An 83,766-nucleotide genomic window follows, 5' to 3' on the forward strand; every position below is an offset into this window, starting at 1 on the left:
TCGTTACATTGCCAAACGACACAAAAACGGCACTATGTACCCACCAAAGCGTGATGAATTTTCTCGGTTTGCCCAAACCAGCTGGCTGACCACTTCATTTTTGCATATTTACGATGAGTCAAATCAATTACTCGCCATTGCGGTAACGGATGTAATGACTCAATGTTCGAGTGCATTTTATACTTTTTTTGACCCTGACTACCCGTTATCTCTTGGCACTTTGGCAGTGCTCTATCAAATAAAATACTGCCAAGAAAACAAACAACAGTGGCTTTATTTGGGTTATCAGATTGATGAGTGTCCAGCAATGAACTATAAAACACGCTTTCAACGCCACCAAAGGCTAGTAAATCAGCGTTGGCGAGGGTAGAATACGCCTCAACTTTACATAATTACTATTTAGCGGCAGAATATAGCCCGCTAATATTGCCTAATTTCTAAAGAGGATTAAATGGCTAAAGAAGACGTAATCGAGATGCAAGGCACGGTCCTTGACACTCTACCAAACACTATGTTCCGTGTTGAACTTGAAAACGGTCACGTTGTGACTGCTCACATCTCTGGCAAGATGCGTAAGAACTACATCCGTATCCTAACGGGTGACAAAGTAACTGTAGAGATGACTCCATACGACCTGTCAAAAGGCCGCATCGTCTTCCGCGCTCGTTAATCTCTGATTTTCGGATGCAATAAAAAACGGAGCAGTTTGCTCCGTTTTTTATTGCATGATTTTTATTTCCGAGTAGGTTCAGACAAACAAAAAGCGCACGATAAAATCGTGCGCTTTTACTTCCCTACGGAGCAATTAATGCATCGCAGCCTCTTTCTCACTCAAATATTCAAATTTAAGTGTGTCGTTTACTAGCGTTACTTTCACAGTGCCGCCGTCGACTAGAGAGCCAAACAACAATTCATTAGCCAAAGGTTTCTTAAGTTGCTCTTGGATAACACGTCCCATTGGGCGAGCACCCATCGCCTTATCATAACCTTTATTCGCTAACCAATGGCGTGCATCTTGCGATACCTCCATTGATACGCCACGAGCATCAAGTTGCACCTGCAGTTCAACAATAAACTTATCAACAACTTGATGGATAACGCTTTCATCAAGGCTGTTAAACCAGATGATGTTATCAAGACGGTTACGGAACTCAGGAGTGAATACCTTCTTAATTTCCGCCATCGCATCGTGACTGTTGTCTTGCTGAATCAAACCAATTGATTTCTTCTCAGTTTCAGCCACACCCGCGTTGGTTGTCATAACGAGGATGACATTACGGAAGTCTGCTTTACGACCGTTGTTGTCCGTTAGCGTACCATTATCCATCACTTGCAATAGCAAATTAAAGATATCTGGATGCGCTTTCTCAATCTCATCAAGCAATACGACTGAATGTGGGTGCTTGATAACAGCGTCTGTCAGCAAGCCACCTTGGTCGTAACCGACATAACCAGGAGGTGCACCAATTAAGCGACTCACGGAGTGACGCTCACCATATTCCGACATATCAAAACGAAGTAGCTCGATCCCTAGAAGCTTAGATAGCTGCACCGTCACCTCTGTTTTACCCACCCCAGTAGGGCCAGCAAACAAGAATGAACCAACTGGTTTGTTATCCACGCCCAAACCTGCACGTGTCAGCTTGATCGCTTCGGATAATGCATCAATCGCATTATCTTGACCAAATACCAACATCTTCATCTTGCTATCTAGGTTCTTCAAGATGTCTTTATCTGAAGAAGAAACCGACTTCTCTGGGATTCGTGCCATCTTGGCAACCATCGCTTCGATATCGGCAACACCAACCGTTTTCTTACGGCGGCTTGCAGGAGCAAGACGACTGCGAGCGCCAGCTTCATCAATGACATCAATGGCTTTATCTGGTAAATGACGTTCATTGATGTATTTCGCCGAAAGTTCTACCGCGGCACGCAGTGCTTTATTGGTGTAACGTACTTCATGGTGTGCTTCGTACTTCGGCTTCAAGCCCATCAAGATTTTAGTTGTGTCATCCAGAGAAGGCTCTACAACGTCTATCTTTTGGAAACGACGGGACAACGCACGCTCTTTCTCGAAAATGTTGCTGTATTCTTGGTATGTAGTCGAGCCGATACAACGCAACTTACCGCTACTTAGTAGAGGTTTGATAAGGTTTGCGGCATCAACTTGACCACCAGAAGCCGCACCCGCACCGATGATTGTGTGTATCTCATCGATGAACAAAATTGCATCTTCTTCTTTTTCAAGCTGTTTCAAAATCGCCTTGAAGCGTTTTTCAAAATCACCACGGTACTTAGTACCAGCCAATAGAGAACCAATATCCAATGAGTAAATCACGCTGTTTTGAATAACTTCCGGGACCTGCCCTTCTACAATTCGCCAAGCAAGACCTTCTGCGATGGCTGTTTTACCTACCCCGGCTTCACCCACTAATAATGGGTTATTCTTGCGGCGGCGGCAAAGTACTTGAATAGTGCGCTCTAGCTCTTTATCGCGACCAATCAGTGGATCGATATTGCCATCTTTAGCGACCTGATTAAGGTTAGTCGCAAAGCTTTCCAAACGTTCTTCAGAATTCGGCTCTTCGACACTCTCTGAACTGAACGAATCTGATGATGGGTCTTCGCTTGCACCTGACGCTTTAGTAATACCATGGGAGATAAAGTTAACAATATCTAATCGGGAGATGTCGTTTTTCTTCAGTAGGTAGGCGGCATGCGACTCTTGCTCACTGAAGATCGCCACAAGCACGTTTGCACCTGTTACTTCGTTGCGGCCAGACGACTGTACATGAAAGACGGCGCGTTGTAGCACACGTTGAAAACTCAAAGTCGGCTGGGTTTCACGCGTCTCATCACTGTCTGGGATAAGAGGCGTAGTTTGATCGATGAATATATCGAGTTCGTTACGTAAAGCGTCAAGATCCGCTTTACAAGCTAAAAGGGCTTCCTTAGCTGCATCATTTTCCAATAATGCAAGTAGGAGGTGTTCGACAGTCATAAACTCGTGGCGTTTATCTCGCGCCCGAGTAAATGCACCGTTAAGGCTTGACTCTAGTTCTTTATTTAGCATAAGTACCTCCCGAAAAAACAACTTGGGTTGTTCGAGCAAGTCTTCTTTGTTTACGCTTGCTCCATAGTGCAAAGTAGCGGATGTTCATTTTCCCTTGCGTACATCGTAACTTGCGCTACTTTTGTTTCGGCAATTTCTGCACTGTATGTGCCACAGATTGCCTTTCCTTCATAGTGAATCTTGAGCATGATCTGAGTCGCTTTATCAATGTCATGTGAAAAGAATCGCTCAAGTACCTCTATGACGAAATCCATAGGTGTATAGTCATCATTATTTAGTACAACATTGTACAGCTTAGGTGGCTGAACTTTCGTACTTTCTCGCTCCAGAAGATCAGAGTCCGGAGTGACCCATTCAAAATTTTTACTCATGGCAATTCAAAGATATCGTATCAAAGGGTTGATGTTTTCGACCTATAAAAACAATCTACCACAAGCGTGCAGCGCGGTGTAGTGAGATATGGCACCGAATTCGATCTTTGATCGATAAAAGTTGCTACCTAATATAGAGACTAATGCAGGTCTTGAGGGGGCGCAAATAAAAGATGCTTGTCGATAAGTTACACATTTTTACTTATAAAATAACTTTCTTTTTACCCCCTCCGAGCTATTGCGAAACATCTCTCAGTCTTCTACCGAGATCACACTTCCTAACTGAGAATGGGGTAATTATCACGAAAACTTCATTTTTTATTCAGTTAGAGGATTCATCTATCATAAGCAACACGAACAGTATGGTTTTTCCAGTGAATACTACTTTGCAGGCTAATTGACCAAACTTCCGCGTATATACGAAAAACTGTTTGCAAATTTGTTAATCTCAAAAGTGATTTGTTCTCAATTATGTTTCTGTTTGTTGCTTAATGCTATTGACTGTCGGGATTCATTGACTACAGTGGAAAGTGTTGATGCATAAATCGTCATTTTGAATCCATTTGTTTTTAAGCAGCTTGGTGAATGTGATTTCTCATTGACTAGATGTTTGTTAGCGTTCGCTGACAATAGTAGTACCAGGTTAAAGGTATAACTTGGTTGTTGTAACAACTCAGTAAAAAATGCATGAGGGATGTAAAAGCATGGCTACAGGTACAGTAAAGTGGTTTAACAATGCCAAAGGATTTGGGTTTATTTGTTCAGATGAAGAAGAGGGAGATATCTTTGCCCACTACTCAACTATCCAGATGGACGGTTATCGTACACTGAAAGCAGGCCAACAAGTCTCATACGAGATTGAAAAAGGTCCCAAAGGCTGTCACGCGAGTAGCGTCGTGCCTCTTGAAGGTCAAGCCAAATAATTAGAGCGCTGTCGAAAAATAAAAATATTGCTCTCGAAACGTCATTTTGATGTTCTGAAGAGAAAAATAAACCCGCCAAGATAGCGGGTTTCTTACTATTTGTAGCTTATGAAATACAGATAGACCACATACAAAGTATTGATAAAAGAAGAAACACGCCGAAAGCGACGTGCTCTTTTCATCTATTTTACTTGTTAATGATCGCGTTAAAGGTTTCGCTTGGGCGCATCAACTTAGAAACCAATGCATCATCTAGCAGATAGTAACCACCCAGTTCTCCTTTCACACCCTGTGCGTTGTTTAGCTCAGCGACGATTTTTTCTTCATGCTCTGACAACGCTTTCGCAATCGGTGCAAACTCAGCAGCGAGATCAGCATCGTCTGTTTGCTCGGCAAGTGCTTTCGCCCAGTAAAGTGCGAGGTAGAAATGACTACCTCGGTTATCTAATTCGCCCACTTTACGTGACGGAGACTTGTTGGTATCTAAAAACTCACCAGTCGCTTTGTCTAGCGTATCCGCCAAAACTTGCGCTTTCGGGTTGTTTGCCACCACACTTAGATGTTCTAGGGATGCAGCTAGTGCTAAGAACTCACCTAAAGAATCCCAACGAAGGTGATTCTCTTTTTCTACTTGTTGAACATGCTTAGGAGCAGAACCACCAGCACCTGTTTCAAATAGACCACCGCCATTCATCAATGGAACGATAGATAGCATCTTAGCTGACGTGCCTAACTCTAGAATTGGGAACAGGTCTGTTAGGTAGTCACGAAGAACGTTACCTGTTACAGAGATAGTATCCAGACCCGCTTTCATACGCTCTAGCGAGTACTTACAAGCATCAACAGGAGATAGGATCTTAATCTCTAGACCGTCAGTATCGTGCTCTGGTAAGTAGGTATTTACTTTCTTAATGAGTTCAGCATCGTGCGCACGGTTTTCGTCTAGCCAGAATACGGCTGGAACACCTGTTGCACGTGCGCGAGTCACTGCTAGCTTAACCCAATCTTGGATTGGTGCGTCCTTCACCTGACACATACGGAAGATATCGCCTTCTTCAACCGCTTGCTCTAACAATACGTTACCCGCAGTATCAACAACGCGAACAGTACCCGCTGCGTCTAGAATAAATGTCTTGTCGTGAGAACCATACTCTTCTGCCTTTTGAGCCATTAAGCCAACGTTAGGCACGCTACCCATAGTGGTCGGGTCAAATGCGCCGTGCTCTTTACAGAAATCAATCACCGCTTGGTAAATACCTGCGTAGCTACGATCTGGTATCATCGCTTTGGTGTCTTTTTGTTTACCATCTGGTCCCCACATTTGACCAGAAGAGCGAAGCATTGCTGGCATAGAAGCATCTACAATGATGTCGCTTGGTACATGTAAGTTTGTGATACCACGATCAGAGTCAACCATCGCAAGCTCTGGTTGAGTTTGGTAAACCGCTTGAATTGCCGCTTCAATTTCTGCTTTTTGTGCTTCAGGTAGAGACTCAATTTTCGAGTAAACATCACCAATGCCATTGTTTACATCAACGCCCAGTTCTTCAAACAGCTTACCGTATTTATCGAAAACGTCTTTGTAGTAAACTTTTACTGCATGGCCGAAAATGACTGGGTCAGAAACCTTCATCATCGTCGCTTTCATATGAAGAGACAACAGCACGTCTTGTGCTTTCGCTTCAGCAATCTCTTTCTCGAAAAATTCAACTAGCGCCTTCTTCTTCATGACTGAAGTGTCAATGACTTCTTTATCTAGTAATGGGAAAGCCGGCTTAAGCTCTTTAACTGTACCGTCATTACCGACGAACTCGATTTTGACCTCTGTTGCGCCAGAGATAGTCGTAGACTTTTCGCTACCAAAGAAGTCATTGTCTGACATGCTCGCAACATGAGACTTAGATTCTGATGACCACGCACCCATCGAATGTGGATTTTTCTTCGCGTAGTTCTTAACCGAAGTTGGAGCACGACGGTCTGAGTTACCTTCACGAAGTACTGGGTTAACCGCACTACCTTTGATTTTGTCGTAAGCCGCTTTAATCGCTTTCTCTTCGTACGTGCTCGGTTCTTCTGGGTAGTTTGGTAAATCGTAACCTTTCACCTGAAGCTCTTTAATCGCCGCTTTAAGCTGAGGAACTGAAGCTGAAATGTTAGGCAGCTTGATGATATTTGCTTCTGGAGTTTGAGCCAGTTCACCAAGCTCAGTCAACGCATCGCCAATGCGCTGTTCTTCTTTTAGATGCTCTGGGAAGTTAGCGATAATTCGACCTGCTAGTGAAATATCACGAGTATCTACATTGATGCCAGACGATGCTGTGAATGATTGAATGATTGGTAGTAATGAATAAGTTGCTAGCGCCGGCGCTTCATCAGTGATGGTGTAGATAATTGTAGGTTTTTCTGTAGGCATGAAATTTCCCTATTTTTTAATCAACTTGTTGGCTGATCAACTCAGCGTCTGAGTTGGTTTAATTGACGCATTGCTGCACGTTAGCAGTACATGTCTCCTCACTAACGCCACATGCGGTTCGCACTCTTTGTTGTAGTTTGAAGCTCTAAGCTCTGAATCCATGAGTGCACTGATATAATTAAACAAATAACACGAATTAGTCTATCATTCTGTGCGCGTTTGTTAGTTTTAGGCGCGCAAATCATATCCGATCATGAGAAAACTTAAAACTTTCAAACACAGTTCATTTACATTTTTGCAGGGTAGTTAACATGTCATCTCGTACAGGTCAGGAAAAAGGTCGCAGTCGTAACCAGTCTAAAACGGGCCATTTTAAACACTCAGGAGATCGCAATGGCTCGAAGACTCGTACTCGGCAAGACCGTCGCCCTAATCGCCCAACAAAAAGCCAAAAGCCAAAAGTGGCCCCCAAAGATCGTAAAGTCATTATTTTCAATAAGCCTTACGATACGCTCAGTCAATTTACCGATGGCGATGGTCGCAAAACGTTAGCGGACTATATCCCAATCAAAGATGTCTATGCGGCTGGCCGATTGGACCGAGACAGCGAAGGTTTGATGGTACTCACTAACGATGGCATCTTGCAGGCGAAGCTAACGCAGCCAAAGTCAAAATCGCCGAAGACTTATTGGGTTCAAGTTGATGGCGCTCCTCAAGAGCAAGATCTTGAAAAATTGAGAAAGGGAGTAGAGCTAAAAGATGGTATGACCCTACCAGCCGAAGTTGAAGTGATTCCAGAACCACAAGTCTGGGATAGAACCCCTCCTGTTCGTTTTCGGGCAAATATCCCAACAACTTGGCTAGCCATTACCATTATTGAAGGGAGAAATCGCCAGGTGCGTCGCATGACTGCACACATTGGCTTCCCTACTTTGCGCCTCATCCGTCATTCGATGGGTGATATCGTCCTTAACGACCTAATGCCTGGTGAATGGAGAGAAATCTCTCTCTAATACGGCAGAAAAGATAAAAGCAGGCTTAAAGCCTGCTTTTTAGATTCTTGGAAGCGTTTCAACCTCTTCCGTCAAACCCTATCTAACAAATTGAGGGATTACTGCTCAGCTAGCCAGTTTTTAAATGCCTCTTTTTCCGCTGGAGACGCTTTATTGTACATCGTCTTTAATACATCAACCATTGGACTGTCTTCAGGCACTGTTATTGTTCGGGTATCGCTAGTCTCAACTCGAGGTTCAATATCGCTTACTGATTGCTGATGCTGGTTCACAGTTACATAACTAACAGCAACACTCGCGATACCTCCTGCAATATTGTAGTTACGAGATTCTTGAGGGTAATTACGACCAATCTGAACACCATCTGACTCTAATACATCTTCGACCAAAGCAATAGGTTGACCTTTGGTGTCCAGAAGTTGCCAATCTAAAGGTGAGATGTTGTTTTGCGCTTGACGAAGAGTTTTAAACTCTGGTAGTTCAAACTTTAGTTTTTCATTTTCAACATCAAACTTAGCGATGATCACGTCACTGTAAACTGTCTTAAGGTTTTCGTTTGTTTCAAAAGCAGGTTGATATTTGAAGACAATTTGGTTAGTTCCGTCGGGGATCTCAATTGTCTTCTCACTAGAGAAAAGTCCCCCCTCAAGTTTTGGCTTCTCCATATTGACGGCGAGTAACTTCACGTCTTCTGGAACCACTAAAGTCGTTGCAGCATAAAGGTTTGTACTGGCAAGAATAGACAACGCCATTGCCACTTTTAATGATAACTGCATAGAGTTTTTCATCCTTATCTTCATAGTAAAAGACCCAGCATATAGCTGGGTCTTACAATATCAAACTGGGTATTGATTACCAGTAGAAACGTGCACCAACACCGAAGTCAGTTTTAGAATCAGTTTCTGCAGTTGTTTTACCAGCTTCTAGCTTATCACCATCAAAATTGTAACCCGCTTCTGCGAATACGCGAGCCCATTTAGAGAACTTGTATTCAACGCCAGCGTAAAACTTAGATTGGTCGCCATCTTTCTTGCCAGATTTGTCAGAAGATGACATTACTAGCTCGTAGCCAGAGTAAAGTGTTGTTTTAGGAGCTACAGCGAACATGCCTGCTAGAGAGATACCGTGAGAATCGATAGTCTCGTTAGCTGCTTTGTCTTCATTTTCGTTGTAGTAGTACGTAGCACCTAGAGTGTGCTCATCTAGAGCGTATTCAGCAGTTACTTCGAAAGATAGGTTTTCAGTGTTGTTACCTTTAGAAGCAATCTTGTTCTCAGAAGAAAGAACGCCAGCGTGTACAGATAGGTCATTGAAAGACTTACCTACGAATACTTCGCGGATTTCTTCGTTTTGATCTTTCTCACCTAGCGCGTAACCAGCTTTTAGCCAGAATGCGTCATTTTCGTAAGCGTATTTAATTTGAGAAGAGTTGTTCCACGCGTGTCCGTAAAGAAGTGCAGAACCACCGAAGAAGTATGAGTAATCAGCTCCGTAGATGTCATCAGCCCAAGTACCTTCTTTACCAAAACGAAGTGTACCCATATCGCCCATGTCGAAGCCAAAGATGTGACGGCGTACGTATACTGAGTCATCAGTACGCTCGCTTGAATCAGCACCTGCACCGTAGTTGTCACCTAGAGCAACACCGATTTCAACTTCACCTAGAACTTTTAGGTTGTCGTTTACAACGTAAACACCATTTACACCCATACGAGAAGAGCTAGTGTTTAGCTCTGCAGTGTGGTCTGTGCTGTCTAGGAATAGAAGAGTTGGACGTAGCTGACCGTAGAAATCTACAGAACCTTCTTCAGATTTGAATACTTCAGCTGCGTTCACTGAAGTTGCAGACGCAACTACAGCTAGTGCTAATAGAGTTTTTTTCATAATTAATCCACTGCCTTTTCTTAGTTCGGGATATCCTTGTCCGGTTCCCTTTTTTTATATGTTTGAGATAGAGCGTTAACAAAACGTTATACAGCGCCTTCTCAAAATCTGGAGCTAAGAGTGCAAAAGATTATTCTGGCTGTCAAATTTTCTAAATACCAATGTAAAAAAACAAAAATAACATTTAAAAACAACAACTTGAAAAGTTTATCTTTATTTATTCGACGAACATCTAATCAATCCTCTTGATTTTTCATAATTTATAAAACCATTAACAATGAGATTTTAAACCCAAAAAAATACTAAAAAACAAAATATATAGAATAAAAAACCATACAAATATCATATTTGGAGTTTTATATTTTTCATATAATGAAATTAATTTCATTTAGATAAGGTTCAATATTTTTTTGTGAAGAAGATCTACATTCCTCATAAAAGCATTCCGTTTTGTGAACTACTGTACAACTAGTGATGTGTGCTACTATTCGCCTCCAACGCATTTGAGGCCCGTATGCTGACCAGTAAAATTCAAAAATCGATTCGTAATAGCTATCAAAACCTGCAAGATCAACTTGATAACTTTGTACCTAGAAGAGCACAAAACTACCTTGTTGCAGAGATTGCAAAAACGCTGTGCGGTCAGTACCACAAATCTAACCGAATACTGGTTGCAGAAGCAGGGACTGGAATTGGTAAGTCGCTCTCCTATCTAATGGCTGCCATCCCCGTGGCTGTACATAACAATAGAAAAGTGGTTATCTCAACGGCGACCGTAGCTCTGCAAGAACAGCTCATAAATAAAGACCTCCCTCTTTTTCGTCGGATTACTGACCGAGAGTTTTCTTTTATTTTGGCAAAAGGCCGTCAACGATATTGTTGTGCAGAAAAACTTGCTTCAGCTTGTGGCGCTGATGGTGGTCAGTTAGCCATGTTCGAAACCAAGCCTAAGCAAAGAGATATAGAGCTGTTGGAAACAATGCATCGCTCTCTTGCGCAAGGTAAGTGGGACGGTGACCGTGATTCTTGGCCTAAAACCATTGATGATAAGCTATGGCAACTGATTGTTAGTGATAAACACAGTTGTAATAACAGCTTACCCGGCCATCGCGGCTGCCCATTCCAAAAAGCGCGCTCAGAGTTGGATAAGAATGATGTCATCATTGCGAACCACTCTCTCGTCATGGCAGACGCAGACTTGGGGGGCGGAGTAATCTTACCTGAGCCAGAAAACACGATATACGTCTTTGACGAGGCACATCACTTGCCTCATGTTGCCCGCGATCATGCTTCAGCATCTGCGAGCTTAAAAGGTGCGGCAGCATGGCTTGAGAAGTTAAATCTGTCGATTAGCAAGTTTTCATCGCTCGCAGACGAGAAGCGCGTAGCTCGATTTCGCAACGACCTTCAAGACGCGGTTCAGAACTTGATACCAGCACTGACTCAACTGCCTAAACAGTTCGATCCAGCTCAGTTTGAAGAGAGTATCTACCGCTTTGAGCACGGTGAACTACCAGAATGGCTAGAGAACCAATCCAAAGAGTTAAAGCAGTTCAGTAAAAAAGCAAATCAAAGTGTGGCAAAAATTGCCGACCTTATTGCGGAAAGAGTAAAAGATGGGGAGCTTGCGACAAGATTGGCTGAACCAGCGCTTGCAGAGCTCGGCTTCTACATTCAAAGGTTAGAAAACCTAGCGCAAGTCTGGCACTTGATGGCTGAGCCAACTCGTGAAAAAGGTGCGCCTTTAGCTCGCTGGTTAGAAACCCACCCCGATCGCGAGGGTGATTTCATTGTGAGTGTTTCTCCGCTTGAAATTGGATGGCAACTCGACCAACAAATTTGGAGCAGGTGCATTGGCGCCATTTTAGTTTCCGCAACGATGCGTGCATTAAACTCCTTCCATTACTTTTGCCATCAGGTTGGTATTGATGGAAAACCAGAGTCAGGCACACAGTTTTTAGCGCTTGCGTCACCATTCGATTACCAAAACCAGGCAGAATTGCTCATCCCTGCGATGAAATATGAACCACCAGCGCCTCAATTTACTGAATATCTTATTGAGATATTGCCTAAGTACTTGGAAGACAAGAAAGCCAACTTAGTATTATTCTCATCCTATTGGCAGATGAACCAAGTTGCGAAGGCGCTGTCTTCGGAGTTCATAAAAAAAGGCTGGGCGTTGCAAGTTCAAGGTGAAAGCTCACGTCAAGAAATTCTAAAAAAACATAAAAAGCTAATAGAATCAAATAAAACCAGCATCTTATTTGGTACTGGCAGTTTCTCTGAGGGGCTAGATTTACCTGGCGAATTACTTGAAAACTTGGTGATTACAAAAATTCCATTTGGTGTTCCAACCTCTCCTGTCGAACAGGCTCACTCCGAATATATCGAGAAAAAAGGTGGGAACCCGTTTATGCAAATAACTGTACCTGACGCAAGCAAAAAGCTGATCCAGAGCGTAGGTCGCTTACTGCGTAAAGAGAGAGATTCTGGTAGAGTAACGATTCTTGATCGACGCCTAGTCACTAAGCGATACGGACAAGCCTTAATCGACTCACTACCTCCATTTAAACGTAAAATAGAATATTAGAAGAATCACCATTTATGGAAATGATTGAGCCAACTATGCTGTTGGTGTTGGCGCTTGTCGCTTTTGTCGCTGGATTTATTGATGCAGTTGCCGGTGGTGGTGGCATGCTAACCGTACCTGCTCTACTATCGTTGGGCTTGCCGCCCCATATTGCACTAGGCACCAATAAACTTGCGGCTACCTTTGCCTCTTCTACTGCGGCATTTACGTACTACAAGAAACGTTTATTCAAGCCTCAATGTTGGGGAAGAGCATTTGTTGCGACGCTTGTCGGAGCAACATTAGGTACCCTACTTGTGGACGCGATTAGCACGGATTGGCTAGAAAAAGGGTTACCCCTTGTTATTTTAGCGGCGGCGTTATACACCGTCTTCCATAAAACACCACACTCTCCTCATCAAAGTCCAATTCCCGAGCCTTGCCCAAAACTTCATAGAAAACAGTACATGCAAGGATTATCCATAGGGTTCTATGACGGGCTCGCAGGGCCTGGAACTGGGGCTTTTTGGACGGTCAGTTCAATGGCTCTGTATCGGCTGAATATCTTGCTCGCCTCTGGCTTAGCAAAAGCAATGAACTTTACCAGCAACTTTACCTCTTTGATTACGTTTGCAGTCCTCGGTCATATCAACTGGGTGCTAGGCTTAACAATGGGGGTATGTTTAATGGCTGGCGCTTTTGTTGGCGCGCATTCCGCCATTCGGTTTGGTTCTAAATTCATTCGCCCTGTATTTGTTACTGTCGTCAGTATACTGGCCATAAAATTGGCTTATGACGCATGGTTTGTAGGTTTGTCATGAACATTTCTCAACTCCAGGAAAACCTAGAACAAATGGCGAAGCAAGCCGCTGTTCTTGACCGTCAAAGAGGCGAACACCATGTTCCGCTTTTTGATGAGCGCTTATTTGGTTGTCGCTCTCGCTTACTTACTCCTTGCGTAAAAGAAGCAAAAGCCACGCTGGATGCGATTGTGCGTGAGCAAAATGAAGGTAAGCTCACCGCTTTGCGTGCTGAGTACCTCACTGAACGGTTAGTAGCGCAAATCGGTGCGATTCAACGCGAGATTTCTACCACCAAAATTCGCAAGAATGAGATCAAACATAGCAGCCATTTCCGCAAGCCTATTAACGTGCTTTACCAGGAACTCGCTCAACACCAAGAGTGGGCAAGACGCTTGCGCGAAATGGTGTTAGAAAAAGAACGTGCTGTCGAAACCGCTCCTAGTTTTATGCGTGCCGAGGCTCAGAAAGTGTTACTAGCGACCGAGCAACGTTTGGCTCGTTGTGAGGCAGCGCTTCTGAAACTAGAGAACCAAATTACACATAGGGAAAAACACCAATAATGGCCGATCAACCAACCTCGCCTTTAGATGACGCACCTGAAGAGATCAAATTGGCTGTCGATTTGATCTATTTACTTGAGAGCAATGAGATAGATCCAGAAGTTGCGCTTAACGCTTTGAAGATCGTGCAAAACGACTTAGAAAACAAATTAAAAGCAAAGTAGCCCAACGTTTCGCTCCTTTCACCGAGACTCGTTTTCAGCGCTCTTGCACAATGATACTATTCATAAAAAAGTACGCCCTCAAAAAGGATAAACAATGAAAGTAATCAGCTTTAACATCAATGGACTACGTGCGCGACTGCACCAACTCCAAGCGCTAATCGACAAACACCAACCAGATGTGATTGGCCTTCAGGAAATTAAAGTTCACGATGAAGCATTCCCGATTGAAGCTGTCGAAGCCATGGGCTACAAAGTGTATTTCCATGGTCAAAAAGCGCATTACGGCGTCGCAATGCTTTGTAAGCACGAACCTCTACACGTACAAAAAGGGTTCCCGACGGATAACGAAGAGCACCAAAAGCGCATGATCATGGCAACGTTTTTAAATGAAAACGGCGAAAAGGTCACGGTGCTAAACGGCTACTTCCCTCAAGGGGATAACATCAGCCACGAAACAAAATTCCCATACAAACGTCAGTTTTATAAAGATCTGATGACCTACCTAAACGATCATCACAATAGTGACGAGCAATTGATTGTTATGGGTGACATCAACATTAGCCCTATTGATGCAGATATCGGTATCGGCGAACCAAACCGTAAGCGTTGGCTAAAAACAGGTAAATGTTCATTCCAACCGGAAGAACGCGAATGGCTGAAAACCTTGCTAGATTGGGGCTTTGAGGACACCTTCCGCAAGCTATATCCAGAAGTGAACGATCAATTCTCGTGGTTTGATTATCGCTCTCGCGGGTTTGATGATAACCGAGGTCTACGAATTGATGTCATTTTGGCGACCCCTTCTCTCGCGCAAAAATGTATTGAGTCGGGTATCGATTATGAATTGCGCGGTATTGAAAAACCTTCAGACCACGCTCCAATTTGGTCGACGTTCAAGTAATACATAACTGAGCAATAAGCGGGACTCAACGCTAAGCTTAACCCATGAAAAAGGGAGACTCTGTCTCCCTTTTTCATGCAAGTTACTTTCTACTCAGCTAGTTCAGCGGCCAAACCGTTTGACCATCAACACTGACTGGCGTTTGAGCAAATTCGTTCAGACAGTAGCCGGTATTGCTGCTTGCAAAGTAAGTGAGAGGCATCGGTGGTAGATTCAGCGCCACAACCTGCTGTTTCGCTTTTTCTGTGAACGAGAAGCCCCACATATCTAAATAGCTCGTCATGTCTCGCTGAGAGATGTAGCTCAGAGCAATAAGCAACCAGTCATTGTTTGAGATGCTATTTGCCTCTTCACGAGAGTAGTTGGCGAAACCAATACTCAATCGTCTCTCATTCCAAAGCGCATCATCCGATTTCAAGCGGTTAAACTCACGTTCAATCAGGTGCAATCGCGCCAATAAATGCCAACCATTTTGCAGTACACCTTCATGCTGCGTCGCCATCATCATTTGAATGTAAACGCGAGCTCCCCAACTCCAACCAGTTTGATTTTGCGCTGCCATGTAAACGTTTGGATCCGCTTGAGTTCGGCTTGCTTGCAATAATTCAAACTGGCCTTTGAAATCCAAACTTTGGCAAGTTGAAACTTTCCCCGTATTCTGGAAGAAACGAGACTTACTGTAATACGAGTAGTAATTAGTCGTTGAATGCCCTTCCCAACCAGCAAATCGGAATCGACCTTTTTCCAAGCCATGACCAAGCTCATGTAAATCACCGTGACCGAGTGGGCTGAATGACCAGTAAGCATCGTATGGGTTACCAGAACAGCCGTAACCACACGTCGCTTGGTCAGCGTTCATATGCTTCACCATATCAATATTGGCGATTTCCCAACCTTGATTTTTGGCATACTGGATAATTTCCGGAACCTCATCGATACCCGGCCCTTGGAAACCAGCCAAGACATGTGGGTAGTTATGAACATACTCTTCTGTCGCCAGCGCCATTTCAGCTGGTGTCGACCACATTTCATCGTTGACCGACTCTAACATCTTGTCACGCTTTGAGTGCACTTCAAACCCAGGGGTGATCAGTTCAGCCCAATCGAACAAATTCGCTTCAAGCTCCTGAATAAACGCATCGTTATCCTTTTCACTTCTCCATACAGGGTGCTGCGCTACATGGCTAAATGTTAGAGCTACTGGTACATCATTATTGTTAAAGTGAACCTGGATAGGCCCGCCATAAGGTGAAGTCAGCGTGATGGTTTCACCCGGCTTCACCTCATAGGCGAAAGAAGTCAGCATCTTTGGTCGCGTGTATCCATCTTTGCTGAACTCATGAGTTGCGCCACTTCTTAAACTGTTGATGACAATTTTAGTCGTCACTTCATTACTGTCATTGCGCGTGACCGTAAAGGTCTCCCCAGGAAGCGCATACACACCAGCAGAGCGGAAGTTACGCTTTGATTCCATATTAATCGTTGCGCTGATTCTCTTTACTTCAGTGCTAAACTCACTACGGCTGAAGTTCCCCATATTTGGTTGTTTTGGGTTCACACTTCGGCTGTTGTATTGTACGTAATCGGCAAAATACGACTTTAGGAATTCGGTCGTTTGGGTTGATTGTTTGTCCATTGGGAACACAACCGTTTGACGATAGTGATCAGCCAGCAATACCATGAGTTTTTCGTATTGGTAGCCATCTTGATTAAACAAATCTACTTTTTGTTCATCAAGCTTTTGCAACCGATGGCGAATACTGTTTGCCCCTGCATAAAATTGACTTTCCATATTCGCAGTGTCAGGACAAGATTTGTCATCACACTGTGACAAGTCAACATTGAAGTTTTGAGATTCAAAACGAGACAACAGCGCTTGTTGCGTAGCAACAGAGTCTGGCACGAAGTTCATGAGTGATGAAGGCGCCCAATCAACCAAGCCTAACTTACGCCAATAGTTATCTCCCACATAATCAACATGGAATTTTTCCAAAATGTCTCGGCCAAGTTCAGTTAGTCCTCCATCCCAATGCAGGTATAGAACAGGAATTTGGGCTTGCTCAGCGTATGCCAGAGCATCGAGTACTTGTTGGTTGGTGTCGCCAGATTGCAGATGCTGTGACAAGATCAATAAGTTTGGAGTATTGGTTTGCAAGCAGCTAAGTAGCTTCGAACCATCGCATAGGTTGGCCTCGTTAAACGCCAACTCTTGTGAAACATTGTCTTTCAGCCAATTCCGAGTCGCTTGCTCATCAGGGAAGTAATAAGACTGATCCATTTGCGCGATGACAACGTTTGAAGTAGTTCCGCCTGACAACCAAGTGACCAGGTTGCTTAGCCATTGAGTCATCGCTGCATTCGAAGACTCGGGAAAGCGTTGTGCCGTTCTAAATGGGTTACTACCTAATAGCGCATAACGTTGACCATTAGCTTTTTCTCCAGCAACGCCAATTGACAACGCTTGATCTTTATAACCGCTAGCCATGGCCTTGTTGGTCATCAAGATCGTGTCGTTGAACCCATACTGAGGTGCCAAGATCGCTGCATCATGGGTTGGATCCCAATAAAGGCCAGAAAGGTTTTTCGCAATTGCAGATTTGATCGTATTCGACTGTTTCTTGTGCCCTTCCACAACTTGCCGACTTTCTCGAATGAAATCGTTCGGGTCAGAAACGAGCAGTGCATTACCAGTTTCCAGAGCTTGTTGAACTGGAGCTGGCGTTGGTTTTACTTGAGCATTAGATTGCGACTCTCCCTCTCCTCCACCACATCCAGTGGTAACGGCGGCAAGGCCCAACGATAGAATTGTTTTTTTCATTTTTACTTACTAAACAATGAGTTTATCAAATGTTAATGTAAGCACATGAATAAAAAGAAATAGTCTTTTGTATCGGTAGGGAAAATAGGAATGAAGATAACAAAATCATCAAAAAGCAATGGTACCCATTCCGATACCATTGCTGACATTAATTATTAACTTAAAGGACGTAGGTATGCCAAGAAGCGTTTCTCTGCCACTTTAAAGCACCACAAGATCATAAACGTCAGTGCCATGTAGAACAGCCCCGCCGTTAGGAAAGATTCAAATGGCGCATAGTAACGTGAGTTAACTAAGCGCGCAGCGCCAGTTAGATCCATAATGGTAACGATACCCGCGACCGCACTACCGTGCAGCATGAAAATCACTTCGTTTGAATAAGCTGGTAATGCTCGACGCAGTGCACTAGGCAAGATAATACGTCTGTATGTCATAAACTTACTCATCCCATACGCTTTGGCAGCTTCTACTTCACCTTTGGGCAAGCCATTAATCGCACCACGAATAATTTCTGCTGTATAAGCCGACGTATTAAGAATAAAAGCGACTAAAGCACAAAACCAGGCGTTTTCCCACAAGGTATCTTTCACAGGAAAGAACTGATCCATACCGTAATAAATCAAATACAACTGGACCAACAACGGTGTTCCACGGAAAAAGTAAATGAATCCCCAAGAAGGTAAGCTAAAGGCATAATTCGTACTATTACGTGCCACGGCTAATGGAATCGAGACACACAAACCGATAACCAACGCTAATCCTACCAGCCAAACTGTCGTCCAAAGTCCCTGAAGATAAGTTGGGAAGCTTTCAATAATCAAAGAAAAATCCATAACTTACCTCGCATGAATACTGAACTTACGCTCAACAAGCTTGAGTAGCCCGGTCGAAACGCTGGTAAAAAATAGAAAGATGAGCGCGACAGCCATGTAAAAGGTAAACGGCATTTTCGTCGTACCTGCCGCCAACGAGCTCATTCTCACCATGTCATCCAGGCCGATGATGGAAACTAACGCTGTGGTCTTGAGTAACACTAACCAGTTATTACCAAATCCAGGTAATGCATGACGAATCATCTGAGGCAGTAAGATTCTTCTAAACGATAAGGCTGAGCTCATACCATAAGCTTTCGCCGCTTCTAGTTCACCTTTGTCCACCGCCATGATCGCTCCGCGAAAAGTCTCCGCCATGTAGGCACCAAAGATAAAACCAATCGTGAGTACACCTGCAATAAATGGGCTGACATCAATATAGTCGGGTAAGTAAGACGTCCATTCATGGTTTGGATCACTCGAAGCAAACCACTCATTGAGCGTTTCGTTAATGGAGTACAGGCTATTGTTTAAAAGTATTTGTCCACCAAAGAAAATCAGCATCATCAGAACCAAATCAGGAATGCCGCGAATGACGGTGGTGTAAAGAGTGGCAATCGCCCTTGCCCATTTGTAAGGCGCTAACTTAGCTAATGCGCCAAGCATACCTAAGATCACGGCAAGAAGGAGTGAAAGCACTGCAACTTCTATCGTTACTAAAGCCCCTTTTAAAATCGAAGCTTCGTATCCTTGTAAATCTAGCATAGGTGAGTTCCTAATCCCTAAACTCAAAAAATCGACCGTTGACTACTTCTAGGAACAAGCCAACGGTCGCTTAATTACGGTTTATTCACCGTACACATCGTAGTTAAAGTATTTACCAGCAATTTCTTGATAAACACCTTTCTCACGTAGTGAAATTATCGCCGCGTCCAATTTCTTCGTTAGATCTTTATCTTGTTTACGCACGGCAATACCAAAACCTTCACCGAACCACTTAGGATCGGTCAATGACGGACCAACAAACTCGTACGCGTCGCCGCCCGCTTTATTAAGCACACCTTCTTCTAGAGCAGAGGCGTCTCCCAATACAGCGGCAACACGACCATTGGCTAAATCTAGGTAAGCCTCATCAAAAGAACCGTAACGAACAATCTCTACTTTATCGCCATAGTTATCTGTCAGATATTTGTCGTGTGTTGTTGCACGTTGAACGGCGATTTTCTTGCCATCTAGGTTGTCAAAATCCAGATTCGCACCCTTCTTGGCAATAAATTTGTTTGGAATCAGTGCGTATTTGCCAGTGAAATCGACTTTCTTCTTACGTTCTTCAGTAATAGACATCGCAGCGATGATTGCGTCGTACTTACGCGCTAATAGAGAAGGAATGATGCCATCCCAATCTTGCGCGACAATCTTACATTTCACTTGCATTTCTTCACAAAGCGCGTTGGCCATGTCTACGTCGAAGCCTTTCAGCGAACCATCCGTTTCTGTCCAGCTAAACGGAGGGTAAGCACCTTCAATGCCGAAGCGAACTGTTTTCCATTCTTTCGCTTGAGCGACACCAGATACTGCCGTTGCAGCGATCGTTGCTGCTAATAACCACTTTTTCATTTCCATACTCCTGTGATTGCTATTTTATTTCGTTTTGTTTGTTGTGCTGGCTTAGGAGGCAATAGTCTGCCGCCTAAAAATATTAGTAAATGGATGAGATAAACTGCTGTAATCGTTCTGAATCCGGGTTTGTAAATAGCTTAGCTGGATTTCCCTGTTCTTCCACTAAGCCTTGATGCAAGAACATCACATGGTTTGATACGTCTCGCGCAAACGCCATTTCGTGCGTGACCACCAGCATGGTTCGTCCTTCATCTGCCAAATCTCTCATTACCCCTAATACTTCCCCAACGAGTTCTGGGTCAAGCGCCGAGGTTGGCTCGTCAAACAACATCACTTCAGGGTCAACTGCTAGCGCACGGGCAATAGCGGCACGTTGCTGCTGACCGCCAGATAAGTGTCCAGGATAATAGTCTTTACGCTCATATAGGCCTACTTTCTTAAGCAAGACTTCTGCGTTTTCAATCGCTTGGGCTTTTGGTACGCCTAGAACATGAACAGGGGCTTCAATCACGTTTTCTAGTACTGTCAGGTGTGACCATAAGTTGAAACCTTGGAACACCATCGCTAGACGTGAGCGAATACGTTGCACTTGCTTTTCATTAGCAGGAACGGATTCCCCTGCTCGGTTGTTCTTCATTTGGATTAATTCACCATTCACCCAAATTTCGCCTGCGGTAGGCGTTTCTAGCAAGTTGATACATCTAAGAAAGGTACTCTTACCAGAACCGGAAGAGCCAATGATGGAGATGACATCTCCTTTGTGCGCGGCAAGAGAAATTCCCTTGAGAACTTCATTTTGTCCAAATGTTTTGTGCAGGTCTTTTATATCTAGCGCTGGTACATCATTCATGCGCTCTACTCCCTGTGTTTTTGTCACTGCAATTAAGGGACTCCGCCCTCTCTAATTCGGAACAAATTAGCACCACACCCTGAAACTTGCAACAAATTATTAACCTAAATAATTCGAATAGAAAGATACGATAGCCAAATTAATATGCAATATATAGCAACTTATTCTTCAAAAGCTGAATATTAAATATAAAAAAGCCCCTTTAGAAGGGGCTTAATAAATTTACAAAAGTGTTAAGACGCTACTTAACCAATACCATAAAATCAGATTTCTGAGCATTCGTATTGACCTTCTCAGAATCAACTTCACTGATCACAAGACCATCGTGATCCACTTTAAGATCGGTCACATCACCATGAGAGAAAAGAGAAACAAAGTCATAGCTATTTAGGTTTGCTTCAGCAGACTCCACGACAATAGATTGTGAGTAATCACTTGTAGAAGAAACTTTCAAATCTTGTTTCACACTGTCATCGAATGTGTAGTAGAACAACTCCGGAACAACGACATCACTCTCTAAAGTTGTAAATACCTTGTGTGTTACTCGGTGTAGTGTTCCAGAGTTAGACTCTGCACGATATGCAAGGCGGCTAAAGCCTTTATCTTGGTCAGTGAAAGCAAAACCAGTATCAATAGTTGAACCTCTCACCACATGCGACGCAGGCAGAGCATTTAGGTTGTAGTAAGCGCTTGGATCAATTGAGATATCCCAATTTGCGTCCTGATACATCTTTTGGTTCAGCGCTACCGTCCAACCATTGATAGGTTTTTCAGCTGCAACACTGTAAGTCCAAGTTTCCGTTTTTGGCTCAAGCGGGTGGTAGAACTTCGTCGTTGACATAGGTAGCTCTGCAACTTCGTAGTTGTAATCACCAACAAGTACACTGATGTCTAAAGTGTCATATTTGAAAGATGTTGGGTTCAAGATTGGAGAAGAACCATTCATGCCAACCAATGGCAATGGTGATTCACTCGACCAATCGCGAATACCATACTGGTGCAGTTCTGTTTTCGCTGCGTCTGCATATTGCAGCACGACTGTCGACTCCATCTTCGAACCAATTGCTCTTACATCTAAAGAATCAATAGAATAGGTAGGCTTAGACTCTTTCGCAATTTGAGATATGAAGTTGTACTCTAAGCCACCAGCCTCCGTTGCTTCATATTTAAGGTCAGTTCGGGTAGCCTTACGGAAGTTGCCATTTTTATTACAAGCAGACACCGCCTCTCGATTCATTGAGAACGTTGAGTTTCTAAGGTTATTGTCCTTTAAAAAGTCTCGACTGAAGCTGTTTGCCGTAAATACGGTTCCAGAAGCATCAAGCAACTGATAAGTAAAATAGCCGTCCTCAGGAATGTCTTCTAGAACAAATTTCAAAGTAGTGCCTGATGGGTAGATAAAGTCGCCTTGACGGACACCATTCTTGTCTGAATAGAAACCGACAACCTTACCTCCTGTTAGCTGTGCACTTACGGCTGGTTGATAGGTCAATACCTGCTCGATGCCATTGCCATCTACTCTACGGTCGTAAATAGTACAGCTGTCTTTTTGTGCATTTGTTTCACTAATGACATTTGGAGCTGCAAAAGTAAAAGTGAATGTAGTTCTTGGTGTGGAACTACCACCGCCACCGCCACCGCCACCACAACCGACCATTAACCCTGAGATGATTGCCACTAGTGGCAGTACTTTAAGCTGTTTCATGTCTTTTTCCTAAACTGAGCGGCAATGATTAGCCAAAAAATCGTCTTTGCCCTGTAGAAAGCAAGAATAAAGCCAGCTTTATATAATCATCATGAATATTGATATTTACCCTGCATCCCAGAACGATAAGAGCAACAAATTCTAATTTTATGCAACTTGTGTAATGAAATTACACAAGATTTCACCATCTCATTCGCATGCCAGAAACTTTCTGTAGTTTTATTTCACAACCATTCTTAAAGTGATCTAAATCAATCACCCTAAATGGCTATCTTGCTAGACTCCTGCCAAAAGATGAGGATTTTTTTGTGCCTCAACACAATAAGTTATTAGCTATGCTTAGGCACAATGTCGACGTGTAACAAATCTAATAATAGCTAGCATAAGCGTGCCGCAGGATGCGGATTAACACAATTGAATGAAGAATTCATAACTTTTAAATATATGAGGAATCTATGTCAGACGCAGTTAACAAAACGCACTCTGATTCAGATATCGAGACCAAGAGCTACCGTGAGCTTCATCGTCCAGCATCTGAGTTCGCAAGCCGTTCAGACTACCTAGACCACGAACTACAAATTATGAAGCCGCGTCGTTTCGGCTTAAACTTGCCAGGTCGTGACTTCCGTTTTGAACTTGAAGATCTTGTTCCAGCACTTGCCGGTACGATTGGTATTATCGCGATGTACTCTGCGGTAATGATGTCTTGGGCTGAAGGCCTAACTGCCGCATGGGACCATGTTAACCTGGGCAAAGATTTCGCCATCGAAGTTGCCCGTGTAGAGATGCTCATCCCTGCACTTCTTTTCTGTGTACTTGCTTCTGGCTTTATTAACCCTAAAGCCAACCTAGCAGGTAACCACGGCCCAATGATCCCTCTTATTGGTACCATCGCGCTTGCTGGTGCTCACCCTCTTGCATTGGCAATTCTCATTGGTGTGTTTGGTTTAATTCTGAGCCTGTTAAAAGGTGGTTCAAAACTGGTTAACCTCACATCTGAAGGTACGGCTGGTGGCCTTCTCATCTTCTTGGGTTTAACCGGAACGATGAGCCAAATTAATTCCATTCAAGCTTGGGCTGTTGGTTTGCAATCCGACACAGTTGCCGCAGGTAGCATGGGTTACATCGGTCTAATCGTTCTTGCGGTTACTATTGGCCTATACGCGTTCCTTGCTAAAGTGAACAAACGCTGGCTAGCAATCCCTGTTTGTGCCTTCACTGGCCTTGCAATCGCACTTGTTCTTGGCGCAGGCTTCGATATTAAATTCGTAACCGAGACGGGTCTTCCAAACCTAAACCCAATCTACTGGTGGGGTTCAACAGAAGAAGGTTGGATGCTTGGTCTTCCTAATATGGAACACTTCATTGCTTCTCTACCATTCGCAATTCTTGCTGTAGCAATGTGGTCTCCTGACTTCTTGGGTCACCGCATCTTCCAAGAAATGAACTACCCACGTAAGAGTGAAAAAGTACTGATGGACGTTGATGACACAATGACAATGTGTTCTGTGCGCCAAATGGTCGGTACCGCTGTCGGTGGTGGTAACATCACATCATCTTGGGGGACTTACATGATCCCAGCAGCAATCGCGAAGCGCCCTATTCCTGGCGGTGCAATCTTACTAGGTTCTCTATGTATTATTGTTGCAATCCTTGGTTTCCCTATGGATGTTGCTGTATGGCCACCAGTTATGCGCGTTGCTCTTCTCGTTGGTGTCTCTCTACCACTACTTGAAGCAGGCATGCAGATGGTGAAAGACTCAAAAGATTCACAAGCAGCAGGCATCTGTATCTTTGGTTCAGCAGTCGTTAACCCTGTTCTAGCTTGGGCACTAACTATGCTTTTAGATAACAACGGCTTAATTGGTGATAAAGAGCGCGCGTCTCGCTTGTCGTTTGTAGACAAGATTGTGATCCCAGTAAGCGTACTTATTATCTGTTTAGTTGCTATGCTTGCAGTTGGTATGCTTGAAGGCCAATATGGCATCCAAGCTTGGCTGTAAAGCTGACAGTTCAGAAAATGTGTGGGTAGCGCTAGTCGCTACCCCATTTTTATCGAGATTTTTGAGGATTTATTGATTTAGTTTAAGGTTTGCAAAAAAATTTTAGTTTAACCTCTAACTGTTGCTTAAAAAGAGAAACGTTAAAACTAGTGACAATATTTATAGTTTTGTAACTCGAACATTTAAATTTAAGACTATAAATATTGTTATTCATAAGAGTGTACTGTTCCCCTCTTTAACTTGGGGATAGCTGGCTCAACGGCGAAGCAGTACGTATTTTTTTCTACTAAAAAGGTAGGTATGTCATGGCAGAGCAATTTGCTAAAGCTTGGGAAGGTTTTGCTGCAGGCGACTGGCAAAACGAAGTAAACGTTCGTGATTTCATTCAGAAGAACTACACTCCGTACGAAGGCGACGAATCTTTCCTAGTTTCTGAAGGTACTGAAGCGACTAACAAGCTTTGGGCTAAGGTAATGGAAGGCATCAAACAAGAGAACGCGACTCACGCTCCTGTTGATTTTGATACTTCAGTTATCTCTACCATCACTGCTCACGATGCAGGCTACATCGAAAAAGACCTAGAAACTATCGTAGGTCTTCAAACTGACGCTCCTCTAAAACGTGCGATCATCCCTAACGGTGGTATCCGTATGGTTGAAGGTTCATGCAAAGCCTACAACCGCGAGCTTGACCCACAAGTTAAGAAAATCTACACAGAATACCGTAAAACTCACAACCAAGGCGTTTTCGACATCTACACTCCACAAATCATGGCGTGTCGTAAGTCTGGCGTATTGACTGGTCTTCCTGATGCATACGGTCGTGGTCGTATCATCGGTGACTACCGTCGTGTTGCTCTATACGGTATTGATTTCCTAATGAAGGATAAATTCGCACAGTTCTCTTCTCTACAAGAGCGTTTCGAGAACGGCGAAGACCTACAAATGACAATGCAGCTTCGTGAAGAGATCGCAGAGCAACACCGTGCTCTAGGTCAAATCAAAGAAATGGCTGCAAAATACGGTTGTGACATTTCTCGTCCTGCTGAAACTGCACAAGAAGCTATCCAGTGGACTTACTTCGGTTACCTAGCTGCTGTTAAATCTCAAAACGGCGCGGCAATGTCTCTAGGCCGTACTTCTACGTTCCTAGACATCTTCATCGAGCGCGATATCGCTGCTGGCCGCATCACAGAAGAACAAGCTCAGGAAATGATCGACCACTTCGTAATGAAACTACGTATGGTTCGTTTCCTACGTACTCCTGAGTACGATGATCTATTCTCTGGCGACCCTATCTGGGCAACTGAGTCTATGGGTGGTATGGGTCTTGACGGTCGTACGCTAGTTACTCGTACAAACTTCCGTTTCCTAAACTCACTATACACAATGGGTCCTTCTCCAGAGCCAAACATCACTGTTCTTTGGTCTGAGCAACTACCTGAAGGCTTCAAGAAGTTCTGTGCGAAAGTGTCTATCGATACTTCTTCAATCCAGTACGAAAACGACGACCTAATGCGTCCAGACATGAACTCTGACGACTACGCAATCGCTTGTTGTGTATCTCCAATGGTTGTTGGTAAGCAAATGCAGTTCTTTGGTGCTCGTGCTAACCTTGCGAAAACTATGCTTTACACCATCAACGGTGGTGTGGATGAGAAGCTAAAAATCCAAGTTGGTCCACAAATGCCGAAGATCGAAGGCGATGTACTGAACTACGATGAGTTGTGGGAGAAAATGGACCACTTCATGGATTGGCTAGCGAAGCAGTACGTGACTGCACTAAACGCTATCCACTTCATGCACGACAAGTACAGCTACGAAGCGGCACTAATGGCTCTACATGACCGTGACGTTAAACGTACTATGGCTTGTGGTATTGCTGGTCTATCTGTTGCGGCTGACTCTCTGTCTGCAATCAAATACGCAAAAGTTAAGCCAATCCGTGACGAAGACGGTCTAGCAATCGACTTCGAAATCGAAGGTGATTACCCTAAATTTGGTAACAACGACCCACGCGTTGATGATATCGCATGTGAACTTGTTTCTGTATTTATGGGCAAAATCCGTAAGCTTAAGACTTACCGTGATGCAATCCCTACTCAGTCAATTCTTACTATCACTTCAAACGTGGTTTACGGTAAGAAAACTGGTAACACACCTGACGGTCGTCGTGCTGGTGCTCCATTTGCTCCAGGTGCTAACCCAATGCACGGTCGCGATGAGAAAGGTGCCGTAGCATCACTAACTTCAGTTGCAAAACTGCCGTTTGCTGACGCACAAGATGGTATCTCTTACACATTCTCTATCGTACCTAATGCACTAGGTAAAGATGAGGGTTCACAACGCGCTAACCTTGCTGGTCTGATGGATGGTTACTTCCACCACGAAGCGGGTATCGAAGGTGGTCAACACCTAAACGTGAACGTTCTTAACCGCGAAACTCTAGAAGACGCCGTTAAGCACCCAGAGAAATACCCTCAGCTAACAATCCGTGTATCTGGTTACGCTGTTCGCTTTAACTCTCTAACTGCAGAGCAACAAGCTGACGTAATCGCACGTACATTCACAGAGTCTCTATAAGACTTTAATGAAATAACGTTTTAGTGATACAACAAAGGCTGATGCTTCTAAGCATCAGCCTTTTTTTATTTCTTGAATGAAAGTTGTGATATTACGAAAGATTTTGCCCACATTCTTACGTATGATGCGAAAAAAGTTAGTAAATAAAGTATATGAAACTCAGTAAATTAATTGTTCTTACTCTTCTTTCTCCAGTTGCGATGGCATCCACTAAGTCTACGGTCTCTTTTACACTCGACAATGATGGTATTTTCGGCGTCGACCAAGACTACACAAATGGTATTTTTCTTTCCTACGCAACAGGCCAACTGAAACAAGAAAGCCAATGGAAATGGCTGAGTCTGGCTGACTCAGAACACGCCAATATCGATAAAATAGAGTTGGTTCTTGGCCACAAAATGTGGACTCCGAGCGACATTGAAGCGGATTATCCACTGGTCAATGATCGCCCATATGCGGGTTATCTACATACTGAGATCAACTATCTTTCTTTGACTGATGATAAGGCCGTCCGCTACAACTTCACCATCGGTGCAACAGGTGAAAGTTCGCTTTCAGAAAAAGCGCAAGAAATCGTTCACGGCATAACAGGCTCGACTGACCCACAAGGTTGGGATTACCAGATCGACGAGAAAGTGGCGTTTAGCCTTGGCTACCGCGTATTTAATAAATTGATGCGCAGCGAAGAACAAAAAACGCAATGGGAAATCACCAACATTAACGACATCAATGCAGGTAACTTCCGTAGTGATGTCTCTCAAGGCGTCATGTTTCGTTGGGGTACAAACCTAGCAAGCAGCATCGGAGCCGCCAATATTAGTGTTGAGAGCCCGTTCTCAGCGAGTATGCTCGCACAGGATACTTCAAGCTGGTTCTTATTTACGGGGTTTGAAGGTCGTTACCGTTTCAATGACATGACCATCGAAGGCGATCGCCCTGGTATTCCTGAGCCATCCGCGCCATACGACGTCACACTGCAAAATTGGCAAGCAAGCGCCGTAGCGGGTGCAACTTGGTATAACCAAAATTACGGTGCAAGCCTAACCTTTACGATAAAAACGCCAGATTATGAAGAATCCCAAACTGATGTTTATGGGACAGGCTCCTTCTCTGTGTTCGCCTTTTTCTAAAAGCTGACTTATCCCTGTATCCGTACCAATCTAAATACAAGGCAAGTTCTCTCGTTTGGTATTAACCAACCCTGTGATCAAGCATTTATTTAGATTGGTCTATCTATTTTCTTTCTTCACATAACCTTGCCTTTAGTACCGACAAAGCTGTTTTAACCCTGCTTTTTGTAATAAAATAACAGCTAGAATTTACTAGTAATGAGAGCAAAAGATGTCAACAACTGGTCGTATTCACTCATTTGAGTCATGTGGTACCGTAGACGGACCTGGTATTCGTTTTATCGTCTTCTTGCAAGGTTGTTTGATGCGCTGTAAGTATTGCCACAATCGCGATACATGGGATACGCATGATGGCAAAGAAGTTACGGTTGAAGAGATCATTTCCGAAGCGAAAAGTTACCGCCACTTCATGAATGCATCAGGTGGTGGCGTTACTTGTTCTGGCGGCGAAGCGATGCTTCAGCCTGAATTTGTACGAGACTTTTTCCGCGCAGCTAAGGCAGAAGGTATTCATACGTGTCTAGATACGAACGGTTATGTTCGTAAACACACTGATGTTATCGATGAAGTACTGGATGCAACAGACTTAGTAATGCTTGATATCAAGCACATGAAAGATGAAGTGCACCAAGATCTCATCGGCGTATCGAACCGACGTACATTGGACTTTGCTCGTTACTTGCAAAAAATCGGAAAGAAAACTTGGATTCGCTATGTAGTCGTGCCAGGTTACACGGATGATCCTGAAGCAGCACACATGCTTGGTGAGTTTATTAAAGATATGGATAACATCGAAAAGATCGAGTTACTTCCTTATCACAAATTGGGTGCCCATAAATGGGAAGCATTGGGCTTAGAATACCCACTCGAAGGGGTAAACCCTCCACCGAAAGAAACCATGGACGAGATTCAATCCATTCTTGCGCAGTACAACGATAACGTAAAATACTAAGTGAACAGCAAAACTAACCTCTTTAAAATACCAGCATATTGCTGGTATTTTTTTAACTATACCTAAGTACCTTCAATGAATCTCTATGAGTTGATTTAGGTATAAAAAGAACAATAGAAATGATTGCGTCATGATCGCATAGGAAGGAAGTAACATGGATTGGTTTAACTTGGGCTCTCTGGTTGTCATACTTTGGATAGTGCTCGCCTACTGTCTACCAGATTGGAAAAAAGTCGTTTGGCCCAAGCTTGAAAAGGAAAAAGCATTTCAGCACCTCGTTTTCGCAACACTCTTTTTTTTCAGCATCTTATGGGCAACCCAAGCAGGCGTAAAAGAAGGACTACAGATTCATTTTCTCGCGCTAACAACGCTGACGATGATGTATGGTTGGCGTATGGCCTTTCTAATCAGTATCCCCGCAATGCTGGTCAACCACCTGCTACATGATGTGTCGTTGTTGCAGTTACCCACGTCTTTAGTATTGTCTGCCCTGCTTCCTATCTTCATTAGTTACCTCGTCTTTCTTTTGAGTTATCACTACTTGCCAAGAAACATTTTTGTGTTCATCTTCGTTGCAGGTTTTTTCAACGGCGCGATAACAGGAAGCCTGCATCTGCTGATTAACTCCTTTTACCATTTATCGGTTGGTCATTACGATTGGGAAACCATTCAACATAACTACTTTATTTTTGTACCGTTGCTTGCCTTCCCTGAGGGTCTATTAAATGGTATGTCACTGGCGGTTTTAACCGTATTCAAACCAGAGTGGCTAAGAGTATTTTCAGACCGAGACTACATATACAATCATTACCATAAATAAGTGTTTTTAAACTGGTCAAAAGTGACAGTTCTTGCCATTTTTTAGTATTAAATATGTGTTGAGATCATGTTTCACTCATGTCTTAAGCGTTAACCTAAGCACATTAAAAATGTATTAGATATCTAGTGAGGTCATCATGGAAATGTCAAACGCTCAACGTTTGATTCTATCAAACCAATACAACCTTATGTCTCAACTTGATCCAAGTAATGCGGCCAAATACAAACGCTTACAAACGATCGTTGAACGTGGCTATGAGCTACAAATGCGTGAGTTGAATAAAGATTTCGGCTGTCTCTCAGAAGCGGAGTGTCGTGAGATCATCGACGTTATGGAGATGTATCACGCGATGCAAGAATCTTACAACATGCTCGATACCGAAGATCGTAACAAAGTGGATCAGCGCCGCTTGCAGTTCCTTGGGTTTGATATTGCTTCAGAGGCCCAACAAGTCCATTACGTACGCTTCCTTATTGATTCTGAAGGTCTGTACCCTCAATTTGATAAAGCAGACCATCACTTTAACAGCCAAATGCCAATGCTGGATAAATACCGTCGTATGCTACAAACTTGGCGCAACTGCCCTCGTCAGTACCATTTATGCGAAAACGAGCTTGCACAAATCTTCAGCGCATAAACTATTCGTCTACGAAAAGGAAAGCACTCGCTTTCCTTTTTTATTTGCCCTGTCACAACCTTACCGCTGCTTTTTCACCTTCTTACGCTTCCCTTGTGCGATGTAGAGCAATGAATCACTGAGACTCTTCTGTCTTTGCCAAATATCTGATTTCTATTGCACCTATTCACGACATAAATTCATCTTCAGTGAAAGAGTGATTCAAATGTCACTTTTGCAATAAATTCATAATTGTTAAGCAAAATTGCAAATCCCCGACTAGGCTTAAGTAGAGAAAGGCTGTGATTGAAAGATTCATACCCACCGCTCACCGTTGTAATGAAAAAACTGTCCATAAAGCAAAGTCTTTGGTGTCGCCAATCTTACATTCTGTACGAACCAAATGTGATAACAGGACGTATATTCAAACAACAAGGAGCATAACAATAGGTGGGAAAGCCTGAATCAACGTTCGTCGGTAGACTGACTATTAAAGGGGAAAGCGACATGAGTATTTTCGACCACTATCAATCAAGATATGAAGCTGCAAAAGATGAAGAGATGTCGTTACAGGAGTTTCTAGCCCTGTGTAAGGATGACAAAAGCGCTTATGCTAATGCAGCAGAACGCCTACTGATGGCGATCGGTGAACCAGAGATAATTGATACGGCAAAAGACCCGAGATTAAGCCGCATCTTCTCGAATCGTGTTATCTCTCGTTATGAAACCTTTAAAGATTTTTATGGTATGGAAGATGCCATAGAGCAAATTGTGTCTTACCTAAAACACGCGGCGCAAGGTTTAGAGGAACGTAAGCAGATCCTTTACCTACTCGGTCCTGTCGGCGGTGGTAAGTCCTCACTTGCTGAAAAACTTAAGGCTTTGATGGAACAGATGCCTATCTATGTTCTTACTGCTAATGGCGAACGTAGCCCAGTGAATGACCATCCATTCTGTCTATTCAAAGCCACGGAAGACGGCGATATTTTGAAAAAAGAATATGGCATCGAGCAACGTTATCTTCGCTCGATTATGTCGCCATGGGCCGCTAAGCGCCTTCATGAATTTGGCGGCGATATCACTAAATTTAAGGTAGTGAAAGTTCGCCCTTCAATTCTCGATCAGATCGGTATTGCTAAAACAGAACCTGGGGATGAAAACAACCAAGATATTTCATCACTGGTTGGTAAAGTCGATATCCGTAAACTCGAACATTATTCGCAAGACGACCCAGATGCCTACAGCTACTCCGGTGCGCTGTGCAAAGCAAACCAAGGTTTAATGGAATTCGTTGAGATGTTCAAAGCGCCGATCAAAGTACTTCACCCACTATTGACGGCAACGCAAGAAGGCAACTTCAACGGTACTGAAGGTCTATCTGCGATTCCATTCGACGGCATGATTTTGGCTCACTCGAACGAATCTGAGTGGCAGACTTTCCGTAACAACAAAAATAACGAAGCCTTCCTCGACCGTGTGTACATTGTAAAAGTACCTTACTGTCTCCGCGTATCCGAAGAAGTGAAAATCTACCAAAAACTGCTTGAAAACAGTGAGCTGTCTCAGGCTCCTTGCTCTCCAAGCACGCTCGAAACTCTAGCGCAATTCAGTATTCTTTCACGCCTGAAAGAGCCTGAAAACTCATCCATTTTCTCAAAAATGCGCGTCTACGATGGTGAAACACTCAAAGACACCGATCCGAAGGCAAAAAGCTATCAAGAGTATCGTGATTATGCGGGTGTTGATGAAGGCATGAATGGTCTCTCTACACGTTTCGCCTTTAAGATTTTGTCACGCGTATTTAACTTCGACCAAACCGAGGTGGCAGCCAACCCTGTACACCTGTTCTATGTGATTGAACAACAGGTTGAACGTGAACAGTTCCCTGCTGAAACGGCAGAGAAATATCTTGAGTTCTTGAAAGGCTACCTAGTGCCTCGCTACGTTGAATTTATTGGTAAAGAGATTCAGACCGCTTATCTCGAGTCTTACTCTGAATACGGTCAGAACATCTTCGACCGCTATGTCACCTACGCAGACTTCTGGATTCAAGACCAAGAGTACCGAGATCCAGAAACTGGTCAGCTATTTGATCGATCTTCACTCAACGCTGAGCTAGAGAAGATCGAGAAAACCGCTGGTATTTCTAACCCGAAAGATTTCCGAAACGAAATCGTTAACTTTGTGCTTCGTGCGAAAGCGAATAACAATGGTCAAAACCCGGTTTGGACCAGCTACGAAAAACTGCGCACAGTAATCGAGAAGAAAATGTTCTCCAATACCGAAGAGCTACTTCCGGTTATCTCATTTAATGCGAAAACCTCTTCTGAAGATCAGAAGAAGCATGACGACTTTGTCGCTCGCATGATGGAAAAAGGCTATACCGAGAAACAGGTTCGCCTACTTTCTGAGTGGTACCTACGAGTACGTAAGTCATCCTAACCCAGTATTGAGTTAGGTCGCTTGTGAAACATGAAGAGGGCTATTTCATGGCGCAATTTATAGACCGAAGGCTCAATGGCAAGAACAAGAGCGCTGTTAATCGACAGCGCTTCTTGAAGCGCCACAAAGAGCAAATAAAAGAGTCGGTAGCAGACGCAGTGAATCGACGCTCGATTACGAATACGGAAACGGGCGAAGACGTCTCTATCCCTCACAAAGACATCAATGAACCGATCTTTCATCAAGGCAAAGGTGGTGTTCGCGAACGAGTTCATCCCGGCAATGACCAATTCATTACTGGTGATAAAATTGAGCGTCCCAAAGGTGGCGGTCAAGGTGGTGGCTCGGGAGAAGGCAATGCCAGTCCAGATGGAGAAGGCCAAGACGAATTTGTATTCCAAATATCAAAAGATGAGTACCTCGATATTTTGTTCGAAGATCTCGAGCTGCCTAATCTAGAAAAAAACCAAATTGCCAAAATTACTGAATGGAAAACGCACCGCGCAGGCTTTCAAACTGCTGGTATCCCTTCAAACATTGCGGTTGTACGTTCGCTACAACAATCTCTTGCACGACGTACGGCAATGACCGCAGGTAAGAAACGTCTTCTCAAAGAGCTAGAAGATGAACTTGCTCGTATCAAAAACATTGAACCCGCTCAGCAGTTTGAAGAGAACCGCTTGAAGGCTGAAATTGAAGAGCTGCGTAAGAAAATTGAGGGGGTTCCATTTATTGACACCTTCGACTTACGCTTTAAAAACTATGAAAAACGCCCTGTACCATCTAGTCAAGCTGTGATGTTTTGTTTGATGGACGTATCGGGCTCGATGGATCAAGCAACGAAAGACATCGCAAAACGTTTTTACGTTCTGTTATACCTGTTCTTAACTCGTACTTACGAGAATGTAGACGTTGTCTTTATTCGCCACCACACCCAAGCGAAAGAAGTGGACGAGCACGAGTTCTTCTACTCGCAAGAGACCGGGGGCACCATTGTATCCAGCGCATTGAAACTGATGGACGAAATCGTAAAAGAGCGCTATCCAATTGGACAATGGAACATTTATGCTGCGCAAGCATCTGATGGCGATAACTGGGCAGATGACTCGCCAAGATGCCGCGATCTATTAGTGAACAAACTACTGCCAAACTGTCAGTACTACTCCTACATAGAAATTACGCGACGCTCGCACCAAACTCTATGGCATGAGTACGAAAAGCTCACCGATGAATTTCCGAACTTCGCAATGAAAAACATTCGCTCTGTGGAGGATATTTTCCCAGTCTTCCGTGAACTATTCCAAAAAGAAACGGCGTAAGGAGGCTAGCGATGAGTACCGCAACGAAAAACCTCTCAGGAGAGGCGCCTAAGAAGCGTAATAGTAAAATGCTGCCAGATGGACCGGATTGGACATTTGAGCTGTTGGAACGCTACCACAAAGAGATTAAGCGTGTCGCACAACACTATCGCCTAGACACTTACCCTAACCAGATAGAAGTGATTACTTCCGAACAAATGATGGATGCCTACTCAAGTATTGGTATGCCCATCAATTACAACCACTGGTCGTTTGGTAAGAAGTTCATCCAAACGGAGCAGAACTATAAGCATGGTCAAATGGGGTTAGCCTACGAGATTGTCATTAACTCCAATCCGTGTATCGCCTATTTGATGGAAGAAAACACCGTGACAATGCAAGCGCTGGTGATTGCTCACGCTTGTTACGGACACAACTCTTTCTTCAAAGGTAATTATCTGTTCCAAACCTGGACGGACGCTAGCTCCATCATCGATTATTTACTGTTTGCCAAAAAGTATTTAGCTGAATGTGAGGAGCGATATGGAGTACAGGAAGTGGAAAAACTGCTCGACTCCTGCCACGCCTTAATGAACTTTGGTGTGGATCGTTACAAGCGACCAGAAAAAATCTCCATTACCGAAGAGAAAGCGCGACAAGAAGAACGCGAGGCATACTTACAGTCTCAAGTGAATGAATTGTGGCGCACAGTACCGAGAGCCAAAACCAAAGAGGAAGATCTTAAAGAGCGGTTCCCAAGCGAGCCTCAGGAAAACTTGCTCTACTTTTTCGAAAAGCATGCCCCGCTACTAGAGCCGTGGCAACGTGAAGTCGTGCGGATTGTACGCAAAATCAGTCAGTATTTTTATCCGCAAAAACAAACGCAAGTCATGAACGAAGGCTGGGCAACATTCTGGCATTACACCATTCTCAATCATCTTTACGATGAGGGCTTGGTATCCGAAAAGTTCATACTAGAGTTCTTACATAGCCATACCAGTGTGGTAGCTCAACCGCCTTATAATAGCCCTTACTTTAATGGTATTAATCCATACGCCTTGGGCTTTGCTATGTTCCGAGATATTAAACGTATCTGTGAAGAACCAACCGATGAGGACAAGGAGTGGTTTCCGGACTTGGCAGGAACGGATTGGTTAGATGCGGTACATTTCGCGATGCATAATTTCAAAGATGAAAGCTTCATTAGCCAATACCTTTCTCCGAAATTAATGCGTGATTTCAAGCTGTTTGCGATCAACGATGATGACCACAAAAACTTTATTGAAGTCGCCGCGATACACGATGAGATGGGTTATAAACGCATTAGAGAAACCTTAGCCGCTCAGTACAACTTATCTAACCTTGAGCCAAACATTCAGGTATTTAATGTCGATGTTCGTGGGGACCGCTCACTCACGTTGCAATACGTACCTCATAACCGAATCCCGCTTGATGACAGTTACGAAGAAGTTCTGAAACACGTATACCGATTGTGGGGATTTGATGTCATTCTGCAAGAAGTAAAAGACACAGGTCACCGAGAAGTCTTAGCGACCTGCCCTAAACGAAACCAATATGACACAAACATCTAACTAATACTTGGATATAAGCAACAAAAAGGCTCCTAATTCAGGAGCCTTTCTCGTTCTTAATTCAATGTGACCTTTGGTTATGCTTGCTTCGCCACAATAGCGCGCACCGCCTCTAGATCTTCTGGCGTATCAACGCCGGCTGCTGGCGCTTCTTTCGCTACCGCTACATGAATTTTTTCACCGTACCAAAGCACTCGTAGTTGCTCAAGGCACTCGATCTGCTCCAATGCGCTCGGAGCCCAATTTACATACGTATTAATGAAACCAGCTCGATAAGCATAAATACCAATATGACGCATTAATGGGTTGGCAATGATTTTGTCTTGTTTGGCAAAGTTATCGCGATCCCAAGGGATAGTTGCTCGGCTAAAGTACATCGCATAGCCTTGCTCATTAGCCACAACTTTAACTGCATTCGGATTGAACACTTCTTCTTCTGAGTCTATTTCTACGGCTAATGTCGCCATCGGAGCGTCACACCCCGATAAGTTATCAGCAACCTGACGAATGATAGACGGTGGAATCAAAGGCTCGTCCCCTTGCACATTAACAATAATGTGGTCTGCCGGAATAGCCATCTTTTCAACAACTTCAGCAAGGCGTTCAGTACCTGATTCGTGGTTAGGAGAGGTCATACAGACTTTACCACCAAACGACGAGACAGCATCAGCAACACGCTCGTCATCAGTTGCCACGATAACATCTTCCGCACCCGCTTGTAGCGCTTGCTCGTAAACCCACTGAACCATAGGCTTACCGCCAATATCCGCTAACGGTTTACCAGGCAAGCGGCTCGATGCGTAACGCGAAGGAATGACAACCGTAAAAGACATTAGCGTCCCTCATCCATACTCATAGTACGAGCCTCAGGCTCGAGCAGAACGGGAATACCCTCTTTGATCGGGTAAGCGAGGCGATCCAATTTGCAGATCAACTCTTGATTCTCTTTATCGTACGTCAGCTTACCTTTGCAAACAGGGCAAGCTACAATCTCAAGCAGACGGTGATCCATAAGCCGCTTTAACCTCTTTTATTCTATTTAAAATTTGCTCTGCATCGTTTGGTTCAAACTGGGCAGATACAGGCAGATACCACCAATTATCTTGCGCATAATGGCTGCACTTGACGGCATCTTTCTCGGTCATAATCACATTGGCTCCTTGTTGAGCCAATGCTTCTAATTCTTGTTGGTTAAAGTCTTGATGGTCAGCAAAACCTTTTGTGACTTTAACATCTGCGTTCATCGAGTTTAGTGTATGAAAAAATCGTGGTGGATGCCCAATCCCTGCAAATGCCACTAGCTCTTTTAATTCAGAAACGTCCACAAGTTGCTTAGTCTTGAGGTTAATGGCTTTAGATGGCGCTAAAGTCATTGCGATTTCGCCCGTATGTGCTTGACCACCATTGGTGATGATAAAGTCGACTTCAGCAAGACGCTCGACCCCTTCACGAAGTGGGCCAAGCGGAATGAGGCTTTCATTCCCAAATCGGCGATTCCCATCCACAATCACTAACTCAATATCACGGCCTAACGCATAATGCTGTAACCCATCGTCCGTAATAATGATATCTACACCCGACTCTAGCAGTGCTTTCACTGCATTTGAACGCACCGGGTCTACCGCAACAGGTGCTCCTGTGCGGCGATGAATCAACTTAGGTTCATCACCACAATGTTTCGCAGGCGTATCTTCTTTTAGCACTAACGGATAGGCAGGCGCTTTTGCTCCATAGCCACGAGAAACGACTCCTGGCTTAAGCCCAAGCTGTTGCAGTTGCTCAACAAGCCAAACCACAACTGGTGTTTTGCCATTACCACCAGCCGTGATATTGCCGACAACAATAACAGGGATAGGCGCGTTGTAGGCTTGCTTACGGCCTGTTTGATATTGCTTTCGCTTAGACTTACTTATTGCTCCAAATAATACACTCAGTGGCCACAAAAGCGGCCACAAGAGGTATTTTATTGGATGGTTTTCAAACCAGATTTTTTCAACCACCGCGTCTATTCACCAAACTGAATACGGTGCAATTGTGCATACGCACCATTTTTTGCAATAAGATCGGCATGGTTGCCACGCTCAATGATGGCGCCATCATCAACCACAAGAATCTCATCGGCTTTCTCGATAGTTGACAAGCGGTGCGCAATCACGAGTACCGTTTTGTCTTTCTGCAGCTCATCTAATGCAGCTTGGATAGCGCGTTCGGATTCCGTATCCAAAGCAGAGGTCGCCTCATCAAGAATCAATACCGGTGCATCACGCAATAGAGCACGTGCAATAGCGACACGTTGACGTTGACCGCCAGATAGACTCGCGCCATTTTCACCAATCATGGTATCAAGTCCATCATCCATTTTGCTGATGAATTCCATAGCATGCGCGAGTTTTGCCGCTTTCTCGATATCACTACGCTCGTATTTTCCATCCGTTGCGTAAGCAATATTGTTTGCAATCGTGTCATTAAATAAATGAACATTTTGTGATACTAGCGCAAACTGCTGACGCAAGTTCTTTAACTCGTATTCACGAATATCATGTCCGTCTAATGTGATGGAGCCACTATCAACATCATAGAAACGATTGAACAAGTTCGCGATGGTACTTTTACCGGAACCGGAACGGCCAACCAGCGCAACGGTCTTCCCTCTTGGAATATCGAAGCTGACATTTTCCAATGCTGGCTTTTCTGCGCCAGTATAAGTAAAGCTTACGTTTTTAACTGAAACATCGCCATTTGCGCGTTCAACTGTCAACTTACCTTCGTTTTTCTCAGGCTCAAGGTCAATCAACGCAAAGAGCGTTTGGCTCGCGGCCATACCACGTTGGAACTGAGAGGTAACGTTAGTAAGCGCTTTAAGCGGACGCATCAAACCAAACATCGCAGAGAAGACAACGGTAAATGTACCTGGAGTCAGTTGCTCTTTAATCGAGTCAATACTTGCTAAGTAAAGAACGGCAACAATAGCAAGTGACGCAATCATTTGGATGATAGGGTTAGCCGCTGCTTGAGCTGTCACCAACTTCATGCTTTGTTGACGCATTTGGTTGCTGACCTTCTCAAATCGTTGACGCTCGATATCCTGGCCGCCGTAGCTCAGCACGACTTTATGGCCTTTAAGCATCTGCTCTGCTGACGCAGTCACGTTGCCCATCATTGTCTGCATATTTTTGGATATTTTTCTAAAACGTTTAGAAACGACACCAATACCCCACGCGACAACGGGAGCAACAGCAAACAGCACTAACGACAACTGCCAGCTGTTGTAAAACATCAGGACTAACAGGCCAATGATACTCGCACCTTCACGAACGATGCTCACTAACGCTTGGCTGGTTGCCGCAGATACTTGCTCTGAATCGTAGGTAATACGTGACAATAAATTGCCCGTCTTTTCCTTATCGAAGTAAGACACAGGCATATGCATAAAGTGATTGAATACCATACGGCGGACTTGCATAACCACATTGCCGGATACCCAGCTCAAACAGTATGTGGAGACAAATCCACTTATGCCACGGACAAACATCATGGCAAAAATAATCAATGGAAGCGTGCGTAGAAAATCAGATTCAGCGTTCCCAAAACCTTCATCTAGTAATGGTTTTAATAGGGAAATCATATAGGTATCTGATATAGCATTAATAACTAATGCAATGACTGCAACGACAAGACCTGACTTGTAAAGGCGAATAAATTGCCATAGACGCTTAAACGTCTGCCAAGTCGTTTCATCAGTATTTATCGACATAGAAGTGCTTTATTTTCTTACATTAAGACTCTCATTCTACTCCCTTACGCAGCATCTGCCTATACCAAGGCTCAAATGTATCGCTACGTTTGGTTTCTGAGCGCCAATTATCACGGTGAATAGAGAAGCTTACCTGACCATATTCCCCAGTATCAAGCCAAGTAATGTCAAGCTTGCGATATGCTGCAACAACATGTTCTGCCGGCATTCCCCATTGATTATTTTTTGCCAAAGAAGCAACGGCCACACTCGGGTTTACCGCTTCAATAAAGCGAGGATTCGACGAACTTTTACTACCATGATGAGGGACCAACATCACATCACTTTTTAACTTTTCAGGCTCCCTGAGCAAGATCCACTCGCTAATGGTCTCAATATCACCAGTAAAAAGCATACTAAACGTAGAAATAGGGTCGGTAAGACGTAGTACACAGGAGTGCGGATTATATGCACGTTGAACAAGAGCAGGAGGCCAAAGTACTTCTATATTTAACCCTTGCCATTTCCAATGATCGCCGCGAGTACAAGACTCATATCCGATAAAGTTTTGGCTACTGAGTTTGCGCTGTGGCGAAAAGACATCTTCAATGAACAAGCGCCCTCCTGCATGGTCATTGTCGGAATGGCTGAGGATCATTGTATCGATGCTTTCATAACCTCGTTGATGCAAGACCGGAGTGACGACCTGCTCCGCAATACTGCCATTTTGCCATGCTTTACCTGTATCATAGAGCAACACTTTATCGTCTTTTTCTACAATCACCGCAAGGCCATGGCCCACATCTAATACATCAATGCGCCAATGTTGCTGACCATATTCCGATGTGAGCTTAATACTAATTACAATGCCAAGTAACAAACACCACGCGTACTGAAACATGAATCGTTGAAACACCAAGCAAGCAATTCCCGCCAGAATCAACCCTGTCATTTCTATACTAATGGGTTGCCAGGAGCCTATCGCGTACTGTATTGACGTGCTCAATGGCTGCAATGACCAGTCCACCAACTGCCACAGAGACTTTGCTATCATTTCAAGAAATAAAGATGAGAACAGGGCCAGAAACATCAAAGGCACAACGATAAATCCGAACCAAGGAATAAACGCCAAGTTGTATGCAATTGATGACAAACTGAAACCAGAAAAGTAATAGCCACTAATAGGCACGATTAACGCACTCAACATCAATTGAGTAAGCAATAACACTTTTAACTTCGCCTTCCAGCCCCCGTTTTGATGCCGAATCAAATTGATTGCAAACAGCACTGCGCAAACTGACAAATACGATAACCAAAAACTCATGCTATACGATGCAAAAGGTTGAACAAGCAGTTGTAGCGCTACCGCGAGCAAAAGTACCCGCCAGGAAGCCCAGTGCACTAAGGTATATTTGAGAACGACGTAAATAACACATACAGACACCGCGCGGGTAGTAGGTAATGAGAAGTCCGCTAACCAAGCATAGGCAACGGCAAACATCAGCCCACATAAGCTAGGCAATAGCTGGTATTGAGGTAACGTATAACGAATGGCACCGCCCACCACTAGCCCAAAAGTGAACGCCATACCAATATGTAAGCCCGAAATCGAGACCAAGTGCAGTAAACCACTGTCTCTGAGTCCTTGCCAATCCTCCTTAGATAACCAAGAGCGATCGGCAAAAACTAACGCATTTATTAACGAGAAATGATGAAGGGAGGACACATCCTCCGAAACATCAGCGATAATGGCTTGGCGCAAAGATGTAGTAGAACGAATAATCCAGGTAACATCCTTGTTAACAACACCGCGTGCGATAATACTTTTACCCATTGCGTGCTTTTCGGCGTCAAAACCAGCTTCGTTGCGTAGGCCTGTAATCGGCTTTAGCGAGACAGATGTCGTAAACTCACTGTTAACATCGAGTGGAAAAGGCGTAATAAGACGGATTTTAGGTTTAAGAAAAGGTAACAGAGTTTGAGAATTTACCTTTTTTAGAGCCACAATGCCTTCATATCCGTGACTTATTTGCGTAAAAGGGCTGTCAACTTTACCAATTATGGTAATATTCTCCCCTGCTTGAAAAAGGGCTTGTCTCTGAGACTCCAATACATTGCCGTGGACGATGACAACCATAAAGCCCGCAATTGCGCCTATGCTAATTAAGCCACGACGTAATTTGATTATTGAGCCAGTGGTTATTATTCCCAGCAGCAACCAACGCCAATCTGGTATTGTCGGCCACCAAGCTGACGAAATTACGCTCGCTACAAATAACGCCAAGGTCCAACTTTTTTCTGAGAGAGTCATGCTGTCCTATGCCTAGAAAGCTGATAAAACGCTTCATGCCAGATCATGAATTGATCAAACGCCAAAAAGCATTGAAGGTCTTCGGCAATGTGTTATACAACCCGAACTTGTGGTGTTTAAATCGTCGCTCGGCGTCTGGGGCTTTTGCTGTCGGGTTATTTATGGCATTTGTTCCGCTACCAAGCCAAATGATCATGGCTGCAGGTTTGGCAATCATGCTTGGCGTCAACTTACCTCTCTCCGTCGCTTTGGTATGGATAAGCAACCCCATCACCATGCCTGTGTTATTTTATTTTGCGTATAAGCTTGGCGCTTTAGTGATGCATGTTCCTCCGCAACCTTTCCACTTTGAACTTTCGTGGGAATTCATCATGCAACAGATGAGCACTATTGGCCCTCCATTCTTATTAGGCTGTGCTATCTGTGGTGTCATATCCGCGATTATTGGCTACTTCGGCATTAGAGGACTTTGGCGCTACTCAGTGGTTCGGAGCTGGCAAAAACGCAAAATAAGATAAGACGTTACTGCATAAAAATCAGCATTTGCGCTATCAGATGAGGGACACCTAACAGTTAGAATGAAACACGATGTCGCTCAAGTTGGATAAATACAAAAAAGGACCGAATTCGGTCCTTTTTGCTTTTCTCGTATTGTAAAACGGTTGGTTATTTAGAACTCAGCACCGCTGCTGGATTTAACTTCGCGGCGCGAGAAGCGGGATACCACGTTGCAAGCAAACTCAAAACGATCGCCGTCACCGACACCAATGCTACGTCTGGCCAGTGTAACTGTGATGGTAAGAAGTCGACGAAGTAAATATCACCCGATAAAAACTGATGACCAATTAAACTTTCTAGCCCTTTTATTAACGGGGTTAGATTTAATGCTACTAATACACCGATAACACTGCCTACGAGACTGCCAAATACACCAGAGAAGACTCCTTGCCAAACAAAGATACGTTTGATTAGGCTATCTTTTGCTCCCATAGTTCGCAAAATTGCAATTTCTGCGGCTCGATCTTTCACTGCCATCATCAGCGTAGACACAATGTTAAAACACGCCACGCCAATCACCAGTACCATCACCAAGTACATAATAGTGCGCACGAGTTGTATATCGCGATACAAAAAACCAAACTTTTGCTGCCAGCTTTTCAAATACACGTAAACATCCACCATGCTACCTACCTCACGAACAATAGAAGGCGCATTGAGAACATCGTCAGTTTTTAGTGAAATGCCAGTAACCCCTTCCCCTAACCTTGCGTACTGCTGAGCATCCGCTAATGGCACTAACGCTAAAGAGTGGTCTATTTGGCCATTCAACGTTAAGAACCCTGACACCTTCACGCGCACACGCTTGGGAGCCTGCACTTTGTTTGCGCCGCCTGCTTGCGGAATCATCAACGTAATGTAATCCCCCACGGCGACGTTTAGCTCGTTTGCTACACCTCGGCCTAAGATCACTTGCTGCTGACCGGCATAAAAGTTTTGCCAAGCTTCTTGGTCGATAAAATTCGATAAGCTCGACACCGCTTGCTCGAAAGTAGGCTCTACGCCACGAACTTCTATCGCTTTTAGCTTACTGCCTTTTTCTGCTAAGCCCGTAAAACGAACGTACGGTGCTGCCGCAACAACATGTTCATGGTTTAGGGCTTGATTCATCGTTTTGGTGTAGTTATGAAGCGGTCCATTAACACCTTCCAACTCGCCGTGTGGAATAACTGACAACACACGCGATTGCAGCTCGCGCTCAAAGCCATTCATTGCAGAAAGACCGATAATGATCACGGCTACACCAACCGCAATGCCAATCGTTGAAGAAAGCGAAATGAAAGACACCATCTTGTTGCGCTTTTTCGCTCGACTAAAGCGACCACCAATCATCAATGCTAAAGATGAAAACAAAATTAGCCCTCCGCAGACGCAGTATCAGTCACAAAACGATCTACGAGCAAACCATCTTGCATGTGCATTTGACGATCCATTTTCGCTGCCAGCTCTTTGTCATGCGTGACAACCAAAAATGCAATGTTTGACTCTTTATTGAGCTCGCGCATCAAATCATAGATAGACAGTGCCGTATTGTGATCTAAGTTCCCCGTAGGTTCATCAGCCAAGACCAGATCAGGTTTATTCACCAATGCACGCGCAATCGCAACACGCTGACGCTCACCGCCCGATAACTCAGAAGGCCTGTGTTGCATCCGATGACTCAAACCAACTTTATCTAACAACGCTTTAGCCGCCTGTTTTGCATCCGCTACTTTAGCGCCGCCAATCATCAGTGGCATCGCCACGTTTTCAAGCGCAGTAAAATCAGCTAACAAGTGATGGAACTGGTATACAAAACCAAGGTGCTTGTTGCGTAAAGCCGCCTGTTTATTCGAACTTAAAGCTGATAGGTTTTGCCCTAGAAAATCAACTTCACCATGAGTTGCGTCATCTAACGCCCCTAAAATATGCAATAAGGTACTTTTCCCAGAACCAGAAGAGCCAACAATAGAAACCAGCTCCCCTTTATCGATATCGAAACTTACGCCTTTCAACACTTCCGTATCTAACGAACCCTCTCGGTAGACTTTACGAATATCACGACATTCTAATAGCTTATTCATAGCGAAGTGCCTCAGCAGGTTTAACAGAAGATGCTCGATAAGAAGGATAAAGCGTAGCAGCAAGGCTAAGAGCAATCGCCAACACCACCACTAAAAGAATTTGCAGTGAATCAATCAAGATGGGTAGATGACCACCAAAACTGAATAGCGCCACACCAGCAGATTCAAGAATAGCGTTCAGGTTAAGTGACAAGATCACGCCCGCAGCACCACCAACAATCGCGCCAATTACACCACTGCTTGCACCTTGCACCATGAAAATGGTCATCACTTGAGATTGAGTCATGCCTTGAGTTTTCAATATTGCGACTTCTGATTGCTTCTCCATCACCACCATGATTAAGGCGGAGATAATATTGAATGCAGCAACGCCCACTATCAGACCTAGCATGAGTCCCATCATGTTCTTTTCCATTTTCACCGCTTGGAAAAGCTCACCACGCTGTTCGCGCCAATCACTCCATTGCCACCCGTCAGGCATGGGTTGATCAGCAAAATCCGTCACCATAAATGGATCAGAGAAAAAGACACGCCAACCAGAAACCGTGTCTTTCGGAAAACGCATCAGCTTAGATGCGTCCGTCATGTTAACAATCATTAATTGACCATCAACGTCCGATCCCGTATTGAAAATACCAGCGACAGTAAAATTGCGCTGGCTAGGAATACGGCCAAGTGGGGTAAACTGCGTCGCGTTGGTCACCATTAAGCGCACTTTATCCCCCATTGATACCTTTAGAGAGCGCGCCAAACTATGACCTAAAAAGACCTTGTAATCGCCCGCTTGAAGTGACGATAATCGCCCAGCAATCAAATAGTTGCTAATCGGGTCGCCTTTCTTAGGTTCAATACCGATGAGGTAACCAGCCGTCAGCTGTGCAGAACTCTGAATAACAGCCTCTCCTCTAACGATAGGTTCCGGCTCGGATTCACTCGACATCGCTTGAACAAATGGAGGGGCAGACTCGGTCATAGGCGTTTTTCCATCGTGTTGCGAAACAACGGCATGAGGTAGCACACCTAAAATGCGTTCTTTTAACTGCGATTCAAACCCGTTCATCACAGAAAGAACCGTCACCAACGCCATTACACCGATCGTAATACCCGCCGTCGACATATAAGAAACAAATCGGCTGAACCTATCTCCAGAGCGGCCCCGAAGATATCTCAAACCAATAAATAATGAGATAGGATGATACATATAAGACAAACCAACTGGTTGTTTTGATATAAAGCTTTAGCGGATTATCTTACCTTACTCTTCTCATTAAGAAGACAAGAGAATCGCTAAATTTGTCAACGACATGCAATAAGTCTGTATTTAGGGCAAAAAGTTCAAGGACAAATCAGGTAAACTTGATAACTTCATTCAGTTAGCGATAATCAGTGCCCTACTTCTCTTTGTTTGTTGAGTGAACAGGGAGCGCTCGCTGGCAAAAGGACCGACTATATGACAGAGCAAGAATACTTTACCGTCCATCATAATCTCACTATCAACGTCGAAACGTTGAGTGCGGATTTTGCTTTGCCAGATGAAGAAACCTTTGTCTCCGAAATTCCAGCACCGTTTATTGTTGCCAGCGAATTTAGCCATCTAGATATGTTGGCAGACAATGCACGTCTAGAGCTAAAAAACAAAGATTTAAAGCATGTGATTAACTTGCTTGATACGCAAAACGCGAAACTTAACCTCTTGTTGAGCTTTATGCTTTCACAACAAGATGATGCCTCCATTCGATACCAAACCACGAAGTTTGGTGCCAGCCAACTCAGTTACCGTTCAGATACAGCGCTATCTGCCCAACAACTCGTTCGTGTTAAACTGTTTCTCGATCATCCTGCTGCAGCGATTTACGGTTACGCTCAAGTAGAAGAATGTGATGCTTCAGAGCAAGATTTCATTATCACTCTTAGATATAAGATGCTACGTGAATCTGACCAAGATTTGCTCATAAAAGCGGCACTATATCAACAACAAAAACTTTTACGTCAGCGCTCGATGGAGCGAGATAAAAAATAACTCCTATGACAAAAGCAACGATTCTTTCCGTCACCAATCCTTCTGAGCGTGGCGACAAAAAACAGCTAGGTAATTTACCGGGCGCGGCTCTACCTCTAGCTATTGCTGAGCTAGCCAAGCAGCATTCGAGTCACTCGCTACTCGTCGTGCCTGACCCGCAAATCGCTTTAAAGCTTCAAGCGGAGATTGAACAATTCACTGACCAAACAGTAAGCCTGTTCCCTGATTGGGAAACGCTGCCTTACGATAACTTTTCTCCGCATCAAGAAATCATCTCTGAACGTATCGCGCGCCTATACCAACTGCCAAGCCAACGTAATGGCATTACCATCGTGCCAGTCAGTACGGTGCTGCAGCGACAGTCGCCACGTGATTTTCTATTGCAACATACCTTAATGGTGAAAACCGGCGATCAACTCTCGCTTGAGAAACTACGTGTACAACTTGAAAATTCGGGCTACCGCCACGTAGACCAAGTATTTGGGCCAGGTGAATACGCGAGCCGTGGGTCGATTCTGGATCTCTTTCCTATGGGCAGCGATGACCCGTATCGCATCGACTTCTTTGATGATGAGATAGATACCATTCGCACGTTTGATCCAGAGAACCAACGCTCTATCGACGATATTCAGCAAATTCAATTGCTGCCTGCACATGAATTCCCAACCACTAAAGAAGCGATTGAGGATTTTCGTACACGTTGGCGCACCCAATTTGAAGCACGCCGAGAGCCAGAGTCGATCTACATGCAAGTGACCAAAGGCACTTGGCCCGCTGGTATTGAGTATTGGCAACCACTGTTTTTTGACCATACCGAGACTTTATTTGAATATTTGCCAGAAGACTCTCAAATCATCACATATGGTGATATTGAATCTGCGGTCGATACTTTCTTAACCGATGTCGAATATCGGTACGACCAGAAAAAAGTTGATCCACTACGTCCTCTTTTGACTCCTGAACAACTTTGGCTGAAAAAAGACGAACTCTTCAGCCAACTAAAACAGCTCCCTATGGCTCAATTGAGCCTAGATAAAGTGGTTAAGCGTGCTGGTCGTCAAAACCTACCAGTACAATCGTTAGCCGAGCTTGGCGTTCAGCAACAAAATAAAGAACCGCTTTCGCGTCTTCGTCAATTCAGTGAGCAATTCAGCGGCAAAATTGTTTTCTCGGTAGAGTCAGAAGGTCGTCGTGAAGCACTAACGGAACTGTTGCAAGGCATCAAAGTTCGCCCAGTCGTACATGGCTCACTTTACCAAGCTCTAGATTCGGGTGATCGCTTCAGTTTGATCTTAGGCGCTGCAGAGCATGGTTTCATTCACGAAGACCTGAACTTCGCTCTGATCTGTGAAAGTGATCTACTTGGTGACCGCGTTATCCAGCGACGCCGCAAAGATAAAAAAGCAGTCAACAGTGACACCGTTATTCGCCACCTTGCGGAATTGAAACCCGGTCAACCCGTGGTTCATATTGATCACGGTATTGGCCGCTACATCGGTTTACAAACACTTGAAGCCGGTGGCATGAAAACGGAATACGTCACCCTTGAGTATCAAAACGATGCCAAGCTCTACGTACCAGTTTCATCACTAAACCTTATTAGCCGTTATTCAGGCGGTGCTGAAGAAAGTGCACCACTGCATAAATTGGGTGGCGAGGCTTGGGCAAAAGCACGTCGTAAAGCGGCAGAAAAAGTGCGTGATGTCGCGGCTGAGTTGCTGGATGTTTACGCTAAACGAGAATTAAAACCGGGCTTCAAATTTGAGCTAGATCGTGGGCAATACGCAACGTTTAAAGCAACGTTCCCATTTGAAGAAACGGATGACCAAGCGATGGCCATCAATGCCGTCTTGTCTGACATGTGCCAAGCAAAAGCGATGGATCGTCTAGTGTGTGGTGACGTGGGCTTTGGTAAAACGGAAGTCGCTATGCGCGCAGCATTTGTCGCAACGGATAACAGTAAACAGGTCGCCGTACTCGTACCGACAACCCTGCTTGCTCAGCAGCATTTCGAAAACTTCCGTGACCGTTTTGCCAACTTACCAATCCGAGTTGAAGTACTGTCTCGCTTTAAGTCTGCCAAAGAACAAAAAGTCATTTTGCAAGACGTTGCAGATGGTAAAGTCGATATTGTCGTCGGTACGCATAAGCTGCTTTCAAGCGACATTAAATTCAAAGATTTAGGTTTGTTGATCGTTGACGAGGAACACCGCTTCGGGGTTCGTCAAAAAGAAAAAGTCAAAGCAATGCGTGCGGATGTGGATATTCTTACCCTTACCGCAACACCAATTCCACGTACTCTGAATATGGCCATGAGTGGCATGCGCGATCTGTCGATCATCGCGACACCTCCAGCGCGTCGTTTAGCCATCAAAACCTTTGTTCGTCAAAGAGAAGAATCTGTGGTCCGTGAGGCGGTACTGCGTGAAATCATGCGTGGTGGTCAGGTTTACTTCCTGCACAATCAGGTAGAAACTATCGAGAAAACCGCGGAAGACTTGCAAAAGCTGATTCCTGAAGCACGAATTACCGTGGCACATGGTCAAATGCGTGAGCGCGAACTAGAGCGCATCATGAATGATTTCTACCACCAGCGCTTTAATGTGTTGGTGTGTACAACGATCATCGAGACCGGTATCGACGTACCAACGGCGAATACCATTATTATGGATCGTGCAGACAACCTTGGTTTAGCGCAACTGCACCAATTGCGTGGCCGTGTTGGACGCTCTCATCATCAAGCCTATGCTTACTTATTAACGCCACATCCAAAAGCCATGACCAAAGATGCTATCAAGCGTCTTGATGCGATTGCTTCACTGGAAGACTTAGGTGCAGGCTTTACTCTAGCAACTCACGACTTGGAAATCCGTGGGGCTGGTGAACTGCTTGGTGACGAGCAAAGTGGGCAAATTCAATCGGTTGGTTTTACACTGTACATGGAAATGCTGGAACAAGCAGTCCAAGCATTGAAAGAAGGTAAAGAACCTTCTTTGGACGAGCTGCTTCGTGAACAAACTGAAGTTGAAATGCGAATCCCAGCGCTCTTGCCAGACAATTACATCCCGGATGTGAATACACGACTGTCGATGTACAAACGTATTGCGAGCGTTACGAGTGGTGAAGAACTCTCAGAGCTCAAAGTGGAACTTATCGATCGATTTGGACTGCTTCCAGACGCGACGAAGAACTTACTTGCTGTCTCAGAATTGAAAATTTCGGCTGGTAGCCTAAAAGCGAAAAAGATAGAAGCCCATGATAAAGGTGGATTTATCGAGTTTTACCCTGATGCTGACATAAATCCAGCGTATTTGGTTAAACTGCTGCAATCACAGCCGCAAAAATTTGCAATGGAAGGTCCAACTAAGTTCAAGTTTAGCGTACCATTGGCGGACCGACGTAAACGCATTCAGTTTGTTCAAGACTTACTGAATGATTTTAAACAGAATTTATTACCAACGAGCTAATAGTCGAATGAGAATACTGATCCCGTTATTGCTTCTATGTGTCTCAATGCCTTCTTGGGCACAGCGTCAATTTGATATTGAAGTGATCATTTTCAAGCGAGCAGTCGACGCTGAAAGCACCACTGAATCTTGGCCGAATCAACTGCCAAAAATCGATATGGAAAATGTCGGCAGCTTAGAGAGTGAATCATACCGTCGCTCTAAAGGCGTAACACTACTGCCACGCTCATCTTTCCGCCTGAATGCGCAAGAAGCGGCATTAAACAACCATGCTGGGTTTAAAGTGCTTAAACACGTAGCATGGCGTCAAGGTGACCGAGGCAAATCTAGCGCCCCAATTTTCCGTATTGTTGGTGGACGAGATTTCTCTGATTCTTATCACGCAGATGGTAGTCCAATCAATGGCAGTACTCAGACATTTTCCACTGACGGTTACAGTGAGGAGACAGTCAACGGTCCTTTGTATGAACTAGACGGTCGATTCCAAATTTACGTGCAGCATTATCTATTCGCTGAAACGACACTAGACCTGCGCGAGCCAAGTGTTAGAGAAGTGCGTTTTGAACCAACATCAACCGAGCAATTGGCGGATGATTTAGGTGAGGTCGATGGTAATGTTCAAGTGGGTAACTTGGCGGAAATCTCCCCTACAATAACAGAAGAAAAGTTCCTCAAGAGCTACCGAATGGCTCAAAAACGCCGTATGCGTAGTAGTGAGACTCATTACCTAGACAACCCATTGATGGGCATGATCATTCAAGTTCGTCGCGTTCGATAAGCACGAGTGATTCAACAAAGCGCAGCATTTGCTGCGCTTTGTTTTTATCTGTTATGTCCTCAGTTATTCCTAACCAACGCAGAGCAAGGAAAATAACTGCGTTACAGTATGAAATAGACAGTTTTCAAATTACTTACACTCAACATGGAAGTCGTATCAGTTCATGAGTCCAGATTTTGAAATCATTGCGCCCCGCTTAGCGCTCAAGCTCATCCCTTCTGAAGAAGCTCACTTACTACAACGTTTGCTTGCAGAGTCCCCTTCCCTACACCAGTGGCTAGATTGGTGTAATCAAAACGTTACGTTGAAAGATGCACAGGACTTCCTGTTGGCAACCCGACTTAACTGGGTAAAAACAGAAGCTTTCGGTTTCGGTATCTATGAGCGACAAAGTAACACTCTAGTAGGAATGGCCGCCGTAAACGAGTTATATCACACGTTTAATATGGCAAGTATTGGCTACTGGGTTGCTGACCGCTATCAACGACAGGGCTATGCTCAAGAAGCCGTTAGAGCCTTGGCTGAATTCTGCTTTGCAAAGCTGAGTTTAACTCGACTGGAAATTGTCTGTGACCCCGACAACGAAGCAAGCCAAACCTTAATTGAGTCAGTCGGTGCACAAAAAGAAACCATCGCCAGAAACCGGTTTATTTTTCATGGTAAGCCTAAGGATGGCGTTGTGTACTCACTTTTACCGGCAGATCTAACATAAATAAAAAGCCACCGACTTGCGGTGGCTTTTTATATTTCGAAGATACAGCATCCGCGCAATCCGCGTAGATGTGAATTTGGCGTCTTAGTGAAGCTTAAGGTTTGGACGCAGTACTCGGTTGATACGGCCCACAAGCATCATCAGTCCGGTTTTAAATACGCCGTGCAACGCCATCAGGTGCATTCGATATAACGAGATATAAACGACACGTGCAATACGGCCTTCTACCATCATCGACCCTTTGGTTAGGTTGCCCATCAAACTACCAACGGTAGAGAAACGGCTTAGAGACACCAATGAGCCGTGATCTTTATACACATAATCTTTCAGCTCGCGTCCGTTGATCTTCGCAACGATGTTGCTGAATGCTTGGCTTGCCATTTGGTGCGCAGCTTGCGCACGTGGTGGAACAAACGAACCATCAGCCTGAGTACATTGTGCTAAGTCACCAATAACGAAAATGTCATCATCACGCGTCGTTTGTAGTGTATTTTTCACTACCAGCTGGTTGATACGGTTCGTTTCTAAACCAGCGATATCTTTAATAAAATCTGGTGCTTTAATACCCGCAGCCCAAACCATGATTTGTGCCGGGATCTTCTCACCATCTTTCGTGGTGAGGCCATCTTTTTCAGCTTTAGTCACCATGGTTGCCGTGCGTACATTTACGCCCAACTTCACCAGCTCCTGATGAGCAGCAGAAGAAATACGTGGAGGTAACGCTGGTAAAATACGCTCACCTGCTTCAATCAGATTGACGTTCAACTTGCTAGAGTCAAGATCGCCAAAGCCGTAAGTGCGCAGCTCTTTAACAGCATTATGTAACTCAGCTGATAGTTCAACGCCAGTTGCACCAGCACCAACAATCGCGATATCCACCGTACCGTTACCGTTTTTCGCGTGCAGTTTTAGGAACTCATTGTTCATTTCTGTGCGGAAACGGTGCGCTTGTTCTGGACTGTCTAGGAAAATACAATTCTCACGAACGCCAGGAGTGTTGAAGTCGTTTGATGTTGAACCAATCGCCATGACCAGAATGTCGTATTCTAGCTCGCGGCTTGGCATCAGAAGCTCACCATGCTCATCTTTAAGCTCACTTAAGGTGATCACTTTACGTTCGCGGTCGATGTCTTGAAGGCTACCCATTTGGAAGTCGAAGCTGTGGTTTTTTGCATGAGCTCGATAACTCAGAGCATCCACCCCTTCGTCCAAAGAGCCAGTTGCAACTTCATGCAATAATGGCTTCCACAAGTGGCTCGCTTTACGATCTACTAGCGTAATTTGCGCACGGTTCTTGCGACCTAGAGTTCGGCCAAGCTTAGTTGCCAACTCAAGACCACCAGCACCGCCGCCTACAACGATAATGCGTGTCACAATGATTTTCCTCTACAAAAATGAATATATGGGGTTCAGCTCGATGCATGGTTCACAGACATGCTGTGCCATACATCCAACCGATGAATTCTTGGTTCTTAGAGGTGTCTCAATTTATTTGGATTAAAAACTGCTGCCTAATTTTATTCTTTATCTATCAATAACTTGTTAGGAATCAGCATATTTGTCTGGTACGCATACGACGCCAGAGATTTTTGGGCAAGTTTATTACTCGCTCTCAATTTTTTTTGATATTTATCAAATTATTTTAGTCTGGTTCATTATATAGAGACGTACTTTGAAGGCAACCAAAATCCGTGTGACGAGTACGGATTGACTACTTTTCGACTACTCTACAACAAGGTATTCGTGCCACATAGGATGGAAGTAAGAAAACGGTAAGGAGAACACAATATTCTGAGCGCTAAACCAAGAAAATGAGGCCTTTAAAGAGAAAGTGACTCGGCATACTCACAAGAGGGGGTCGCAGCAAAGCAGCCGATAAAAAATGCCGCTTTACTGTTCACACTCAAACACTCTTAAGTATTTTTAAATGCCTTCATCGCTTGTAAATGGTGAGAGATCTTTTTGAACTTGTGGGACTGCGTTTCGTCCCAAATGATTTGATAGTATTTTTCTAACTCAGCTGCAGTTTTCGCATTGTCATGCACTTCATCATCTTTGGATAAAATCACCAAGCAGTGCGCCTGATTTTTCGCTCGAAACTGATCAACACATTTTGTTGCGATATCTTCGTACTCTTCTGGGCGATCGATTCGACCAGCCATCGTTTTTTCTGGGTGCAAGTTCGGGTTAAACATCACTTGTTTGATACCGCATAGAAAACCAATTCGTTCAGACCAATAACCACCTAAACCAACCCCACAGATTAACGGGTTTGGATCATCAGATTGATCGATAACTTTAGACACCTCTTTTAACAAGTGTTGCATGTCGTGCTTTGGGTGAAGGGTGCTGTAATTAATAAAACGAACGTCGTCGTCGATGAACTGCAGTTGAAGAACTTTTTCGTGGTTACCCGGGCTTGTACTGTCAAAGCCGTGTAAGTAAATAATCATGTGTACCTCTCCCTGTGTGTATCTGGTACTTTTATTAAAACTACCACTATTTCCTTACTGTTAAAGGGGAAAATATCACGAGTTCTCAAAACAGTGATCTTCCATACACAATGAGCCTTTCAACTCATACGCACTGTTTAAGTATTGCTCATCTCCCCACAATTTATAGGCCAGTAAATACCAAAGCATCGCCATCACTAGGGTTCTTGGCTGCCACGCCTGTACACCACTTAACCAAAGAGACGCATCTTCGATACCTCGAATTTGGCAATACTGTTTCACCGCCTCTTCCACAGGCGCATCCGCAACTTGAATAGTCAAGGTCAAATCAAGCCTAGGGTCAGCAATACCAGCATACTCCCAATCAATGACTTTCACCCCACTATCTCCCCGAACGAGGTTGTAACACCCCAGGTCAAAGTGACAAAGAGCTAGTGGAACCGGCACTACACTCGGTTCCGTGCGCCACTTCATGTATAGAGCCTCAAATTCCGTATCCGCATACTGACCATCAAGCTCAAGCCAATAATGATCGATGCGAGAAATATAAGAAAATGGAACCAAAGGGAGCGCGCTGATCGGATGCTGATGAATGGTCGCCGCAATGGATAATAAATCTCTTACTGGTAGCCCTACATCCGAAAGTGCTTGCCCTTCGATCCATTCCACCAGTAAACCTTGCTCGTGGATAAACACTGGCTTAGGACCAATTTCTAATGAAGAGATAGCATTCAGAACTTGATATTCATTGTGGCGAGAAATTGAAAAAGCCTTGCAAACATTACTGGTCGGTCGCCAGATGTATACAAGGCCTTGAGAGGATTCCAACCGCCAACAACGGTTGGTTAGCCCCCCGGTAACGGTTTGAACTTTTACCGGAGGCTCAGTAAAGAAGCCATCGAGAGCATTAAGACTCGGATCTAACTGTTTTGCTTGTTGCCAAGAAAACCATGCCATTGATGACTTCTCCATCAGTATCGATTAAAGACCGAATAAGCTCTTCGATTGCGCTTTACGGATTTCCGTTTCATCCGCCCACTCAATCAAACCTGTTTCTAGGTCCATTAGGCGCATGGTCATCTTGTAGTATACATCTTTATCGCTACCTGCATTTTTGACGATGCTAGATAGGTTACCGTAAAGCATGTATTGCGCACCCACCATTTTACCAAATTGGATCGCTGTGCTTTGGTTAACCAGCTCATCCGTGTTTTGGAAGTTAAGCTGTTCACGCACAGACTCAACACGGTCCATATCAACAAAGCGGAACTTACCAGAGTTCAACATCTTAGTAGAAATAGTGTCTGTAATGGATTCAGTGTCAATGTGTTCACTGGTCTTGTTCTTAATTCGCTCAACAAAAACGATAGGACGTTGATCACGAGTAATTGCTGCTACAGAACCCGACATCATCATGCTATCCACCATTTCAGCCGCGATTTTTTGTAAATCTGTTGAGCCAAAATCGATAGTTGTGGTTTCTGTTGCTTGCGCATCGCCGTAAGAGACTTTGTTAGAACAGCCACCCAAAATGACGGCAAGACCTAAAAGAGCAATAATACTTTTTTTCATGAGAGTTCCTTAGTTTTTCAATACCAGCGCATCGTTAGCGCGGCAGCTTCGGCAAAGCCGTTAAGATTAATTGTCTTGTGCTTCTCTAATTTGAACACGGAATTTGGTACCATTTGGATTCACAGTAACTTCAGATAACGTGACTTGCTCAAACCCTCGCACAATCATTTTGCGCCATGGGCCAGGCTTGGTATTCACTTCTAAACCATTATTGTCATACCAATAGAAGCGGTAAAGAATGTGCTGGTCACCTTTATAGTTACTGCTTAGTTGCACCACTCCACGTGGACGATCATCAACGTAAGTGGTGGTGATGTTGTCAACTAATAAGCGACTACCCAAAACGTTATCATTAAAAAATACTTTTTGCGTTTGACCATCAATTCGAATACCAGCCGTGTTTTCGGCGCATCCAACTAAACCAATAGCCATTGCTAAACAAATAAGCCATGCTTTCATTACAGTCTCCCTAGCTGTTTATGCCACACGGTTGAGTGTGTTCCCTGACGAGATACCCATACCAATGTAGTCTGCTGTGCAGGCACTTCAAACTGATAGGTTTGATCACCCAAGTTTAAACTTTGTGTTCCCGGTTTCACGACTTTTGATGCCGTTTTCACTTGCGCTGGTAATGTTTGCCAACTTCTCGTATCCGGCTGCTCGGTCAATGTGTTCCATACATTGAAAAGTATGTTACCCACATCATCGCCTTTTTTCGCCGCCTCTTTTCGGATTCGATCTTTTGCCCAAACGCGAAGAGCTTGACGGATCACCATTGTAGTCAGACGTTCATTAAGATCGTTTTGTGCCATCGCATTAACATCAGTCAGCGCGCTAGAAGGCAATACCTGACCATTTAAAACCACATCGCTAAAACGTTGAGCACCCCGATTCGGATAATAAGGAAGCGCCAACGAATAAATGGCCCCATTATCGCGACTGTCGTAAATCGGTAGATCAATACGCCAACCTTTCAAAGCCTCCACAACGCCTTGTTCATCAATAACGATGACTCGACCTTGAGACTGAGTTAACCCAGAAGGTGCTTTACCATACCGTTTCTCTAGCATGCGTAAGTCTTCACGCATGCCTAGTTTCTTAGCGGCGTACAACGTGCTTTCAACAACTTGTTTGTTGTCTGGCATCACAGCGAGTGCTCGTCGGTAATCAACATAAGCACTGTTTAAATCTCGTGACGCTTCATATAACAAGCCAGAAAGATAGAACAAATAGCCGTTTTGTACTGCGCTTAGTTTTTTACCAGCATCAGGGTAGCTCGCCAACACACTGCCTAAATTGGCAGACATGCCTTGCTTTTTCAGGTCTTTTTCTGCTGCTTTTAGTTCTTTTTCACGCGCCTTTCTTGCCGCTTCCTGAACTTGATTGGCTCGACGCACTTCAACAAGCGCCCCTTCCAAATCGTTTTTCTGTAAATAGTTTAGCCCGAGATAAAGGTGCAGAAAGCCAAGTTCATAATCGGCGGGATGATAATCTTGGAGATTGTCGTTCACTGCGAGAGAGCCGACGCTCGTTGCCGTTTCTGACACAGAAATAGTCGCGCGATCTTGCTGAACACGAACGGCACGATCACCATTTTCCAGCGCTTTCAAACTTGTCGGGTAATCTTCAGCAAGAAAAGAAATACGGCCCTTTTCAAAGTTGCCAAGTATCTCGCCACCCACATCGCTCGATTGAAGTTGTTTCGCTTTCGCATATTCCCCTGCAACAACGGCTTGATAAACTTCTTGATTCTGGTTGCTGTAGTGACTAAACAGATTGCCCGCAGACAAATTCGCGCAGCCAGAGGCCATTAAAGCCCAGCTCATCAGCCCTAACAGCTTTACACCTAGTTTCACATTTATCTCCACAAATGTGTCATTCGACAGGAAAAAGAAGTGGGTGAACTGCGCCACCCACTTTTTAAAGCTTAGCTCAATACCATTGGACCTAGAGGACGACCGCCTAATAGGTGCATGTGAATATGGTAAACCTCTTGGCCACCGTGCGGGTTACAATTAACGATCAGGCGATAGCCGTCTTCCGCAATGCCTTCCTCTTTCGCCAGTTTTTTAGCAACAGTGAACAAACGCCCCATCATTGCTTCATCTTCAGCTTCAACATCATTCGTTGTTGGGATCAATTTATTCGGAATAATGAGAATATGGCTCGGTGTGCGCGGGTTAATATCGCGAAACGCAGTCACCAGCTCATCTTGATAAAGAATATCGGCAGGGATTTCCTTACGAATAATTTTACTAAAGATCGTTTCTTCCGCCATGAGGACTCCATTTTATAAAGGTAATTAGACCCCAATTAGTATGCGCCAACCAAAAGCGGAGCTCAATAAAAACAGTGTTCACTTAACATTATTAATCAAACGCTAATTAACGAAGCTTTTTTTGTCGTGTGCGTCATAAAATGCGCGTCACAAACTCAATACAATCCAATGAATTTTGTTACTTTTTTAAGACAATTATTATTTTTATACCCAAGTAAGCTCAAAATTCTTGGGTAGCTTGTCTATTTTGGGAGAGGAAGCTCACTTATGCGAGGTTCAGTTATTAAAAGGATGTATGCGGGCTTTGCTCTGATCATCATCCTATTTGCCGTCACAATTGCCATTATGATGGGAGGAATGAGTGATATTCACGGGAAGTTTGGCACCGTGTCTAAATCATCCCTACCACTGGTATCGTTATCTAACCAAACCAGTGTTGAACTGCTTTCTGCCGACAAATCGTTTAAAGATTTTCTGACGACAGAGAATAAACAACGCATGGATGAAATGCGTCAGGAATTTGCTAGATCTCAACAACGTTTCGAATCCACTTTGGGTCAACTGGAAACTGCGAGCCAAATCTATCCCTCTCTTGCCGAACCGTTTTCACAATTAAAAGCGTTAGAGCAGAGCTATTTTACTGAAGCTCTTGAAGCCATGGACAACTACGAAGCGATGTTCGCTGCGCAAGAAAAAGTGCAAAAGTCGTCACGTCGCTTCCAAAAGCTGAATACCGAGTTGTCGGTCGGCCTTAAAGAATATGTGGCAGATCAAACCAGCATTTCTGTCAAAGTCATGGCGAAGAGTTACTTCATTAAGCTAAAAGATGCCGAAGTTATAACCTCTGATGCCCTCGCCAGCTCTGATCCTGAGTTTGTTACACAAGCCGTGACCAAAAACCGCAAAGCAGTGACTCATTTGAACTATGCTTTCCGTGGTTTAGTTACTCAATTACCTGAACTAAAAACAGCATTTGGTGAGTCGGTAGAACAATTCACACGCGACGTGGGAATGCGTGGAGGTGTCTTAGACCAGCACAATAATTACCTCAATGCTCGTGCAGCGCTATACAACAACATCGCCAACCTAGCGAATAAAGTTGATTCAACCATGGCGATTCTTGAGCAATTTACGACAACCGCAACGGATAAACTTAATGAATCGTTAGCAGACGCTGGTGACATTTATTCTGCGGGTGTGACAAAAGCCATCATCATTGGCGTTGTTGTCGTGTTACTTGCCACAGCGATTGGCTACCACATCGCGCATAGCGTTCGCGAACCATTGACTCGTATTCTAAAAGTGCTTGAAAGCCTGACTGAAGGTGACATGACACAACGTATCGATATTCGCTATAACAACGAGTTCAGCCGAGTGAGTGGACACATTAACTCACTAGCCGACAGTCTTCACGAGATCTTAGTGAAACTCAACGAAGCGTCAGAGAACCTATCTTCGACCGCAGCAACAAACGAAAGCACGTCTTCGCAAGCGCAAAGCAAATTAAGCTCACAACGCGAGCAAACAGCAAACGTTGCTACCGCAATGACGGAAATGTCTCACTCAGTGCAAGAAGTCGCTCAAAGTGCACAAGGTTCACTAGAAATGGTGCAGCGTGTCGAATCTGCCTCTGAAGAAGGCAGAAATGTCATGAGCAGCAATATCTCGACCATAAATCAACTGGAAACGCGTTTGAACGAATCCGTTTCCGCTGTCTCTGAACTGCAAAAAATGAGTGGTCAAATTGGTTCTATCCTCGATGTGATTCGCAACATTGCTGAACAAACTAACCTATTGGCATTGAATGCAGCAATTGAAGCGGCTCGCGCTGGCGAACAAGGTCGCGGCTTTGCGGTAGTGGCCGATGAGGTGCGTGTGCTTGCATCCAGAACCACTCAGTCCACCACTGAAATTGAATCGATGATCAGTAATCTGCAATCCAGCTCTCAGTCAGCAAATCAAGTGATACAAAGCTGCATGAGCGATATGGAGATGTCTGTTGAGCAAGCATCAAAAGCGAACAGCTCAATGGAAGAGATTCAAGCGCTAATCATCGAAATCAGCCAAATGAGTACGCATATTTCGCAAGCGGCAGCAGAGCAAAGTGAAACCTCAGCAGACATTGCACGCAGTATTGAAGATATCAATAGTATCGCCGATGAAAGCTTCCAAGCTATGTCGAGCATCGCACAGACCAGTGAATCCCTGACTCACTTGGCTCATCAGCAGAATGAATTGGTTCACCGCTTTAAGTTATAAATAATTTATAAATTTGAGCATTAATTAGTGCAATCAACTGTATAAGGGCGACTTTTTGTTAAGTCGCCCTTGTTTTTTATCAGCCATGTCTACATATGATTAATATGGCCAGCTCATCCCCTTGCACATCTCTTTTCGAGCGGCCTCATAAAAAGGAAAATCTATGGCTGTTCATGTTGGTATTATCGACCAAGACCCAGTGAGATTGGTCACTCCTCTATTAGATAATCGTACGCTAAGCACACATATCGTCTTCATCGGAGACAAGAGCCAGTTAGATATATTTGACCGACTGAGTGCCGTTTTAGAGCAACGAGACATTACTTCCGAATTTTTTGAAATCCCATCCGCCGTCAATACTTCGCTGATCAAACAAGCGATTCAAAAACTGGCAAAAGATCTCCATGAGCGCGGCGAAGATGTGAAATTGAACGCCAGTTGCGGTCTTCGTCATCGCTTATTGTCTGTGTACGAGGTTTTCCGTACCTATCGCTGGCCAATTTTTGTGGTTGAGCCAAGTAGCGATAAGCTTTGCTGGTTATACCCAGATGGCAAAGAAGATACTCAAGTCGAAGACCACATTACGATTGCTGACTACCTCACTATCTTCGGCGCACGCGGCGAGTTCCACCATGTTGATTTACCTCCTCTTCTTGATAAAAAACTGTATGAACTTGGTGAACGCTGGGCCTCAAATGCGCTTGAGCTTGGTCCAGGCTTAGCGACTCTTAACTACCTTGCAACCACATGCCGCAAAGAGCAAAAACTTGATGTGGAGCTTTCTGAAAAGCAACAAGGCTACCGTGAGCTCAACATGCTGCTTTCGGACTTAGTGGAAGCGCAAATCGCCACTTATGAGAATGGCGTTCTAACGTTTGCAGATGAAGATGCACGCCGCTTTTCAAACGGTGAATGGTTAGAGACTCTGGTACACAGCACGGTCAAGCAAATTCAAGATACAATGCCGACGATTCAAGATCGCTCTTTGAATGTTCAGGTTTATCGCAAACTTGGTGAAAGTGAAGTACGCAATGAGTTGGATGTTGCAACGGTGGTAAACAACAAGCTCCACATCATTGAGTGTAAAACCAAAGGCATGCGAGATGACGGCGATGACACCTTGTACAAGCTAGAATCCCTCAGAGATCTGCTAGGTGGTTTACAAGCACGTGCAATGCTGGTGAGCTTCCGACCGCTTCGTCACAATGACATTACTCGTGCAGAAGATTTGGGGCTAGCTCTGATTGGCCCTGATGAGCTTAAAGACTTAAGAACGCACCTAACGGCTTGGTTTAAAGACGCAGGTGGCTCGGACGAGATCTAACATCAGCGATAAAAGCTAGAATTCAAAATGATCAAAAGCAGCGTTACAGGCTGCTTTTTTTATACCTAATTTTTAAGTGTGGGTTTAGATAGGTAGAAAAAAACCAGAGGCGTGCCTCTGGTTTTTCCGTTTGTTTAAAATGCCAATTATCGCGGCTTACAGCATTTTACGCGCTGCTTCTACTACCACCTTAATTGAACGAGCTTCCGTCTCTTTCAGAGTTGAATGATCTGGAATCTCTTTTTGTGTACGGTTGATGATTACACCCGCTACACAACCTGCTTTTAGACCAGAGCTCGCACACATTGTTAGCAATGTTGCAGACTCCATCTCAAAGTTAAGTACGCCCATGTCTTGCCATTCTTGCATAGAACCTTGGAAACGCTTAACAACGCGACCAGAGAACGTGTCGTAGCGCTCTTGACCTGGGTAGAAAGTATCACTTGAAGCCGTCACACCCATGTGAACCGCAGCGCCAGACTCTTCTACTGCCGCTTTCATTGCAGTTGCTACTTCAAAGTCAGCAACTGCTGGGAATTCCATTGGCGCAAAGTGCAGGCTCGCACCGTCAAGGCGAACTGACCCCGTCGTTACGATCATGTCACCTACGTTTACATGCGGTTGAATTGCGCCAGTTGTACCAACACGTAGGAAAGTACGAACACCAAGCTGCGCGAGTTCCTCAACTGCGATAGAGGTAGAAGGGCCACCAATACCTGTAGAACAAACCACAACAGGTTTACCGTCTAATTCGGCACGGTATAGCGTGTATTCACGGTGACTTGCTAGAAATACTGGGTTTTCCATTTGTTCTGCGATTTTTTGAACGCGCGCTGGATCACCAGGAATGATGGCTAGAGTCGCACCATTAAGATCAGCTTCAGTAACACCTAAATGAAATACAGCTTGAGACATAAGTCGCTCCTTATTGTGGCTTATTTTATGAACAATAAGCTCATTAATCAGTTATTGGGTACAAATGCACTGTAGCGAACCTTTCACCAACATAGAGTGATCACAATCACAATGAGAAAATGTAATGAAACTATAATTTCACCCAAAACAAGCAATGATCACACTTTTGGAGAGTTTGGCTCATTTTGTTGCATAGCGATGCGTGATTTCAAAAACAAACTAAAACATATTATTAGATTTCGTCGATACGGTTAAAAAAGCCCGAGACACGAATGCCTCGGGCTTTTTATTAACTAGTTAGGTAGGTCACTTGGCCTGCTTGGACTCAAAACGGAGCAATCTCAACGCATTTAACGTAACCAGTGCAGTTGCGCCGCTGTCGGCTAATACTGCCACCCATAGACCCGTAATGCCCAGTAAACTTGTCACCAAGAAAACGCCTTTCAAACCAAGCGCTAACGCAACATTCTGACGAATATTACTTAACGTCGCACGCGATAGTTCTATCATGGCAGGTAACTCAATCAGACGATTGTGCGTTAATGCCGCGTCGGCCGTTTCCAGCGCAACATCCGTACCGCCTCCCATCGCAATACCGATACTCGAAGCTTTCATCGCTGGCGCATCATTAATACCGTCTCCCACCATTGCAACGGTGTGTTGCTGTGATAGTTTCTCGACGTAATGCACTTTATCTGCTGGTAATAAGCTTGCTTTATAATCCAAGCCTATTCTGGTCGCCATTGCTTCAGCACTTCTCGGGTTGTCACCGGTTAGCATCACCGACGTTATCCCAAGCTCCTTCAACGTAGCGATAGCTTCTTGGGCATCTGGGCGCAATGTATCTTGCCATGCGATCACGCCAATGACCTCGTAATCGTAACGCACAATAACAACCGTTTTACCTTGTTGTTCCAACGTCACCACTCGCTCTTCGGTTTCTTGAGAAAGTGGGAAATCGGCCTTAGAAGGCGTGACTACTTGGACTATTTTCCCATCGACGTAACCTGTGACACCAGAGCCCACTTGCGCGGTTTTATCTAGCGCTTCAGGAATAGTAAGCCCCTGCTGTTGCACTTTATTAACTAAAGAAACCGCGAGAGGATGGCTTGAGCCAACTTCGATTGAGGCTGTCAGGCTAAGTAACTTGTCTTCATCTACATCAAAAGCAAAGACGTCGGTCACCTGCGGCTTACCTTGCGTCAATGTACCGGTTTTATCAAATGCGACGGACTCCACCTTACCAAGCAACTCAAGCGCCGCACCACCTTTGATTAATGCCCCCCGCTTCGCCGCAGCCGCCAAGCCAGAAGTAATCGCTGCAGGCGTTGAAATAACCAACGCACACGGACAAGCGATCAGTAACAGGGCAAGTCCTCGATAAATCCACGTTTCCCATGGTTGAGCAAACAACAGTGGTGGCGTGACGATAACCATCAAGGACACCAACATCATCAGCGGCGTATACCAACGGCTGAATTTATCCAGAAAACGTTCTAATGGTGCCTTACGAGATTCTGCTTCTTCAATCAAATGGAGAATTCGGTCAATCGCATTCTCGCCTTGACGAGAAGTCACCTGTAAACGAACGACTTTATCGACAACCACAGCCCCGGCCATCACTTTGCCACCCGTTTGGTGCTCAACAGGAACGGATTCTCCCGTTAACGCGCTTTCGTCAAAACTTGCAAGCGCATCTTGCAACACACCATCCGCTGGCAAACGACCACCGGGGGCAACTTCTATAATATCCCCAGGCTTAAGCTGAGCTGCAGGCACCTCTTTACGCTCACCATCAACAATTAAAATTGAATTTTCTGGGACTAAGTCCATTAGCGCTTGGACACCACTTCGAGCGCGGGATGATGCATATGCTTCTAACTTTTCACCAATAAGGAAAAGCAATAACACCATTGCCGCTTCAGCGGTTTCACCTAAATATAAAGCGCCGAGCGCTGCCACACTCATTAACGTTTCAATCGCAAAAGGCGTACCGCTACGCGCCAACTTGAACGCTTTAAGCGCAATTGGGTATAAACCCAGTAAACAGGTCAACGTGAATAACCAAGTACTTATTTGAGGGTCGATCTTAGAAATTATTGCCGCGACAACCATCGCACTAGCAATAGAGAGAATTTGAATGTTGTCTTTTACTACCCCACGCCAGCCCTTCGTTGCAGTATTTGGTTTTGGAGCATCGAGTGAAGAAAGCGGAAAACCTGTTTGTTGGGCTGTATGCTCTATCGTAGAGGTCAGCTCGCGATCGTCAAAATCGACAACCAGTTTTTCTGTTGCAAATAAGACTTTTGCTTGGTTAACACCTTCCAAAGACGTAATGGCCTTCTCTAGCTTTTGCGCACATGAAGGACAATCCATACCTGACACAAGCCACGAGTTTCGAATTGAGGAATCACTCTCCCTTGAGGGCTCTTCCTCCTCACCAGGGTCGGCGCTACAACTCCCTCCGCTGCAACATGAACTTTCAGACACTTCTACGCCAGCTTGAGAAATGTTGAGTGAAGATTTTACTGGTGCGCAGCACGACTCGCTCGCGCCAAGCGGCACAGCAGTTTTGATTTTGCTAGATTGGCAACCTTGATGTTTCGTACACATAATTTATTTTCCTTATTGGTGTAGGCTCTTTGCCTATGACTAAGGATAAACCTTAGAGCTAGCTCCAAGGTCAAGGTGATTTTTTAAAAACTCATCGATTGAAAATAAAAAAGACGCCGAAGCGTCTTTCCAAATGACTTATTTAAAATCAAGCACCTATGATATTTGTTCAGAAAGGTTAAACTGGATGCTTAAAACACTCATTTAAAGTCATCCCGATGGCGCGCAGCACATCTCGCCTAGTGATAACGCCAACCAATTTACCTTTGCCGTCAACCACTGGATACATTTTTGGCTTACCAATCTTCATCATGTCAGCCAACTCAATCACTGACATGTCTGGAGACACAGATAAAACATCGTCATGCATACACTCTTGAACGGTATGCGTATCTTGGCAGTGATAACTCGCTTTCACCAATTTATCTAACAAGTCTTGCTCTGATAAGAATCCAACTACCTTTTCATTCTCATCAATGACGGGTCCACCTAATGTGACGCTTTGCATGACTTTATTCAAAGCAGCCGAAAGTGACATATCTTTAGTGAAGGTCACCGCTTGCAACGTCATGTAATCTTTTACTTTTAATGAATGCATTCTTATCTCCTTAAGGGCATTTTATTGCGGCCTTTAGATAAGTGTCGCCTAATTTCCTGAATTTACTAAATGGAAATGAGTAATTTTATTTATAGGTGCAGCCTATTGATCTGAATCAAAATTAAGTCATCATCGGCATTCACTGTTGTTTAATTGAGTACAACTTGCAAATGGGCTGATTTTTAACAGGTGGTAAATACAACAAAGCCAGTCAAATTGACTGGCTTCATTATTGGCGCATAGTTACATTAACAATGATGTCGACGCATATTGTCTAAAATAATACCGGTTGCCATTGCGACATTCAGCGACTCAGCACCACCAAATGCCGGAATCGTGATCTTATTTGTCACAAGCTTCGCAGCGTCTTCACGTACGCCGTGGGACTCGCTGCCCATCAACAAAATACCTTCAGCAGCGAATTCCGTTTTATGAACGCTCTCCCCTTCCAGAAACGCGCCATAAACTGGCAAATTGGCTTCTTCTAAATAACTTGGCAAATCAACCAGACTCACTTGTACGCGGCCAAAACTGCCCATGGTCGCGCTGATCGTCTTAGGGTTATACGGATCAGCACAATCTGTACTCGCAATAATGTGCTTGATGCCATACCAGTCTGCGACACGAATAATCGTTCCTAGATTACCTGGGTCAGATACGCCATCTAGCGCAATCATCAAGCCTTTTGCTTGAGGCACTTTTACACTCGGGATTTCAACCACGGCAATGGCCGCGTTATTGCTCACGAGTGTGCTCGCTTTGGTCAGGTCGTCAAGCGATGCTTCAATGCAATCAAAACCACTTAGCGCACTAGCGTTTTGTTCGAGAAATGCCTCGGTTGCGAAGACATGCTTCACCTTTAATGAACTACTTGCCAGCTCTAAAACGTTCTTTTCACCCTGAACTAGGAATAAGCCATGCGCTTTACGCTGTTTCTTTTGACCTAAAGCACGAAGCAGTTTTAATTGGTTTTTTGAAATCATTAAAGTATCCCAGGTGAAAATGGTTATTCGGCGAATGTACTCGAAATAATCTTCACGACAGTTCGGTATCAAGCGCGTGAGATTATAAATTATACCTAAATAACCTCAAGAAACTTGATTCATCAGAAGACTTTGAAGAGCAAACGCAGTAAAAGAGGGTTCAAAAACGAAAAAAGCCCTGCGATATACGCAGGGCTTTTAAAGGGTGGGACCCCAGCCACATCCCGGCACACAAGTCACCCGCTGCGGCTGCTTCCTTCCGGACCTGACCGAGTTCACGAGCTATTGTTGCGAGAGGACCAGAGCCCCATAATTCTTTTCGAGAGGACTTGCCTCAATCGATGGGGCGATTATTCAGTATCAGCCCTCATAATGCAAGAGCAAAAACCTTGAATTTCGTCATTTCATTACCGTTTGGACAAAACTCGATCAATTCATTCCTCTATGATTGAGCCACGTAACGATGCGAAGAAGGATAGCGGCGTGTTGACTGCTTACTTGAATACATATCTTCATCAGCTAAATGCATGGCTTGCTCTAAGCTCATGTGCTGTTCTCTTTTTGCAGAGACACCGATAGAGATACCCACAGACTCTAACTCACTACACAGTTTGCCTTTTACATCAATTCTACTGAGCTCTTTCATTGCCCTATTTAATTCTGCTTGAGTCGGGTAGCCCAACAAGATGAACTCATCTCCCCCTATCCGGTAACTTTTCCCTGACCATACATAATGAATTTTTAGCGCCAATAATTGCAACACCTCATCACCAGCACGGTGACCGTACGTATCATTGATTCGTTTGAAGTGGTTAATATCCAAGTAAAGTATGGATAGATCTTTGTTTACGCCTTTTCGATGTTTTACTTGCAACGCGCGGCGATTTCTTAACCCCGTTAAATTGTCGGTATTCGATTGACGGTAAAGATAAAGCGAAACGCAAATCGCAAACAACAATACAAAGACAAACACAGCCTGTGTTTGCGTCGCCAGCCGAACCTCATATTCAAGCGCGGTACGCCAATCTGGGCGCAGGTCGTACTGGGCAATGATCTTATCAACTTCCAACATCGCTATCGCTCGACTGAAAAAAGGAGCAAGCATGGCACCTTTCTCGTTCGCCACCAATCCAACAGAAAGTTGTGACTGGTAAAACTCACCAATCGCCGTGTCCTGCTCTATCGGAACCAACTCGCTCAGACGTAAAAAGTGGTTGAGCATCGCGGTATCCATCGGAATATAATCGACCTCTTCATTCAATAAACCCTGAATGAGTTCTTGTTGGGTACGATAACGTTTCAGCTCTTTTAGCGGTAAAAGTTGCGTCATCATTTGATCGAAAAAGTCGTCCTCAACCACACCAATCCGCTCAGAGATCAACTGTGACACATGAGAGTAAGTGTTCGGCTTGTAACCTAAACGCTTGACCATAACGGATGCTGGTGAGTAATGGGGCTTGGGAAAGTAACTAAATTCATGCCGCTCGCGACTGACCGTTAACGGCGCTAAAATTTCGAAATTCCCCTGCATAAACTCATGATACATGGAACCCCAACTTTCATTTGGCTCACTAATGATCACGCAGTTTAATGCCAAGATCTCACAGCTTCTCAGGACGACATCTGCCGTCATCCCTTCGATACTGCCGTCTTCGTTGTAAACAACATATGGAAAGATAGATTCGAGCTTGATCCGTATAGGCTCACTAAAATCGAGAGGTAATAAGCGAATAGATTCTCGCAATGCCGCTCGCCTGAGTTCAAATTGATACTGGGAGATCTCTTCACGAAGTTGCTTTTGCACTCCTTCCCCATGAATAAACGTAGCGAACGTATCCAACTCTTCGAGATGATGATCTTTTTTACTGATGATCGATACTGGCTTTATCGAAATCTGATCATTTAACATCTTAGCGTCAAAGCCCTCCAGCAGCATCGGCTTAAGCTGATTGATGGCATCGACTACGCCTTCAACAACGCCTGATCTCAGTAACGTTACCGCTTGCTCATGACCTTGATAAGAGACCTGTTTTAGCTCCGGGTAGTATTGTTTAAGTAATTCGGCATAAACCGTATCTTTAGGGACGCCAACTCGTGAAATGTCACTCAACGTCGAGTCTTTTAAACCAAAAAGGTAGGTATATTCGATATTAGTTGGACGGGAGTAACTAAAGCGTTGAGCACGCTCTTCTGTGTAAGTGATATTCGCAGCAAAATCCGCTTCCCCATTCGCGACGGAATTTAGAATGGCATCAAAGCTGGAATAGTTCACATATTGAACGGTAAAGCCGAACTCTTTCGATGCAGCATTAAAAAGAACACGGGTGACGACATCATCCGCTTCTGTCGCAACTTTATAATGAGCAATTAAAGGTGATTCAGCTTTTACATTCAAACTCAGTAGGCAACAAGTAAAAAGCAACAGTGTTCGAGCAAAGGTAGTCATGACAAACTTATCTTAAATCAACCACTTATAATGTGGTTATTATTATTGGAAGTTTAGTAAATATGAAATGAAGAACATATACTAATCTTCATTTTGTTCCACAACCAATTCGATAGTCTGCCGCACGTGTCACTTTTTACCTGACGAAATACTCATAATTCTGCCTGTTCATCGCTGCTACGTAAGATATAGTCCGTCATCCAAGCCGTTCCTAACAAACAGATCCAAACAACAAAAACAGGGTTTGGTACATCTGTAGTCGGACTCACCACTAAGGCAGCAAAGCCAACAGTCGGTAATGTCCAGCACAATAGTTTACTCCAACGAATGGAGTGTTTAAGCTTCGCGAGGGTTTCCATTGAAGCCAGCATTCCTGTCACGCTCAATGCCACAAGAACGGCATATGGCAAGCCAGCAATCCATAATGGGAACAACAACAGCATCGGCCACCAGCTGTGCTTATTGGATGGGGTCCAATGTACAGCAGACCACCACATCGCCATGACCGCGACAGTTTGAACCACTGTAACCCAAGCGGATCCATCCAGCTTCCCACCTTGTTGCGTGACCATAATACCGACTTGTAGAGTAAGTACGATTAGGCCTGCGGTGAGCAGGACGCCCAACGAACTTCTACGAGAGAACACTACCATTAAAAGTGGGAAAAGGATCAAAATACCAATCGATAGCGCGATTGGCTGCATTGAGAGCGTAGCGCCAAAAGCCATCATTGCGCCCAGCAACACCAAGCCTGCAAACCCGCCTTGTGGCAAGATCCACAACGCCGGGATCATGAGTGCAAGAACGGGAATATCTCCCTCGCTCAAACTCATCGCTCGAACGCACACCACTGCGAGTAAAGTCGTAATGAAAAATTGAAGTGTCGATAAAATCATAGCGCCTCCTGGCTTCCCCACCTACTTGGTAACTCAACGGCAAAAACTGGGATTAAAAGTCGTTGAGAGGGTCTAGATTCAAGCTTAGCTTGTGTTTGTTTTATGCTTTTTAACGCTCATTAACATACGGCACGACTGAAGAGAAAATGTGATCAACAAAAGTCAATCGCGGGCAATATAAACGTTAAGAACCGTTAGCAATATACAAGTCCGATGGTTTACCATTCCTTAGTAATCCACAATAGACACTTTTGAGTATGGACCAATTTTTAGCGCAAATCTTTGCTGTAATTCACCAAATTCCAAAAGGAAAAGTCTCCACCTACGGGGAAATCGCAAAAATGGCAGGTTACCCGGGCTACGCAAGACATGTTGGTAAGGCGCTTGGTAATTTGCCAGAGGACAGCAAACTCCCGTGGTTTAGAGTGATAAATAGTCAAGGAAAAATATCCTTAAAAGGCAGTAATTTAGAACGACAAACAAAGAAATTAGAAGCCGAAGGAATTGAAGTATCTGAGATTGGAAAAATTTCGCTAAGAAAATACAAATGGCAGCCTTAGGCTGCCATTTTTTGTTCGCTGAGTTTGATATTAACGCGTACCAACTAGACGAATATCCAACTGGTGAGTTTGTGCTTCATCTGTGATTACACCGTTATGCGTATCGCTGATAAAACGCAATTTACCATCCACTTCAATACGCGCACGGACGCTGTAACGATGGTTTGGTTTGATTTCATTGTTATCGTAGTTCAGTTCAAAAGAAAGAGGAACTTGTTTACCTTCCGTTTCGAATGTCTGCTTTGCTAGTACTTTTGCTGGCGCGTCAGCCAAAGACACATCTTCTAACGCGACGGTAACCACTGCGTTTGGCGGCAGAGCAATACGCTCACGGTAAGCCACTGTACCTGTAATCGTCTTCATTGACGCCTCTGCAGATTCCATTTCTGTATTTTGAGAAGTTTGGCAACCCACTAACGCAGCCCCAAAGAGTAAAGAAGTAACAAGCAGTAGTGTTTTTTTCATATCTTCCTCGAAAAGAGTATTAAACCGGAGCAATTATAGGTGTGGAATATAAAACTGTCTGCTTCCTGTCAGTTTATTTGACAATAGTTTGACTGAGTTAGAATTTATCAAACAATTGATTTTGTTTCATAATCGGAACAATACTATTTCTAAGTTACTCAATAGTTCTTAACTATGGCACTTCACAAGAGTGAGACTGTTGAGGTAAGTTGGAGTGAAAGACAACGGTGAGGAGACACAATGAGTAAACCATTACGAGAATTGCTCAGCCTACTACAACTCGAAAAATTAGAAGAAGGCTTGTTTCGTGGCCAAAGTGAAAACCTAGGTTTGCCTCAAGTGTATGGTGGCCAAGTGATTGGGCAAGCGCTTTCTGCTGCGCGCTACACCGTTGAAGAAACACGCGCGGTGCACTCCTTCCATAGCTATTTTTTGTACCCTGGTGATCCAGAAAAGCCCATCATTTATGATGTAGAAAACCTAAGGGATGGCCGTAGCTTCAGCACCAGACGCGTTAAGGCGATTCAAAATGGACGCCCTATTTTCTACCTAACGGCGTCTTACCATGGCGATCAACCTGGTTTTGATCATCAAAAGGAAATGCCAGACATTCCTGGCCCAGAAAACTTCGCCTCTGAGAGTGAGCTTGCTAGCCATATAGCCGAATTCCTACCAGAGCGACTACGCAAAACATTTTGTGGTGAAAAGCCAATTGAAACCCGTCCTGTTACGGTCATCAACCCCCTAAAACCCAAAAAAGCAGAGCCTAAACAGTATCTTTGGATTCGTGCCAATGGTGAAATGCCAGAGAACCTGCTTATACATCAGTACCTGTTGGCCTACGCATCAGATTGGGGATTCCTCGTGACAGCAATGCACCCACATGAAGTGTCATTAATGACGCCAAACTTCCAAGTTGCCACCATTGACCATTCAATCTGGTTCCACCGTCCGTTCAAAATGGATGAATGGCTGTTGTACGCGATAGAAAGCCCAACAGCGAGTAATACTCGTGGGTTAGTGCGTGGCGAAATCTATAACCAACAAGGTCATTTAGTGGCAACCGCAGTGCAAGAAGGTGTAATGCGCTATACCAAGTAACCGCTAAACCTTAAACGACAAAAGGAGTGCTCAGCACTCCTTTTTTTGTGGGTATCAAACGATAATTAATTTGGTTGATACTTCATAGTAATGACCGACCATTCGTAAAGTGATTTCGGGTAACCGTATTCGCCTTTCCCGTAAACGACATTTGGGTCAGCATAGAATCCACCTTTATCCGTTGCTAAAAATTCACGCACCCCACGACGGTAAGTAATGATTGGTGCAGCCAACTCATACTCTATGTCTTCCAAATTAGAATCATCAATCACTAAGAACCGAGTCATACGGATAGTGCTACCGCTGGTGCAATACCCTGGATCATCATAACCAATTGCATTAAAAGGCTTAAGGTCATCAGCAAATAGCTCTGATGTACATCCATCGAATCGAGCAACATGCACCCATGCTGCCTTTTCTTGTCTTCGGTCATCGCTACCAACTGGCTTAAACATAAATAGCACAACCTTACCTTTACCGTGTTTTTGCAGCTCGTCATCCGTCGGTTCACGTACCGAACGCGAACCCAAGATACCAAATTCACTCTCTTCTAAATTGGCAAACTGTGGGGCACTAAGCGTGCTCACAATGACGGTTTGTTCGCTATTAAGTTGTGTGTATTTATCTGCAACACCCGATTCTGCCAAATTGACACTAACCGTGACTTTTGTTCTTGGTAACGCTTTGTAATCTCGCGATTCACTCTCAGAGATATCTAGCGCAATAGAATGGTATTGAGAATAATTGGTTAGCGTCAACTCAGCATTCGCATTGTCTAACGTGGCAAGATCTTTGCTCACAGTATCGCCAAATGAGTAAGTTCGAGTACCGACCGTTCTACCGAAATCTAAGTCAATTGCCTTGAAAGGCGTAAACTCAACGGTTTGAAGTTTCGTGGTAAGACCGGGATGATCCGCTTTATTAATGGTGCCGTTAACCAATACGGTTTTAGTTGTATAGTTACGTGCAGTTAGCGTCACTTCTAATTGGTACTCGCCTGCGTGCAAAACCTTCAAACGCCCCGTTTCAGAAGAGGCTAACTCAACCACAGGATCTTTTTGGTTAATAAGACGATAGCTGGCTTTCGCCTCTTCTCCACTCATCACTGGTGAGATAATAGTACCCGCTGAAAAGTCTACCGTTGGATAAGCAATCGATACAGGGTTTGTGCCCTGTTTGATCGTAACAGAGAAACTGCTTTCACCCGGAGTAAATTTATCGTCCCCTGCATCCGATACAACAACTCTTGTGCTGCCAGCATTGAGGATGCGCATCTCGCCCGTTTTGCTGTCCAGGGAAACCACATCCGTTGCTGCATTTTCTGCAAATCGATACGAAACTTCGCCAACCGTACCAGAGATGGTCGGTTTTTGAACATAAGGCTGGCTGGTTTTCCAAGTCTCTTCCACATCGGATTGCACATCAATCCGACTCGGCGCACTAAGAATATTAACGTACACTTTCTGATCTGGACCCGCAGTATAATTCGCGCTCTCCTGTCTGCGAACTGTTAACGTCGCTTTACCCGCTTTGTAAACATAGGCACGTCCATCCGCAGTAACCTCTATAACATCTGTAGCAGTGTTATCAACGAGTTCTACATGATCGTTACTTGTACTTAAACCAAAGTCACGACGAAGATCAAAGCTATAGTCTTTGCTATACACCATTTCATAATCTTGTGTCACCATGGCTTGTCCCGCAGCCTTCGCTACTTTGATGACTACATTAAACTGAATTGGTTGATATAAATCCCCACCATCATCTTCAAACTTAAGACGATATTCTCCAGCCGTCTCTACTTCTAACTTGCCATCGGTCATTCTTAAGCCGTCCGGTAAACTACCGACTAGGCTTACGTTGCCTTTTTGTCCTGAAAATGCCAAAGGAATTGAGAGGCTAGGCTGATAAATAAGCGACATTTCAATGTCGTTCATCACTGGATGAGGCGCGCGATTAACTTCAACATTGAAGCGAGCTTTACTTGCAGGATAATTACGCATTTCATGCTCGTAGATTTCAACTTCAGCCGTACCTACACCTTTGATCAGCAGTGCTTCACTGCTCATAGATTTAGCGATAACATCTGTGCCGCTAATAATTCGCAGTGAATAGTCGCCGCGAGCATTCGTCACCTTAGGGAAAATTCGGCCACCTTCCTCATAAGTTTTCACAACATCCGCTACGCTGATTGCTTCGCGTTGACCTTGTTTTACATCCACAACAAATTGCGCCGTTTGCTGCTTATCTAGAAAAGCATCGCTGTAAGTTGCTGTCGCTTCAACGGTTAGCTGCCCGACATTATGAACAAGGAGTACACCTGACTCCGGGTTGAGTAACTCGGCAACTTTGTTGTCTGGTTCGCTGCGAATGATTTTGTATGTGATGCTTTGCGTTTGAGCTTTATCTAAACGTGCAGGTTCTAACGTCAGCCCTTCTCTATATTCGTCTTCCAGCAAGGCGAATTGAAGTTGCCCGGATGCTACTCCATGAAGCTTCACCGTTGCGCGAACTTGCTTCGGCAGATAAAGCTCGTTACCTGAGTCAGTAATCAGTACCGACGCCTGACCAATTGAGCCTAATGAATATACCGAACCGTTCTCATCAACCCGAATCAAGTTATGACCACTTTCTACTTCATAACTCAATTCACCTTTTTGGCCACGAACGGTCAGCGCTTTCCCTTCAGATTCGATTGCATTAAAGTTTAGATCACTAACCGAAAGGTCTGTGTTAATACCTCGTTCCACAGTGATAGAAAATCGTGCTTCAGAGGATTCATAAGCAGAACTGCTATCCGTAGCCAGAATTGTTGCCGTTCCTGGACGCAAAATTTGTAGCATTCCAGAGTCATTAATTTTCACAACATTTAGCGGATTAGAGTCAATGACTTGATAAGACACCGAGCCATGTACATTGCTCAATTTTGCCTCTGTAACGGTTCCCACGCCCTCAAACTTCAATACCGTGTCTTCAGCTTTTAACTGTGGACGGCTCTGCTTAGTTATCGTGGTTGGTGTGTTTGTATTGTTCGTTTTAGAGTCACCTCCACCACCACAACCAGCGAGTAAAGCCGCGAGAAAAAGCAAATAATATTTTCTGTTCATTTTTAGAAACACTTTGTCACAAATAAGTGCTAGCGATAATAATACGATGTTTTATTAATCACTATATCCATTTTTGAGTACTTTATTACTTAAGTATTTGCTACTGTATTACGCATAAAAATAAATGTTCAGAAGTGGTGACTAAAATACACAAAACAACACAAAGCAAACGTTTAAATTAAACCAATTAATTAATTTAGTAAAAATGAATATTCAATAAAAATAAAACACGAAAAATAAAGAGAAAAAATTGCGTTATTTTTTCATGCGTTTTGCTGTATGAGCACTTAATAAAGGATAAAAAACAAACAGTTAATGCGGAAATAGAAGAGAGAATAAATATCGTTTATATTTATTCCAATCCAGTAAAAAGTAACCTAGTTAGAATAACCCTGCTACCTGTTAACACTTAAAATGCTAACAGGTAGAGTAACCATTAAATAAAATTCGTATAAAGCTATTTAGTTGAGAAGTGGTAACTCAGTCGTATATTTAATGGATTCCATAGCAAATGTTGAAGTCACATTAGACAATCCCTTTACACTATTAACTAAGCGCTTATAAAACTCGTCAAAACACTTCATATCTTTCACCAGCACTTTCATCATGTAGTCATACTCGCCGGCCATACGATAAAACTCCATTACCTCGGGGAAATCACTCACTGTTGTGACAAAATGGTGATACCAATCTTCGGAGTGATCGATGGTTTTTAGCTGAACAAAAGCGATAAAAGACAGGTCGAGTTTTTCTGCACTCAGTAACGCCACGCGCTTTTCGATGTAGCCTTCTTCTTCCAACCTTTTCAAACGCTTCCAACATGGCGTCGTTGTCAGATTTACCTGCTCTGCTAACTCATTTAATGACAAGGTGCTGTCGGTTTGTAACAACGCAAGCAGCTGCTTATCGACTCGATCCAAAATCATCCTATAAAACCCACAAAGTGTAGAAAACTTTTCTATCAAAACATCCATTACCAGCAACTATAGCAAAGTTTTTCTCTCATATTATAGGTAAATTATTCCCATCTAATGCTTATCTATCGATTTCCAAGGAGAGACGCCATGTGTACTGACCACAACTGGATCAACAATGCAGTGCGTAAAATTGAAGCAGACTTTCAACGTTCTGCTGATACTCATTTATTTAAACTCGAACTGCCTTCTCTTGATGGTATCGATATCTACCTAAAAGATGAGAGCACGCACCCAACAGGCTCTCTGAAACACCGATTGGCACGCTCGTTGTTTCTTTATGCGATTTGTAACGGATGGATTGGTCCTGAAACCACAGTGATTGAAGCGTCCTCAGGCAGCACTGCCGTTTCAGAAGCGTATTTTGCTCGCTTGCTTGGCTTACCGTTCATTGCTGTTATGCCGAAAACCACCGCACGTAAAAAGATTGAACAAATTGAGTTTTACGGTGGTAAAGCGCATCTTGTAGAGCGCTCAGATCAGATTTATGACGAGTCTCGACGCTTGGCTCAAGAGTTAAATGGTCACTACATGGATCAGTTTACTTATGCTGAACGTGCGACTGACTGGCGCGGCAACAACAACATTGCGAACTCTATCTTTAGCCAAATGGAACTAGAAGATCACCCAATTCCTAATTGGGTAGTAATGAGCCCAGGAACTGGTGGTACATCCGCAACCATTGGCCGTTTTATTCGTTACCAAAAATACGACACCAAACTTTGTGTCGTAGACCCTGAAAACTCGGTGTTTTACGACGCTTTCCAGTCAGGTAATCACTCATTAAAAGGTGAGACCGGCAGCAAAATTGAAGGCATCGGTCGACCACGTGTCGAGCCAAGCTTTATTGCAGGTGTTATTGACGAGATGCGCAAAATTCCAGACGCTGCCAGTGTGGCAACTGCACATTGGGTTTCTCAACTGATTGGGCGTAAAGTCGGTGCATCAACGGGGACGAACCTCTACGGTGTGCTTCAACTGGCCTGCGAAATGAAACAACGCGGTGAAACAGGCTCTATCGTGACACTTCTATGTGACTCTGGTGAGCGTTACTTAGATACGTATTACGACTTAGCATGGGTAAAAGAGAACATCGGTGATATTCAACCTTACCTCGCGCAACTTGAAGTCATTCAAGCGAAAGGCTGTGTCGAACCTGCATGTTGCGGTCCAATTACCGCTTAATATGTAAATTCGAATGTAAAAAACAGCCCGCTGATGTGCGGGCTGTTTTTTTGGAAATGAGTATTACTTTTTCTGACGCGCTTCAAACGCCGCCAATTGTTCTGGCGTTGCCGCTGGCTGATGATTTTGTTTCCATTCATCATAAGTCATGCCGTAAACACGTTCGCGAGCGTCATCAATATCTAAATCCACACCGAGATTTTCCGCTTCAGCTTTGTACCATTTGCTAAAGCAGTTGCGACAGAAGCCCGCAAGAATCATGAGGTCGATGTTCTGCACGTCTTTATTCGCGTCTAAATGCGCCAATAAACGACGAAATGTCGCCGCGTCTAACTTATCTTGTTCTTCTTGAGTCAGATTTTTATATTTGAATTCAGCCACTTTCCTTTCCTTCTCTCTTATTTGATTGACGTTAGTCACCATACCGAATAGTAAGTTCTCCAGCCTAGGAAGTCTGCTTTAGCGCAACAATTCCCAGTCTAAATGACTACCTTTGCGTAAAAGCTGATATGATAAACGCCATCTATCTTATTGATTAAATTAATATTAACACAACTCATTACAACGGTCTTTTACAAAGGTTATCGTCAAGTTATGAAAAACGCCATTCTATTATTGTCTGCCTTGACCATCAGTGTGCCGACTTTTGCTGCTCAAGAACAAACTCATCAATCTTATTTTTATCTGGGTACTGGTAACGTCGGTTTTGATACACCCTATTTTGGCTCAGACAGAGACAATGAGTGGTCCACACCACATATCACTGTTGGTTGGGGCTATCATGTCAATCAATACCTTGCGTTTGAAGGTGTGCTTCGCTATTCCCAAAACGAACTTAAGAACGACAAACTGAAAACAGATTTGGATTTGCACTATTACCAAGCGGGTATGTCAGCAGTATTGACCAGTGATAACCTTGGCGATACGCCACTTTCTTTGTTCGGCCGCGTGACCGCGTTAGGGACTCAGGCAGAAATGTACGTTCCAAACCAACAAAAAGTCACCGATGATTCAGGAGCACTATTCAATATCGGTGCTGGTGTCCATTGGGATATGAGCAAAGACATCTGGTTGCGCGCAGAGTACATCTATAATGTCGCAGATATGGGCTTTGAAGATTTTTACGACAGCTACGAAGGTGTGCAAATTAGCTTAGGGAAACGCTTCTAACATTAGGTAGCGCCAAGTTACCAGAATTGAAATACAAACAAGCCGAGGTTTTTACCTCGGCTTGTTTTACAATCTACGGTGTGTCATCAGTTACTGAGCGGAAAACTTTTCTGTTGTCTCTTGATTCACATGGCTACTTGGTTGACCGGCATCGAGAGAGTGTAAAATGCCATCTTGACGATCTTTTAGTGCATTCGTTAACGTCGGAAGTGCAGTGGTCGCTAACAACGCCATAACACCCGCAACTAAAACCATTTCTACCATGTAACTACCACGTACTTTTTTCAAGAGAACACCTCAAATAATAATAGGTATATGCTGCTTTCCCGGCATGACACCTAACAAGACCCGACATTCAGTCAATACGATGAGCGAGTCCTGTGCCCCTCGAAGAAGTGGCGAAATAATAAACAAAAATAATCATTAGATCTATAAGTAATCACTCTCAATATAAAAAAACACCGAACAACAGTTGTTCGGTGTTTTCAATCAAAGCTTTACGTACAGCGGCTAAGGATGAGCAATACGGCCTTTTGTATCGTGGCTGAGTGCTTTGTTCAATTCAGCTTCTACATGACCTGGCGCATGTGTTTTCGCCGAAATCAATCGGTACATAGCCGGGATGACAAATAAGGTCACCAATGTTGCAAATCCCATCCCGAAAAAGATCACGGTACCCACAGCAATACGACTCTCATAACCTGCCCCTGTCGAAACGATCAGCGGGATGGCACCAGCAAGCGTGGTAAATGCTGTCATCAAGATCGGGCGTAGACGTCGCGCAGCTGCATCAATAACCGCTTTTTCGAATTCAACACCACGGTCTCGCAACTGGTTGGCAAACTCAACAATCAAAATGCCGTTTTTCGTCACCATGCCGATCAACATGATCATGCCGATCTGGCTGTAAATGTTCATGCCTTGCCCCATCACAACCAAGCCAAGGAAGCCACCAAATACGCCCATCGGCACCGTAAACATCACCACTAACGGGTTCACGAAGCTTTCAAACTGAGCCGCCAACACGAGATACGCCACAAGCAATGCCAACGCAAATACGACAGCAACACTCGCTTGGTTCTCTTTAAAGTCTTTTGACTCGCCAGAATAACTCACCGAGATGTCACCTGGTAAGTTGTCTATCGCTTGTTGATCAAGGTAATTCAGCGCGTCTCCTAATGTGTAGCCTTCTGACAGATTAGCCGTAATAGTGATGGATTTCTGTTTGTTGTAGTGAGATAGACGAATAGAAGCTGCCACTTCTTCAATTTTAGTGACCGCGTCTAACGTCACTAACTGCCCACTATTAGTTCGCAGATAAATCTGGCTTAAATCCGCTGCATTATTAAAGCTGTTTTCATCACCACGAAGATACACATCATACTCTTCGCCACGCTCAACATAAGTCGTTTCACTTTTACCACCAAGCATGATTTCTAGCGTATCAGAAATGTCTTTGACACTGACCCCTAGTTCTGCGGCACGCTGTCTGTCGACCGTAACCAATAGCTCTGGCGTTTTCTCTGAGTAATCGATCTCAGCGCCTTCCATCATTGGCGATTCTTCTGCTTTGTTTTTCAACATTTCAGCCCAGACGAGAAGTTCATCGTAATCAGAGCCACCTAATACAAACTGAACAGGCTCACTCGAACCACCTTGGAAACCAGGCATGAATGGGAACACTCGAACATCAGGTATGCCAGCCAGTGCACCACGCACTTTGTTAAGCGCTTCCTGAGCTGTTACATCTCGCTCGTTCCAGTCTTCTAGAATCATGATAACAAAGCCGGTTTGATCGCCTGCCTGTCCACCAAATGCAGGCGTTTGAATACTAAACGACTTCAGATACCCTTGCCCAAGTAATGGCATCAATCGGTCTTCAACAATGTCCATATTGGCTGACATACGATTGTATGACGTAGCATCAGCCCCGCGTACAAACGCAAACATCACCCCGCGATCTTCTTGAGGGGTCAACTGGGCTGGCACTTGGTTCATCAAGAAGTAACTGCCGCCCAAACACGCCAAAATCACCAGCGGTGCAGCCCAACGCATTTTCAATGCGCCTTTCAATAATGAGCGGTAACCACTCTCAAGTTTGCTAAATAGGCGATCGACCACTTGATTAAATCGATTTGGTTTTACATTCGCCTTCAAAATCTGACTACCCAACACAGGAGTTAATGTTAGGGCGATCAAAGACGAGAAAATCACAGACATCGCCAACAAGACAGAAAACTCAGTAAATAGCAGACCTACCATGCCATCCATAAAAGAAATCGGCAGGAATACCATCACCAGCACTAACGTTGTCGCGATAACGGCAAAGCCTACTTCCCGCGTGCCTTTATAGGCCGCAAGCAAAGGCGATTCACCACGTTCGATATGGTGGAAGATGTTTTCAACAACCACAATCGCGTCATCCACTACCAAGCCGATAGACAGGATCAATGCCATCAAGGTAATTAAGTTGATAGAAAAGCCAAAGTAATAAGCGGCAATGAATGAGGAAATCAGCGATACCGGAACCGTAACCGCAGGAATCAAGGTTGCACGAGCTTGACCAATGAAGATGTACAACACCAAAATAACCAAACCGCCCGTAATAAATAGCGTGCTATACACCTCTTCTATCGAGCGCTCGATAAACACCGTCGCATCGTAGTCGATAGCAAGCCGCGTTCCTTCCGGCAAGAACTTCTGGATGTTATCAACTTCAGCTCGAACTAATTTTGCTACTTCTAACGGGTTCGCATCAGACTGAGGAACAACCCCCAAACTAACATTGACGACGCCATCGCTTTTAAAGGTCGAGTTTTCGTTCTCTGCACCGATAAAAACATCAGCGACATCTTTCAAATAGATAGGCGTGTTGTCGCTTGCCCTTTTAATCACGAGGTACTGAAAATCTTCCGGCGTGTTATAGCTACGCGCTGTCCGTACCGACATGACTGTCGAATCATTACGAACTTCACCACCCGGACTTTCTAAGTTTTCACTTCGCAGTGCCGATGTAATGTCAGAAGCCGTGACTGAGCGCCCCGCCATCAGCTCTGGCTTAAGCTTCACGTACATCACCTTGTACAAACCACCAGAGAGATCAATTGAGCTCACCCCAGAGATCAAGCTAAAGCGATCCATCAGTACACGTTCTGCATAATCCGTCAATTGAGTGCGGTCCATCTCTGCAGAGCTGAGGTTAATATAGAGGGAGGCCTGACCTGAACCGTTATTCTTGTAGACAATTGGATCGTCCGCTTCATCAGGTAGCGAACGTTGAGCGCGAGCCACCGCGTCGCGAACATCACTAACACCCGTATTGAGATCGTAACCTAGCTCAAAAGTGATCGTGATACGCGAACTGCTGTTTCGCGTCGTCGAACTGATCTCATCGATTCCGCTGATACCTGAAAGCTGATCTTCTAATACAGAAGTAATTTGACTCTCGATGATCGTCGCGGAAGCGCCCTCGTAACGCGTACTGATGGAAACGACCGGACTTTCAATGTCCGGCATTTCTCGCACCGCTAGTTTCGTAAAGGATACAAAACCAAATACACACAGCAGCATACTCAATACCAGCGCTGCGACTGGGCGTTTTACAGAAACGTCAGAAAGTAACATTAGTTTGCTTCCTTAGCCGCTTCGTCTTGCGTGCTTTGAACACCTTGATTACCAGTTGCGTTAGCTGTTTCTGACTTTCCTGGTGCGACAATTTCCTTAACTTCAACACCATCTCGCATATTAACGATGCCCTGTACAACAATTTTGTCGCCAACTTCAACGCCTGATTCAATAACGACTTCGTTATCGACACGAGCACCGAGAATGACTTCTTGTCGAGTCGCTTTATTGTTGTCATCGATGACGTATACGTAACGCTTAGTGCCAGAGTATTCTAGTGCTTGAACCGGGATAATTGGCGCTTCAATCTCAGGGAAGGCCAATGATGCATTCATTAACATGCCCGGCTTTAAGCGGTTTTCAGGGTTCTCAAACTCAATACGCACACGCAGGTTCAGAGTTTCTGAGCTGATCCGCGTATCAATGCCTGTAACCTGACCAGTAAACGTCTGTTCACCCCATGCACTGGTTTTGGCAATGACTTCCATACCAATAGAAAGCATCGATAAATAGCGCTCCGGTACTTGTAAGTCCAGCTCCATGACGGAAAGGTCATCCAAGGTCAACAGCTCTGTACCCGCGCTAACCATTTTACCGCGACTAAAATCGATGAAACCAACAGTGCCAGAGAATGGAGCCGTAATATGAAGATCGGCCAAATTTGCTTGAGCGGCGTCCAGCCTTGCTTGTGCGATTTCAACACTTGCTTTTTGTGCGTCGATCTCAGTTTGGGTGATAGCATTTCGCTTAACCAAACGTTGAAACTCTTTTAGCTTACGTTGTTCATCTTTAAGGTACGCCTTTGCCTCAATCAAAGCGGCTTGAGCCTTATCATCATCCAACTTGATTAACAGCTGACCTTGTTGGACATTTTGATTCGCTTTAACAGCGATTTGATTCACTTTGCCGGCGACTTCCGATGCAACAACCACAGACTCCGCCGCTTCTAACTTACCGATAAGCGATAAGGATTGATTGATCTCGTGCGTTTCTACTTGTTCAGTTACGACGGTAACTGCTGAGCCTCGCATAGCTGCGAAAGCTGATGGAGAACTCATTAATATAGAAAGCGTTAAAACAGATAACGATAACGTGGCTTTCATGCTCATGATATTGACTTCTAAACGAATAAACTTATGTCATTAAACTGCTTACATTTTATCAGTAGATACGTGGTTTAACGTCAAGTAGTGTAAATTCAAGTAAAAAGAGCGTTTCTCTTCTGTTCAAAGGACACACAAAACGCTGACTTTCTACCATCTTTGCCCAAAAAGACAGCATTCAACGTAAAAACGCAAGAAAAACGCTTTACAGCCTGAGCGAGTTTGCTATGATTCGCTCCGCACTTGGGAGATGAGTTGGGAAAACGTCTTACTAAGTATAAAAATCCTCTGGAGGGGTTCCCGAGTGGCCAAAGGGAGCAGACTGTAAATCTGCCGGCACTGCCTTCGATGGTTCGAATCCGTCCCCCTCCACCATATTCTTTCTTGTGTTTTTCCTTTAAACATAAGAACAACTTGGAAGCTAGGTTGGGAAACTATCTTTTAAGTATAAAACACCCTGGAGGGGTTCCCGAGTGGCCAAAGGGAGCAGACTGTAAATCTGCCGGCACTGCCTTCGATGGTTCGAATCCGTCCCCCTCCACCATATTCTTTCTTGTGTTTTTCCTTTAAACATAAGAACAACT

At 44.2% G+C, this 83,766-nt stretch carries 68 protein-coding genes, 2 tRNA genes and 1 other RNA gene (1 of these 71 cut by a window edge); 31 read left to right on the plus strand and 40 right to left on the minus strand.

The window, feature by feature from the left end; translation table 11 throughout:
• Both L3V30_RS05365 and infA read left to right on the plus strand, forming a co-directional pair.
• Positions 1–370 carry the 3' portion of an arginyltransferase gene (locus tag L3V30_RS05365; RefSeq protein WP_237308483.1) on the plus strand. Its footprint begins 332 nt before the window's first position, so only the last 370 of its 702 coding nucleotides appear in the window; the start codon falls outside the window, past its left edge; it ends in the stop codon at positions 368–370.
• An 81-nt stretch (positions 371–451) separates the two neighbouring features.
• Positions 452–670, plus strand: a complete 219-nt coding sequence (infA, locus tag L3V30_RS05370) for a translation initiation factor IF-1 (RefSeq protein ID WP_001040192.1) — start codon at positions 452–454, stop codon at positions 668–670.
• Positions 671–805: 135 nt separating this feature from the next.
• Here infA and clpA read toward each other — a convergent pair whose 3' ends face one another.
• Both clpA and clpS read right to left on the minus strand, forming a co-directional pair.
• Positions 806–3,073: an ATP-dependent Clp protease ATP-binding subunit ClpA gene (gene clpA, locus L3V30_RS05375; protein WP_237308484.1), complete on the minus strand. Its 2,268-nt coding sequence runs from the start codon at positions 3,071–3,073 to the stop codon at positions 806–808.
• A gap of 50 nt (positions 3,074–3,123) precedes the next feature.
• Entirely contained in the window at positions 3,124–3,444 is a 321-nt protein-coding gene (gene clpS / locus L3V30_RS05380; RefSeq protein WP_031780157.1) for an ATP-dependent Clp protease adapter ClpS, read from the minus strand.
• 704 nt (positions 3,445–4,148) lie between these two features.
• Here clpS and cspD point away from each other — a divergent pair.
• Positions 4,149–4,367, plus strand: coding sequence for a cold shock domain-containing protein CspD (gene cspD, locus L3V30_RS05385; protein WP_005378407.1), 219 nt, complete (start codon positions 4,149–4,151; stop codon positions 4,365–4,367).
• A gap of 187 nt (positions 4,368–4,554) precedes the next feature.
• On the opposite strand, the gene L3V30_RS05390 is transcribed toward cspD, so the two are convergent.
• Positions 4,555–6,780, minus strand: a complete 2,226-nt coding sequence (locus L3V30_RS05390) for an NADP-dependent isocitrate dehydrogenase (RefSeq protein ID WP_048626182.1) — start codon at positions 6,778–6,780, stop codon at positions 4,555–4,557.
• A gap of 311 nt (positions 6,781–7,091) precedes the next feature.
• Here L3V30_RS05390 and L3V30_RS05395 point away from each other — a divergent pair, with 311 nt between their 5' ends.
• Complete coding sequence (locus tag L3V30_RS05395) at positions 7,092–7,793, plus strand: pseudouridine synthase (protein WP_237308485.1); 702 nt, start codon at positions 7,092–7,094, stop codon at positions 7,791–7,793.
• A 98-nt stretch (positions 7,794–7,891) separates the two neighbouring features.
• On the opposite strand, the gene L3V30_RS05400 is transcribed toward L3V30_RS05395, so the two are convergent.
• Complete coding sequence (locus L3V30_RS05400; protein ID WP_104972064.1) at positions 7,892–8,569, minus strand: DUF2057 family protein; 678 nt, start codon at positions 8,567–8,569, stop codon at positions 7,892–7,894.
• 76 nt (positions 8,570–8,645) lie between these two features.
• The gene (locus L3V30_RS05405) at positions 8,646–9,677 is read right to left on the minus strand and encodes a porin (protein ID WP_006742133.1); all 1,032 of its coding nucleotides are present in this window, start codon (positions 9,675–9,677) and stop codon (positions 8,646–8,648) included.
• 514 nt (positions 9,678–10,191) lie between these two features.
• Here L3V30_RS05405 and dinG point away from each other — a divergent pair.
• The 5 genes from dinG (at position 10,192) to xthA (ending at position 14,674) form a co-directional block, all read left to right on the plus strand.
• Complete coding sequence (gene dinG, locus L3V30_RS05410) at positions 10,192–12,267, plus strand: ATP-dependent DNA helicase DinG (RefSeq protein ID WP_237308486.1); 2,076 nt, start codon at positions 10,192–10,194, stop codon at positions 12,265–12,267.
• A 14-nt stretch (positions 12,268–12,281) separates the two neighbouring features.
• A complete protein-coding gene (locus L3V30_RS05415) occupies positions 12,282–13,067 on the plus strand; it encodes a TSUP family transporter (RefSeq protein ID WP_005390688.1) in 786 nt (261 codons plus the stop codon).
• Positions 13,064–13,609 carry a primosomal replication protein gene (locus L3V30_RS05420; RefSeq protein WP_012841995.1) on the plus strand — a complete coding sequence of 182 codons (546 nt, stop codon included), beginning with the start codon at positions 13,064–13,066 and terminating at the stop codon, positions 13,607–13,609. The genes L3V30_RS05415 and L3V30_RS05420 overlap by 4 nt, the downstream gene beginning before the upstream one ends.
• Positions 13,609–13,773 (plus strand): pleiotropic regulatory protein RsmS, encoded by a 165-nt coding sequence (rsmS, locus tag L3V30_RS05425; RefSeq protein ID WP_005378432.1) that lies wholly within the window; start codon positions 13,609–13,611, stop codon positions 13,771–13,773. Before L3V30_RS05420 ends, rsmS begins: the two co-directional genes overlap by 1 nt.
• A 94-nt stretch (positions 13,774–13,867) precedes the next feature.
• Positions 13,868–14,674: an exodeoxyribonuclease III gene (gene xthA, locus L3V30_RS05430; protein ID WP_237308487.1), complete on the plus strand. Its 807-nt coding sequence runs from the start codon at positions 13,868–13,870 to the stop codon at positions 14,672–14,674.
• A 97-nt stretch (positions 14,675–14,771) separates the two neighbouring features.
• On the opposite strand, the gene L3V30_RS05435 is transcribed toward xthA, so the two are convergent.
• From L3V30_RS05435 to L3V30_RS05460, 6 genes are all read right to left on the minus strand, one after another.
• Positions 14,772–17,492 carry an ImpA family metalloprotease gene (locus L3V30_RS05435; RefSeq protein WP_237308488.1) on the minus strand — a complete coding sequence of 907 codons (2,721 nt, stop codon included), beginning with the start codon at positions 17,490–17,492 and terminating at the stop codon, positions 14,772–14,774.
• 155 nt (positions 17,493–17,647) lie between these two features.
• Positions 17,648–18,325: an ABC transporter permease gene (locus L3V30_RS05440; protein WP_005390676.1), complete on the minus strand. Its 678-nt coding sequence runs from the start codon at positions 18,323–18,325 to the stop codon at positions 17,648–17,650.
• 3 nt (positions 18,326–18,328) lie between these two features.
• Positions 18,329–19,069 (minus strand): ABC transporter permease, encoded by a 741-nt coding sequence (locus L3V30_RS05445; protein ID WP_006742137.1) that lies wholly within the window; start codon positions 19,067–19,069, stop codon positions 18,329–18,331.
• A gap of 81 nt (positions 19,070–19,150) precedes the next feature.
• Positions 19,151–19,921 carry an ABC transporter substrate-binding protein gene (locus L3V30_RS05450; RefSeq protein WP_012841998.1) on the minus strand — a complete coding sequence of 257 codons (771 nt, stop codon included), beginning with the start codon at positions 19,919–19,921 and terminating at the stop codon, positions 19,151–19,153.
• Positions 19,922–20,003: 82 nt separating this feature from the next.
• Positions 20,004–20,774 (minus strand): ABC transporter ATP-binding protein, encoded by a 771-nt coding sequence (locus L3V30_RS05455; RefSeq protein WP_005378438.1) that lies wholly within the window; start codon positions 20,772–20,774, stop codon positions 20,004–20,006.
• A gap of 241 nt (positions 20,775–21,015) precedes the next feature.
• Entirely contained in the window at positions 21,016–22,479 is a 1,464-nt protein-coding gene (locus tag L3V30_RS05460; RefSeq protein WP_104971457.1) for a 54K polar flagellar sheath protein A, read from the minus strand.
• Between the two features lie 455 nt (positions 22,480–22,934).
• On the opposite strand from L3V30_RS05460, the gene L3V30_RS05465 reads away from it, so the two are divergent.
• From L3V30_RS05465 to L3V30_RS05505, 9 genes are all read left to right on the plus strand, one after another.
• Positions 22,935–24,482, plus strand: coding sequence for a DUF3360 family protein (locus L3V30_RS05465; protein WP_005390668.1), 1,548 nt, complete (start codon positions 22,935–22,937; stop codon positions 24,480–24,482).
• 305 nt (positions 24,483–24,787) lie between these two features.
• On the plus strand, positions 24,788–27,064 hold the full coding sequence (gene pflB / locus L3V30_RS05470) for a formate C-acetyltransferase (RefSeq protein ID WP_005390666.1): 2,277 nt from the start codon (positions 24,788–24,790) through the stop codon (positions 27,062–27,064).
• A gap of 152 nt (positions 27,065–27,216) precedes the next feature.
• Complete coding sequence (locus L3V30_RS05475) at positions 27,217–28,194, plus strand: lipid A deacylase LpxR family protein (protein ID WP_237308489.1); 978 nt, start codon at positions 27,217–27,219, stop codon at positions 28,192–28,194.
• A gap of 211 nt (positions 28,195–28,405) precedes the next feature.
• Positions 28,406–29,146 carry a pyruvate formate lyase 1-activating protein gene (gene pflA / locus L3V30_RS05480; protein WP_226422017.1) on the plus strand — a complete coding sequence of 247 codons (741 nt, stop codon included), beginning with the start codon at positions 28,406–28,408 and terminating at the stop codon, positions 29,144–29,146.
• A 154-nt stretch (positions 29,147–29,300) separates the two neighbouring features.
• On the plus strand, positions 29,301–29,966 hold the full coding sequence (locus L3V30_RS05485) for an energy-coupling factor ABC transporter permease (RefSeq protein WP_006742143.1): 666 nt from the start codon (positions 29,301–29,303) through the stop codon (positions 29,964–29,966).
• Between the two features lie 136 nt (positions 29,967–30,102).
• Positions 30,103–30,603: a YfbU family protein gene (locus L3V30_RS05490; RefSeq protein WP_005390659.1), complete on the plus strand. Its 501-nt coding sequence runs from the start codon at positions 30,103–30,105 to the stop codon at positions 30,601–30,603.
• Between the two features lie 486 nt (positions 30,604–31,089).
• Positions 31,090–33,024, plus strand: coding sequence for a PrkA family serine protein kinase (locus tag L3V30_RS05495; protein ID WP_005390658.1), 1,935 nt, complete (start codon positions 31,090–31,092; stop codon positions 33,022–33,024).
• Between the two features lie 47 nt (positions 33,025–33,071).
• Positions 33,072–34,343 carry a YeaH/YhbH family protein gene (locus tag L3V30_RS05500; protein WP_048626176.1) on the plus strand — a complete coding sequence of 424 codons (1,272 nt, stop codon included), beginning with the start codon at positions 33,072–33,074 and terminating at the stop codon, positions 34,341–34,343.
• 11 nt (positions 34,344–34,354) lie between these two features.
• Positions 34,355–35,914, plus strand: a complete 1,560-nt coding sequence (locus L3V30_RS05505) for a SpoVR family protein (RefSeq protein ID WP_006742146.1) — start codon at positions 34,355–34,357, stop codon at positions 35,912–35,914.
• A 77-nt stretch (positions 35,915–35,991) separates the two neighbouring features.
• Here the strand turns inward: L3V30_RS05505 and kdsB are convergent, their stop codons facing one another.
• The 5 genes from kdsB to L3V30_RS05530 are packed head-to-tail and all read right to left on the minus strand — an operon-like array spanning position 35,992 to position 41,958.
• On the minus strand, positions 35,992–36,747 hold the full coding sequence (gene kdsB / locus L3V30_RS05510; RefSeq protein WP_005390653.1) for a 3-deoxy-manno-octulosonate cytidylyltransferase: 756 nt from the start codon (positions 36,745–36,747) through the stop codon (positions 35,992–35,994).
• Positions 36,747–36,926, minus strand: a complete 180-nt coding sequence (locus L3V30_RS05515) for a Trm112 family protein (protein WP_005390649.1) — start codon at positions 36,924–36,926, stop codon at positions 36,747–36,749. The genes kdsB and L3V30_RS05515 overlap by 1 nt, the downstream gene beginning before the upstream one ends.
• Positions 36,907–37,914 (minus strand): tetraacyldisaccharide 4'-kinase, encoded by a 1,008-nt coding sequence (gene lpxK / locus L3V30_RS05520; protein WP_085343603.1) that lies wholly within the window; start codon positions 37,912–37,914, stop codon positions 36,907–36,909. Before lpxK ends, L3V30_RS05515 begins: the two co-directional genes overlap by 20 nt.
• A gap of 5 nt (positions 37,915–37,919) precedes the next feature.
• Complete coding sequence (gene msbA, locus L3V30_RS05525; protein WP_006742148.1) at positions 37,920–39,668, minus strand: lipid A ABC transporter ATP-binding protein/permease MsbA; 1,749 nt, start codon at positions 39,666–39,668, stop codon at positions 37,920–37,922.
• A gap of 31 nt (positions 39,669–39,699) precedes the next feature.
• Positions 39,700–41,958: a DNA internalization-related competence protein ComEC/Rec2 gene (locus tag L3V30_RS05530; protein WP_237308490.1), complete on the minus strand. Its 2,259-nt coding sequence runs from the start codon at positions 41,956–41,958 to the stop codon at positions 39,700–39,702.
• A gap of 8 nt (positions 41,959–41,966) precedes the next feature.
• Between L3V30_RS05530 and L3V30_RS05535 the strand changes: the two genes are divergently transcribed.
• Positions 41,967–42,476 carry a DUF2062 domain-containing protein gene (locus L3V30_RS05535; protein WP_006742150.1) on the plus strand — a complete coding sequence of 170 codons (510 nt, stop codon included), beginning with the start codon at positions 41,967–41,969 and terminating at the stop codon, positions 42,474–42,476.
• A gap of 148 nt (positions 42,477–42,624) precedes the next feature.
• On the opposite strand, the gene lolE is transcribed toward L3V30_RS05535, so the two are convergent.
• Genes lolE through lolC form a run of 3 tightly spaced genes read right to left on the minus strand, consistent with a single transcriptional unit; the run spans position 42,625 to position 45,780 of the window.
• A complete protein-coding gene (gene lolE, locus L3V30_RS05540; RefSeq protein WP_237308491.1) occupies positions 42,625–43,869 on the minus strand; it encodes a lipoprotein-releasing ABC transporter permease subunit LolE in 1,245 nt (414 codons plus the stop codon).
• Positions 43,870–43,871: 2 nt separating this feature from the next.
• Positions 43,872–44,579 carry a lipoprotein-releasing ABC transporter ATP-binding protein LolD gene (lolD, locus tag L3V30_RS05545; protein ID WP_005378457.1) on the minus strand — a complete coding sequence of 236 codons (708 nt, stop codon included), beginning with the start codon at positions 44,577–44,579 and terminating at the stop codon, positions 43,872–43,874.
• Positions 44,572–45,780 carry a lipoprotein-releasing ABC transporter permease subunit LolC gene (lolC, locus tag L3V30_RS05550; protein ID WP_237308492.1) on the minus strand — a complete coding sequence of 403 codons (1,209 nt, stop codon included), beginning with the start codon at positions 45,778–45,780 and terminating at the stop codon, positions 44,572–44,574. The genes lolD and lolC overlap by 8 nt, the downstream gene beginning before the upstream one ends.
• Before the next feature lie 249 nt (positions 45,781–46,029).
• On the opposite strand from lolC, the gene L3V30_RS05555 reads away from it, so the two are divergent.
• From L3V30_RS05555 to L3V30_RS05570, 4 genes are all read left to right on the plus strand, one after another.
• Entirely contained in the window at positions 46,030–46,599 is a 570-nt protein-coding gene (locus L3V30_RS05555) for a hypothetical protein (RefSeq protein WP_006742154.1), read from the plus strand.
• A 5-nt stretch (positions 46,600–46,604) separates the two neighbouring features.
• The gene (mfd, locus tag L3V30_RS05560) at positions 46,605–50,066 is read left to right on the plus strand and encodes a transcription-repair coupling factor (RefSeq protein ID WP_237308493.1); all 3,462 of its coding nucleotides are present in this window, start codon (positions 46,605–46,607) and stop codon (positions 50,064–50,066) included.
• 7 nt (positions 50,067–50,073) lie between these two features.
• Positions 50,074–50,844: a peptidoglycan binding protein CsiV gene (locus tag L3V30_RS05565; RefSeq protein ID WP_237308494.1), complete on the plus strand. Its 771-nt coding sequence runs from the start codon at positions 50,074–50,076 to the stop codon at positions 50,842–50,844.
• Between the two features lie 163 nt (positions 50,845–51,007).
• Positions 51,008–51,556: a GNAT family protein gene (locus L3V30_RS05570; protein WP_048626173.1), complete on the plus strand. Its 549-nt coding sequence runs from the start codon at positions 51,008–51,010 to the stop codon at positions 51,554–51,556.
• A gap of 84 nt (positions 51,557–51,640) precedes the next feature.
• Here L3V30_RS05570 and L3V30_RS05575 read toward each other — a convergent pair whose 3' ends face one another.
• The 7 genes from L3V30_RS05575 to hinT all read right to left on the minus strand — a co-directional run bounded on the left by L3V30_RS05575 (position 51,641) and on the right by hinT (position 57,859).
• A complete protein-coding gene (locus tag L3V30_RS05575; protein ID WP_237308495.1) occupies positions 51,641–52,930 on the minus strand; it encodes an NAD(P)/FAD-dependent oxidoreductase in 1,290 nt (429 codons plus the stop codon).
• Positions 52,931–53,469: 539 nt separating this feature from the next.
• Positions 53,470–54,009, minus strand: a complete 540-nt coding sequence (ycfP, locus tag L3V30_RS05580) for an alpha/beta hydrolase YcfP (RefSeq protein ID WP_012842003.1) — start codon at positions 54,007–54,009, stop codon at positions 53,470–53,472.
• Positions 54,010–54,084: 75 nt separating this feature from the next.
• Positions 54,085–54,966 carry a thiamine kinase gene (gene thiK / locus L3V30_RS05585; protein WP_225462306.1) on the minus strand — a complete coding sequence of 294 codons (882 nt, stop codon included), beginning with the start codon at positions 54,964–54,966 and terminating at the stop codon, positions 54,085–54,087.
• A 24-nt stretch (positions 54,967–54,990) separates the two neighbouring features.
• Positions 54,991–55,581 (minus strand): penicillin-binding protein activator LpoB, encoded by a 591-nt coding sequence (gene lpoB / locus L3V30_RS05590; RefSeq protein WP_005378467.1) that lies wholly within the window; start codon positions 55,579–55,581, stop codon positions 54,991–54,993.
• Positions 55,582–55,647: 66 nt separating this feature from the next.
• Positions 55,648–56,040, minus strand: a complete 393-nt coding sequence (locus L3V30_RS05595; protein WP_005390620.1) for a YcfL family protein — start codon at positions 56,038–56,040, stop codon at positions 55,648–55,650.
• Positions 56,040–57,437 carry a hypothetical protein gene (locus tag L3V30_RS05600; protein ID WP_237308496.1) on the minus strand — a complete coding sequence of 466 codons (1,398 nt, stop codon included), beginning with the start codon at positions 57,435–57,437 and terminating at the stop codon, positions 56,040–56,042. The genes L3V30_RS05595 and L3V30_RS05600 overlap by 1 nt, the downstream gene beginning before the upstream one ends.
• 71 nt (positions 57,438–57,508) lie before the next feature.
• On the minus strand, positions 57,509–57,859 hold the full coding sequence (gene hinT / locus L3V30_RS05605) for a purine nucleoside phosphoramidase (RefSeq protein ID WP_005390611.1): 351 nt from the start codon (positions 57,857–57,859) through the stop codon (positions 57,509–57,511).
• A 267-nt stretch (positions 57,860–58,126) separates the two neighbouring features.
• Here hinT and L3V30_RS05610 point away from each other — a divergent pair, with 267 nt between their 5' ends.
• Together L3V30_RS05610 and L3V30_RS05615 are read left to right on the plus strand one after the other, a co-directional pair.
• On the plus strand, positions 58,127–60,118 hold the full coding sequence (locus tag L3V30_RS05610) for a methyl-accepting chemotaxis protein (protein WP_237308497.1): 1,992 nt from the start codon (positions 58,127–58,129) through the stop codon (positions 60,116–60,118).
• Between the two features lie 163 nt (positions 60,119–60,281).
• Positions 60,282–61,442: a DUF1887 family protein gene (locus L3V30_RS05615; RefSeq protein ID WP_005390608.1), complete on the plus strand. Its 1,161-nt coding sequence runs from the start codon at positions 60,282–60,284 to the stop codon at positions 61,440–61,442.
• A 156-nt stretch (positions 61,443–61,598) separates the two neighbouring features.
• Here L3V30_RS05615 and udp read toward each other — a convergent pair whose 3' ends face one another.
• From udp to L3V30_RS05650, 7 genes are all read right to left on the minus strand, one after another.
• Entirely contained in the window at positions 61,599–62,357 is a 759-nt protein-coding gene (gene udp, locus L3V30_RS05620) for a uridine phosphorylase (protein ID WP_012842006.1), read from the minus strand.
• Between the two features lie 306 nt (positions 62,358–62,663).
• Positions 62,664–64,970: a zinc/cadmium/mercury/lead-transporting ATPase gene (locus L3V30_RS05625; RefSeq protein ID WP_237308498.1), complete on the minus strand. Its 2,307-nt coding sequence runs from the start codon at positions 64,968–64,970 to the stop codon at positions 62,664–62,666.
• A gap of 178 nt (positions 64,971–65,148) precedes the next feature.
• Positions 65,149–65,568: a CBS domain-containing protein gene (locus L3V30_RS05630; protein WP_005390603.1), complete on the minus strand. Its 420-nt coding sequence runs from the start codon at positions 65,566–65,568 to the stop codon at positions 65,149–65,151.
• 248 nt (positions 65,569–65,816) lie between these two features.
• The gene (locus L3V30_RS05635) at positions 65,817–66,551 is read right to left on the minus strand and encodes an RNA methyltransferase (RefSeq protein ID WP_048626169.1); all 735 of its coding nucleotides are present in this window, start codon (positions 66,549–66,551) and stop codon (positions 65,817–65,819) included.
• Between the two features lie 208 nt (positions 66,552–66,759).
• An RNA gene (ffs, locus tag L3V30_RS05640) (signal recognition particle sRNA small type) lies at positions 66,760–66,856 on the minus strand.
• A gap of 137 nt (positions 66,857–66,993) precedes the next feature.
• Positions 66,994–68,997 (minus strand): GGDEF domain-containing protein, encoded by a 2,004-nt coding sequence (locus L3V30_RS05645; protein WP_046874703.1) that lies wholly within the window; start codon positions 68,995–68,997, stop codon positions 66,994–66,996.
• A 152-nt stretch (positions 68,998–69,149) separates the two neighbouring features.
• Positions 69,150–69,893: a hypothetical protein gene (locus tag L3V30_RS05650; RefSeq protein WP_046874702.1), complete on the minus strand. Its 744-nt coding sequence runs from the start codon at positions 69,891–69,893 to the stop codon at positions 69,150–69,152.
• A gap of 257 nt (positions 69,894–70,150) precedes the next feature.
• On the opposite strand from L3V30_RS05650, the gene L3V30_RS05655 reads away from it, so the two are divergent.
• Positions 70,151–70,453 (plus strand): DNA base-flipping protein, encoded by a 303-nt coding sequence (locus L3V30_RS05655; protein WP_005390592.1) that lies wholly within the window; start codon positions 70,151–70,153, stop codon positions 70,451–70,453.
• Between the two features lie 30 nt (positions 70,454–70,483).
• Here the strand turns inward: L3V30_RS05655 and L3V30_RS05660 are convergent, their stop codons facing one another.
• Positions 70,484–70,918 carry a YbaY family lipoprotein gene (locus L3V30_RS05660; RefSeq protein ID WP_012842007.1) on the minus strand — a complete coding sequence of 145 codons (435 nt, stop codon included), beginning with the start codon at positions 70,916–70,918 and terminating at the stop codon, positions 70,484–70,486.
• Positions 70,919–71,158: 240 nt separating this feature from the next.
• Here L3V30_RS05660 and tesB point away from each other — a divergent pair, with 240 nt between their 5' ends.
• On the plus strand, positions 71,159–72,019 hold the full coding sequence (gene tesB / locus L3V30_RS05665) for an acyl-CoA thioesterase II (protein ID WP_005390581.1): 861 nt from the start codon (positions 71,159–71,161) through the stop codon (positions 72,017–72,019).
• A gap of 65 nt (positions 72,020–72,084) precedes the next feature.
• Here the strand turns inward: tesB and L3V30_RS05670 are convergent, their stop codons facing one another.
• Positions 72,085–75,126: a cadherin repeat domain-containing protein gene (locus L3V30_RS05670; protein ID WP_237308499.1), complete on the minus strand. Its 3,042-nt coding sequence runs from the start codon at positions 75,124–75,126 to the stop codon at positions 72,085–72,087.
• A gap of 461 nt (positions 75,127–75,587) precedes the next feature.
• The gene (locus tag L3V30_RS05675) at positions 75,588–76,052 is read right to left on the minus strand and encodes an Lrp/AsnC family transcriptional regulator (protein ID WP_053807138.1); all 465 of its coding nucleotides are present in this window, start codon (positions 76,050–76,052) and stop codon (positions 75,588–75,590) included.
• A gap of 138 nt (positions 76,053–76,190) precedes the next feature.
• On the opposite strand from L3V30_RS05675, the gene L3V30_RS05680 reads away from it, so the two are divergent.
• Positions 76,191–77,285, plus strand: a complete 1,095-nt coding sequence (locus L3V30_RS05680; RefSeq protein ID WP_005390576.1) for a PLP-dependent cysteine synthase family protein — start codon at positions 76,191–76,193, stop codon at positions 77,283–77,285.
• A gap of 63 nt (positions 77,286–77,348) precedes the next feature.
• Here L3V30_RS05680 and L3V30_RS05685 read toward each other — a convergent pair whose 3' ends face one another.
• The gene (locus L3V30_RS05685; RefSeq protein ID WP_005390574.1) at positions 77,349–77,666 is read right to left on the minus strand and encodes a DUF1244 domain-containing protein; all 318 of its coding nucleotides are present in this window, start codon (positions 77,664–77,666) and stop codon (positions 77,349–77,351) included.
• A gap of 213 nt (positions 77,667–77,879) precedes the next feature.
• Between L3V30_RS05685 and L3V30_RS05690 the strand changes: the two genes are divergently transcribed.
• Positions 77,880–78,455 (plus strand): porin family protein, encoded by a 576-nt coding sequence (locus tag L3V30_RS05690; RefSeq protein ID WP_085343461.1) that lies wholly within the window; start codon positions 77,880–77,882, stop codon positions 78,453–78,455.
• Between the two features lie 90 nt (positions 78,456–78,545).
• Here the strand turns inward: L3V30_RS05690 and L3V30_RS05695 are convergent, their stop codons facing one another.
• The 3 genes from L3V30_RS05695 to L3V30_RS05705 form a co-directional block, all read right to left on the minus strand.
• On the minus strand, positions 78,546–78,743 hold the full coding sequence (locus L3V30_RS05695) for a type II secretion system protein (RefSeq protein WP_005390570.1): 198 nt from the start codon (positions 78,741–78,743) through the stop codon (positions 78,546–78,548).
• A 222-nt stretch (positions 78,744–78,965) separates the two neighbouring features.
• Complete coding sequence (vmeF, locus tag L3V30_RS05700; RefSeq protein WP_237308500.1) at positions 78,966–82,079, minus strand: multidrug efflux RND transporter permease subunit VmeF; 3,114 nt, start codon at positions 82,077–82,079, stop codon at positions 78,966–78,968.
• On the minus strand, positions 82,079–83,188 hold the full coding sequence (locus tag L3V30_RS05705) for an efflux RND transporter periplasmic adaptor subunit (protein ID WP_237308501.1): 1,110 nt from the start codon (positions 83,186–83,188) through the stop codon (positions 82,079–82,081). The genes vmeF and L3V30_RS05705 overlap by 1 nt, the downstream gene beginning before the upstream one ends.
• Positions 83,189–83,472: 284 nt before the next feature.
• Here L3V30_RS05705 and L3V30_RS05710 point away from each other — a divergent pair.
• Positions 83,473–83,557: transfer RNA gene (locus L3V30_RS05710), tRNA-Tyr, on the plus strand.
• A gap of 84 nt (positions 83,558–83,641) precedes the next feature.
• A tRNA-Tyr gene (locus L3V30_RS05715) sits at positions 83,642–83,726 on the plus strand.
• The last annotated feature ends 40 nt before the right edge of the window (positions 83,727–83,766 follow it).

It is taken from the genome of Vibrio sp. A1-1 (assembly GCF_021728175.1).
Taxonomy (GTDB): Bacteria; Pseudomonadota; Gammaproteobacteria; order Enterobacterales; family Vibrionaceae; genus Vibrio; species Vibrio diabolicus.

Bases quoted from the DNA above. Each gene is read 5' to 3' on its own strand.
- L3V30_RS05565 (WP_237308494.1), top strand. From the start codon at position 50,074: ATGAGAATACTGATCCCGTTATTGCTTCTATGTGTCTCAATGCCTTCT.
- pflB (WP_005390666.1), top strand. From the start codon at position 24,788: ATGGCAGAGCAATTTGCTAAAGCTTGGGAAGGTTTTGCTGCAGGCGAC.
- L3V30_RS05405 (WP_006742133.1), bottom strand. From the start codon at position 9,677: ATGAAAAAAACTCTATTAGCACTAGCTGTAGTTGCGTCTGCAACTTCA.
- L3V30_RS05660 (WP_012842007.1), bottom strand. From the start codon at position 70,918: ATGAAAAAAACACTACTGCTTGTTACTTCTTTACTCTTTGGGGCTGCG.
- thiK (WP_225462306.1), bottom strand. From the start codon at position 54,966: ATGGCATGGTTTTCTTGGCAACAAGCAAAACAGTTAGATCCGAGTCTT.
- dinG (WP_237308486.1), top strand. From the start codon at position 10,192: ATGCTGACCAGTAAAATTCAAAAATCGATTCGTAATAGCTATCAAAAC.
- hinT (WP_005390611.1), bottom strand. From the start codon at position 57,859: ATGGCGGAAGAAACGATCTTTAGTAAAATTATTCGTAAGGAAATCCCT.
- L3V30_RS05610 (WP_237308497.1), top strand. From the start codon at position 58,127: ATGCGAGGTTCAGTTATTAAAAGGATGTATGCGGGCTTTGCTCTGATC.
- L3V30_RS05490 (WP_005390659.1), top strand. From the start codon at position 30,103: ATGGAAATGTCAAACGCTCAACGTTTGATTCTATCAAACCAATACAAC.
- lpoB (WP_005378467.1), bottom strand. From the start codon at position 55,581: ATGAAAAAAAGTATTATTGCTCTTTTAGGTCTTGCCGTCATTTTGGGT.
- L3V30_RS05475 (WP_237308489.1), top strand. From the start codon at position 27,217: ATGAAACTCAGTAAATTAATTGTTCTTACTCTTCTTTCTCCAGTTGCG.
- pflA (WP_226422017.1), top strand. From the start codon at position 28,406: ATGTCAACAACTGGTCGTATTCACTCATTTGAGTCATGTGGTACCGTA.
- L3V30_RS05650 (WP_046874702.1), bottom strand. From the start codon at position 69,893: ATGATTTTATCGACACTTCAATTTTTCATTACGACTTTACTCGCAGTG.
- L3V30_RS05465 (WP_005390668.1), top strand. From the start codon at position 22,935: ATGTCAGACGCAGTTAACAAAACGCACTCTGATTCAGATATCGAGACC.
- L3V30_RS05505 (WP_006742146.1), top strand. From the start codon at position 34,355: ATGAGTACCGCAACGAAAAACCTCTCAGGAGAGGCGCCTAAGAAGCGT.
- ycfP (WP_012842003.1), bottom strand. From the start codon at position 54,009: ATGATTATTTACTTACACGGCTTTGACAGTACAAGCCCGGGTAACCAC.
- L3V30_RS05625 (WP_237308498.1), bottom strand. From the start codon at position 64,970: ATGTGTACGAAACATCAAGGTTGCCAATCTAGCAAAATCAAAACTGCT.
- L3V30_RS05555 (WP_006742154.1), top strand. From the start codon at position 46,030: ATGACAGAGCAAGAATACTTTACCGTCCATCATAATCTCACTATCAAC.
- L3V30_RS05670 (WP_237308499.1), bottom strand. From the start codon at position 75,126: ATGAACAGAAAATATTATTTGCTTTTTCTCGCGGCTTTACTCGCTGGT.
- tesB (WP_005390581.1), top strand. From the start codon at position 71,159: ATGAGTAAACCATTACGAGAATTGCTCAGCCTACTACAACTCGAAAAA.
- mfd (WP_237308493.1), top strand. From the start codon at position 46,605: ATGACAAAAGCAACGATTCTTTCCGTCACCAATCCTTCTGAGCGTGGC.
- L3V30_RS05395 (WP_237308485.1), top strand. From the start codon at position 7,092: ATGTCATCTCGTACAGGTCAGGAAAAAGGTCGCAGTCGTAACCAGTCT.
- L3V30_RS05435 (WP_237308488.1), bottom strand. From the start codon at position 17,492: ATGAAAAAAACAATTCTATCGTTGGGCCTTGCCGCCGTTACCACTGGA.
- L3V30_RS05420 (WP_012841995.1), top strand. From the start codon at position 13,064: ATGAACATTTCTCAACTCCAGGAAAACCTAGAACAAATGGCGAAGCAA.
- L3V30_RS05455 (WP_005378438.1), bottom strand. From the start codon at position 20,774: ATGAATGATGTACCAGCGCTAGATATAAAAGACCTGCACAAAACATTT.
- lolD (WP_005378457.1), bottom strand. From the start codon at position 44,579: ATGAATAAGCTATTAGAATGTCGTGATATTCGTAAAGTCTACCGAGAG.
- L3V30_RS05690 (WP_085343461.1), top strand. From the start codon at position 77,880: ATGAAAAACGCCATTCTATTATTGTCTGCCTTGACCATCAGTGTGCCG.
- cspD (WP_005378407.1), top strand. From the start codon at position 4,149: ATGGCTACAGGTACAGTAAAGTGGTTTAACAATGCCAAAGGATTTGGG.
- L3V30_RS05445 (WP_006742137.1), bottom strand. From the start codon at position 19,069: ATGCTAGATTTACAAGGATACGAAGCTTCGATTTTAAAAGGGGCTTTA.
- L3V30_RS05595 (WP_005390620.1), bottom strand. From the start codon at position 56,040: ATGAAAGCATGGCTTATTTGTTTAGCAATGGCTATTGGTTTAGTTGGA.
- L3V30_RS05675 (WP_053807138.1), bottom strand. From the start codon at position 76,052: ATGATTTTGGATCGAGTCGATAAGCAGCTGCTTGCGTTGTTACAAACC.
- L3V30_RS05390 (WP_048626182.1), bottom strand. From the start codon at position 6,780: ATGCCTACAGAAAAACCTACAATTATCTACACCATCACTGATGAAGCG.
- L3V30_RS05645 (WP_046874703.1), bottom strand. From the start codon at position 68,997: ATGACTACCTTTGCTCGAACACTGTTGCTTTTTACTTGTTGCCTACTG.
- L3V30_RS05400 (WP_104972064.1), bottom strand. From the start codon at position 8,569: ATGCAGTTATCATTAAAAGTGGCAATGGCGTTGTCTATTCTTGCCAGT.
- L3V30_RS05570 (WP_048626173.1), top strand. From the start codon at position 51,008: ATGAGTCCAGATTTTGAAATCATTGCGCCCCGCTTAGCGCTCAAGCTC.
- L3V30_RS05440 (WP_005390676.1), bottom strand. From the start codon at position 18,325: ATGGATTTTTCTTTGATTATTGAAAGCTTCCCAACTTATCTTCAGGGA.
- L3V30_RS05515 (WP_005390649.1), bottom strand. From the start codon at position 36,926: ATGGATCACCGTCTGCTTGAGATTGTAGCTTGCCCTGTTTGCAAAGGT.
- L3V30_RS05630 (WP_005390603.1), bottom strand. From the start codon at position 65,568: ATGCATTCATTAAAAGTAAAAGATTACATGACGTTGCAAGCGGTGACC.
- L3V30_RS05450 (WP_012841998.1), bottom strand. From the start codon at position 19,921: ATGAAAAAGTGGTTATTAGCAGCAACGATCGCTGCAACGGCAGTATCT.
- msbA (WP_006742148.1), bottom strand. From the start codon at position 39,668: ATGTCGATAAATACTGATGAAACGACTTGGCAGACGTTTAAGCGTCTA.
- L3V30_RS05680 (WP_005390576.1), top strand. From the start codon at position 76,191: ATGTGTACTGACCACAACTGGATCAACAATGCAGTGCGTAAAATTGAA.
- L3V30_RS05415 (WP_005390688.1), top strand. From the start codon at position 12,282: ATGGAAATGATTGAGCCAACTATGCTGTTGGTGTTGGCGCTTGTCGCT.
- kdsB (WP_005390653.1), bottom strand. From the start codon at position 36,747: ATGTCTTTTACGGTTGTCATTCCTTCGCGTTACGCATCGAGCCGCTTG.
- L3V30_RS05500 (WP_048626176.1), top strand. From the start codon at position 33,072: ATGGCGCAATTTATAGACCGAAGGCTCAATGGCAAGAACAAGAGCGCT.
- L3V30_RS05635 (WP_048626169.1), bottom strand. From the start codon at position 66,551: ATGATTTCAAAAAACCAATTAAAACTGCTTCGTGCTTTAGGTCAAAAG.
- clpS (WP_031780157.1), bottom strand. From the start codon at position 3,444: ATGAGTAAAAATTTTGAATGGGTCACTCCGGACTCTGATCTTCTGGAG.
- clpA (WP_237308484.1), bottom strand. From the start codon at position 3,073: ATGCTAAATAAAGAACTAGAGTCAAGCCTTAACGGTGCATTTACTCGG.
- infA (WP_001040192.1), top strand. From the start codon at position 452: ATGGCTAAAGAAGACGTAATCGAGATGCAAGGCACGGTCCTTGACACT.
- L3V30_RS05495 (WP_005390658.1), top strand. From the start codon at position 31,090: ATGAGTATTTTCGACCACTATCAATCAAGATATGAAGCTGCAAAAGAT.
- rsmS (WP_005378432.1), top strand. From the start codon at position 13,609: ATGGCCGATCAACCAACCTCGCCTTTAGATGACGCACCTGAAGAGATC.
- vmeF (WP_237308500.1), bottom strand. From the start codon at position 82,079: ATGTTACTTTCTGACGTTTCTGTAAAACGCCCAGTCGCAGCGCTGGTA.
- L3V30_RS05615 (WP_005390608.1), top strand. From the start codon at position 60,282: ATGGCTGTTCATGTTGGTATTATCGACCAAGACCCAGTGAGATTGGTC.
- udp (WP_012842006.1), bottom strand. From the start codon at position 62,357: ATGTCTCAAGCTGTATTTCATTTAGGTGTTACTGAAGCTGATCTTAAT.
- L3V30_RS05460 (WP_104971457.1), bottom strand. From the start codon at position 22,479: ATGAAACAGCTTAAAGTACTGCCACTAGTGGCAATCATCTCAGGGTTA.
- L3V30_RS05485 (WP_006742143.1), top strand. From the start codon at position 29,301: ATGGATTGGTTTAACTTGGGCTCTCTGGTTGTCATACTTTGGATAGTG.
- xthA (WP_237308487.1), top strand. From the start codon at position 13,868: ATGAAAGTAATCAGCTTTAACATCAATGGACTACGTGCGCGACTGCAC.
- L3V30_RS05530 (WP_237308490.1), bottom strand. From the start codon at position 41,958: ATGACTCTCTCAGAAAAAAGTTGGACCTTGGCGTTATTTGTAGCGAGC.
- L3V30_RS05655 (WP_005390592.1), top strand. From the start codon at position 70,151: ATGGACCAATTTTTAGCGCAAATCTTTGCTGTAATTCACCAAATTCCA.
- L3V30_RS05535 (WP_006742150.1), top strand. From the start codon at position 41,967: ATGCCTAGAAAGCTGATAAAACGCTTCATGCCAGATCATGAATTGATC.
- lolC (WP_237308492.1), bottom strand. From the start codon at position 45,780: ATGTATCATCCTATCTCATTATTTATTGGTTTGAGATATCTTCGGGGC.
- L3V30_RS05705 (WP_237308501.1), bottom strand. From the start codon at position 83,188: ATGAGCATGAAAGCCACGTTATCGTTATCTGTTTTAACGCTTTCTATA.